The sequence below is a fragment of the Bacteroides sp. M10 genome, from assembly GCF_014334015.1.
GTDB classification, from domain to species: Bacteria; Bacteroidota; Bacteroidia; order Bacteroidales; family Bacteroidaceae; genus Bacteroides; species Bacteroides intestinigallinarum.
Window position 1 is genome coordinate 2,490,310 of sequence record NZ_CP060488.1, and the last position, 115,343, is coordinate 2,605,652.

At 42.2% G+C, this 115,343-nt stretch carries 81 protein-coding genes, 2 tRNA genes and 2 pseudogenes (2 of these 85 only partly in view); 49 read left to right on the plus strand and 36 right to left on the minus strand.

The annotated features are described in order from the left end of the window. The 8 genes from H8796_RS08820 to H8796_RS08855 all read left to right on the plus strand — a co-directional run. Nucleotides 1-1,981: the 3' portion of a TonB-dependent receptor gene (locus H8796_RS08820; RefSeq protein ID WP_117935500.1), read on the plus strand. 1,346 nt of this gene lie to the left of the window's left edge; 1,981 of the gene's 3,327 nt are visible here — the last part of the coding sequence; its start codon lies off the left edge, out of view; it ends in the stop codon at nt 1,979-1,981. Nucleotides 1,982-1,991: 10 nt separating this feature from the next. After that, on the plus strand, nt 1,992-3,779 hold the full coding sequence (locus H8796_RS08825; protein ID WP_117935502.1) for a RagB/SusD family nutrient uptake outer membrane protein: 1,788 nt from the start codon (nt 1,992-1,994) through the stop codon (nt 3,777-3,779). A 29-nt stretch (nt 3,780-3,808) separates the two neighbouring features. Beyond that, entirely contained in the window at nt 3,809-5,761 is a 1,953-nt protein-coding gene (locus H8796_RS08830; RefSeq protein ID WP_117935504.1) for a DUF5006 domain-containing protein, read from the plus strand. Between the two features lie 47 nt (nt 5,762-5,808). Further along, the gene (locus tag H8796_RS08835) at nt 5,809-8,004 is read left to right on the plus strand and encodes a peptidase M26 (RefSeq protein ID WP_233530352.1); all 2,196 of its coding nucleotides are present in this window, start codon (nt 5,809-5,811) and stop codon (nt 8,002-8,004) included. A gap of 27 nt (nt 8,005-8,031) precedes the next feature. Further along, the gene (locus tag H8796_RS08840) at nt 8,032-10,071 is read left to right on the plus strand and encodes a GLUG motif-containing protein (RefSeq protein ID WP_117935508.1); all 2,040 of its coding nucleotides are present in this window, start codon (nt 8,032-8,034) and stop codon (nt 10,069-10,071) included. A gap of 165 nt (nt 10,072-10,236) precedes the next feature. Further along, on the plus strand, nt 10,237-12,876 hold the full coding sequence (locus H8796_RS08845; protein ID WP_117935510.1) for a glycoside hydrolase family 2 protein: 2,640 nt from the start codon (nt 10,237-10,239) through the stop codon (nt 12,874-12,876). A 161-nt stretch (nt 12,877-13,037) separates the two neighbouring features. Beyond that, complete coding sequence (locus H8796_RS08850) at nt 13,038-13,349, plus strand: iron-sulfur cluster assembly protein (protein WP_004299750.1); 312 nt, start codon at nt 13,038-13,040, stop codon at nt 13,347-13,349. A gap of 72 nt (nt 13,350-13,421) precedes the next feature. Further along, nucleotides 13,422-14,186: a UDP-2,3-diacylglucosamine diphosphatase gene (locus H8796_RS08855; protein ID WP_117935512.1), complete on the plus strand. Its 765-nt coding sequence runs from the start codon at nt 13,422-13,424 to the stop codon at nt 14,184-14,186. A gap of 165 nt (nt 14,187-14,351) precedes the next feature. Here the strand turns inward: H8796_RS08855 and H8796_RS08860 are convergent, their stop codons facing one another. The 7 genes from H8796_RS08860 to H8796_RS08890 all read right to left on the minus strand — a co-directional run bounded on the left by H8796_RS08860 (nt 14,352) and on the right by H8796_RS08890 (nt 28,567). After that, the gene (locus H8796_RS08860) at nt 14,352-16,628 is read right to left on the minus strand and encodes an alpha-amylase family glycosyl hydrolase (protein ID WP_004305044.1); all 2,277 of its coding nucleotides are present in this window, start codon (nt 16,626-16,628) and stop codon (nt 14,352-14,354) included. 163 nt (nt 16,629-16,791) lie between these two features. Further along, complete coding sequence (locus H8796_RS08865) at nt 16,792-18,273, minus strand: DUF5115 domain-containing protein (protein ID WP_004305043.1); 1,482 nt, start codon at nt 18,271-18,273, stop codon at nt 16,792-16,794. Nucleotides 18,274-18,298: 25 nt separating this feature from the next. Next, the gene (locus H8796_RS08870; protein WP_117935514.1) at nt 18,299-19,471 is read right to left on the minus strand and encodes a SusF/SusE family outer membrane protein; all 1,173 of its coding nucleotides are present in this window, start codon (nt 19,469-19,471) and stop codon (nt 18,299-18,301) included. A 35-nt stretch (nt 19,472-19,506) separates the two neighbouring features. Continuing rightward, entirely contained in the window at nt 19,507-21,117 is a 1,611-nt protein-coding gene (gene susD / locus H8796_RS08875) for a starch-binding outer membrane lipoprotein SusD (protein WP_008024454.1), read from the minus strand. Nucleotides 21,118-21,146: 29 nt separating this feature from the next. After that, a complete protein-coding gene (locus H8796_RS08880) occupies nt 21,147-24,194 on the minus strand; it encodes a TonB-dependent receptor (RefSeq protein WP_004299756.1) in 3,048 nt (1,015 codons plus the stop codon). Nucleotides 24,195-24,299: 105 nt separating this feature from the next. Next, nucleotides 24,300-26,516 (minus strand): glycoside hydrolase family 97 protein, encoded by a 2,217-nt coding sequence (locus tag H8796_RS08885; RefSeq protein ID WP_004299757.1) that lies wholly within the window; start codon nt 26,514-26,516, stop codon nt 24,300-24,302. Between the two features lie 197 nt (nt 26,517-26,713). Further along, a complete protein-coding gene (locus tag H8796_RS08890; protein ID WP_004299758.1) occupies nt 26,714-28,567 on the minus strand; it encodes a glycoside hydrolase family 13 protein in 1,854 nt (617 codons plus the stop codon). A 244-nt stretch (nt 28,568-28,811) separates the two neighbouring features. Between H8796_RS08890 and H8796_RS08895 the strand changes: the two genes are divergently transcribed. Together H8796_RS08895 and H8796_RS08900 are read left to right on the plus strand one after the other, a co-directional pair. Next, nucleotides 28,812-30,407, plus strand: coding sequence for a DUF6377 domain-containing protein (locus H8796_RS08895; protein WP_004305037.1), 1,596 nt, complete (start codon nt 28,812-28,814; stop codon nt 30,405-30,407). Between the two features lie 161 nt (nt 30,408-30,568). Continuing rightward, nucleotides 30,569-31,969: an alkaline phosphatase gene (locus H8796_RS08900; protein ID WP_117935515.1), complete on the plus strand. Its 1,401-nt coding sequence runs from the start codon at nt 30,569-30,571 to the stop codon at nt 31,967-31,969. 71 nt (nt 31,970-32,040) lie between these two features. Here the strand turns inward: H8796_RS08900 and efp are convergent, their stop codons facing one another. Next, nucleotides 32,041-32,607, minus strand: a complete 567-nt coding sequence (efp, locus tag H8796_RS08905) for an elongation factor P (RefSeq protein ID WP_004299761.1) — start codon at nt 32,605-32,607, stop codon at nt 32,041-32,043. Nucleotides 32,608-32,799: 192 nt separating this feature from the next. Here efp and rpmH point away from each other — a divergent pair, with 192 nt between their 5' ends. From rpmH to H8796_RS08940, 7 genes are all read left to right on the plus strand, one after another. Further along, entirely contained in the window at nt 32,800-32,958 is a 159-nt protein-coding gene (gene rpmH / locus H8796_RS08910; RefSeq protein ID WP_004299762.1) for a 50S ribosomal protein L34, read from the plus strand. Between the two features lie 370 nt (nt 32,959-33,328). Continuing rightward, nucleotides 33,329-33,982 carry a PASTA domain-containing protein gene (locus tag H8796_RS08915; RefSeq protein WP_117935598.1) on the plus strand — a complete coding sequence of 218 codons (654 nt, stop codon included), beginning with the start codon at nt 33,329-33,331 and terminating at the stop codon, nt 33,980-33,982. Nucleotides 33,983-34,008: 26 nt separating this feature from the next. Next, on the plus strand, nt 34,009-35,082 hold the full coding sequence (locus H8796_RS08920; protein ID WP_117935519.1) for an RluA family pseudouridine synthase: 1,074 nt from the start codon (nt 34,009-34,011) through the stop codon (nt 35,080-35,082). Then, the gene (locus tag H8796_RS08925) at nt 35,079-36,053 is read left to right on the plus strand and encodes a D-alanine--D-alanine ligase (protein ID WP_115483784.1); all 975 of its coding nucleotides are present in this window, start codon (nt 35,079-35,081) and stop codon (nt 36,051-36,053) included. The genes H8796_RS08920 and H8796_RS08925 overlap by 4 nt, the downstream gene beginning before the upstream one ends. 100 nt (nt 36,054-36,153) lie before the next feature. Beyond that, nucleotides 36,154-37,302, plus strand: coding sequence for a 1-acyl-sn-glycerol-3-phosphate acyltransferase (locus H8796_RS08930; RefSeq protein ID WP_117935521.1), 1,149 nt, complete (start codon nt 36,154-36,156; stop codon nt 37,300-37,302). Further along, a complete protein-coding gene (locus tag H8796_RS08935; protein ID WP_117935523.1) occupies nt 37,299-37,997 on the plus strand; it encodes a NigD-like protein in 699 nt (232 codons plus the stop codon). Before H8796_RS08930 ends, H8796_RS08935 begins: the two co-directional genes overlap by 4 nt. 14 nt (nt 37,998-38,011) lie before the next feature. Next, nucleotides 38,012-38,404: a rhodanese-like domain-containing protein gene (locus H8796_RS08940; RefSeq protein ID WP_117935525.1), complete on the plus strand. Its 393-nt coding sequence runs from the start codon at nt 38,012-38,014 to the stop codon at nt 38,402-38,404. 34 nt (nt 38,405-38,438) lie between these two features. Here H8796_RS08940 and H8796_RS08945 read toward each other — a convergent pair whose 3' ends face one another. The 3 genes from H8796_RS08945 to proB form a co-directional block, all read right to left on the minus strand. Continuing rightward, nucleotides 38,439-39,395 (minus strand): acetylornithine carbamoyltransferase, encoded by a 957-nt coding sequence (locus H8796_RS08945; RefSeq protein ID WP_117935527.1) that lies wholly within the window; start codon nt 39,393-39,395, stop codon nt 38,439-38,441. A gap of 33 nt (nt 39,396-39,428) precedes the next feature. After that, complete coding sequence (locus H8796_RS08950; protein ID WP_117935529.1) at nt 39,429-40,685, minus strand: glutamate-5-semialdehyde dehydrogenase; 1,257 nt, start codon at nt 40,683-40,685, stop codon at nt 39,429-39,431. 76 nt (nt 40,686-40,761) lie between these two features. Then, nucleotides 40,762-41,844, minus strand: coding sequence for a glutamate 5-kinase (gene proB, locus H8796_RS08955; protein WP_117935531.1), 1,083 nt, complete (start codon nt 41,842-41,844; stop codon nt 40,762-40,764). Nucleotides 41,845-41,949: 105 nt separating this feature from the next. Here proB and H8796_RS08960 point away from each other — a divergent pair, with 105 nt between their 5' ends. After that, nucleotides 41,950-43,098 (plus strand): pyridoxal phosphate-dependent aminotransferase, encoded by a 1,149-nt coding sequence (locus H8796_RS08960; protein WP_117935533.1) that lies wholly within the window; start codon nt 41,950-41,952, stop codon nt 43,096-43,098. On the opposite strand, the gene H8796_RS08965 is transcribed toward H8796_RS08960, so the two are convergent. The 8 genes from H8796_RS08965 to ribD all read right to left on the minus strand — a co-directional run bounded on the left by H8796_RS08965 (nt 43,067) and on the right by ribD (nt 51,593). Then, the gene (locus H8796_RS08965; protein ID WP_004299777.1) at nt 43,067-43,300 is read right to left on the minus strand and encodes a DUF2007-related protein; all 234 of its coding nucleotides are present in this window, start codon (nt 43,298-43,300) and stop codon (nt 43,067-43,069) included. The genes H8796_RS08960 and H8796_RS08965 overlap by 32 nt on opposite strands. Nucleotides 43,301-43,376: 76 nt before the next feature. Next, complete coding sequence (gene murI / locus H8796_RS08970) at nt 43,377-44,219, minus strand: glutamate racemase (RefSeq protein ID WP_004310502.1); 843 nt, start codon at nt 44,217-44,219, stop codon at nt 43,377-43,379. 108 nt (nt 44,220-44,327) lie between these two features. Further along, the gene (locus tag H8796_RS08975) at nt 44,328-44,843 is read right to left on the minus strand and encodes an OmpH family outer membrane protein (RefSeq protein ID WP_117935535.1); all 516 of its coding nucleotides are present in this window, start codon (nt 44,841-44,843) and stop codon (nt 44,328-44,330) included. 56 nt (nt 44,844-44,899) lie between these two features. Further along, nucleotides 44,900-45,415 (minus strand): OmpH family outer membrane protein, encoded by a 516-nt coding sequence (locus H8796_RS08980; protein WP_074637331.1) that lies wholly within the window; start codon nt 45,413-45,415, stop codon nt 44,900-44,902. A gap of 23 nt (nt 45,416-45,438) precedes the next feature. Continuing rightward, a complete protein-coding gene (bamA, locus tag H8796_RS08985; RefSeq protein ID WP_074556722.1) occupies nt 45,439-48,093 on the minus strand; it encodes an outer membrane protein assembly factor BamA in 2,655 nt (884 codons plus the stop codon). Between the two features lie 30 nt (nt 48,094-48,123). Beyond that, nucleotides 48,124-48,858 carry an isoprenyl transferase gene (locus H8796_RS08990; RefSeq protein WP_117935537.1) on the minus strand — a complete coding sequence of 245 codons (735 nt, stop codon included), beginning with the start codon at nt 48,856-48,858 and terminating at the stop codon, nt 48,124-48,126. 25 nt (nt 48,859-48,883) lie between these two features. Continuing rightward, on the minus strand, nt 48,884-50,395 hold the full coding sequence (locus tag H8796_RS08995; protein ID WP_117935539.1) for a DUF6242 domain-containing protein: 1,512 nt from the start codon (nt 50,393-50,395) through the stop codon (nt 48,884-48,886). Between the two features lie 142 nt (nt 50,396-50,537). After that, nucleotides 50,538-51,593: a bifunctional diaminohydroxyphosphoribosylaminopyrimidine deaminase/5-amino-6-(5-phosphoribosylamino)uracil reductase RibD gene (ribD, locus tag H8796_RS09000; protein WP_117935541.1), complete on the minus strand. Its 1,056-nt coding sequence runs from the start codon at nt 51,591-51,593 to the stop codon at nt 50,538-50,540. A gap of 36 nt (nt 51,594-51,629) precedes the next feature. Here ribD and prmC point away from each other — a divergent pair, with 36 nt between their 5' ends. From prmC to rhuM, 22 genes and pseudogenes are all read left to right on the plus strand, one after another. Then, nucleotides 51,630-52,466 (plus strand): peptide chain release factor N(5)-glutamine methyltransferase, encoded by an 837-nt coding sequence (gene prmC, locus H8796_RS09005; protein ID WP_117935543.1) that lies wholly within the window; start codon nt 51,630-51,632, stop codon nt 52,464-52,466. Next, nucleotides 52,463-52,945 (plus strand): regulatory protein RecX, encoded by a 483-nt coding sequence (locus tag H8796_RS09010; RefSeq protein ID WP_117935545.1) that lies wholly within the window; start codon nt 52,463-52,465, stop codon nt 52,943-52,945. Before prmC ends, H8796_RS09010 begins: the two co-directional genes overlap by 4 nt. Before the next feature lie 78 nt (nt 52,946-53,023). Next, nucleotides 53,024-53,662, plus strand: coding sequence for an orotate phosphoribosyltransferase (gene pyrE, locus H8796_RS09015; protein ID WP_004299787.1), 639 nt, complete (start codon nt 53,024-53,026; stop codon nt 53,660-53,662). Between the two features lie 95 nt (nt 53,663-53,757). Next, the gene (locus tag H8796_RS09020; RefSeq protein WP_008997923.1) at nt 53,758-54,168 is read left to right on the plus strand and encodes an SRPBCC family protein; all 411 of its coding nucleotides are present in this window, start codon (nt 53,758-53,760) and stop codon (nt 54,166-54,168) included. A gap of 80 nt (nt 54,169-54,248) precedes the next feature. Next, the gene (gene argH, locus H8796_RS09025; protein ID WP_117935547.1) at nt 54,249-55,589 is read left to right on the plus strand and encodes an argininosuccinate lyase; all 1,341 of its coding nucleotides are present in this window, start codon (nt 54,249-54,251) and stop codon (nt 55,587-55,589) included. A 93-nt stretch (nt 55,590-55,682) separates the two neighbouring features. Then, a tRNA-Gly gene (locus H8796_RS09030) sits at nt 55,683-55,755 on the plus strand. A 16-nt stretch (nt 55,756-55,771) separates the two neighbouring features. Continuing rightward, nucleotides 55,772-55,855, plus strand: a tRNA-Leu gene (locus H8796_RS09035). 273 nt (nt 55,856-56,128) lie between these two features. Next, on the plus strand, nt 56,129-56,680 hold the full coding sequence (locus tag H8796_RS09040; RefSeq protein ID WP_117935549.1) for an RNA polymerase sigma-70 factor: 552 nt from the start codon (nt 56,129-56,131) through the stop codon (nt 56,678-56,680). A gap of 57 nt (nt 56,681-56,737) precedes the next feature. Further along, on the plus strand, nt 56,738-57,724 hold the full coding sequence (locus H8796_RS09045; RefSeq protein WP_117935551.1) for a FecR family protein: 987 nt from the start codon (nt 56,738-56,740) through the stop codon (nt 57,722-57,724). Nucleotides 57,725-57,886: 162 nt separating this feature from the next. After that, nucleotides 57,887-61,210 (plus strand): TonB-dependent receptor, encoded by a 3,324-nt coding sequence (locus tag H8796_RS09050; protein WP_117935553.1) that lies wholly within the window; start codon nt 57,887-57,889, stop codon nt 61,208-61,210. 15 nt (nt 61,211-61,225) lie between these two features. Further along, nucleotides 61,226-62,866, plus strand: a complete 1,641-nt coding sequence (locus H8796_RS09055; protein WP_117935555.1) for a SusD/RagB family nutrient-binding outer membrane lipoprotein — start codon at nt 61,226-61,228, stop codon at nt 62,864-62,866. 33 nt (nt 62,867-62,899) lie between these two features. Next, nucleotides 62,900-64,021, plus strand: a complete 1,122-nt coding sequence (locus H8796_RS09060; protein ID WP_117935557.1) for a glycoside hydrolase family 18 — start codon at nt 62,900-62,902, stop codon at nt 64,019-64,021. Nucleotides 64,022-64,053: 32 nt separating this feature from the next. Next, nucleotides 64,054-65,196, plus strand: a complete 1,143-nt coding sequence (locus tag H8796_RS09065) for a DUF1735 and LamG domain-containing protein (RefSeq protein WP_117935559.1) — start codon at nt 64,054-64,056, stop codon at nt 65,194-65,196. Between the two features lie 348 nt (nt 65,197-65,544). Beyond that, the gene (locus H8796_RS09070; protein WP_008997914.1) at nt 65,545-66,087 is read left to right on the plus strand and encodes an RNA polymerase sigma-70 factor; all 543 of its coding nucleotides are present in this window, start codon (nt 65,545-65,547) and stop codon (nt 66,085-66,087) included. 150 nt (nt 66,088-66,237) lie between these two features. Beyond that, nucleotides 66,238-67,209 carry a FecR family protein gene (locus tag H8796_RS09075; protein WP_117935561.1) on the plus strand — a complete coding sequence of 324 codons (972 nt, stop codon included), beginning with the start codon at nt 66,238-66,240 and terminating at the stop codon, nt 67,207-67,209. Nucleotides 67,210-67,392: 183 nt separating this feature from the next. After that, complete coding sequence (locus H8796_RS09080) at nt 67,393-70,755, plus strand: SusC/RagA family TonB-linked outer membrane protein (RefSeq protein ID WP_117935563.1); 3,363 nt, start codon at nt 67,393-67,395, stop codon at nt 70,753-70,755. Nucleotides 70,756-70,767: 12 nt separating this feature from the next. Next, a complete protein-coding gene (locus H8796_RS09085; protein ID WP_117935565.1) occupies nt 70,768-72,369 on the plus strand; it encodes a SusD/RagB family nutrient-binding outer membrane lipoprotein in 1,602 nt (533 codons plus the stop codon). A gap of 42 nt (nt 72,370-72,411) precedes the next feature. After that, on the plus strand, nt 72,412-73,425 hold the full coding sequence (locus tag H8796_RS09090; RefSeq protein WP_117935567.1) for a glycoside hydrolase family 18: 1,014 nt from the start codon (nt 72,412-72,414) through the stop codon (nt 73,423-73,425). A 24-nt stretch (nt 73,426-73,449) separates the two neighbouring features. Further along, on the plus strand, nt 73,450-74,463 hold the full coding sequence (locus tag H8796_RS09095; RefSeq protein ID WP_117935569.1) for a BT_3987 domain-containing protein: 1,014 nt from the start codon (nt 73,450-73,452) through the stop codon (nt 74,461-74,463). An 11-nt stretch (nt 74,464-74,474) separates the two neighbouring features. Then, the gene (locus H8796_RS09100) at nt 74,475-75,689 is read left to right on the plus strand and encodes a DUF1735 and LamG domain-containing protein (protein ID WP_117935573.1); all 1,215 of its coding nucleotides are present in this window, start codon (nt 74,475-74,477) and stop codon (nt 75,687-75,689) included. A 168-nt stretch (nt 75,690-75,857) separates the two neighbouring features. Beyond that, on the plus strand, nt 75,858-78,167 hold the full coding sequence (locus H8796_RS09105) for a glycoside hydrolase family 3 N-terminal domain-containing protein (RefSeq protein WP_117935600.1): 2,310 nt from the start codon (nt 75,858-75,860) through the stop codon (nt 78,165-78,167). A gap of 149 nt (nt 78,168-78,316) precedes the next feature. Continuing rightward, a pseudogene (gene rhuM, locus H8796_RS09110) lies at nt 78,317-78,634 on the plus strand (RhuM family protein); the annotation flags it as partial. A gap of 62 nt (nt 78,635-78,696) precedes the next feature. Here rhuM and H8796_RS09115 read toward each other — a convergent pair. Genes H8796_RS09115 through H8796_RS09145 form a run of 7 tightly spaced genes read right to left on the minus strand, consistent with a single transcriptional unit; the run spans nt 78,697 to nt 83,637 of the window. Beyond that, nucleotides 78,697-80,037: an SUMF1/EgtB/PvdO family nonheme iron enzyme gene (locus H8796_RS09115; RefSeq protein WP_117935575.1), complete on the minus strand. Its 1,341-nt coding sequence runs from the start codon at nt 80,035-80,037 to the stop codon at nt 78,697-78,699. 28 nt (nt 80,038-80,065) lie between these two features. Beyond that, nucleotides 80,066-81,736, minus strand: a complete 1,671-nt coding sequence (locus H8796_RS09120; protein ID WP_117935576.1) for an SUMF1/EgtB/PvdO family nonheme iron enzyme — start codon at nt 81,734-81,736, stop codon at nt 80,066-80,068. Nucleotides 81,737-81,749: 13 nt separating this feature from the next. Beyond that, nucleotides 81,750-82,190: a hypothetical protein gene (locus H8796_RS09125; protein ID WP_117935578.1), complete on the minus strand. Its 441-nt coding sequence runs from the start codon at nt 82,188-82,190 to the stop codon at nt 81,750-81,752. Between the two features lie 12 nt (nt 82,191-82,202). Beyond that, on the minus strand, nt 82,203-82,535 hold the full coding sequence (locus H8796_RS09130; protein ID WP_117935580.1) for a hypothetical protein: 333 nt from the start codon (nt 82,533-82,535) through the stop codon (nt 82,203-82,205). Between the two features lie 4 nt (nt 82,536-82,539). Next, nucleotides 82,540-83,082, minus strand: coding sequence for an RNA polymerase sigma factor (locus H8796_RS09135; protein ID WP_117935582.1), 543 nt, complete (start codon nt 83,080-83,082; stop codon nt 82,540-82,542). Continuing rightward, on the minus strand, nt 83,066-83,275 hold the full coding sequence (locus H8796_RS09140) for a hypothetical protein (RefSeq protein WP_117935583.1): 210 nt from the start codon (nt 83,273-83,275) through the stop codon (nt 83,066-83,068). Before H8796_RS09140 ends, H8796_RS09135 begins: the two co-directional genes overlap by 17 nt. Next, a complete protein-coding gene (locus tag H8796_RS09145; RefSeq protein ID WP_117935585.1) occupies nt 83,272-83,637 on the minus strand; it encodes a hypothetical protein in 366 nt (121 codons plus the stop codon). Before H8796_RS09145 ends, H8796_RS09140 begins: the two co-directional genes overlap by 4 nt. A 144-nt stretch (nt 83,638-83,781) precedes the next feature. On the opposite strand from H8796_RS09145, the pseudogene H8796_RS09150 reads away from it, so the two are divergent. Next, nucleotides 83,782-83,877 (plus strand): annotated as a pseudogene (locus tag H8796_RS09150) (hypothetical protein); the annotation flags it as partial. 190 nt (nt 83,878-84,067) lie between these two features. Here H8796_RS09150 and H8796_RS09155 read toward each other — a convergent pair. From H8796_RS09155 to tnpB, 3 genes are all read right to left on the minus strand, one after another. Continuing rightward, entirely contained in the window at nt 84,068-86,152 is a 2,085-nt protein-coding gene (locus H8796_RS09155) for a BT4734/BF3469 family protein (protein ID WP_117935587.1), read from the minus strand. Nucleotides 86,153-86,647: 495 nt separating this feature from the next. Further along, complete coding sequence (locus tag H8796_RS09160) at nt 86,648-88,261, minus strand: IS66 family transposase (RefSeq protein ID WP_117932118.1); 1,614 nt, start codon at nt 88,259-88,261, stop codon at nt 86,648-86,650. A 69-nt stretch (nt 88,262-88,330) separates the two neighbouring features. Further along, nucleotides 88,331-88,840, minus strand: a complete 510-nt coding sequence (gene tnpB, locus H8796_RS09165; RefSeq protein ID WP_117932120.1) for an IS66 family insertion sequence element accessory protein TnpB — start codon at nt 88,838-88,840, stop codon at nt 88,331-88,333. 712 nt (nt 88,841-89,552) lie between these two features. Here tnpB and H8796_RS09170 point away from each other — a divergent pair. Then, on the plus strand, nt 89,553-89,987 hold the full coding sequence (locus H8796_RS09170) for a hypothetical protein (protein ID WP_117936128.1): 435 nt from the start codon (nt 89,553-89,555) through the stop codon (nt 89,985-89,987). A 179-nt stretch (nt 89,988-90,166) separates the two neighbouring features. On the opposite strand, the gene H8796_RS09175 is transcribed toward H8796_RS09170, so the two are convergent. Beyond that, nucleotides 90,167-90,364, minus strand: coding sequence for a DUF2007-related protein (locus H8796_RS09175; protein ID WP_117936126.1), 198 nt, complete (start codon nt 90,362-90,364; stop codon nt 90,167-90,169). 170 nt (nt 90,365-90,534) lie between these two features. Further along, a complete protein-coding gene (locus tag H8796_RS09180; protein WP_117936124.1) occupies nt 90,535-92,175 on the minus strand; it encodes a pectate lyase in 1,641 nt (546 codons plus the stop codon). Nucleotides 92,176-92,457: 282 nt separating this feature from the next. Between H8796_RS09180 and H8796_RS09185 the strand changes: the two genes are divergently transcribed. The 6 genes from H8796_RS09185 to H8796_RS09210 all read left to right on the plus strand — a co-directional run bounded on the left by H8796_RS09185 (nt 92,458) and on the right by H8796_RS09210 (nt 105,057). Next, a complete protein-coding gene (locus tag H8796_RS09185) occupies nt 92,458-94,077 on the plus strand; it encodes a pectinesterase family protein (protein ID WP_049701771.1) in 1,620 nt (539 codons plus the stop codon). 22 nt (nt 94,078-94,099) lie between these two features. Beyond that, a complete protein-coding gene (locus tag H8796_RS09190; protein WP_049701772.1) occupies nt 94,100-96,580 on the plus strand; it encodes a glycoside hydrolase N-terminal domain-containing protein in 2,481 nt (826 codons plus the stop codon). Nucleotides 96,581-96,691: 111 nt separating this feature from the next. Next, the gene (locus H8796_RS09195) at nt 96,692-99,943 is read left to right on the plus strand and encodes a TonB-dependent receptor (protein WP_004305006.1); all 3,252 of its coding nucleotides are present in this window, start codon (nt 96,692-96,694) and stop codon (nt 99,941-99,943) included. Nucleotides 99,944-99,953: 10 nt separating this feature from the next. Next, a complete protein-coding gene (locus H8796_RS09200; RefSeq protein WP_004305005.1) occupies nt 99,954-102,029 on the plus strand; it encodes a RagB/SusD family nutrient uptake outer membrane protein in 2,076 nt (691 codons plus the stop codon). 16 nt (nt 102,030-102,045) lie between these two features. Next, on the plus strand, nt 102,046-103,719 hold the full coding sequence (locus H8796_RS09205) for a DUF5123 domain-containing protein (RefSeq protein ID WP_087322794.1): 1,674 nt from the start codon (nt 102,046-102,048) through the stop codon (nt 103,717-103,719). A gap of 33 nt (nt 103,720-103,752) precedes the next feature. After that, the gene (locus H8796_RS09210) at nt 103,753-105,057 is read left to right on the plus strand and encodes a pectinesterase family protein (RefSeq protein WP_007754842.1); all 1,305 of its coding nucleotides are present in this window, start codon (nt 103,753-103,755) and stop codon (nt 105,055-105,057) included. Between the two features lie 36 nt (nt 105,058-105,093). Here the strand turns inward: H8796_RS09210 and H8796_RS09215 are convergent, their stop codons facing one another. Next, nucleotides 105,094-109,473: a two-component regulator propeller domain-containing protein gene (locus H8796_RS09215; protein WP_087322792.1), complete on the minus strand. Its 4,380-nt coding sequence runs from the start codon at nt 109,471-109,473 to the stop codon at nt 105,094-105,096. A gap of 212 nt (nt 109,474-109,685) precedes the next feature. Between H8796_RS09215 and H8796_RS09220 the strand changes: the two genes are divergently transcribed. Then, nucleotides 109,686-111,227: a glycoside hydrolase family 28 protein gene (locus H8796_RS09220; RefSeq protein WP_087322789.1), complete on the plus strand. Its 1,542-nt coding sequence runs from the start codon at nt 109,686-109,688 to the stop codon at nt 111,225-111,227. Between the two features lie 111 nt (nt 111,228-111,338). Here H8796_RS09220 and H8796_RS09225 read toward each other — a convergent pair whose 3' ends face one another. From H8796_RS09225 to H8796_RS09240, 4 genes are all read right to left on the minus strand, one after another. Further along, nucleotides 111,339-112,994, minus strand: coding sequence for an AMP-binding protein (locus H8796_RS09225; protein ID WP_008645207.1), 1,656 nt, complete (start codon nt 112,992-112,994; stop codon nt 111,339-111,341). Nucleotides 112,995-113,001: 7 nt separating this feature from the next. Continuing rightward, nucleotides 113,002-113,556: a helix-turn-helix domain-containing protein gene (locus H8796_RS09230; RefSeq protein ID WP_004313803.1), complete on the minus strand. Its 555-nt coding sequence runs from the start codon at nt 113,554-113,556 to the stop codon at nt 113,002-113,004. Between the two features lie 40 nt (nt 113,557-113,596). Next, a complete protein-coding gene (gene proC, locus H8796_RS09235; protein ID WP_004310476.1) occupies nt 113,597-114,370 on the minus strand; it encodes a pyrroline-5-carboxylate reductase in 774 nt (257 codons plus the stop codon). A 136-nt stretch (nt 114,371-114,506) separates the two neighbouring features. Then, a protein-coding gene (locus H8796_RS09240) for an aspartate aminotransferase family protein (protein WP_008649668.1) crosses the window boundary here: on the minus strand, nt 114,507-115,343 show its 3' portion. It continues 285 nt past the right edge of the window; 837 of the gene's 1,122 nt are visible here — the last part of the coding sequence; its start codon lies beyond the right edge, outside the window — the gene reads right to left on this strand; its stop codon occupies nt 114,507-114,509.

The following is a 115,343-nucleotide window of genomic DNA, read 5'->3' on the forward strand; positions in this document are numbered from 1 at the left end:
CAATGTGGGCTATTCGCAGAACCGCATTTCTGATGCCATGACTTTTGCGGCTACTGTTACGCCTCTGAAAGGCTGGGACATTATCGGAGAGATGAAAGTTCGTTTTGATGTGCAGAATGATGAATTCTTGCAGAAGCAGCCCCGTACCACACGGCCCGACGGAACCATAGAGAATGTAACTGCTCCCCGGCAGGGATATTCTTATCCCGGTATCGAATATTCGAATTCTTTGTGGGGATCAATGACTCGTGGAAATCAATTCAACTATTATTTGTCTCCCAGTGTGTCGTCTTCATATACGAATCAATGGGGTGACCATTTCTTTAAGGCAATGGCCGGTTTCCAGATGGAAGTACAGCAAAACTCAAGCATGTATGCGTATAAAGACGGAGTGATGAGCGATGATACATTCTCTTTTGACAATGCAAACGGAAAAGCCTATAATAGTGAAGCGCGTGACCATTGGGCAACCATGGGATTCTATACCCGTTTGAACTGGAACTACCAGAATGTCTATTTTCTGGAATTTAGCGGACGTTATGATGGTTCGTCACGTTTCGCTTCCGGCAATCGTTGGGGATTTTTCCCTTCTTTCTCTGCCGGTTATGACATTGCCCGTACTGACTACTTCAAGCAATGGAGCTTGCCTGTTTCACAGTTGAAAGTGCGTTTGTCTTACGGACGTTTAGGCAATCAGAATGGAGCCGGACTATATGATTATCTGAACTTCATGACATTGAGACCGGACTATTCAAATGCATGGTTGCTTTCCGGTGTCACTTCGGCTACTCCGGTACGTGGTACAGTCGCTTTAACGCCTTCTATGGTAAGCCCGTACATTACATGGGAAAAAGTGGATAATGCCAACTTAGGTTTCGACCTGACTCTACTTAACAATCGTTTGACGATTACAGCGGATATTTACCAACGTACAACCAAAGACATGATTGGCCCGGCTGAAGCAATTCCTGATATTGGCGGTATTGCTGTTGACCAACGTGCTAAAGTAAATAATGCAACGTTACGTAACCGTGGATGGGAATTGTCGGTTAACTGGTCTGACCAGCTGAAGAATGGTTTCAGTTATGGAATCGGTTTCAATATCTTCGATTACAAAGCAGTGGTAACCAAATACAATAATCCGGAAGGATTGATTTATAACAACCACACCGGTCTGGTTCGTAACAAAGGTTATTACCAGGGAATGGATTTAGGTGAAATCTGGGGATATGAAGCAAATGATCTGTTTCTCACCAACCAGGAAGTAGATGAATATCTGAAAGGAGTAGACATGTCCTTCTTCAAACCGAATAAGGATTGGCAGCGTGGTGATTTGAAATATATCGATTCGAACGGTGATGGTAAAATTGATCCGGGTTCGGGTACATTGAAAGATCACGGTGATTTGAAAATTATCGGTAATACGACTCCTCGTTACTCCTTCGGTCTGAACTTACATGCCGGTTATAAAGGTTTTGAAGTTTCCGCATTGTTCCAGGGAGTCATGAAACGTGATTTCCCGATGGCTGCAAGTACTTATCTGTTTAGCGGTGATTCCAACTTCTTTAAAGAACATTTGGATTATTATAATGTGTACAACCCGGGAGCTTACCTGCCGCGTCTGACAAAACCCGACAGTCCTGAATATAATGCGAACGTAGGTTACAACACTTCACGTTATTTATTGAACGCAGCTTATATGCGACTCAAAAACTTGATGGTTTCTTATAACTTCCAGCCTAAACTGGTTAAGAAGATGGGATTGGAGAACTTGAAAGTGTATTTCACTTGTGATAATCTCTTCACGATTGACAATTTGCCGGACGTATTCGACCCTGAAACCTTGAATCAGGTAAATACATGGGCTGGGGGTAGTAACGAAACTGCTCCGGGATTGACTTCCCCAATGAAACAAAATGGTAACGGAAAGGTATATCCGTTGAATAAAAACTACGTATTTGGTATTGAATTTACCTTTTAAACCATAAGATATGAAAAGAATATATATAATGGCTTTTGTAGCCGCTTCAATATTACCATTTTCATCCTGTTCAGATTTTCTGGATAGGGAACCAATAACCAAGCCGGAAGCCGGTAATTTTCTGACAGGTGCCATACAGGTTGAAAACTATATTAACGGACTATATATGACGTTGCCGTCTTTTAGTAAGTTCGGTTTGGGAGTTCGCAGTGAAGAAAAGAATAGTGACAATATTATTGCAGAAAAGTATGATGCCCGTTTGCATGGACAGAATAACCAGTTTAGCGGAGCTTCCGATTGGCAGACTGGTTATCAGAATCTGCGTAAAGTGAACTATTTTTTTCATAATTATAAAGTACCCGAAGCACAGGAAAACGAAGATGTACTGTCGTTGAAAGGGGAGGCTTACTTTTTACGTGCCTATTGGCATTTCGATTTATTGAAGAAATTCGGTTCTATTCCGGTAATGGATGCTTTTTGGGATGAGAATGCAACAATCGCAGGATTACAGATTCCCGCAAAGACACGTAATGAGGTAGCCCGATTTATTTTGAGTGATTTGGTTGAGGCGAAGAATCTGTTGCATTCGCGCGGTAAATATTCCGGAATTCGTATCAATAAAGAAGCTGCCATGGTTTTGGCAATGAATGTGGCGTTGTATGAAGGAACCTGGGAAAAGTATCACAGCAGCGATGATTTTGCATCTTCCACTAACGAATCAAATTATTTCTTGGGTGAAGTTATTAACTGGGGAAATGAACTGTTCGGTTGTGGCATTGATCTGTATAAAACCGGGCAAAATCCGGGAGATGCTTTTGCGGCATTGTTCAATAGCAAAGATTTGTCAGGAATGGGCGAAGTGCTATTGTGGAGGAAATATTCGAGTGATGAAGGCGTCTTTCATGATGTCAACGGTAATCTGAAGGCAGGTGTTGTCGACTCGGAAGGAGCTGCCGGAATTACTCAAAGCCTGGTGGATAATTATCTGAATGCCGATGGAACATTTATTGATCCGACAAATGAGAAATTTAAGGATTTCAAGGAAACATTTGAAGGCCGTGACCCTAGATTGATTCAAACGGTGATGAATGAAGGTGCTAAATTTGCTTCTGCCACTACTGCCACCCCAATGCATCTGGAAGAATATACGGATGAAGAGAAGAATACTATTAGCCCTCCTAAATTGGCGGGAGATGGAAACACACGTTCTTTGACGGGTTATCATATCCGTTTGGGAATAGATACCACCTTTGTAAGTGGCAATGGTGAGACTGCTTTACCTATTATTCGTTATGCTGAAGGTCTTTTGGCTTATGCAGAAGCTGCCGCTGAACTGGAAATGTGGAGCGATGATATAGCAAATAAGACTTTGAAAGCGCTTCGTGAACGTGCAGGAGTGAAATATCTGGCACCGGCAAAGGATGCTAATTTCACCGATTTCGGTTATGCATTGACTCCTGTTTTACAGGAAATCCGTCGTGAACGCCGTTCTGAACTTGCTTTGCAAGGTTTCCGGCTGGATGATCTCATGCGTTGGAAAGCTGATAAACTGATTGTTGGAAAGCGTGGTAAAGGTGCTTATGTGGGTGATGAATCTATTTTATTCAAATCTTACAGTCCGGATAATCAGAAAAGAATCAGAGAGCGTCTGACGCTTGATGATAACAAGTGGGCGGACCCGATGGCCGGAACACTGCCAAGCGGATATCAATTCCATGCAGATAGGGATTATCTGTTACCGATCCCTCCTTCAGAATTGGAATTGAACAAAAAGTTGAAACAAAACCCGAAATGGTAATCATTAATAATGATATAATAGGATAGATTATGAAGAAATATTTCTATAGATTATTACCAATTTGCCTGTTTATCCTTGCAATGACAGGCTGTAATGACACCGAGACGGTTATCTCTATCGGAGAAGCCCGGAATCTGGTGGCCGAAATCAGTACTCAAAGTGCTGCTATCGGAGATAATGTGACCTTTACAGTGAAGGTAGATCAGCAAGACAATCAGTTGGCACTCGAAGAAGATATAGACGTTGTTCTGACTTTTGCAGGTAAGAATGTAGAAGGAAAGGATGTCCCTACATCTGATGTCTTTGAAGGCTTTGCCGGTCATCTTTTTATGAAGAAAGGTGAGAAACAGGGATTTACCGAATTTAAGGTAAAGAACGATCTGGCTAAATATCCCATATCAGGCACTATCACCGCTTATGTCAGAGGATATAAGATCAATGCGGCTGAACGTCCGATTGTGGTATCTGATAAACACTACACCATCTTGTCATTGAAGAACAATTCGGACAATACGGTGAAAGAGTATGGCTCATTTATTCTGGTCGCTACGGTAGGAGCGTCGGCTAAGGAAGATGTAGTCGTTCATATTGATGCGGGTGAAGATGCGGATAAATATGAGAATCTGCCGAGCGAATTGGTGGTGAAAGCCGGGTATAAAACAGCTGAATCTGAACTTATATGGGTGAAAGGAGAGAAAGGACCGAATACTTTCACTTCTGTGTCTATGTCTTTTGCTACCGATTCTGAAATTCATCCGGTATATGGAGATAAGTTGGAAATTAAGGTTACTGATACGGATGCAGGTTTGACTCCGGGCACCGAGTTAACCAATGAGCAATGGGTGTATACAGATCCGGATCAGATATTTGTATCAGCCAACAATAAAAAGGCGGTAGAAAAATGGGATGAGGTAAGAGCTGCGTCAGCACTATTGATAAAGGAAGGCGATCCGCATCCGAATGAAGCGTTGGCTGCCGAAGGATGGACATTCCTGAATTCTTATGAGTTCCACCCGATTGATGCTTTAACAGAAGGTACCGGCCTCCCCAATCAATACGGTAATCGTCCTCCACGTTTTATGGCGGCACAGAATGTGGCTAACACACAGAAAGTACAAGCTGTTGTAAACGAAAAATATGCAACGATGACTCAGGATGGATATTTGAAGATGTGGTGTGCGTATGATCCGGGAATCAGCGTGACGGGAGAAATCACAGGAACAAGAGATTTCGGAGTTTCCTCTCTCTATGCAAGTAAGTTTGATGGTGTGCCTACGGGTGCCGATTCCTGGGAATCCAGTAATGTACGTATTTTGCCGGGCACTCGTGTGGAAGTTAGAATCCGTGTACGTGGAAAGAAACACTCTTTCAACTCGGCAGTCTGGTTCCAGGGAAATATCAGAGGTGTGCAATGGTCTACCTATGGTGAGGTTGACTTGCTGGAAAATCCGGCTACCAATGCGAATCCGAATGGTGCTTGGCAGACTTTCCACTGGAATGATATATCTACTTCACCCGGTGATAAGTATAAACCGTCTTCAGGACAGATGATAATATCGGATATGGATGAATTTGATATTTATTGGATGGAATGGAGAGATAATAACGAAATTGCTTTAGGTATTAATGGTAAGGAGAATGTAAGCATGAGGACTGATGGCAGCTATACCGGAGTTGCTAATGGAACGGCTTCATGGAACTCGTCTACGCATTGGCCGTTTACGGACAAGTATAATACGGAAGGTTTACACTTACTGTTGACGTTTGCCGGATGTAATGAATGGTCACTTGGTGAGGCTGCGGCAGAGCAGGCTGGTAAAGATGGCAGTTGGGCAAACGACTTTAAGCATATTTCTTATCAGGAAAGTAAGTCTAGCAATGATACGCCACGTATGGAAATCGACTGGATACGTTTCTATAAGAAGCCAACCTACGACTATTTTGGAAGTGGTACTCCAACGCGTAACAAACCAATGTATTAATGGTTGTTGAAATAAAGATATTTAATCGAACAAACTTTTATATAGTTATGAAAAAGGTTTATCACTTATTGAGCGTTGCGCTGCTGGGCGCAATGGCACTAACCTCTTGCGAAGAGGACAAGATAGTGAATGAGAATAGCGGTGGAGGGAACGAAACCGACAAGAATCTGACTGATTATTCATTTATAGCTTCTATTAAACAGTCCGCCCCTTTGGGTCGCAGCAATTTGCAGAATGGAGTGTATACATGGAATAAAGGAGATGCTGTTACATTATGGAATCGCAACTTCGGAGCCGGCTATGATTTCTCTATCACCCCGGGGTATAATGACAACCAGCCTGACAAATCTGCTGAATTCACAGGAAAAGCTGCTGTAGAAAACGGGCATAAGCTGATTGCGGTATTTCCACGGAAAGAAGCAAAAACGTTTAATGACCTGGCTACCTTTTCTATGCCGGAGACATCTACCCAGACGGGAAATGTAGCGGAACTAGCAGCCACTACCTATATGGTTGCCATCGGGGATGTGACTGATAATAAGATTCCTGCATTAACGTTTTCACCATTGACTGCATTGATACAGGTTGGTTTGAAAAATACGTCGGACCGGGAACTGAAGATACGCTATATTACGCTGGAGAGTGATGATGATGTATTTCCCGCAGAGTTGAAGATTGATGAAAACGGAGTAGTACAGAGTCTTTCAGGTATGCGTAACAAACTGACACTTGACATGAGTGGACAAGCATTGGCGCAGAATGAAACATTAAACGGGTATTTGAACATATTACCTACAACCTATGGTGATACCCGGTTGATGAAAAGTACGACCGAACTGAACATTACAGTAAGCGTCTTGAATAATGAAGTGGAACAGGATATTATCCTGCTGAAAAAAGTAAAAGTCAAAGATTTGGAGGATAACATCGGACTTGATATGGATGCTACTGCCAATCAGTTTGCAGCCGGCAAGCATTATAAAATGGATTTTGAGGTAGATTATCGTTTCAGAATTCCTGATGAGGGGTATATGATCGATGATGATGGAAATATTCATATCTATAATAAGACCGGATTATTCGGATGGAATAAAATTGCGGATGAATACCGTAAGGCAACCGTTATTTTAGAAAAAGAATATATCGATGAACCGGCCGGGGATGGAATAAAAGTGATCGATATGGGTAATGAACTTTGGGAACCTGTTGGCGCATTTGGAGGTGTATTTGAAGGTAATGGTGTTACCATCCGCAATTTGCAGATAGCTAATAAAGGGTTTATAGCTACCAATACGGGAACTATCCGGGATTTGACACTGGAAAATGTAAGTTTCTCTGGTAATATCACAGAGGGAGCAGGAGCATTGGCTGCCGAAAGTTCAACGAGTGTTATTCAGAATTGTACTGTCAAGGGAGTGACTGCAACCGTTACAAAACCGGTAGTTTTTGGTGGTTTGATCGGTCGAAACTCCGAAGGAAGAATAGAAGGTTGTCAAGTTATCAGTGGAACTATTAACCTTAATTTGGGTGGTGCTGGTAATTCCAATTATGGTGGCTTGGTTGGTGAGCATTTTAATGGAACGGCTCTTATTATAAATTCGTATGTCGGTGCGGATGTAACAATCAAGCATCCTAGTAACTCTAGTGGCGCATCCTGTGTCGGAGGACTTGTCGGCTGGAACAACTCCGGTAAAGTCAAAGGTTGTTACTCATTAGCCAAACTTGAGGTTTCTTGTTCCGGACAAGTAGGAGGACTTATAGGAGCTAATAGTAACGGTACGGTTCTGGCCTGTTATGTAGCGGGTTCAATTAGTGGAACTATCCATAATAATACTGGCGGTTTCATTGCACAGAATACCATTAATAATGCTGATGCTACTGTGACGGCTTGCTACTCGACCACGCAGATAAATGTGACTAATAATGCCGGAAGTAATAAATTGGGAGCTTTCGTCGCTTCGAATTCAACAGGAATCAACCAGTGTTATTTCGTAGGTGAGACGGTGACTAATCCTGTAGGAAGCGGATCGGCAAATGGAATTAGTAAGGTAACAGCCACTCAGCTTAAGGATAAGAAGCGTCAGATGAATCTGGCAATAGAAGCCAAGGATCCAGAATTTGGTTTTAGCTTTAAAGTGAATGAGGATGCAGGAACCAATTTATACTGTCCGTTGATTCTACAGGGGGCTGTGAAAGAACCTGGCTTCGGTGGATCAGATTTTGTAGATGGTGGTGATATTTAAATAACTGATAACGGAAAAAAATAAATCATGAATAAAATCTATTCTTTATTAGGGATCGGGCTGCTAAGTGCAGCCACCCTAAGCTCTTGTAAAGAAGATGTTTTCATTGAAGGTGGGGATGAATTGCAACGGGGAGAATCACAGACTTATGTGGCTGTTGCTTCTATCCGGGGGTATGAAAATACGGACAAAGAATCATCTACACGTGCCAACGTACAAGATGACGGTAGTTCCTTTATGTGGAATGCCGATGATAAGGTTACACTTTGGAATGGAACAAATGGCTATGATTTCACAACCATAAATTATGATGAGAGTGAACCGTCGGGAAATGTGGAATTCACAGGGAATGGTAACTTTGAAGAGGGAGCTACTGTTTGGGGAATCTATCCGAAAAAAGATACTCCGACTTCAGGGAATGTTTTCACTTTTACGTTGGGAGATGCTACGCAAAGTGCCCAAAAAGCAGAGCTGCAGAATACGATGCACATGCTTGCTAAAGGCACGGTGAATGGGACTACCGTTACCAATCTTAAGTTTGAACATTTGACAGCTCTTTATCAGTTTAAATTCACCAATCGAAGACCGGATGCCTATAAAGTGACAAAGGTGGTTGTTTCGGCTGATGCTGCTATTTTCCCAAAAACGTTGACAGTTTCGGGAGAAGAGAAAACGTATGGTGATAAAAGTAATAGTCTGACTTTGTCTATGACAAGTTTGGAAATGGCAAAGAATGAAGTTGCATACGGTTATTTGAGTTTCTTCCCGATGGCAGACATGACAAAGGATACAGAATTAACTTTTACTGCTACGATAGAAAAAGTGGGAGATTCTTCCTCTACGGAAACAATAGAGAAAAAAGGAAAGATCAGTGAACTTTATAATGCCGAATCGGTGGTAGCAGGAGATGAATATAAATATGTGGCTGGAAAGCGATATGGTATATCATTTATGCTGGTGGCAGACTTGGGATATGAGGAGACTGAAGCGGGTAAGTATTTAGTCAAGAAAGAAGACGGGTTGATAAATTTGGCAAGTGAACCGACTGTTATGACGAATGCTGCTACGGTAATTACATTAGATACTGATCTTGATATGTCGGCTAAAGAGGCATGGGTACCGGTTACGGAGTTTAAAGGTACATTGGACGGCAATGGCAAGACTATCTCCGGTCTTACAATTGAAGCAACAGGAAACGATGCCGGTTTGTTTATAACTAATAATGGTATCATTAAAAAATTAACCCTTAAAGATGTAACGGTGAAACAAGTGCCAGGCGCAGCTGGAGCATTTGCAGCAATAAATACCGGAACGATTCAGAATTGCGTCATTGATGGAGGAGCGTTGACTGTCAATGGAGCAGATGCTAAGTTAGGGGCTATTACCGGACATAATCAGACTGGTGCGTCAATGATAAAGGATTGTAAGGTAAAAGGTAATGTGGTACTGACTGTTGCCGGTGGTAAAGTAAATGCCGGTGGATTGGCAGGTGTGAACGGATGGTGGTCTAAGGCACAAATACAAGGTTCTTCGATTGACAAGGAGGTATCCTTTGTATATAGAGGTAATGGTGAAGGTGCCATCGGAGGACTTGTGGGTTGGAATGTTCAGGGAACCATAACTGGCTGTTATTCTTTGATGACTATCACTGCATTTACAGCTGTGAATGCCGGTGGTCTGGTGGGAGGAAACGAAGGACCTGTAACCGCTTCGTTTGCTGCTGGTGAAATAGTGGCCAAAGCGTCCGGAAACATTGGTGGTTTGGTGAAAAATGGTGGAACTTTGACAGGATGTTATTCAACTTCTGTGCTTTCTGGCACTGCTTCTGTTACCATTTGTGGAATATCAACGGGATCAGTGACAGCAAACGAATGTTATTTTATGTCCGACGGAGTTTCGAATCCGGGTGGAAACTTACCAGCTTCAACTAAGGTAAGCGATGCTGCTGCCCTTATTGATAAAATAGCATCCATGAATCAAGCGGTAGCTGGCTCTGGTTACAAGTATGTTGAAAATACAGGAACCGATAGTGCCAGAGTACCTTTACTCATTCAACCGGATGAATAATAACTGACAGGTATTAGTTTGAATCCCCTTATTTATCCTTGTTTTGTATATGAAGAGGACAAATAGGGGGATTCGTATCTGGAATATACTATCTTTGTATGTCGAAGACATCTTTGGGTTGATTGCGACAGACAACATGACATTCATTATAAAATAAAACTTTATATGAGACGAATCTTTGTTAGCTTACTGCTTTTATCTTTGTTTTTTATGGGTTATGCCCATGAGCCGGAATTTTCAACAGCCGGTTTCTTCCGGTTACCGGATACCGGGCGTGATGTGTACTCGATGAATCCTGCCTGGCGCTTTTATAAAGGAAGTGCGGTGGGTGCCGAAGCAAAAGAATTTAACGACAAAGCCTGGCAGGTGGTGTCTTTACCTAATGGTATCGAGTATCTTCCTACTGAGGCTAGTGGTTGCATCAATTATCAGGGGGAAGTATGGTATCGTAAACACTTTACTCCATCCGAAGCATTGAAAGGAAAGAAACTGTTTCTGCACTTTGAAGCTATTATGGGTAAAAGTAAGATTTATGTAAACGGTAAATTATTGGCAGAGCACTTTGGAGGCTATCTTCCCGTATCGGTAGATATGACTGAAGCATTAAAGTGGGGAGAGGACAATGTGATTGCGGTGTGGGCTGATAATAGCGACGATCCGACCTATGCGCCTGGAAAACCACAAGATGTGTTAGATTATGCCTACTTGGGAGGCTTTTATCGGGATTGCTGGCTGATTGCACATAATTATGTGTTTATCACGGATCCGAATTACGAGAACGAAATAGCAGGAGGCGGACTGTTTATTGCCACAGATCGTGTATCGGAGCAATCGGCAGATATTCTCTTGAAAGCGCATATACGTAATGAAGACAAACAGGGCTTTGCAGGAAAAATTTCCTATTCTTTAGTAGACCGTGAAGGAAAAGAAGTGGCATCATCAGATGTGAAACTGAATATCCGTAAAGGGACTGCGACAAGTCATAATGGAAAGATGAAAGTGGAGCAGCCGCATTTATGGACTCCTGAATCACCTTATCTATATAATCTGTGTGTGCGTATTTATGATAAGAATGGAAATGTAGTAGACGGTTATCGTCGTCGCGTCGGTATCCGTAGTATCGAATTTAAGGGAAAAGATGGCTTCTGGCTGAATGGAAAACCTTATGGTAAACCTTTGATGGGAGCTAATCGGCATCAGGATTTTGCAGTTGTAGGAAATGCGGTTGCCAATAGTATTCACTGGCGTGATGCCAAGAAACTGAAAGATTTGGGGCTGGAAGTAATCCGTAATGCACATTGTCCGCAAGATCCGGCTTTTATGGATGCCTGTGATGAACTTGGCCTGTTTGTTATCGTGAATACTCCGGGATGGCAATTCTGGAATGACGAACCCATTTTTGCCAAACGGGTTTATAATGATATACGTAATATGGTTCGCCGTGACCGTAACCATCCTTGTGTATGGCTGTGGGAACCGATCTTGAATGAGACATGGTATCCGGAAGATTTTGCCGGGCGTGTGAAAGGGATTGTTGATGAGGAATATCCTTATCCATCCTGCTATTCCGGTTGTGATGTGCAAGCCAAGGGCTCGCAATATTTTCCGGTGCAGTTTGCCCATCCGATGGATCTTTCAAAACGTGATCCTAAAATAACTTACTTTACACGCGAGTGGGGAGATAATGTCGATGATTGGAGTTCGCACAATTCTCCAAGTCGCACAGCCCGTAACTGGGGAGAACAGCCCATGCTTATACAGGCTGCTCATTACGCTTCTCCTTATTATAATTACATTTGCTATGATGGTTTGTATAAAGAGTCTCCCTGGCATGTGGGCGGATGCTTGTGGCATTCGTTCGATCATCAGCGGGGATACCACCCGGACCCGTTCTATGGTGGATTGATGGATGTATTCCGTCAGCCTAAGTATTCTTATTATATGTTTAAGGCGCAACGTCCGGCTGTCGTTTCCGAGAGTTTGGCAGAAAGCGGACCGATGGTTTATATCGCTCACGAGATGACACCGTTCTCAAGCAGAGATGTAACGGTGTATTCCAACTGTGATGAAGTTCGTTTGACTGTGAATAAAGATGGGCAAACTTATACCTATAAAAAAGACAAGACACGAAAAGGAATGCCTTCTCCGGTAATAACTTTCCCCGGGGTATTTGACTTTATGGTTGATAAGAAGATGACTCGTGAAAAGCATGATGCGGACGTCTATTTCCTGGCAGAGGGACTGATGGATGGTAAGGTGGTAGCTACACATAAAGTAATGCCCGCCCGCCGTGCAGAACAGATACGTTTGAGAGTAGACAACGAAGGAATCGGACTGCGTGCTGATGGATCTGATTTTGTTACTGTTGTGGCAGAAATCACGGATAAGAATGGAAATGTAAAGCGTTTGAATAATTATTATATCAAGTTCTTTGTAGAAGGAGAGGGACGTATTTTGGGCGGAGCTAATGTCTTGGCAAATCCTGCTCCGGTGAAATGGGGCAGTGCTCCCGTATTGATCCAGTCGACCACGACTCCCGGAAAGATTAAGGTAAGAGCCAGTGTTTTGTTTGAGGGATCACAGATGCCCGTAAGCGGTGAACTGGAACTAACATCTTCCGCTCCAATGTATCCATTGATATTTGATAAGAAAGAAGAAGCGTTGCCTAAGCCATCCGAATCGTTCTCCATGGACAAGAAGAGTGATGCTGAACTGGAGTTGGAACGCCGCCGTCGTGAACTGAATGAATTAAAACTGAAAGAAGTGGAGCAACAACAGACAGATTTCGGTGAGAAAGTAGATTAAGACTACTCATTACAACAATTTACCGTTCCGGTGTGTTTTTTAGTAACCGGAGATAGAGAGTAAATGATATATTCTTTAGGCACGGGATACGCATTCCGTGCCTAATTTTTTATGTTTCATTTTTTATCTCTATCTTTGCGATACATAATAAATAAGGACGTATGGAAAAAATTGAAATAGAAGAGAAGATTGTAGCTATGCTAAAGACAGTGTACGATCCGGAGATTCCGGTCAATGTATACGATCTTGGACTGATTTATAAGATTGACGTCTCCGATAGTGGAGAAGCGGCACTCGATATGACGCTGACAGCTCCCAATTGTCCGGCTGCTGATTTTATTATGGAGGATATTCGCCAAAAAGTGGAGTCAGTAGAAGGAGTGAATTCCGCCACCATCAATCTGGTCTTCGAACCTGAATGGGATAAAGACATGATGAGTGAAGAAGCCAAATTGGAATTAGGTTTTCTTTAATCGTTCTATGTCAGGCAGTGCTCTGATTTTATAAGTTGTAATTCGTTATTAGATCTCGTAACTGGTAATTAAATGAAGAACATTTATTTTCTTTCCGATGCACATCTTGGTTCTCGTGCTATTGAGCACGGGCGTACTCAAGAACGGCGTTTGGTGAACTTCCTCGATAGTATAAAGCATAAGGCTTCCGCCATTTATCTACTGGGAGATATGTTCGACTTCTGGTATGAATTCCGGCTGGTAGTTCCTAAGGGGTACACCCGTTTCTTGGGGACGCTCTCCGAACTAACAGATATGGGTGTAGAGGTGCATTTTTTTATAGGTAATCATGACATCTGGTGTGGAGACTATCTCACCAAAGAGTGTGGTGTCATCATGCATCGCGAACCATTGACTACTGAAATCTACGGAAAGGAGTTTTATCTTGCTCATGGTGACGGCTTGGGTGATCCGGATAAGAAGTTCAAGCTACTTCGTTCGATGTTCCACAGCAAAACTTTGCAAACGATGTTTTCTGCTATTCATCCCCGCTGGAGTGTTGAATTGGGTTTAACATGGGCTAAGCACAGCCGACAAAAACGGGCGGACGGAAAGGAACCGGATTATATGGGAGAAAACAAGGAACACTTGGTACTATATACCAAAGACTACTTGAAAAGCCATCCCAATATCAACTTCTTTATTTACGGACATCGTCACATTGAACTGGATTTGATGTTGAGCGCCACCTCCCGTGTGTTGATTTTGGGAGACTGGATTAACTTCTTCTCTTATGCCGTGTTTGACGGAGAGAATCTCTTTTTGGAAGAGTATATCGAGGGAGAGACACAGGTCTAATTATGTTTCAACAAAATAAAAGGTCAGGCATAATACGGAACAAAATATAAAACAAGGGCACAAAGAAGTAGCAGAAAAATAACCTGCCATCTTTGTGCCTTTGTCGTTAGAGAATCTTCAATGCTTATTAGTTAAATCTTCCTTTCTGCTCAAAACACCCGCTCGTTATTCGGCAAAGTTGGTGTATAAGCGGAACTCGTGTGCAGGAACACTGATCTTTTTTTCTCCCTCCACGGGATTCCCATTTTCCAGATATAGATACCATGTACCTTCAGGAATAGTATAATCGATAGATGCATTGGTGAAATTCGCATACACATGAAGTTGTTTCCCATTCACAGCTTTCAATGTCAGTGTACGTCCATTATCCCAATCATTATAACTGACTTTCCAGGTAAATTGAGAAGAAGCGTTGAATAAATCGGAGTGTGTTGTCCGTAGAGTGATTAGTTTTGTATAAATATCTACCAAGCTTTTACGCTCTGTCTGATATTCCCAAAGGACTGGTTTCTTTCCGGTACGTCCATTTTCGTCTATTGAAATATCATACCCCATTTCGCCGAATTGCCAAAGCATTTTCGGACCTGGAACCGTAAAGAAGAATGCGGCGTTGGATGATAACTGTTTGAGCCGTTCGGACAGGTTGGTTTTTAAGGCTCCATTTCCGTATTCAATCTGTTTATAGGCACACCGCTCTTCGTCATGACTTTCCATATAGCCCACAAATTGATTCGGACGGGTGGTGTCATATAATCCGGAGAAATCACTATTATCTTTCCAGCCCATAGCCGACTGACAATAAGAATGGTTCATATTCCTCCAAAAATGAATTCCTTCTGTGGCTAAAGTTGTTTCTTCATTTGCACAGAAATGTTCCATGGTAACCATTGCATCTTCTTTGACAGCTTTTACGGCTTCGTAGTATTCTTTCAGTACTGATACACGAGCAGGGTCGGTTGCCGCCAAATCATCATCACCTGTTGTCTGTTTCTGTGTGAAACCTTTGGTGAAATCGAAACGGAAACCGTCGATGTGGTAAGTATCTAACAGATATTTCAGGTTGCGTTTGACAAAAGCTTTTGTTTGTTCTGAAGTGTGATTGAAATCATCCGGTGAAAAAACATACTTCTGATGCGGTGTTACAGCGTTCAGCCATGGATTCTTAGTGGAAGGGCGGTTATTAAACGTATCCCAGTACATACGGGCAAACGGATTATCATTGTTCGTATGGTTGTAGACTACATCGAAAATAACGGCGATTCCATTCTGATGGCAGGCGTCAATAAAAGCTTTATATTCATTTTGAGTTCCATACGAGGCATCCAGTGCAAAGTATAGTCCGGTGTTGTATCCCCAACTGTCATTACCTGCAAATTCTTGTACAGGCATCAGTTCGATAGCATCTATTCCCAGTTCTTTTAAGTAAGGCAGCTTTTCCATTGCTCCTGCCAGATTTCCACTGGAAGTAAAATCCCGCAACAAGAGCTCATAGATAACCGGATTTTCTTTATTCTTCATCTCAAATTCTCCGGCACTCCATTGATAGGGTTGTGGGTTTGTGCTTACGACTGATACGTAAGGTGCTTGTGCGCCAGTGGGAAAGTTGGTATCCACTCCCTTTTCCAATGCTTGCTCACAATAAGGATCGCACAAGTAAGTACCGCCATCCGAAGCACTGTACACAAAGTACTGGAACTGTGTTTCACCGGCAGTCAATTCCTCCAGAGTGATCCACCAGCAATGGTTTGTTTCGTCATATTTCATCATGTAGCGACTATCCAGTTTCCAGTTGTTGAAATTACCTGTTACAAATACACAATCTTTATGACCGCCCTGACTGTCCTTATCATATAATACAAGCGTTATCGAAGTGGCCGAATGGATATGAATACCCTCTTTTTCTTCTCCGGATATGGGGAGAGGGGCTTTTTGCGGTTCTTCCCAGATAAATCCGTTTTGACTATCTTCTACTAAAGTTGCGTAATCGTAGGTTTGTTGGCTACCTTCCGCATCACGTACAATCAGGTTAATGGTCTGTAAGGGAGTAGATGGAGCAACAGAATAGAAATGGCGGATAGATGAGGAAAGGGTGATACTCCACACATTGTCCTTTGTCTTTTTCAGTCTGTATTTATTCTGATTATCTCCCCATGTAGGTGCACCTGTCCAGTTTGCTCCTGTTCCGGAGTGTAAGTACAAGTCGTCAGCGTAACCATAGAAGTTACTTCCTTCGGGTGCTTTGAAGGTGATAGTCAGTGGTTCATCCGCTTTAGGAATAGCCGGATCAAAATTAAATCCGTCGTGGAGAACTTGTTCTTCCGGGGCAGGATCAGTTCCGGACGAAGGACGCTCGCCCGGCATCAACGGATCATCATCTGAACAAGCTCCAAAGCTGTTGAGTATCAGCAATAAAAGGAGCCAAATATATTTAAAGTCTTTCATAAGCCTTATTTTAGAATTCTTCTTCCAATGTAGTGGTACTATATTTAGCTTTGAGTGTGTCAGATTTCGATCATATCTCAAATCTCCTCTTTCCCGAAGAGGGAGACTTGAGATATGATCGTAATTGATTCTACTCGTTGTGCTGTTTAAGAGTGTCTGATAGTTATTCGACTTTACCTTTGCCTGTCGTAAAGTTAATATGGACTTTCTGACCGGCTTTTACATTACATTCGTAGCCAAGTTCGCTTAGATTATCCGATACGTTCTTATTCTCACGGTAAACGATAGTACCATCGCCTTCATTAGCCAGATCAAGTGTAAATTCGCTCTTCCACCAGCCTCCGGCATCTACAGCCGTAGTAGAAATACGTGCCATGCCTGTAACGGTTGCTGCCGGTGATATGAAGTCGCTTGTTTTATCGGTCGGAATCCTGAACAAGGTCGTTTCATCGCAATTCCACGAATTGTTAATCACACCTCCCAACAGGTAAACTTCCGGCAAACGGAATGAAATTGTTTTTCCTTCTGTAGTCACTGCGACAATTACCAGATACCATCCGGATTTACCAATGCCAATATTGCCTCCTGAGGATGTTAATTCGGCGAAATCAATTGCTTCCGGAGATAAGATTTCTTCGTCATAACCAAAGTCTCCTTCCCATTTTCTAACCGGAGCAAACTTGATTTGGTCTCCCGCCGTATAATATTGTATACTCCAGAACATTCCGGGAGTCTGTGTGACAGGAACCATTTCAGGAGCTACTGCCCAATCCCACCCAAGACTGTACGGAGATCCATTGATGTACATGTGCTCGGGTAGATCCTCCTTGATTGTGTATGTATAATCTTCTACATTAATCGTAATTTTCATTTTCTTTCCGCCGGCGCAGGTGAGATTATCCGGGTCGGCTCCTTCTTTATCCCTGAAAGCCAATAATCCCGGATCCGGATCTTCTATTACTTTGGAAGCACCCAAGGCTCTTTGCCAGGCATCCGGAGCTTCTATCGCACTTCCCGGGACAATCTTGAAATCAAACTTCTCTTCCGACTCGACGACTACTGAAAAGAGATACTGATTGTCTTTGTCTACTTCGAGCTTTGTGGCTGTCGATTTGTCCATCTGCCAGCTGTTTAGATCACCTACTATATAGTATTCCGTATCCACAGCCGGAGTTGCGACCGGAGTGATGGCAGATTGCATTTCCGGGTATTCAGTCAGTGAAGTTGCTTCACCGTTGGTTGTCATGACTACCGGTGTCAGCTTTAAAGTGACTTCGCGCTCTAAAGATTTTTGTGACTTATACAAACTTGCCACTTTTTGGTCAAGTTCTGTCAACCTGACTTTTATATTCCCATCTTTTACTTTTGACGGTAGATTTAATATCTGCCCTTCGGCAACTAATTCTATATTACAAGCTGTGAGTGAGAAGTTTTCTGCAATCGAAGAAACAGAGGCGATTACCACAGAATCGCCCGGCTGTTCTTCAAGTTTCATACTGGCAACCGGAGTTATATCTACCATTGCAGTTATAGCTTCTTCCTGGGGATTGGACTGGGGATCAGCCCAGTCCTTAAAATCTTCATCGCAAGCGGTGAAAGCTGCCGAAGCAAGCAACAGACACGCCATATATGATAATCTTTTCATGATATTCAGTTATTAAAGTTAACGATTATTGAGTAACGGAACCTGTTTTCTGAACAAAGTTCAGATTTATTTTCTGCCCTGCCTTAACGTTTATCGCATATTCAGGACCTATTTCCGACCAACTGTCAATCACACTTTTGTTTTCACGGAACACGATTTTTCCATTAGGTATAGCGAACTCCGTACGCCACCAGTCTTCTCCCGGAACTTTGACGGACATACGCAATTCTCCGCCTCCGGTGCATACCGGTGAAACAAAGTCTGCATCTGCCGTTGTTGGTGCTTGGAATTTGCCTTTATCGCCGAATGTCCAATCTCCTATAGCATTGCCTATCAGACAAACTTCGCCCGGAGCAATATCCAGCGTAAAGGCATAATCAGTCCCTTTGATGCTTACAGACATGATCACTGTATACCAGCCTGTGACATTAACGCTGATATTTTGTCCGCCAAATCCATCATCCGATCCGGTGAATGCATCCGAGGCTATTGTCAGACGTGGATCGTTGAATCCGATGTATTCTCCTTCTTTAGTACCGAACTTGAACATATCAGTGCCTCCGAGATAGAATAAACCGAAGAACTTGGACATTCCGTTTACTGCTGCCAAAGGCACCCAGTTGCTCCAATTACTACCTGCCATCGAGCCATTGATAAATATACTGGAAGGTAATTCGAGAGGCGGTACAGCTTTATATCCCAATACTTTGGGAAGTTCAATTACATTCGAAAAAGCGATGCCACGACCACTATCGGTCAGTTCCGCTTTCAGGCGTACATAAACGGGTATGGGAGTGGTCGGAAATTCTTCATCGGAGGATGCACTCCACAAGTCTCCCAGTGCCAATGCAAATTCTAAAGCTTTCACTTCCATTTTGGCAGAAGAATGGGTAGTACCCAAAGTTGTATAATTAGCTTCCGTATTTGTCTCTGCATGAGCGTCAACGAAATTTTCTTCCAGTGAAATTTGTACTGAATAAGTGGTTGCCATCGGAATCCCGTAATCCGGTTGTGTACAGGTTAATTCCAATGATTCGGAGTTTTTAAGGTCGTACACGTTGTTGGAAGCAAAAGCTGGCACATTCAGTACGAACGTATCCGGTTCGTTCAACACAGGGTTGCTGTCACGGTCTGCTTCACAGGCGGACAGAGCTAGTAGCCCCATTGTCAATGTAAATAGTTTATATAGGTTTTTCATTGTTTTCAGTCTTTAAAACGTGAATAAAGGTTCTATCAATATCCCGGATTCTGAGTCATATTTGTATTCGTCAGCGTTTCTGTTTTCGGTATCGGATAGAGATTATAGATCGAACTCACACCGTTTCCTTCAAAGGAACCGCCTTTCCAATCCCAGAGGTAGGTGCTTGAGGTGAAATAGCCATAACGGATCAAATCTGTGCGTCTGAATCCTTCCAGATACAATTCGCGGGCACGTTCATCCAGAATATAATCTAATGTCAGGTTATTGGCAGAGGGTATTTCTGTTGCTTTGGCACGGTCTCTGAGGGCTTTGATATCCAACCAAGCATTTTGTTGTGCATTTGCGCCGCCTGCTCTCAAATAGGCTTCCGCGCGAATCAGATAAGCTTCCGCCAAACGGAAGAACGGAATGTCCGTATCAGGAATTTTAGCATCGTGAGCGGGTTGTCCGTCCGAGCGCAGATTACTCCATTTCATAAATGAAAGTCCGTCGGTGAATTTACCTACACTTTCCAGTTCGGCTTTGCGACCGGTTGTATAGAACAAGGCGCGTTCATCTTTTGCAGCAGCCTGCACATCTCTCACATTCTGCCATTTATTATCGGTATATTCGGTGAAAGGAATATCCTCACTGTTTGCGAAGAACTTGTCAACCAGTGCTTTGCGTGTACGGATACATTCCCAAGGGTCATTTGTTCCGCGATTCGGCATGTCGCTCTTTTGCGTTGCAGCAATCAGGAAGTAACTTCCTCCGTAACTCTTTGCTTGTACACCATCCTGACGGATAGAAAGGATGATTTCTTTTTTAGCATCGGGATTTTCATCATTGTCTGCCATAAAAAGTTGTTCGTAATTTCCACACAATCCGTATCCATTGGAGGGATCGAGCACTTTGCCGGCATAGGTGATAGCATCATTCCAACGCGGTTGTCCGGTGTATACTTCGGCATTGAGATACAAACGGGCACGCAGCAACCAGCAAGCAGCTTTGTCGGCACGTCCGAAAGGAGCTTGACGCGGTTCGCTCATATCATTTTCGATGCTTTCCAGTTCGCTTTCAATATAAGCGAACAGTTCGGAGGCCGTCTTTTGAGGAGGATTCTCTTTGGAGAAGTGTTCGGTGAAAGGAGCTTTTCCGAAGGTGTCCATCAGATAATAGTAAAATAAGGAACGGAGAAAACGGGCTTCGGCACGTTGCTGAACGGAGGTAGCATCCTCTTTTCCGGCGATCTGATCCAGGAAGAAATTGCAGAGTGTGATATTATATGCTAAACGATTATATAATATTTCTGTCTGCTGATGAGAGGAGTTCCAACGCATATAAGTTAGTTCGGGGATACCGGCATTTTCTTGCCAGGTCCATATCATCTCATCAGTGCCATATTCATTGTTAGTGAAAAGAGCGCGATAGAAACAGGATTGACCTTCGTCCTTTACTGCGATATCCGGATCTTCGCTCAATTTTTGTCCGGTAAGTCCCAGTGAAGCGTATAGTTTGGTAAAGTACATATCTTGGTCGAAGGTGGCAGTCATCTGAGGATCGATTGGAGATATATCCAGGTCATTGATACAGGAGGTCATTCCGGTGGTCAGGCTAAGGAACAACGCTGCTGAAACTATTGATTTTATATATTTGAACTTCATAATAGTCTACTTTTTAATAAATTACAATCTTAGAACTGAAGACTTAGCCCGAACAGGATAGTGATCGGATGAGGATAAATGTTCCTGTCAATACCTGCTACTCCGGCATCATTTCCTGAACTGATAACCGATTCAGGATCGAGTCCTGTATACTTGGTGATAACGAAGGGATTCTGTACAGTACCGTAAATACGGCCGTTGATACCTTTATAAGCCTGGGACTTCAGTAAATTTTTGAAGCTATAACCTACTGTTATGTTATCACAACGCAAGAATGAAGCATTCTCAACGAAACGATCGGACAGATAATAGTCTCCCTTTCCTTCAAATCCCAGATTCACGGCAGCTGTCGGGCGGTTGGAATAGTATCCATGATTAAAGATTCCTCCCTTGCCGACACTGGATTTACTGGCCAGTACGTCATTGTACACATAGTTATTCAGGCTGGCACGGAGGGCAAAGCTTAAATCCCAATTTTTATAAGTGAATTTGGAAGTCAGTCCCATCAATACGTCAGCGGCAGGTTTTTTATAGATATATTTGTCCGAAGCGTTGATGACACCATCTCCGTTACGGTCTACGAACATGTTTTCAATCGGTTTTCCATCCTTATCATACACTTGTTGGTAAACGAAGAATGAGTTCATCGGATAACCTACTTTCTGTACCTGGCAGGTTGCACCGCTAATACCAGTAGATACACCTCCGGTTTCTACATAGTAATTAGAATCATCTCCTCCGGTCAGTTTAGTGATTTCATTTTTGTTCCAAGTGATGTTATATCCCAAGTCCCAGACAAAATCTTTGGTTACAATAGGTTTGGCATTGATGGTGAATTCAAGCCCCGTATTTTTTAATGAACCGATGTTGCTGATCAGTTGGGTATTAAAGTTAGTCCCCGCCGCAATCTTTACGGTATTGATTAAATCGTCGGTTTTCCGGTAATAGTAATCCATCGAGCCGGAGATACGTCCGTTCAGGAAAGCAAAGTCGAAACCTGCGTTATAAGTCGTTGTCTCTTCCCATTTCAGGTCTTCGTTATAAGCTTTAGGACGCATAGTGCCATAATAGGTATCCCCGAAAGGATAATAACCTCCGGCTGCGTTGACGCGGTACAGTGCCATATAAGGGAAATCATAATCGTCGCCTAAGTTCTGCTGACCCGTGATACCCCATCCGAGGCGGAGTTTCAGATCTGACAATACTTCTACGTTTTTCAGGAAATTTTCTTCTTTCAGTTTCCATCCCAAAGCAACAGAAGGGAAGCTACTCCAACGGTTGTCTTTAGAGAAACGGGAAGAACCGTCCTGGCGGAAAGTGGCTGTCAGCAAATAACGGCTAAGTAATGTATAATTTACGCGGGCAAAATAAGAAACTAATGTACTGTGATGTCCCCAGGCTGTTTGTGAGCGCAGATTCGGATTGTAGGCTTCGCCTGTTAACGGATTTGTTCCTTGTCCGACTTTATATCCGGTATAGTGGAAATGTTGCTCTTCACCACCCAGTATTACGTCGACATAATGATCCCCGATTTCTTTGGAATATTGTGCATAGGCATTCACCGACAGGTTATATTTGTAGCCGTAGTCAGTCCCGTTCCAACCATAGTAATAAGAGCCCGGGGCATAAGGTGAATTTACATTCTTTTCCTTACCTTCCGAGTAGTCACCGCCTACGTTAGCATGGATATGCAGGTCAGGGAGGAAGTGGAATTTATAGTCTACTTCTACATTGCTGATAAAACTGGTGTTTCTGGAAGTATGTTTCTTTAGTTTCAGTAGGGAAACAGGGTTGGCGGTTGAATTACTTTCCAGTGTAAGCGGCCATTCCGGATCGTTATATGAACTACCGTCACTGGTCGGTTGGTAGAATCCACCGAAGTTTTTGTACATGTCCGAAGAGTCATATACAGGTTGGGTCGGGTCCATGGTCAAAGCTGCGCCGATAGCCCCGTCGTCAGCATAACGTTGGTTGGCCCACATCATTTTAGCATTGATATTGAACTTCAGGTGATCTTTAAAGAAAGAGGGTGTCAGATTGACGGAGGCGGTATAACGCTCGAAATTAGATGTCATCAGGATCCCATTCTGATTGGTGTAACCGAAAGAAACACGATAAGGCATATTTTTCAAACCACCGCTTACAGTCACGTTATGGTCTGTACTAACGGCTGTCTGGAAAATTTCTTTCTGCCAGTCAGTGTTTGCTTCACCGAAGGGGCTTGGAGCATTTCCTTCACCATAAAGTTTGGATACGTATCCTTTGAATTCATTGGCATCCATTACGTCTATTGTCTTTTGCAGTATACCGGCGGAAACGTTACCTTCATAGTTCACCTGTGGTTTGCTGCCTGCTTTCCCTTTCTTTGTAGTGATGATAATCACACCATTAGAAGCACGTGAACCATAGATGGCGGTGGCCGAAGCATCTTTCAAAACAGTGAAAGTTTCGATGTCATTCGGGTTTACCATTGCCAAAGGATTAGTCAAACCTTGCACACCGCTATTATCCATTGCCAGTCCGTCGATAACGATCAACGGATCGTTTTTGGCGTTCAATGATGAACCACCGCGAATACGAATCGTAGCTCCTCCACCCGGAGTACCGCTGGAAATTACATTCACACCGGCTATTTTACCTGTTATCATATCCTGTGCGCTGGTGGTTACTCCTTTGCTGATTTTATCCGGCTTGATGGCAGTAACTGATCCCGTCAAGTCGTTTTTCTTTACTGTTCCGTAACCTACAACGACTACGGCGTCCAATACTTGAGAGTCATCTTCCAGTGTGACCATTACCGAAGGAGCTGCTTTAATTTCTGCTGCTTTGTAACCGACGAATGTAATGGACAGAATAGAATTTTGAGGAACATTCAATGTGAAGTTACCGTCAAAGTCAGTGATGGTACCCGTTGTGGTACCCTTGGCAATGACATTGGCGCCAATCACGGGTTCGCCCATAGCATCTTTCACATGTCCTTTGACTGTGATTTGCTGTGCATAAGCGCCCAATGATAAAAACATCCCTATTAACAAGGGGAGAATCGTTTGAACGATTCTAAATTTAACTTGCTTCATGCATTTAAAAAATTAAAGTTAACAATATAGTAATATTATTTCTCTCTCTTAAAAGTTTCTTTAAAAATACCTATTGAAAACACTTTTTTTAAGACTATCCTTTATTTATAGTCTTTTCAATCCCTTAACCTCTGATTTGTTTTTCACCTCTTTGATACTGATTGCGTATCCACCGCCATTGGCAGCGTGCAGATTCAGTTTGCTTTTATTATTCAAGATACCTTTTTTGATGGTGTATGCCTGCGGGTTATCTTTCCAGTCGGCATCTTTGGCATCTGCGTATACGGTAGCGACGTATTGTTTTCCCGGTTCCAGGAAATCGAACGTTAATTGGGAGTCGTGGCCGTTTTCACCGGCTGTGCAGCCTATGTACCAGTCGTCCGTTCCTTTTGCTTTGCGGGCAATTGTGATGTATTCTCCCGGTTCTGCTTCCAGATAGATTGTTTTGTCCCAGTCGAGAGCGACGTCTTTGATAAACTGGAAAGCATCCATAAAGCGTTCGTAGTTTTCCGGAATATCGGCAGCCATCTGCAAAGGGCTATACATGGTGACATACAATGCCAGTTGGCGTGCAATGGTTGAACGTACCTGGGAGTTGTTTGCCGGATTCATCTGGTTACAGTGAGTCTCGAAGATGCCGGGAGTGTAATCCATCGGACCACCGACCAGGCGTGTGAAAGGCAGAATCGTCGTGTGGTATACTTTATTTCCTCCAAATGATTCATATTCTGTTCCACGTGCGGATTCATTACCGATCAGATTGGGATATGTACGGCAGATACCGGTTGGACGGGTTGCTTCGTGTGCATTGACCATGATTTTATAATCGGCGGCTTTTTTCACGGCATACAAGTAATGATTATTCATCCATTGACCGTAATGATGTTCTCCGCGTGGAATGATATTACCCACATAACCGCTTTTAACCGAGTTATATCCATTGTCTACCATGAATTGGTAAGCTTTATCCAGGTGACGTTCGTAGTTGCGAACAGATGCAGAAGTCTCATGGTGCATCATCATTTTAATTCCTTTGCTTGCAGCATAACGATGGATTTCCTGTACGTCGAAATCAGGATATGCAGTCAGGAAGTCAAATACATAGTCTTTGCTGTTGCCGAACCAGTCTTCCCATCCTTCATTCCAACCTTCTACCAGCACTGCATCAAATCCGTTGGCTGCGGCAAAGTCGATGTAACGTTTCACGTTAGCTGTATTGGCAGAATGTTTGCCGTTCGGTTTGGTTTTGGAGTAGTCTGTAACGCCAAGTTTCACGCTGGTCAGTTCATCTGTATAAGCCCAGGAACCTTTTCCGGTAATCATGTCCCACCATACGCCTATATATTTCACCGGTTTAATCCAGGAGGCGGCGTCTGCAATCTTACAAGGTTCGTTCAGGTTGAGGGTGATGCGGGAGGCGAGAATGTTACGTGCATCATCACTGACGATGATCGTACGCCACGGAGAGTTGCACGGAGTCTGCATGTAACCTTTATCCCCTTTTGCATCTGGTGTCAGCCAGGATTCGAATATCATGTTTTTGTCGTCCAGATTGAGGTGCATACAAGAATAATCAATCAAAGCGGCTTCGTGCAGATTGATGTATAAACCATCATCTGTTTTCATCATCAGTGCCGTCTGTACACCTGTCGGTGAAAATGGGGTTTGAGAAGAATTTGGAGTGATCGCCTGTTGCATCAAACCTCTGATTTCCGATAGACGGGAGATGGTGTAGTCGTACTCTTGAGTGTCGTAATCGCCCGGTATCCAGTATGCGATATGGTTGCCTGCCATGGCAAATTGGGAATGTTCTTCCTTGATAACGAAGTAGTTCAGTGATTTCTGTTGCGGAAATTCATAACGGAATCCCAAACCATCATTGAACAGGCGGAAGCGAACAACGATGGAACGGTCGTTCATTGGCTGAAACAGAATGACTGCCAGTTCGTTATACTGATTGCGGATTTCCTTTTCTTCTCCCCAGACTGGTTGCCAGGTTTCGTCAAAGGTAGTCGTTTGCGCATCTTTCAGCTTGAAGCCATTATAAAGATTGGATTTAGAATCGAGCTTGGTGAGGTCTCTGCGGTCTACCCAGTCAAAGTCGGTTCTGGTATTATCTTCTTTTTTCAATTCCAGTCCGAGAGTGCTCGGCTTAATTACCACCTTGCCTTTGTAAGTCAAGTCGTAGGTTGGTGCGCCTTCTTTGTTAACCTGAAAGGTCAGAACCAGATTGCCATCCGGTGAGGTCAGTTTCTGTTGTGCATTCGCAATGAATGAGATGCAAAGGAATGCGATGATCGAAAAAAACTTTTTCTTTTTCATTCTATTTATGGTATTAAATTGTAAGCTAACCGATATTTCTATTCCTGTTTGTTTCGGATATTGCAAATGTAGCAACCACCTTCACTTTTTTGCTTGATTAGAATAAAAATACAAGTTTGTATAAATGCTAGTATCTTGTTTTATAATTGTTTATCTATCTGATTTCATTGGATAAATATAAGTCGTAGTGAACTTGCTTAGAAGGCTAAAAGGTATATCCCACGGCTTGGAAGTGTTAATTCATTTCTTAATTCAATCTTTTTGTCTGTGAGCAAATCATGAGCAGACGAGGTGGAGAGTATTTCCTGATAAGGATGTAAGTCAATAGTCTGTTCCCGGTCGTTTCCATTCAGAAAGACAACGACTGATTGGTTACCGTATTTGCGTTCATAAACATAAATGCCTTTATTGGGTGCGAAATGTTTTAGTTTGCCTTTGGCGATGACTTCATTTCCTTTTCTCCATTGGAGCAGTTTTTGCATAAAAGAGAAGGCTTCATTTTGTTGCGGAGTACGGTTGGTTGCTTCAAAACAGTTTTTGGCGTCATTCTGCCAACCTCCCGGAAAGTCACATCGGAGTAATCCGTCTCCATTTGCTTTGTCGGCTGCCATCAGGATTTCAGTTCCATAATATATTTGTGGAATTCCACGGGTAGTCAGTAAGAATGTCAAGGCTTGTTTATATCGGTTCAGGTTCTTGGTATCTTCCTCCGAACGGTAGAAACGGGAAGTATCGTGATTATCGAGGAAGGTCAGCAGACTCATTGGATCGGCGTAGACAATATCCTGTGAGAGGTATTCGTAGAGTCTGAAAAGTCCTCCGTTCCATTCGGTGGTTTCTTCGTCGAAAGCTTTATTTATTTCTTCCATCAGTGGGAAATCCATGACAGTAGGAAGATAACTGTTTTTCGGATAAGCAAGTTTACTGTCTTTCTGCCAGTAGGAGATCAGTACATTGCTGCCCAGCCATGTCTCACCGACAATGTTGAATGAAGGATATTCATCATTGACCGCTTTGCACCAATGCGCCATCATTTCAAAGTCGGCGTAAGGATGTGTATCCTGGCGGATTCCGTTGATACCCGCATATTCTATCCACCAGATACTACTCTGTATCAGGTAAGTGGCTACGTGACGGTTTCGTTGGTTGAAGTCCGGCATAGTCAGTGTGAACCAACCGTCAATGGCCAGCTTTTTATCATAATCGGAAGTATAAGGGTCCATTTGGGTGGCAGTTTTGAAACTGGTCTGCATGTAGTTTCCCTCAAAGTTGAACCAATCTTTGGCAGGCATGTCTTTGAATAGATAATTGTTCGAACCGCAATGGTTGAAGATCATGTCCATGACTACCTTTAGCCCTTTAGCATTGGCTTCTTTTACGAGATTGCGAAACTCTTCATTGCTTCCGAGGCGACGGTCTACTTGATAGTAATCGGTGATGGCATATCCATGATAAGAGCCTTCCTTCATGTCATTTTCCTGAATCGGGTTAAGCCATATACTCGTAACTCCGAGGTCTGCAATATAATCCAAATGTTTCTCTATTCCTTTTAAATCACCGCCATGACGGGCGAAAGGTTCGTTGCGGTCTATGTTTGCTTCCAACATTCCGGGAATTATATCATTGGAGGGGTTGCCGTTGGCAAAGCGGTCCGGCATAATGAGATAAAGTACATCACTGGAGTTGAAGCCTTCTACTGCTGAAGCATTCTCTTTGCGCTGTTTAAGTTCGTATGGTATTTTAGTCTGTTTTTTACCTTGTTTCAGGAGAATGTCGAAGTGCTGAGGGATAGCTTTTGAAAGATCTAAATATAAGATCAGATAATTAGGATTTTCCTGTTTCACCACGTCCTGCAGGGTGATGTCATTAGAAGAAATACTTACCTCTGCGGATGATATGCCATCGCCGTATAGAAGTATTTGTAGTTCGGGATTCTTCATTCCTGCCCACCAAAAGGTAGGAGCCACTTTCTTTATATTGGTTGCGGCGAATGCTTGATGATAACCCGATAGAAGTAATAGTAAAATAGCAAATAACAAATTTCGTTTCATGGTAGCTAGATTTTTAACTGTTTGCTCGGAGAACCGATGATGCAAATGTAGGGGGATGCTGTGCACCTTTGTGAGATTAGAATGGAAATATAAACCTGTTATCTGACTATGTTGCTGATAATTAGTTGGATATTCTAATACCTTATGCCGAAAAATACAAGTGAAAATGAAAATAGTTATACCCATATTTTTCGTTTTCATTACTATATTTCTTATATTTGTAACATCTTTAAAAAGGAACCTTATGAAAAATCTAACCCTTTATATGCTATTTCTTCTTTTGCTCTTTCCTTTTTCGTTGTGTGCAATGCATACGGATAATGCGGCTGCTCTTAAAAAGCTGGATGAAGTTATAAGCAAGAAAGAGACTTTCCAGATTCGGAAAGAGAAAGAGATTAATAACTTGAAATTAGAACTTGCCCATTCTACTGATCCTGTTCGAAAATATGAATTATATGCCTCTCTTTTTGGTGCTTATTTGCATTATCAGGCAGACTCGTCCTTATATTATATTAACCGTGAGATGGAAATCCTTCCATTGTTGAACCGCCCGGAATTGGAGTATGAGATCATCATTAATCGTGCTACGGTAATGGGAGTAATGGGAATGTATATAGAAGCCATTGAACAGTTGGAGAGGATTGATCCTAAAAAATTGAATGAGTGGACTCGGTTATCTTATTATCAGACGTATCGTGCCTGCTACGGGTGGTTAGCAGATTATACGACCAATAAGAATGAAAAAGAAAAGTATTTGAAGAAAACCGATTTATATAGAGATTCCATTATTGCTGCGATGCCTCCAGAGGCAAACAAAACGATTGTTTTAGCCGAAAAATGCATAATGAACGGGAAAGCCGATGTCGCTGTGGATATGCTGAACAATGCTTTGAAAGAAATTCAGGATGAACGTCAGAAAGTATATATTTATTATACTCTTTCCGAAGCTTATAGTATGAAGAAAGATATCGAAAAAGAAGTTTACTATCTGATTCTGACTGCCATTGCGGATCTGGAAACTCCGGTGAGGGAGTATGCTTCATTGCAGAAACTCGCGCATCTGATGTATGAATCAGGAGATATTGACCGTGCCTACAAATACTTGAGTTGCTCGATGGAAGATGCTGTGGCGTGTAATGCCCGTTTGCGGTTTATTGAGGTGACGGAGTTTTTTCCGATTATCGACAAGGCGTATAAATTAAAAGAAGAAAAAGAACGTGCCGTTTCCCGCGCTATGTTGATTAGTGTCAGTTTGTTGTCTTTGTTTCTTCTGATTGCTATTTTCTATCTATATCGTTGGATGAAGAAGTTGTCTGTTATGCGGCGGAATCTTAGTCTGGCTAACAAACAAATGTCTGCGGTCAACGCGGAACTGGAGCAAACCGGAAAAATAAAAGAAGTCTATATCGCCCGCTATCTGGACAGATGTGTCAACTATCTCGACAAACTGGAAACTTATCGTCGTTCATTGGCAAAATTGGCAATGGCATCGCGTATCGAAGATTTGTTTAAAGCTATCAAGTCCGAACAGTTTATCCGGGATGAGCGGGATGAATTCTATAATGAGTTCGACAGGTCTTTTCTGAAACTTTTCCCGAACTTTATTTCAGCTTTCAATAATTTGCTGGTAGAAGAAGGAAGAGTGTATCCTAAATCCGATGAACTTCTGACAACAGAACTTCGTATCTTTGCCCTTATCCGTCTGGGAGTAGTAGACAGTAACAAGATTGCTCATTTTCTCGGTTATTCTTTGGCAACTATCTATAATTATCGTAGCCGGATGCGTAATAAAGCTGCCGGAGATAAAGATATGTTCGAGCAGAATGTAATGAACCTATAATGTTATTCACAGATAGCAATATGTTATTACTTCGTAATATACGAGCCAATAATGCTTGTGTATAAAGCAAATATCTACTTTTAGTGTTCAATAATCCACTGTGCATCTCTCTTTTTTTTCTACCTTTGTAGACAACTAATCTAAAATAAATATACTAGAAAATGAAAAAGTTAGTCTACACACTGTTCTTTGTCCTTATCTCCGTTGTAGCCAACGGGCAGGCAAAGTACGTATTCTATTTCATCGGAGATGGAATGGGAGTCAATCAAGTAAATGGTACGGAGATGTATCAGGCGGAAATTCAAAATGGTCGTATTGGAGTCGAGCCTTTGTTATTTACTCAATTTCCGGTTGCTACCGTAGCAACCACTTTCTCTGCTAAAAATTCAGTAACAGACTCTGCAGCTGCAGGTACTGCATTGGCAACAGGAAAGAAAACTTATAATGGCGCTATTTCTGTAGGAGAAGATAAAAATGCTATTCAGACTGTCGCAGAAAAAGCAAAGAAAGCAGGAAAAAAGGTGGGCGTAACGACTTCTGTCAGTGTGGATCATGCTACTCCTGCCGCATTTTATGCACATCAACCCGATCGTAATATGAATTATGAAATTGCTCTTGATTTGCCGAAAGCCAATTTCGATTTTTATGCAGGCGGTGGTTTCTTGAAACCTACCACCACTTATGACAAGAAAGAAGCTCCGAGCATTTTCCCTATTTTTGAAGAGGCAGGATATACAGTAGCACGTGGTTACAATGACTATAAGGCAAAAGCTGCAAAAGCAGAAAAGATGATCTTGATTCAGGAAGAGGGAGCCAATCCTTCTTGTCTGCCTTATGCTATTGACCGCAAAGAGAATGATTTGACATTAGCACAAATTACGGAAAGTGCTATTGACTTTCTTACTAAAGGCAATAATAAAGGCTTTTTCCTGATGGTAGAAGGAGGTAAAATAGACTGGGCATGCCACGCTAATGACGCCGCTACTGTGTTCAACGAAGTGAAAGACATGGATAATGCCATCAAAGTAGCTTATGAATTCTATAAGAAACATCCGAAAGAAACGCTGATTGTGATTACCGCAGACCATGAAACAGGTGGTATCGTGCTCGGTACGGGAAAATATGCGTTGAACCTGAAAGCATTGCAATATCAGAAACATTCTGCTGACGGACTTTCACAACGTATCAGTGAATTGAGAAAATCAAAAGGCAATAAAGTCACTTGGGAGGACATGAAAACATTCCTCGGCGAAGAAATGGGCTTCTGGAAACAATTTCCTATTTCTTGGGAACAGGAAAAAACGTTGCGTGATGAGTTTGAGAAATCATTCGTGAAGAATAAAGTTGTATTTGCTGAAAGTCTGTATTCTAAGAGCGAGCCGATGGCTGCACGTGCGAAAGAAGTGATGGATGAAATAGCTATGATAGGATGGGTAAGTGGCGGACACTCTGCTGGTTATGTTCCTGTATTTGCTATTGGTGCAGGTTCTCAACTGTTTGGTGAGAAGATTGATAATACAGAAATTCCTAAAAGAATTGCGAAAGCTGCAGGATATAAATAATAGAACTGTATGAATATAAAAAATAGCCGGGAGTCCAAGGACTTCCGGCTATTTTTATATGTTCTTGCAAATTATGCTTTCACACGTCCTACGTAAGAACCGTCACGAGTATCGATTTCGATTGTTTCACCCTCGCTGATGAACAAAGGAACACGTACTGTTGCACCTGATTCCACAGTTGCAGGTTTCAGTGTGTTAGTAGCTGTATCGCCTTTCATACCCGGTTCTGTGTAAGTCACCTTCATCTGAACCTTGATCGGCATGTCTGCATAAAGTACAGTTTCAGTAGAAGCATCAGAAACAACTTCCAATACTGAACCTTCGAGCAGGAAGTCAACACCATTAATCAGATCGTGAGCGATAGGATGTTGATCGAATGTTTCCTGGTTCATAAAGATATAATCTTCTCCTTCTTTATACAAAAATTGGTATGGACGACGTTCTACACGTACATCTTCCAACTTTTCACCGATGTTGAAACGGCGTTCGAGAACGTATCCGCTAACTACATCTTTCAGTTTAGTACGCATAAAAGTGTTACCTTTACCTGGTTTTACATGCAGGAATTCTACACAGAAATAGAGCTTTCCGTCCATACGGATACAAGTTCCGTTTTTGATGTCTTGAGCATTAATCATACTGCTATTTTTCTTATTATATTATTGTTATTTAATTGTTTTCGCAGGAATTCGACTGCAAAAGTAATCTAAATCGGTAAAAAACACAAAAACTTTTGAGCAAAAATGAGTTATCTCTTGGTTAATTTAAAAAAAGTGCCTATTTTTGCAGCCCGATTACGTAGAATAATAACATAAAAACAAGATACAGTAATGAAAAGAACATTTCAACCCTCTAACAGAAAGAGAAAGAACAAACACGGTTTCCGTGAGAGAATGGCATCGGCTAATGGTCGTAGAGTATTAGCTGCTCGTCGTGCGAAAGGCAGAAAGAAACTGACTGTTTCTGATGAGTACAACGGACAAAAGTGATAATCACTTGTCATCAGGAAACAAAAAAGGCGGAGAATTTAATCTTCGCCTTTTTTGTTTCTCTGTTTTTCAAGGGGATAGTATGTTAAAAAGCGGTATTGTTTGCTCTTATTTATGACTTTTTGCTTTTCTTTGTGAGATTAAATAAAACTCATAAACGAACATACGCGATGGTAGAGTATATCCGGGACTTGAAAACCCGTATCATTATAATAAGGTTGTTGAAATCTATAGGAGTGGGGATTATAGTTGCAGCAATTCTGGCGATGATAAGCGTCTTTGCATAATAGGTAGGGACATTTTTCATCGCCTACTTTTTAAAAGTTCAACTATTTTGTCGTATCTTTGGCGCATATTAACAGCAATGCGTATGACTATTAAAGAATTCTTTTCTTTTAAAACCAATAAATATTTCTGGGTGAATATTATCGCCATGATTGTGGTGATGGTAGTGATGATATTTGGTGTGTTGAAATGGCTTGATATACATACACATCATGGTGAAAGCGTGGTAGTTCCCGATGTAAAGGGAATGACAGTGGAAGAAGCTACGAAGATGTTTCAGAATCACGGTTTGGTATATGTGATTTCTGATACCAAATATGTCAAAGATAAAGCAGCGGGTATCATTCTTGAACTGAAACCGGGAGCCGGTGAAAAAGTGAAGGAAGGACGTACAGTATACCTGACAGTCAATACGCTGGATGTCCCTTTACGTGCCATTCCCGATGTGGCGGACAACAGCTCGCTCCGCCAGGCACAGGCCAAGTTACTGAATGCCGGTTTTAAACTGAATCAGATTCAATTGGTAAATGGTGAGAAAGACTGGGTGTACGGCGTGAAGTATCAGGGACGTCAGTTGGCTGCCGGAGAAAAGATTCCTTTGGGAGCTTCTTTGACATTGATGGTGGGAGACGGCTCCGGTGACATGTCGGAAGAAGAGGACTCGGTCGATGTTTCCGTGGATACGGAGAAACCGGTTACGTCGGAATCATCACCTGCTCAAGATGATAGTTGGTTTTAATAGATAAATAACAGAAACGGACTCGCATGATAGAGGAAGAACTTCCGGATGAACTGGAGAATGATTTGGATGATATAGAACCTGTCGGTGACGAATCCCAGCTTTACGAACACTTCCGCGTGGTTGTAGACAAGGGACAGGCGATGGTCAGAGTCGACAAATATCTGTTCGAACGTATTGTCAATGCTTCGCGCAACCGTATTCAGAAGGCTGCCGAAGACGGATTCGTTATGGCCAATGGCAAACCGGTGAAGAGTAGCTACAAAGTGAAACCGCTGGATGTCATTACGGTGATGATGGACCGTCCCCGTTATGAAAATGAAATTATTCCTGAAAATATTCCCCTTACTATCGTTTATGAAGACCCTTATCTGATGGTTGTGAATAAACCGGCGGGATTGGTCGTGCATCCGGGACACGGAAACTATCACGGCACGCTGGTCAATGCGCTGGCCTGGCACATGAAGGATATACCGGATTATGATGCCAATGACCCGCACGTGGGACTTGTTCATCGCATCGATAAAGATACTTCAGGCTTACTGGTGATTGCCAAGACACCGGATGCCAAAACAAATCTGGGAATTCAATTTTTTAATAAGACTACCAAACGCAAATATCGTGCTTTGGTGTGGGGTGTTGTGGAACAGGATGAAGGAACGATTGTCGGTAATATTGCCCGTAATCCGAGAGACCGGATGCAAATGGCGGTGATGTCCGATCCGACAGTGGGCAAACATGCCGTTACACACTACCGCGTACTGGAAAGACTGGGATACGTAACCCTTGTGGAATGTATACTTGAGACAGGACGTACTCATCAGATTCGTGTCCACATGAAACATATCGGTCATGTGTTGTTCAATGACGAACGCTATGGCGGTCATGAGATACTGAAAGGAACCCATTTTAGTAAATACAAACAGTTTGTAAATAATTGCTTTGACACTTGTCCCCGACAGGCTTTGCATGCTATGACGTTGGGGTTTGTGCATCCCGTCACAGGTGAAGAGATGTATTTTACTTCCGAACTTCCGGATGACATGACCCGGCTTATCGAGAAGTGGAGAGGCTATATAAGTAATAGAGAATTAGAATGAAACGCAACATCGCTATCGTAGCAGGAGGAGATACCTCTGAAATCGTAGTTTCCCTGCGTAGCGCACAGGGTATTTATTCCTTTATTGATAAGGAAAAGTATAATTTGTATATCGTGGAGATGGAAGGCCGTCGCTGGGAAGTACAATTACCGGACGGAAACAAAGTGCCGGTGGATAGAAACGACTTTAGTTTTACGAACGGAACGGAAAAGGTTGTGTTCGACTTTGCTTATATCACCATCCACGGTACGCCGGGTGAGGATGGCAGGCTGCAAGGCTATTTTGATATGATGCGTATTCCGTATTCCTGTTGTGGAGTGTTGGCGGCTGCCATTACTTATGACAAGTTTACCTGCAATCAATATCTGAAGGCTTTTGGAGTGCGCATTGCCGAATCATTGTTGTTGCGCCGGGGACAATCGGTTTCTGACGAGGAAGTAGTGGAAAAGATTGGCCTGCCTTGTTTTATCAAGCCTAGTCTGGGAGGTTCGAGTTTCGGAGTTACGAAAGTGAAGACAAAAGAACAAATACAACCGGCCATTGTTAAAGCTTTCGGAGAAGCGGAAGAGGTGATTGTTGAAGCGTTTATGGACGGAACGGAACTGACTTGCGGCTGTTATAAGACAAAAGAGAAGTCGGTCATCTTTCCACCTACGGAAGTAGTGACGCACAATGAGTTCTTTGATTATGATGCTAAATATAATGGACAGGTAGATGAAATCACTCCTGCGCGTATTTCGGATGAATTGACCAAACGCGTACAGATGCTGACTTCAGCTATCTATGATATATTAGGTTGTTCCGGCATTATCCGTGTAGATTACATTATAACTGCCGGTGAAAAACTGAATCTTCTCGAAGTCAACACTACTCCGGGAATGACTACTACCAGTTTTATTCCCCAGCAAGTGCGTGCAGCCGGACTGGATATAAAGGATGTGATGACTGATATTATTGAAAACAAGTTTTAAGTATTAAGTATCAAGTATAAAGTATTAACCATGCGGTTTGTACGCAGTCTAATACTTTATACTTATTACTTAATACTTGAGCACATAATACTTGAGACTTATGGATCTGACAGAGTTTAATGAAATTCGTCCTTACAATGATGAGGAACTTCCTCAAATCTTTGAGGAACTGATTGCCGATCCGGCTTTTCAGAAAGCTGCTACCGGTGCTATACCGAACGTTCCATTTGAACTTCTGGCGCAAAAAATGCGTGCCTGTAAGACTAAGCTTGATTTTCAGGAGGCATTTTGCTATGGCATTTTGTGGAAGATAGCGGCAGATCATACTGCCGGACTGACACTGGATCATACCGCCATACCGGATAAAAGCAAAGCTTATACGTATATATCGAATCATAGAGATATTATTCTTGATTCGGGCTTTCTCTCTATTTTATTGATTGACCAGGGAATGGATACGGTAGAAATTGCGATTGGCGACAATTTGCTTATTTATCCCTGGATTAAGAAACTGGTGCGTGTCAATAAATCATTTATTGTACAGCGGGCGTTGACCATGCGGCAAATGTTGGAATCTTCAGCGCGTATGTCCCGTTATATGCATTACACCATTTCAGAGAAGAATCAGTCTATTTGGATTGCGCAGCGTGAAGGACGTGCAAAAGATTCGAATGACCGTACACAAGACAGTGTATTGAAAATGTTGGCAATGGGAGGTGAAGGCGATTTGATAGACCGCCTGATGGAAATGAATATTGCTCCGCTTGCTATTTCATACGAATATGATCCGTGTGATTTTCTGAAAGCGCAAGAGTTTCAGCTGAAGAGAGACATCGAAGGATATAAAAAGACGACACAGGACGATTTGATTAATATGCAGACAGGTCTTTTCGGATATAAAGGCAGGGTACATTTTCAGGTTGCTTCTTGTTTGAATGATGACTTGCAAGGCTTGGACCGTTCGTTGCCGAAACCGGATTTGTTTTCCCGTATTTCTGCCTGTCTTGATCGCCGCATTCATCGTAATTACCGGATATATCCGGGAAATTATGTGGCGTATGATTGGCTGAATGGCACAACGGAATTCGCGTCCAATTACACGGAAGAAGAGAAACTGCAGTTTATGAACTATATTGAACAACAATTGGCAAAGATCAAGATTCAGAATAAGGATGAAGACTTTTTGCGTGAGAAGTTGTTATTAATGTATTCCAATCCGTTAGTTAATTATTTAGCAGCTTGCCGATGAAAAGAAGAAAATTACATGTTGTTTGGTTGTGGGGATTGCTTTTCCTGATGACTGCCTGTGGAGATGATGACTATTATTATCCTTCGGTGAAACTGGAATTTGTGACTGTAGAGGCCGGAGAAGACGGTCGCATACAAACGCTTATTCCTGATAAGGGAGAAGTCTTGACAGTTTCGGAAGACCGTACGGGTTCTACTATCTCTCCAAACACTTCCCGACGTGTAATGAGTAACTATGAGGTGCTTTCCGGTGAGAACACCGCTACTATATATTCTTTGCAATCGCTCATAACGCCGGTACCTAAACCGGAAGATGATCCGGTTTACAAGGACGGTATAAAGCTGGATCCGGTAGAGATGGTCAGTATCTGGCTCGGAAGGGATTATCTGAATATGATTTTGAATCTTAAGGTCAGTACGGGCAAGGGACATGTTTTCGGTATAGTGGAAGATGTGTCCGAACTTAAAACAAATGGCATTGTGAATATGTTGTTATACCATGATGCGAACAGTGATGGAGAATACTATAATCGGCGTGCTTACATTTCTGTTCCTTTGGCGCAATATATAGATGAGGAGCATCCGGGTCGGACGATAAAGATTAAATTTAAATATTATACATACGATAAGGATGGCTCTACGATAGATGATAAGTACTGTGATCCCGGGTTTGACTATACTCCGGGACAGAATTGAATAATGGAGTGTATATGTTTAAATTGAATCAATTAATCGTGGGAATATTTTTATTTCTCTCTTCCCTTTTCTCTTGTCAGCAGAAGGGTGATTTTCAATCAATGAATGTAGAGGAGTTTGACTCTCTTATTCAGAATGAGGATATACAACGTCTGGATGTTCGTACGCTTGCGGAATATTCGGAGGGGCATATCACGAAGACGATCAACATCAATGTGATGGATGACTCTTTTGTTTCAATGGCTGATTCATTGTTACGAAAAGATAAACCGGTGGCTGTATATTGTCGTAGTGGAAAACGAAGCAAGAAGGCTGCGGCAATTTTGAGCGAGAAAGGCTATAAAGTCTTTGAGCTTGATAAAGGGTTTAATTCCTGGCAAGAAGCTGATAAAGAAATAGAGAAATAAAGTGCTGATTTATCAGCACTTTATTTCTTTTTGGTTATTTCAGTCCTTCCAATAATCTTTTCAGAACGACAGTAGCCGAGATTTCACGGTTGGCAGCTTCCGGAATCACAATAGATTGCGGACTTTCAATGACATCGTCTGTCACAATCATATTTCTACGAACCGGAAGACAATGCATGAAATAAGCATTGTTGGTAACTGCCATTTGGCGGTCGCTGACAGTCCAATCACGATCTTTGCTTAATATCTGTCCATAGTTGTCGCCAGAATAAGCAGCCCAGTTCTTGGCATATATGAAATCGGCTCCTTCGAAAGCCTTCATCTGGTCATATTCTACTTTTGCGTTACCTACGAATTGCGGATCAAGCTCATAACCTTCGGGATGAGTGATAACAAATTCGTAATCCGTTGCATTCATCCATTCGGCAAAGGAATTAGGGACAGCCTGTGGCAATGGACGTGGATGCGGAGCCCAGGTCATAACCACTTTGGGACGTGCTGTTTTTTTGTATTCCTCGATGGTAATCAGGTCAGCAAAGCTCTGCAATGGGTGACGTGTTGCCGCTTCCATCGAAAAAACGGGACGTCCGGAGTATTGGATGAATTGATTAATAATAGTTTCTTGATAGTCGAAGTCACGGTTTTCAAAACGGGCAAAAGAGCGTACTCCAATGATATCACAATAACATCCCATAACCGGAATGGCTTCTAATATATGTTCCGGTTTATCACCATCCATGATTACGCCACGTTCAGTTTCCAATTTCCATGCACCTTGATTGATATCCAGTACCATTACATTCATTCCCAAATTGATGGCAGCTTTCTGTGTGCTAAGGCGGGTACGTAAACTAGAGTTGAAGAAGATCATCATTAAAGTCTTGTTTCGTCCCAGTTCTACATATTTGAAACGCTCTTTCTTAATTTCGAATGCTTCTGCAAGGGCTGATTTTAAATCGCCAATGTCCTGTACGCAAGTAAATTTTTTCATATCATTTATTTTTTAATTCTCAATTCTCAATTTTCAACTTCTTCTCGTTTGTCCATCTCCTTCAATGACCCATTTGTAAGAAGTGATTTCCTCCAGTCCCATCGGACCGCGTGCGTGTAGCTTTTGCGTGCTGATGCCGATTTCGGCTCCTAATCCGAATTGTGCCCCGTCAGTGAAAGCGGTAGACACATTGGTGTATACGCAAGCTGCGTCCACGATTCTGGTGAATAAGGCTGCACGTTCCCCGTTCTCGGTAACAATACACTCGCTATGTTTAGAACTGTTTTCCTGAATATGTCCTAAGGCATCTTCGAAGCTCTTTACAGTCTTGACAGCCATTTTATAATCCAGAAACTCCGTGCCGAAGCTTTCTGCTTTTGCATGTTCCAGGAGCTCGGCAGGATAGTGCCCTTCCAATGCCTGGTAAGCTTGCGGATCAGCATAAATAATGACATTACTGTCTTTTAGTTGCTCGCAAAGCAGAGGGAGGTCGGCCAATCTCTTCTCATGTATAATGGTGCAGTCCAATGCATTACATACGCTAACTCTACGTGTCTTGGCATTATGAATAATGTTTGCTCCCTTGTTTGTATCCCCAAATTCATCAAAGTAAGTGTGACAGATGCCCGCCCCTGTTTCAATGACAGGAATCCTTGCATTCTCGCGTACGAAATGAATAAGACTGCTGCTGCCTCTGGGGATAATCAAGTCTACGTAGCCCACAGCATTCAGTAATGCTGCCGTAGCCTCTCTATCAGCCGGAAGTAATTCTACAATGTGCGGATTGATTTTGAACTTCTTCAATACTTTGTGAATCACATTGATAATGGCCCGGTTGGAACAATCGGCGTCACTTCCTCCTTTCAATATGCAGGCATTTCCGCTCTTCAGACAAAGGGAGAAAACATCAAAGCTAACATTAGGGCGCGCTTCATAAATGATTCCTATGACTCCGAAAGGAACACTGACTTTCGTCAGCTTCATCCCATTGGGACGAACACTCTCTTTCAACACTTTACCCAAAGGAGAGGGGAGTGTTGCTACATTGCGTGTATCTGCAGCAATACCTTTCAAACGTTCTTCCGTCAGTTTCAACCGATCGTACTTCGGATCATTTTTGTCCATCCGTGTGAGGTCTTTTTCGTTCTCTGAAAGAATGAAAGGTGTTTCTGCAATTGCTGCGTCAGCTACTGCATTTAAAATCTGATTGATGACATCATCATTCAGCAGGGCTAATTCCCGACTTGCTACTTGTACAGCGGCAAAGGTCTCGTTTAAATTTGTAGTCATTTTCTCCTTTTTGTATTAAATGGAAAGATAAACTATGCAAATATAGTAAATAGAAAATAAAACTCTCTATTGATGATTATTCAATGTATAGATAGTCATAGTGTACTACCGGTTTCTTTCCATGCTTGCCAATCGCTTCTTGTACCTGTTTCGAATCACAGTTCACTTTTCCGACGCCGATTTGGTTTCCTTGAAAATCCATGATACGTACAATGTCGTCTTTCTCAAATTCACCTTCAATGTGCGTGATTCCGATCGGGAGGATACTGACAGCTTTTTCAGAGTTTAGAACTTCTGTAGCGCATTCATTGATGTGAATTTCCCCTTTGGCAAAACCTTCGCTATGGGCGATCCATTTTTTGATGCTGGATACCGGTTCGTCTGATGGTATAAAACGTGTACAAAGACTTTCTTCTGGATGCTGTAACAAATCTACGAGAATATTATCTCGCTTCCCGTTGGCAATAATCACTGTAATTCCTTCATCAGCAACTTTGCGGGCAATATTGGTTTTCGTCAACATCCCGCCTCGTCCGAAACTGGACTTAGTTGTCTGAATATAGTTGGATAAGTCTTTGCCGTGACCGATCTTCCGGATAACAGAAGAGTTTGGATCGGAAGGAGAACCATCGTAAATCCCGTCAATATTACTTAGGATGATGAGTGCCTGCGTATCCATCATGGAAGCGATGAGTCCGGACAATTCATCATTATCGGTGAACATCAGCTCGCTGACGGAAATCGTATCGTTTTCGTTGACAATAGGAATGACATTATTTTCAAGCATTACCGTCATGCAATTTTTCTGATTCAGATAATGGCGGCGAGTGCCAAAACTTTCCTTTGTTGTCAGTACCTGGCCGACAGGGATATTGTGCTCACGGAAAAGTTCGTAGTAACGGTTGATTAGTTTGGCCTGACCCACAGCAGAAAACAATTGGCGCTGATCTACACTATCGAGTTTTTTCTGCGGATGCACTTCACTGCGTCCGGAAGCAACAGCTCCCGAAGAAATCAAAATGATTTCTACCCCGGACTTGTGTAATTCCGCTATTTGGTCAACAAGTGCCGACATACGGGTAACGTCTAGCGTTCCGTCGCGGCGCGTCAATACATTGCTTCCTACTTTTACTGCGATTCGTGTAAATTCCTGTTTCATCCTTACTAACGATTTGAAAGCACAAATATAGAGCTTTTTGCCGATATGTTACCAAAACAGGCTAAAAAGAATTATCTTTGCAGCCAGATAGAGAAAAGATAAACAATGAAACATACAAATCCACAAGTAGAACAGATGACCTCCTTCATCGTAATGGATGTGTTGGAGAGGGCAAACGAATTACAGAAACAAGGTGTTGATATTATTCATTTGGAAGTTGGTGAACCCGATTTTGATGTGCCGTCTTGTGCGTCGGAAGCAGCAAAAGCGGCTTATGATCGTCATCTTACTCACTATACACATTCTTTGGGAGACCCGGAACTCCGGCGGGAAATTGCTGCTTTTTATCTACGGGAATATGGAGTGACGGTAGATCCGGATTGCATTGTGGTGACTTCCGGCTCTTCTCCATCCATTCTTCTTGCGTTGATGTTGCTCTGTAATACGGATAGTGAAGTGATTCTTTCCAATCCGGGATACGCTTGTTACCGTAATTTTGTGTTGGCTGCCCAGGCTAAACCCGTTTTGGTTCCTTTGTCTAAAGAATATCTGCAATACGACATAGAAGCTATTCGTAAATGTGTGAATCCACATACAGCGGCTATCTTTATCAATTCTCCGATGAATCCGACTGGAATGTTGCTGGATGAAAAATTTTTGAGAGAAGTGGCAGCACTGGGAGTTCCTGTTATTTCAGATGAGATTTATCATGGACTTGTCTATGAAGGACGTGCGCACAGCATTCTTGAATATACCGATCAGGCTTTTGTCCTGAACGGATTTTCTAAACGTTTTGCGATGACAGGTCTTCGGCTGGGTTATTTGATTGCACCTAAATCTTGTATGCGTTCTTTGCAGAAGTTGCAGCAAAATCTATTTATTTGTGCGTCCAGCGTTGCCCAACAGGCTGGGATTGCTGCATTGCGGCAGGCTGATTCGGATGTGGAACGGATGAAACAGATTTATGATGAGCGTCGCCGGTACATGATTACTCGTCTTCGGGAAATGGGGTTTGAGATTAAAGTAGAACCTCAAGGAGCATTTTACATTTTTGCCAACGCACGTAAATTTACAACCGACTCTTATCGCTTTGCATTCGATGTACTCGAACATGCGCATGTCGGCATTACTCCCGGGGTGGACTTTGGTACGGGAGGTGAAGGATATGTACGCTTCTCCTATGCAAACTCATTGGAGAATATCAAAGAAGGACTGGACCGTATCAATCGCTACCTTTCTCGTCCCGACTTCTGATTAGCTCGGTGGCTGCTTCGTATTCTTCCTCTGTCACGAGGACGGATACGGAAGGAGCGATATAGGGTGCTAATGTCCCCATAATTCCATCTTTGATTACACAACGGATATTGTTGCTTTCTAATAACCCTTTAATGATCTCGGCTTCCCAGGGGGATCCGGAGAATACTTCTATTGCCTTGCTGTAATCTTCTTCTTTCATGATCTTACTTATTAGGGGTTGTTATCTACAAATATAACAAAAAAGAGAGAGAAATGGTTATTTATTTTCTTAAAAATTATTCGAGTGTGATATGTTTTACGCTAATCTGCTGTTTAAGGAAAGTAGAGGCCGATTCTGAAAACTTTTCTTCCGCTTCGGTCGTGTAAAACTGGCAGTTGCCATTCTTGGTACATTTGGCATCCATTTCGGGATGTCTTTTCAAATAGTCTTTCAGGCTTTCTGCAACATATTCTCCTTGTGCAATTACACTGATATGATCCGGAATGTATTGCCGGATTTTAGGTAGGAGTATGGGGAAATGGGTACATCCGAGGATGACAGTATCTATTTGAGGATCCTTTGACAGTAATTGGTCGATGTACTTCCGGATAAAATAGTCTGCTCCTTCGTCTTGTGATTCGTTATTCTCAACTAAGGATACCCACATCGGACATGCTGTCCCGCTGACTTGAATTTCAGGAAACAGTTTATGTATTTCTAATGGATACGATTCGGATTTGATGGTGCCTGCTGTTGCCAGTACGCCGATATGCTGATTCTTGCTAATTTCTCCAACACATTCCACAGTGGGGCGGATGACTCCGAGCACACGGCGGGCAGGATCGATTTGGGGTAAATCATTCATCTGAATGCTGCGCAAGGCTTTGGCGGAAGCAGTATTGCAAGCTAATATAACCAGATGGCATCCCATATCAAACAGTTTGTTGACGGCTTGCCGGGTAAATTCGTATACGACTTCGAAAGAACGTGTCCCATAGGGGGCACGTGCATTATCTCCTAAATAGATATAATCATATTCCGGTAACACTTCTCTAATCTTGTCTAAGATGGTCAGACCTCCGTATCCGGAGTCGAATACTCCGATTGGGCCGGGTGTATGGGATAGATGTTGCTTCATGACAAACTTGATTTATATACGCAAATGTACGCCAAAAAAAGGGAAAGAGAAAGAAGATGATCCTTCTTTCTCTTTCCCTTTTGATATTTCTTTATTCTTGGTCAGATCTTATTTGATACCAAGATTTGCTTTTACTTTGTTAGTCAAGTTGATGCTTTGTGATTCGTTCACGTAAGGAATCGAAGTTCTTGCCAGGTCGAAGATATAGATTACGCCTTCAGCAGCACCTACTGCTTTGATAGCATTGTCCAACTTCTGGTAGATAGGAGCCATTGCATCATTTTGAGCTTTTTGCATTTGTTGTTGAGCATCCTGTTGGAATTGCTCTTGTCTCTGCATCATATCCTGCAACTCTTTCTGTCTTCTTTCAGCGATGTTAGGAGGAAGAGAATCCTTAGCGATAGCTTGTTGGAATTCCTGATATTTCTTGTTGAATTCTTCCTGCGTTCTCTGTAGTTCGGCAGTAAGTTGTTTTTCTAAAGTCTGAATATCATTTTGGGCTTTGGTGAATTCCGGCATCACAGTGATGATTTCCTGTGCATTAATGTGGCCGAATTTCAGGTTCTGTGCAAATACACCCATTGGGAGTGCAAGCAACATTACAAGTGCAATTTTTTTTAGCATAGTTCTATAATTTATTTGAATGATTTTTAGTTATTTCCAGCTGCAAATGTATGAAATTAATTTGAATATCCTAATTTTCTTAGGATTTCATCACTAATATCTATGCGTGGATTTGCAAATATTATACCTGTAGCAGAGGCTCTGTCGATTACCAAATCATATCCATGTTGCTGTGATATAGCTTTTACAGCTTCATAGATATCGTCTTGGATCGGAGTAATCAACTTGTCTCTCATCTTGGCTAATTCGCCTTCCGGACCGAAGTAGCTACGCTTCAGTTCGGCTGCTTCTTTTTCCTTTGCTACGATTGCATCTTCTGTCTTTGTTTTTTGTGTGGCAGAAAGAGTGGAAGATTTTGCCTGGTAATCCTGGAACATCTTCTGTGCTTCTTTAGCCAGAGCTTCTACTTCACTCTGGTATTTTTTCGTAGCTTCTTGCATTTGCTCATTAGCGCTTTGAGCTGCCGGAATATTCTTCATAATATATTCCGTATCGATCAGTGCAAATTTCTGTGCATTTGCTGCCATGCTGACAGTAAATAGCATCATAATTAATAGAACAGACTTTCTCATAACGTTTAGTTTTTGATGATACATTAGAATTCTTGTCCTAAGATAAAGTGGAACTGGCTTCCTCCATATTGTTTAGAACCAAATACTTTGTCGAAACCGTAACCCCAGTCAATACCCATCATACCAATCATCGGAAGGAAGATACGAACACCGACACCGGCAGAACGTTTCAACTCGAATGGATTGAATTTCTTGATATCATGCCATGCGTTACCTGCTTCAAGGAAACCTAACACATAAATGTTAGTACTTGTTTCCAGCATCAACGGATATCTCAATTCGATACCGAGACGTGCATAGGCATAACCTTCAGAACCGTATGGTGTTAATGAGCTGTTTTCGTAACCACGCAAAGCGATACTTTCAGTTGCATAAGTTGAATAACCGGTCATACCGTCACCACCTACGTCGAATGTACCGAACGGAGATTTTTTGTATTGGTTATAGTGACCCAACAGACCGAATTCCGTACGTGTCATTAATACCAGACATTTTGGATGAGCAACCGGATCCATCAGCGGAGTATATGTTTTGCCTTTGAATTTCCATTTGTGGTATTCTATCCATTTATGAAGCTTATTCATGTTGTCCTGGGTAATGCTACCTGTTTCAGGGTTGCTGTAATATCCCTTATAGTCTTTACCGTCCATCAACGAGTAAGGCGGTGTGAACTGAACTGACAGTGAGAAATCTGAACCCGAACGAGGGAAGATTGGGTTGTCAATAGAGTTACGAGCCAAAGTCAATGAAATACTAAGGTCATTACATTTACCGTTGGTGACCGGGAAGTATTGCCAGTCGCTCAAGTTATAACGTTGGTAAGCTAATTCTGCGGAAAGAGTGAAATAGTCATCCGGCCATTTCAGACGTTTACCCCAACCTACGGAAAGTCCCCACATCTTGATAGATTTATCCGGGTCATAATAGTTTTCGTAGTTGTTATAGTTACCATAATTGTACATACCATAACCACCGTAGCCACTATACATACTGTTGTAGTAGTTGTTGAAGTAGCTGGAGTTGTAGTAACGGCTACTGATATCTGTCTGTACAGAGAAGAATGCCGATACAGAGAATGAATTCGGACGTTTACCGCCAAACCATGGATCGAAGAATGAAATACTGTATGATTGGTAGTATTTAGCGTTCGTCTGTCCGCTGATAGTCAATGTCTGACCATCACCTTGCGGAAGGATACCACGGTAGTTTTCACCCGGGTGCAACAAGTTGGCTACAGAGAAGTTGGTAAACTTCAAGCTCAACTTACCGATAATACCCGTCTGTCCCCAACCTGCAGAGAATTCCACCTGGTCGTTAGCTTTGGAAGTCAAAGGCAAACCTATGTCAACAGTTCCGTTCATCGGATCCGGTTGAATATCCGGTTGCAGCTTTTCCGGGTCAAAGTGTCCCATCTGCTGAATTTCACGCAAAGAACGCATCAAGTCTTCTTTGCTGAACAATTGTCCCGGACGAATACGAAGTTCACGGCGAACAACGTTTTCATACAAACGGTCATTACCACTGATTTTGATCTTATTGATAGTAGCCTGACGGCCTTCATAGATTCTCATTTCGAGGTCGATAGAGTCGCCAACGATATTTACTTCTACCGGGTCGAGGTTATAGAACAGGTAACCGTTGTTGTAATATAAGTTACCGATAGCGTCATCATCTGTAGAAACACGTTCGTTCAATAACTTCTGGTTGTATACGTCACCTTTCTTCATGCGGAGCAGGAAGTTCAACTGTTCTGACGGATAGAGAGTGTTACCTACCCATGTAACGTTGCGCAGATAATATTTCTGTCCCTCGTCTATATTCAAATAAACGTTTACAGTCTTTTCGTCATACTGTGAAACGCTGTCTTTTACAATCATTGCATCACGATATCCCAACTCATTATATTTGTCGATAATCAGTTGCTTATCTGCCTCGAAGTTCTCCGGCACGAATTTCTTGGTGCGGAACAGGTTACGAAGTTTACCTTTCTCATTGGTTTTCTTCATTACTTTCTTCAGCTTGGAAGCCTTGATTGCATGATTACCAACAATTTGTATTTCGTGTACTTTGATTTTTTCTTTCTTGTCGATATCAATGTCAACGATCACCTGATTTTCGCTGGATGGATCGTCTTTCTGCGAGATGATTACTTCTGCATTTTTGAATCCCTTATCGTCGAAATAACGTTTGATTAATGTCTTGGCACGGTCTACGGTATTCGGAGTGATCTGCATACCTTTTACCATTCCCAGCTTGGCTTCAAGGTCGGTACGTTCCGACTTCTTCACACCATGATAGCGCACATCTGCGATACGCGGGCGTTGTGTCAGACTGATTTTTAACCAGATTTTGTCACCTTCAATTTTCTCGGCTGTGATTTGTACATTTGAGAACAAACCATGACGCCAATAACGTTTGATTGCTCCAGTAATTTCGTCACCCGGCACAGTAATTGTTTGTCCTACCGATAGTCCGGATAGTCCAATCAATACATAGTCTTCATAATTCTTTACGCCTTCGACTTTAATATCTGCTATCTCATACTTTTTGGGTGTTCCGGAGTATAAGATGACAGGTTTCGAGTCTTCATCAGTGTTAGCATTTTGCGCAATGCCTGTTGTCGCAAAGCAGCACAGGCAGACAAACGTTATGAATATAAAGGAAATACGATAATGCATTTATGTTATAATTTGATGTTTCGAGTTATATTAGCTGATCTGTTCACTGGTTTTACCGAATCGGCGTTCCCTTTGTTGATATTCCCAAATGGCTTTGTAGAATTCTTCTTTGTCAAAGTCCGGCCAGAAGGTGTCACAAAAATAAAGCTCCGAATAAGCGCATTGCCATAGGAGGTAATTGCTTAGCCGGATTTCTCCTCCCGTGCGGATTAGTAGATCCGGATCGGGCATAAATTTAGTATCCAGATTAGATGAGATACATTCATCCGTTATCTGTTCGGGAGACATTTCTCCTACTTTTACCTGTGTTGCTATTTTCCGTACAGCTTCGGTTATCTCCCAACGGGATGAGTAACTAAGAGCTAATACCATATACATACCACTATTTTGGGATGTACGTTCTATGCATGATGCCAAACTTTTCTGGACTTCAACAGGTAACTTTTTGAAATCACCGATTACATTGAAGCGAATATTGTTTTTCATCAATGTCTCTTCTTCAATAGATTCTAGCAATAGATTCATCAGAGCCGCAATCTCGTCTTGCGGCCGATTCCAGTTCTCGGTTGAGAAGGTATACAGTGTCAGGTACTTGATCCCCAAACGGGCGGCATCTTCGGTAATATTCTGTACCGTTTCTGCGCCAGCACGGTGACCATAAGTACGTTCTTCCCCTCGTTGTTTTGCCCATCGTCCGTTTCCATCCATAATGATGGCCACGTGTTGTGGTATCCGAGTTTTGTCTATTTGTTCTATATAGGACATCTTTTTATTTTAAACGTATACGTTTTTATTTGCCAGCTTTTGCCAAATCAAACCATAGTTGATTAAGACGACCACGCCATACCTCTGAATCATGATTATAAGTACGTGTTTCAGTTGTAGTCGACTTAGTGCTTTCTTCTTTTTCTACCTCTTCTTTGAAGCTGGCACTTCCTTGACTAAATATAATCCATAGATTTTGAGTCGCAGGGTCTAGTACCATTGAGTAATTCGTTCTACCTCTGAATTCAGGATCTACGCTAGGGTTTGGAGTTCCTCCTTTGCTCCAATCTCTATGAGGGAATGCAAACTTGGAGTTAGCTTTTCTCCAGAATAACCCTTGATTGGAAACATAAATAGAACTGAAATTTTGGCCAAATATATATACTAAGTCATTGTAATATATGATAGATGGTTGAGTATATTTAGGACAGTATGCAACGGAGGAAGTTGTTGAGAACTCAACCCATTTACTTCCGTCATACGCCCATACAATGGTCGTTTCTAATTCGTTGTCATCAGCCAAAGTCGCCGTCTCTGTATCTCCCACCAAAAGGACAGATTTGATATTTGTCGCAGATTCATATACTGTGTAGGATATGTTTTTAGTTGGGAAATTAGCAGGTACTTTTCCTTCGTCGTAAGTTTCAAGAGTTTCTATTTGTTTATCATTTGTTTGATAATAGAAATAGCGTTGGTTGTCTGCTTCTTTCTTTATATAACAAATTCTGCTGATTTGGTTATTTGTCAGTGTCGCTAATAGTAACTCTACTTTGTCTCCAAACTTTTTAGATACTTCCCAATTTATTCCATCTTCAGATTCATACACTTTGCCATCACCATTGGAGGTTGCATACAACATGGCGTTGCTTCCGTCGAATTGGAATGTGACGATAGAAGTCGGAAGTTGACCTTTCGGTAATCCCACAGTTTTTTCTTTACCCCAACTACCGAAGTTAGTTAAAGAATTCTTATGTCTATATAATTCATTATCATCTTTATCTATAGAGTATGTGAAGACTTCACTTCCAAAAATAATGGATTTTTGTTCTCCTGTAATTTGATTATCTATTTCATTTATATACTTCCATTTCAACGAATCCGGATCATAGTCATGCACATTTACCTTAATAGTATATTCCTTAGTTTGATTAGGAGATATTCCCGCTAATGCTTCTGTTGACCATACCTTTATAGTAAGTGGCTTCCGGAGATCGATAGAATCATTGATGTTTATGACAGAATCGTTACCGTTTTTGTCTTTCATTGTTACGACGCCTGATGCCGTAGTTAATGTTTTGATTAAAATCTTGTCAATGATGGTATCGGCATGAACAGGAAGAGAGTCCTCGTTATAAATTTCACGTGATAATTGATCAATAGTGAATTTATAACTCCCAAGGCCTGCTGTGTCAAGTGCAAACGCATGGATAGTTGCATCCGGGCTATATTCGATGTTATTATCGTCATCAAGACATGACGTTATAACAAATGACACCATGAAAAAACTCGCAATGAATGATAAAAACTTTATTTTCATTTGAAAGATTGTGTTTATTTACAAGTTGCAAAAATAGAAACATTTTTTCCGATAATGAACATTACAGGTAAGTTTTATATAAAATTATAGATAATAACACTGTTTTTATCGACGTAAAACCCCCTGAATAGAACTATCTTAGCTATATCCGATGAACATAATGCCAAAATTGTCTTTCGAAGTGTTCTTCTATCGAATAACTAAAATTATTGTTCATTTGGGGTGCTTTAACACCGGAATGTAGCCTGCTGGGGCACTTCTCGATATACGCCTCGTCCCATAGCTCATCATTAATGAATGATTGCAGCAATTGGCTGCCTCCTTCTACCAGTAAGGATTGTATTTTCCGTTGATACAGTACTTCCATAATCTGTTCCAGTGGGTTATGATTGAAGTCGATGGAGATATATGTGATGTTGGTTCTTGCTGGCTGTTTCTTTTCAGTAAAGACTAATGTTGGCACATTTCCATCGAATATTTGTAAATCATTCGGAAGAGATGATGTGCGGTCTAATACGACACGTATTGGATGATGCCCATACCAGTTGCGTACCGTTAGCGACGGATTATCCAATAAAGCAGTTCTCCTGCCTACCATAATAGCATCGGCCTCCGCCCTTTTTTTATGTACTAGCATTGAAGTGAGAGGAGAGGAGAGCATCACAGGCATTCCACTTGTACGTCCTATATCAATAAAACGATCGGCTGACTCTGCCCATTTTAACGTGATAAAAGGCCGATGAAGTGTATTGAAAGTAATAAAACGACGAATCAGTGATTGACATTCTTTCTCTAATATGCCGACTGTAACTTCTCGTCCGGCATCCCGTAGTTTTTGAATCCCCCGTCCGGCTACTTCAGAAAAGGGGTCCTGGCATCCGATAACAATGCGCGGAATCTGTTTCTCTATAATCAGATCCGCGCAAGGAGGTGTTTTCCCGTAGTGGGAGCAAGGTTCCAAACTGACGTAAATCGTAGAATGTTTCAATAAAGACTCGTCTTTGACAGAACGGATTGCATTGACTTCCGCATGTGCCTCTCCGCAACGAATGTGATAACCTTCACCGATAATACGTCCGTTACATACGATAACAGCTCCTACCATCGGGTTTGGAGGCACATTGCATAACCCGTTCTTTGCAAGCTCAATGCAACGCCTCATGTATTTTTCTTCTTCCATTTTGGTGCTCTTCGCCATATTATTCTTACTTTTGCACTCCGAAATTGTGAAAATATGAATCGTATCACCGCTTACATTCGCCAGTCTTTGCAGGAAATCTATCCGCAGGAAGAGATAAAAGCTCTTTCAATGCTGATTTGTTGCGACATGTTAGGCTTAGATGCGCTCGATATTTACATGGGCAAAGATATAATTTTATCCGAATGCAAACAGCGTGAATTAGAAAACATTATATTCCGTTTACAGAAAAATGAACCGATACAGTACATTCGCGGTTTTGCAGAGTTTTGTGGAAGGAATTTTAAGGTTGCTTCCGGCGTGTTAATCCCTCGACCGGAGACTGCAGAACTCGTAGAGCTAATAGTAAAGGAGAACCCGAATGCCCGTCATCTGTTAGATATAGGTACGGGAAGTGGATGCATTGCGATCTCTCTGGATAAAAAACTTCCGGATGTAGACGTAGAGGCTTGGGATATTTCGGAAGAAGCGTTGGCTATTGCCCGTAAAAACAATGAAGATTTGGAAGCCGGGGTGAGATTTCTGCAAAGAGATGTATTGTCCGATGACTGGGAAAAGGTGCCGTCTTTTGATGTGATCGTCAGTAATCCGCCTTATGTGACTGAAACGGAAAAGAACGAAATGGACGCTAATGTTCTTGATTGGGAACCGGGGGTGGCCTTGTTCGTTCCTGACGAGGATCCTTTACGGTTTTATAATCGTATAGCCTGTCTGGGAAGTGATTTGTTATTGCCGGGCGGAAAACTTTATTTTGAAATCAACCAGGCTTATGGCCGGGAAACAGCACATATGCTTGAAATGAACCAATATCGTGATGTTCGTGTTATAAAAGACATATTTGGAAAAGATAGAATAGTTACAGCTAACCGATGAGTGCACAATTAACTGATGAAGAGGCTTTAAATCGCGTAGCCTCTTACTGCTCCACTGCCGAGCATTGCCGGGCAGAAATAAATGAGAAGTTACAACGTTGGGGGATTGCCTATGATACCATTGCGCGTATTCTTGACCGACTGGAATCAGAGAAGTTCATTGATGATGAACGTTTCTGCAGGGCTTTTGTGAATGACAAGTTCCGCTTTGCCAAGTGGGGGAAAATGAAAATAGCCCAGGGGCTTTACATGAAGAAGATCCCTTCTGATGTGGCATGGCGTTATCTGAATGAAATTGATGAAGAAGAATACCTTTCTATTCTGCGTGACCTGCTGGCTTCCAAGCGGAAAAGTATCCATGCGGCAGACGATTATGAATTGAATGGAAAGCTGATGCGATTTGCCATGAGTCGTGGATTTGAACTGAAAGATATTAAGCGTTGTATCGACGTTCCCGATGAAGAGGAACAAATTGACTGAAAAAATAAACGGATTCTTCTTTTTATTCTCGTTCAATTTCTGTACTTTTGCGGCAAATAATTAATAGTTAGTTTAGTTATGAAAAACTTAGAGAGACTATTTGCGGAGAAACTGTTGAAGATTAAAGCTATTAAACTTCAACCCGCTAACCCTTTTACATGGGCTTCTGGATGGAAATCCCCCTTTTACTGTGACAACCGTAAAACTCTGTCCTATCCTTCTCTTCGTAATTTTGTGAAGATTGAAATTACACGTCTGATATTAGAACGATTCGGACAGGTGGATGCGATTGCTGGTGTGGCTACAGGCGCTATTCCGCAGGGAGCTTTGGTGGCTGATGCATTGAATTTGCCGTTCGTGTATGTTCGTTCTACCCCCAAAGATCATGGATTAGAAAACCTGATTGAAGGTGAACTTCGTCCGGGTATGAAAGTCGTAGTCGTAGAGGACTTGATTTCTACTGGTGGTAGTAGTTTGAAGGCTGTTGAAGCAATTCGTCGCGATGGTTGCGAAGTGATCGGCATGGTTGCAGCGTATACATACGGATTCCCGGTAGCTGAAGAGGCGTTCAAAAATGCGAAGGTGACTTTGGTAACGTTGACCAATTATGAAGCAGTACTTGATGTTGCTCTTCGTACAGGTTATATTGAAGAAGAAGACATACAGACATTGAACGAATGGCGTAAAGACCCTGCTCATTGGGATGCTGGAAAATAAGATTCATTTTTTGATTAAACATATTTGGTAAAAAGAACTGTTCGGACAATACTTGGCCGGATTGTTCTTTTTTTGTTTTATACTAATAGAAATTTATGAGTAATTTTGAGAGTAGTGTCAAGGTAATACCTTACAGTCAGGAACGCGTATATAATAAACTTTCAGATTTGAGTAATCTGGAAGCTGTCAAAGATCGTTTACCGAAAGATAAGGTACAGGATTTGAGTTTTGATTCGGACACGTTAAGTTTTAGTGTCCCTCCTGTTGGGCAACTAACTTTGCAAATTGTAGAGCGTGATCCATGTAAATGTATAAAGTTGGCAACAACTAACTCTCCACTTCCCTTTAATATGTGGATTCAACTGGTTGAAACTGCAGAAGAAGAGTGCAAGGTGAAGGTGACTATCGGAATGGAGCTTAATCCGTTTATGAAAGCAATGGTACAGAAACCTCTTCAGGAAGGCTTGGAGAAGATGGTTGATATGCTGGCAGTTATTGAATATTAAAAAACAAGTATTAAGTATTAACCGTAGTCACTTTGGCTCATGCTGTTGTGCTTAATACTTAACACTTAAACTTATTTTTTATGGCACAGAAACTTTGGGAGAAGTCCGTACAGGTGAATAAGGATATCGAACGTTTCACGGTAGGTCGTGATCGTGAGATGGATCTTTATTTGGCCAAGCATGATGTGCTCGGCTCTATGGCTCACATTACGATGCTGGAAAGTATCGGTTTGTTGACGAAAGAAGAACTGGAACAGTTGCTGGCAGAGTTGAAGAATATTTATGCCTCGGCTGAAAGAGGTGAATTTATCATAGAAGACGGGGTAGAAGATGTACATTCGCAGGTAGAACTGGTGTTGACCCGTCGTTTGGGTGATATCGGAAAGAAAATACATAGTGGTCGTTCCAGAAATGATCAGGTCTTATTGGATTTGAAACTTTTTACCCGTACGCAAATAAAAGAAGTTGCCGAAGCTGTAGAACAACTTTTTCATGTACTGATTCGTCAGAGCGAACGATATAAAAACGTTTTGATGCCAGGGTATACCCACTTACAGATTGCAATGCCTTCTTCTTTTGGTTTGTGGTTTGGTGCCTATGCCGAGAGTCTCGTGGACGATATGCTGTTTTTACAGGCTGCATTTAAAATGTGCAATCGTAATCCATTAGGTTCTGCAGCAGGGTATGGCTCGTCCTTTCCTTTGAACCGGACAATGACAACCGACTTGCTTGGCTTTGATTCGATGAATTACAATGTTGTGTATGCTCAAATGGGGCGTGGGAAAATGGAACGTAATGTTGCTTTTGCATTGGCTACGATTGCCGGAACCATTTCTAAGTTAGCTTTTGATGCTTGCATGTTTAATAGCCAGAACTTTGGTTTCGTGAAATTGCCTGATGACTGTACCACGGGGTCCAGCATTATGCCTCATAAGAAGAATCCCGATGTCTTTGAACTGACACGTGCTAAATGCAATAAACTGCAATCGCTTCCCCAACAGATCATGATGATTGCGAATAATTTGCCTTCCGGCTATTTCCGTGATTTGCAGATTATAAAAGAAGTTTTCCTGCCTGCTTTTCAGGAATTGAAAGACTGTTTGCAGATGACAACTTACATCATGAATGAAATAAAGGTCAACGAGCATATCCTTGACGATGATAAATACCTCCTTATTTTTAGCGTGGAAGAAGTGAATCGTCTGGCACGTGAAGGTATGCCTTTTCGTGATGCATATAAGAAGGTTGGCTTGGATATTGAAGCTGGAAAATTCTCTCATACAAAAGAAGTACACCATACTCATGAAGGTAGTATTGGCAACCTTTGCAATGCGGAAATCTCTGCATTGATGCAGCAAGTGATCGATGGATTCAACTTTTGCGGAATGGAGAGGGCAGAGAAAGCACTGCTTGGGAGATAAAATAGACTTTCGAAGGATAGTTTTTTAAACTTTCCTTCGAAAAGATTTGGCAGAAACAAGTAAACTACTTATCTTTGCACCCGTTGAAAAAACGCGGAAATAGCTCAGTTGGTAGAGCATAACCTTGCCAAGGTTAGGGTCGCGAGTTCGAGTCTCGTTTTCCGCTCTTTCTTTGAAAGGATGCTCGAATGGTGGAATGGTAGACACGAAGGACTTAAAATCCTTTGGCCATTGCGGCTGTGCGGGTTCAAGTCCCGCTTCGAGTACGAGTATTCTTTATAGGCTTTATGAATCATTGATTCATGAAGCCTTTTTTATTTTTATGGGTGTGTAATATACATTTGTTTTGTTTGAGGGAGCTTTGTAGTAATGGCTACTTGAAAAAATAAATCAAAAAAACAGTAATAAAATTTTTTTATTGTGTTATTAATCTTTTATTTTGCTTTCAGATTATAAGCTTGTAATAAATATATTATATTACCACTTCTTTAACCTTGGTACATTTGATTTAACCGTTAACGCTGAAAAATACTAGAGAGATGGAAAATAACGACAAGCAGATTGAATTAAAGTTTCAGAGGTTTTTTACTGTGAATTTTCCGAAAGTAAAGAACTTTGCTCAAATGCTGCTTAAATCGGAAAGTGATGCAGAAGATGTGGCTCAAGATGTTTTTTGTAAGCTTTGGCTGCAGCCGGAGTTATGGCTGAATAACGAAGAACTAGACAATTATATCTTTATAATGACTAGAAATATAGTTCTGAACATCTTTAAGCATCAACAGGTAGAGCAAGAATATCAGGCGGAGGTTATAGAAAAGACTTTTCTTTATGAATTGACAGAGAAAGAAGAGATCTTGAATAATGTATATTATAGGGAGATGCTGTTGATTATTCAGTTGACCTTGGAAAAGATGCCGAAGCGTCGTCGGTTAATATTCGAACTTAGCCGTTTTCGAGGATTAAGCCATAAAGAAATAGCTGATAAACTTGATGTTTCTATTCGTACTATAGAGCATCAGGTTTATCTGGCATTGATCGAATTAAAGAAGGTACTCCTCTTTTTTATTTTTTTCTCCAATATTTTTAAGTAGTGTGTTCGTAGTAGTTGTATTTAGTGTATAAAGCCCAAAAAAGAAAGAAAAAGATTCATGAAAAATTATATTCAACAACTCATAGATTTGTTCGGCCATAATAACTATTCAGCCGATACACAGAAGAAAGTGCAACAGTGGTTGGCTGATGAGGAGCATGTTGATGAAAAGAATGAGGCTCTTCGTGGGCTTTGGAAACAAGCAGAAGGACAGAGAGTACCTGATGGTATGTCACAATCAATACAACGAATGCGGCAGAATCTGGGGATGCAGTCTGTCACTTCGCGGAGAAATTACCAGTTGCTTATATGGAGAGCTGCAGCTATTTTCTTGTTAGCTGTCTCATCCATTTCTATCTATCTGATGTTGGAAAAGGACCGACCAGAAAAAGATTTGGTTGAATGCTATATACCAACAGCGGAAATTCGTGAACTTACATTACCGGATGGTACACATGTCATGCTGAATTCAAAGAGTACACTACTATATCCGGAACAATTTACAGGAGAAACTAGAAGTGTATATTTGATTGGTGAGGCCAACTTTAAAGTGAAACCGGATAAGAAGCATCCTTTCATTGTAAAGGCGAATGATTATCAAGTTACAGCTTTGGGAACAGAGTTTAATGTAAATGCTTATCCTGACAGCAATGAATTAATTGCCACATTATTGGAAGGTCGTGTGAAAGTGGAATTTAATAATTTAATGTCAAATATTATTTTAAAGCCTAATGAACAGTTGGTCTATGACAAACATACGAAAGCGCACAATCTGCGGATGCCTGAGATAGATAATGTGACGGCATGGCAACGTGGGGAATTGGTTTTTAGTAATATGCATCTGGAGGATATTTTTACAAATCTTGAACGTAAATTTCCTTATGCCTTTGTATATAGCCTTCATAGTCTGAAAAAGAATACATATAGTTTCCGTTTCCCCAAACAGGCTAATTTGGAGGAAGTTATGAAGATTATATCGCAAGTTGTAGGAAATGTAAACTATGTTGTCAAGGGAAATAAGTGCTATGTAACTAGCAAAGAATAAATATATTGTAGAACCTTTTTTAATTTAATACGTAATGCAAAAAAATACCCGGAAGGAATGGCCGTTCCTCCCGGATATGAAATCAATTTCTTTTAATATTAGCGTAATATTGACGCTATTCTGAATGATCCTAGAATAATAACCAATTAACTAATACTAAAGATGCTACAAATCTACGAAAAAATAGCAGAAAAAATAGCTCATAAGCGGGTCTTTCTCACTTTTTTAAGTCTTATTCTTATACAGACTTTAGCTTTGGCTCAAAATGATAGTAAAATAACTATCCAGCAAAAGAACATCACTGTCATTGATGCCTTAAAGACTGTGGAAAAACAGTCCAAAAAGTCTATAAATTATAGTGATTCCGAATTAAAAGGAAAAGTAATAGCCCAGTTAAACTTGCAGAATGCATCCCTCGAAACTGCACTCGATACCATTTTAAAAGGGACAGGCTTTTCATTCCAGATTCAAGGTAACTACATCATAATAACTGAAAAGAAGCCTGTAGTTACGCAAACCCTTAAAAATATCAAAGGAAAGGTTACCGATGAAAGCGGTGAACCGTTGATTGGAGTAAATATATCTGTGGATGGTAGTTCTACAGGTACGATTACCGATTTCGATGGTAACTTTACGATCAAAGCGGCAGAAAAATCGATTCTCAAAGTATCTTATATCGGATATGCTACACAGACAATTCCTGTCTCCAAGAAAGATTTTTATCCGGTTGTAATGAAGCAGGATACCGAAGTACTCGATGAGGTTGTTGTGACGGCATTGGGTATCAAACGCGCAGAAAAGGCGTTGTCTTACAATGTACAACAAGTCAAGGGAGATGCTTTGACTACGGTAAAAGATGCTAACTTTGTAAACTCGTTGAACGGTAAGATAGCCGGAGTGAGTATTAATAAAAGCGCTAGTGGAGTTGGTGGTGCGACACGTGTTGTAATGCGTGGTGCAAAATCTATCGAAGGTGATAACAATGCTTTGTATGTGGTGGACGGTATTCCTTTGTTCAATACCAATATGGGAAATACCGACAGTGGTATTATGGGTGAAGGTAAGGCCGGAACAGAAGGAATTGCCGACTTCAATCCCGAAGATATTGAAAGCCTTTCTGTTTTGAGTGGTCCTTCGGCTGCCGCGCTGTATGGTAGTAGTGCTGCCAACGGTGTAATTTTGATTACCACTAAAAAAGGAAAAGAAGGAAAACTTTCAGTGCAGTTCTCTTCTTCTTCAGAGTTCAGCAAAGCTTATATGACTCCTGAGTTTCAAAATACGTATGGTAACAAAAAAGATATGTATGAAAGCTGGGGTGAGAAACTTTTGACTCCTACAAGTTATGATCCTAAGAAGGATTTCTTTAATACCGGAACAAACTTTATTAATTCGGTTACGTTGACCACCGGTACGAAATCGAATCAGACTTTTGCTTCTGTTTCTTCTACCAATTCCAAAGGTATTGTGCCTAATAATGAATATGAACGTTTGAATTTCACAATCCGTAATACGGCAACTTTCCTTAATGATAAATTACAACTTGATTTAGGTGCGTCGTATGTGAAACAGAAAGACAAGAATATGGTATCGCAAGGACAATATTGGAATCCGGTGATGGCCGCCTATTTGTTCCCTCGTGGTGAAGACTTTGATGGAATTAAGTCATTCGAGCATTTCGATGAAAGCCGTCAACTTCCGGTTCAGTATTGGCCGGTGGCAGATCCGGTATATGCTTCACAGAACCCTTACTGGACTGCTTATCGCAATGTAGCTACGAATGAAAAGAGTCGTTATATGTTCAACGTAGGGTTGACTTATAATATTACCGATTGGTTGAATGCGGCAGCCCGTTTCAGAATGGATGACACACATGTATTGTTTGAACGCAAGATTTACGCTTCATCCGACGATAAATTTGCGGAAGGCAAGAAAGGACTGTATGGATACAATAACTATGAAGACCGTCAGGAATATGCCGACTTTATGTTGAACGTAAATAAACATATAGCTGATTTCAGTATTTCTGCCAATGCGGGTTGGAACTATTCTAACTATTGGGCATTGGAGAGAGGATACAAAGGGACATTATTGGGAGTACCCAATAAATTTGCGGCTTCTAATATCGATCCGGCTAATGGTCGTATTTCAGAAAAGGGTGGTGATAGTCGTGTACGTAATCATGCTGTTTTTGCCAATTTGGAACTTGGTTGGAAGAGTATGCTTTATTTGACGCTGACCGGACGTAATGACTGGAATTCACGTTTGGTGAATACCGATGAAGAATCTTTCTTCTATCCCTCAATCGGTCTGTCCGGGATTATTTCCGAGATGGTCAAATTGCCCGAATTTATCTCTTACCTGAAAGTTCGCGGTTCGTATACGGAAGTCGGTGCGCCTGTATCCCGTTCGGGACTGACTCCGGGTACGGTAACTACCCCTATTGTGGGTGGTGCATTAGATCCTACCGGTATCTATCCGTTTACAGATTTCAAGGCAGAACGTACAAAGTCATACGAATTTGGATTAAGTCTGAAGTTGTGGAATAAATTAAGTGCGGAGGTAACCTACTATCATTCTAATACATACAATCAGACCTTCTTGGGTGATCTTCCGGAATTTACCGGATACAAGCAGATTTATTTGCAGGCCGGTAATGTGGGAAATCGTGGTTGGGAGGCTTCATTAAGCTATTCCGATCAGTTTAAGTTCGGATTAGGAATCTCTTCAACATTGACATTCTCTCGTAATATAAACGAGATTAAGGAGATGGTTGAAAACTATCATACGGATTTGATGGATGAACCGATTAATATTCCGGAGGTTTTGAAGGATGGTGGTCGTGTCATCTTGAAAGAAGGTGGAAGTATTCACGATATTTATGCCAACACCTTCTTAAAGAAAGACCACTTGGGATATGTTGAGGTAAAGAGCGATGGAACCTTTGGAATGGAAAAGGGGGAACCCGTTTATTTGGGAAAAACTTCTCCTGATTTCAATATGGGATGGAGTAATATGTTGACATACAAAGGCTTTGGGCTCGGATTCCAGATCAACGGACGTTTTGGTGGCGTGGTGACCTCTTCTACAGAGGCATTGCTCGATCGTTTCGGTGTGTCCAAACGTTCGGCTGAGGCTCGTGAAGCGGGAGGCGTATTGTTGAAGGGACAAGGTCTGGTAGACGCGAAGTCTTATTATCAGATGACAGGTACGGGAAATTATGAAACTTCCGGTTACTATGTATACAGTGCCACCAATATTCGTTTGCAAGAACTTACCTTTAGCTATACTATGCCTAATAAGTGGTTTGGTAACGTGTTGAAAGATGTTACAGTTTCGTTTATAGCCAACAATCCTTGGATGTTGTATTGCGAAGCTCCGTTCGATCCGGAACTGACTCCTTCCACTAGTACTTACGGACAAGGTAATGATTATTTTATGCAACCGAGTGTTCGTAGCTTTGGTTTCGGTATTAAATTTAAATTATAATACACCTTCTTTATTATGAGAAAAATGAATCAGTTTAAACTATTAGCGGTGATATGCGCAATGGCGCTATTTGCCTCATGCAATTTTGAAGAAATCAATACCAACCAATTTGAGATGAGCGACGGAGAAGGTGCGATGGATGGTTTTGAAGTCGGAGGGCTGATTACAGCTATGCAACGGACAGTGATTCCTGTAGGCACACAGGCTGATGATACAGATGTTATCAATGAATATCAAATAGCTTATCATCTATCGGCCGATAATTGGAGTGGATTTTTTGGCGAGAACAACAGTAACGGTTGGAACGCAGGTAGTAACAATACTACTTATTATTTGTTGGACAATTGGATAAAAGCGACCTATACACAGTCCTATACCAATGCTCTTGATCCTTGGAAGAAATTGAAAATAGCGTCCGAAAAAAATGGTACGCCCGAAGTCTTTGCTTTGGCTCAAATTCTGAAGATTTCCGCTTGGCACAAGACACTTGAAAGTTTCGGTCCGATGCCTTATTCTCATGCGGCGGACGCTACAATGAACATTCCATTCGATTCGGAGAAGGATGTTTATGAAGCTATGTTTCAGGATTTGACTGCTGCCATTGCCGTATTGACGGAAAAAGCTGAAAATGGGGTGAATGTGATGGGAGCTTATGATGCGGTATATGCCGGAGATGCTACTAAATGGGTGAAATACGGCAATTCGCTGATGCTTCGTTTGGCTATGCGTGTCCGTTTCGCTAATGCGGAACTGGCGAAAAAATATGCTACTCAAGCAGTAAATCATTCTATCGGTGTGATGACGGCTAAGGATGATGCGGCTCAAATGAGTCAAGGAGCAGGCATGACTTTCCGCAACAACATTGAATGGCTGGCAGGCAACTATAATGAAGCTCGTATGGGTTCTTCCATTTTTTCTTATCTGATGGGATATGAAGACCCGCGTTTGAGTGTTTATTTTTTGCCGATGGATGGTAATACCTCTTATGGTGTTGAGGCTTTCGACGGAAAAACATATCAAGCGGTGCCGGCAGGGCATGCCAATGCGCAGAATGATATCTACAAATCTTGCTCAAAGCCCAATATTCAAAGTGGGACTCCTACATATTGGCTGCGTGCGTCGGAAGTTTATTTTTTGCGTGCGGAAGCAGCTTTAGTCTGGGAAGGTTTTGGCAGTGCGGATTCATGGTATAAACAGGGCATTGATATGTCTTTTCAGGAGAATGGCGTGACCGATCCTGTAGATGATTATATGAATTCCAATTTGTCACCTCGGGCATTTGTGTTTTCCCATTATCAGTATGGGCAAACACTTTCTGCTCCGTGTGAGACTACTGCCAAGTTTGAAGGAACAACTGAGCAGAAGTTGGAAAAAATTATGATTCAGAAGTGGATTGCTTTGTTTCCTAACGGACAGGAAGCGTGGACGGAATGGAGAAGAACCGGTTATCCGAAGTTGAATGTCATTAAGACTTTGAAAGGAGCAGTGCAAGGCGCAACTCTTGAGGGCGGTATTCGCCGTATGATTTATCCCACCAGTTTTTCTCAGACTAACGAGGGAAAGGCTATCTATGAAGCAGCCTTGAAGTTATTCAATAACGGTGCCGGTGGCGAAGATAGGTCTTCTACCCGTTTGTGGTGGGATTGTAAGAGATAACCTACATGTATCATTTTAATACAGATGAAAAATATGAAATCATTAAGAAAATTGTTATATATTATTCCATTGACAGGTATGATGGTAACTTCTTGCATGGATGTGGAGAATATTGAGATAGACCATATAGGCGGGTATGCCACAATGAACAATGCGGAGAGTGAGGCATATTATGCCAATCTGCGCGCCTATAAGGCGACTGCCTGGAATTACAATCGTCCCGTAGCTTTCGGATGGTATTCCAACTGGGCGCCTGCTGGAGCTTATCGGAGAGGATATCTCTCTGCTATGCCCGATAGTATGGATTTTGTTTCTATGTGGAGTGGCGCTCCAGGACGTTATGAAATCACTCCGGAACAGAAGGCAGATAAAGAGTTTGTGCAAAAGGTGAAAGGAACGAAGCTGTTGCAGGTAAGTCTGCTTTCTTATCTTGGTAAGGGGGCGACGCCAAATTCGGTATACCTCGAAGTAGAAAAACAAGCGGAGGAAGAAGGCTGGTCGGCGGCTCAATTGGAAACGGCGAAGAAACAAGCCCGTTGGAAATATTGGGGATTTGAAGGTCAGTTTGAAAGTGAAAACCATTATGCATGTCTGGCGAAGTTTGCCAAAGCTCTGTGCGATTCTTTGTATGCAAACGAATGGGACGGTTATGATGTAGACTGGGAAATCGGTAGTGGTGTGTTTGATATGGATGGCACATTGAGTCAGAACAAGCATTTGATTCATTTGGTTAAAGAGATGAACAATTATATTGGCCCGAAAAGCGATCCGGAAGGTAAAGGACATAAAATGATCTGTATTGATGGAAATATTTATGGGCTTACCAGTGAATTGGATGAGTATGTCGATTATTGGATTATACAAAGTTATGGTAGTTCCAACCCCAATTTAGATGGTTATGGCGTTGATCCTAAGAAAATAATCTGTACAGAAAACTTTGAAAAGTATGCCACAAATGGAGGTCAATTGTTGAGGCAGGCTGCTGCTATGCCGCGGAAAGGTTATAAAGGTGGAGTAGGAGCTTATCGCTTCGATAATGATTATGACAATACGCCAAATTATAAATGGATGCGTCAGGCTATTCAAATCAATCAGCGGGTTTTCAATGAATGGAAAGAGAAACAAAACGAAGCGGAAAATAAACCGCAGGAATAAGTGGATTTATAAAATTCTAAAACAGTAAAAAGATGATGAATAAACATATATTCTATTATTTGATGGTAGGTAGTATGGCATTATTGTTGGGCGCTTGCAACGACAGCATGAATGACCTGCTGGAGCCTAAGGTCTATTTCGAAAGCAAGGAATATAATTTCTCGGTGGAAGATGAGATGGATGTAATGACATTTGATCTGGTTTCAAGACTTTCGTCAGCAACTTCCTCTCAGGTAGACGTATCATATAGTGTAGCCGAACCAAGTGTAGTAGACGAATATAATGCAAAGTATGGCACAAATTATGAGATGCTTGATGTTTCGCAGGTAAAGCTAAGCAGTACGACATCTTCTATTTCGAGTGGAAAATTGTATGCGGATAATGTAGAAGTCGAACTTTCCGGGTTGGAAGCCTTGAAAGCCGGGAATTCGTATGTTTTGCCTATGCGGGTGAATTCGTCTTCGGTGTCTACCCTTTCCGGAACAAACATTGCATATTTCTTTTTCTCCAAACCATTGAAAATTACCAAAGCTGGTAACTTCAATAATCACTATATTTCTGTGAAGTTTCCTGTCGGTACTTTCTTCTCGTCATTCACTTACGAAGCATTGATTAATGTGGATTATTTCCTCGATAATAATACGATTATGGGAACCGAAGGTGTGATGATTCTCCGTATCGGTGATGCAGGAGGAGGAATTACTCCTAAAGATTATTTGGAAGTGGCCGGCGGACAGAACTATCGTGTAACGAAACCGTTGTTAACAAATCGTTGGTATCATGTAGCGTTGACTTATGATCAACCGACAGGAAAAACAGGCATTTATGTAAATGGTGAGAAATGGGCTGGTTCAGATTGGGGTATTGACGGTTTTGATCCGAATTCAGATATGGGTTTTTATATTGGTAGAATCTATGGTTTCAAATGGGGTGAACGTCCATTCCATGGTAAAATGAGTGAAGTCCGTGTTTGGAGTGTAGCCCGTACGGAAAATCAACTTAAGCAGAATATGCTGGGTGTTGACCCTGCTTCGGAAGGCTTGGCGCTTTATTATAAACTAGACGGATCGGAAACTCAGGAAGGTGGAGTTATCAAAGATGCCACAGAGCGTATAAACGGTACTACAAATGGAATTACCATCAAGACGCTAGATGCTCCGATAGCTATCAATTAATGGAACACACAAATTTGTGAGAGTTTTTGCTCTTTGCATTTTTGAATATGAATGAAAGCCTGCTTGCTGAAAAGATAATATTCTTTTGGTAAGCAGGCTTCTTTTATTTATGTTTGTTTTATGAAGAAGTTACTATTTATCCTGTTTATATCTTTTCCATCTAAATGTTTTTTCCAGTACCTCAGAAGGAAGATTAATGCTGACGTGCAAATTATAATCAGGGCATTTCTTTTCTTCTTTATAAGAAAAAGGTATTTTAGCCAAATTTAAATTTTCTCTAAAAAGTTTTCTTATTATAAGTAAAATGCATTCCTTTGCAGCATTTAATACTTATGGATATACTGGCGAATGGCTCAAATCAACTTCAACTCGATATATACTGCTTATTATAGGAAAGCCTTCCTATTTACCTTGTCCTATGTCCATAATGACTTAGTAGCAGAAGATATTGTGTCGGAAGCCATTATCCATCTATGGGAACTAAGTAAAGAACGGGAAATCCCAAGTGTTGAAGCGATCTTAATTACTTATATTCGCAGCAAATCACTCAATTACCTGAAACATATACAAGCACAGGAGAATGTTTTTCAAACTTTGCTTGATAAGGGACAGCGTGAATTGGAAATTCGTATATCAACATTGGAAGCCTGTGACCCGAAGGAAATATTATCAGAAGAATTACGGGCAAAAGTGCACGCATTACTGGAGAGTATGCCGGAAAAAACTCGTACTGCTTTCATCCGCGATCGCTTGGATGGAAAATCCCATAAAGAAATAGCCGAAGAACTGGGCATTAGTGTAAAAGGAGTAGAATATCATATCAGCAGAGCAGTTAAAATACTGCGTGATAATCTAAAAGATTATGCTCCATTCCTTTTCTTTTTCATCTGAAAAGAAGGAAAATACCTCCTTGCTTGCTATTTTTTTTAAGCAATAACAAAAAAAATCACATTTCTTACTAGGGAATCTCTTTAGTGAGTGGTATTCTTAATGAAAGGGGAATAATACCCCTATTCTCATTACTCATAAATTATTTATTATATGGATAAGGAATTACTATTAAAATATATTGCAGGCAAGGCATCCCAAAAGGAAAAGGAAGACGTTGCTACATGGATTGATGCAGATGCAGCCAATCTTAAAGAATTCATTTCTCTTCGTAAGAGTTATGATGCATTCATCTGGCAAGACACAGGCGCATTCTCAAAGAAGACAAAAAAGACAATTTCATTGCATCCTGTTACACAACGAATCTTGCGGATTGCGGCAGTGTTTGTTGTAGCTTTCGGATTAAGTTATGCAATGATACAGGTTCTCCAAAAAGAGGATATAGAAATGCAGACTGTTTACGTGCCAGCCGGACAACGTACATTGGTGACACTTGCTGACGGAACTACAGTATGGGTAAATGGAAAAAGTACATTGACTTTCCCGAGCCATTTTTCTTCCCGTACACGTACTGTGGAACTTGATGGAGAAGCCTATTTTGATGTCCGGAAAAATCCGGAAAAACAGTTTATAGTTTCTACCGCTCACCAGTCTGCCATAAAAGTTCTGGGTACAAAATTCAATGTAAAGGCATACAAAGAAGCAGATGAGGTAATTACTACTTTAGTTGAAGGGAAAGTTAATTTTGAATTCAACAACGCCAGTCAACAACCACAGTATATTGTGATGGCTCCGGGACAGAAGCTGGTCTATTATTCCCAGAATGGAAAGACGGAGCTTTATACGACTTCCGGCGAGAGAGAACTTTCATGGAAAGATGGCAAAATCATTTTCCGTCAAACGTCATTACGGGATGCACTGGATATCTTGGCAGATAGATACAATGCCGAATTTGTCATACAGGAGAATGTACCTCATGACGACTCATTCTCCGGAACATTTACCAACCGGAATCTGGAACAGGTACTTAACTTTATCAGTGCCTCCTCGAAAGTTCGTTGGCGTTATCTGAATAATAACGCAGATGCCGGTAAAGAGAAAATAAAGATAGAGATATTTATTTAGTACTAAAAGATAAAAACCTTAATTCCCAAAAACTTATTGCCATGAAAAACAAAGATCCCTAGCAATCAAAAAATACGGGATGATATTGGCCGTATCCTCCCGTATGAGCTTCAGTAATTGTGAACCTACTTGTTTCCCGACAAGTATAACTACCAATTTTCTAATTAAACTCGTTACAAATTTATGCAAAATTATTGTATCGTCCAATTTCTTGGAGGATTAAAGTCTATTAGACGGACCTTAAAGGAAATATCATTGGCTATGAAATTACTATTTATACTCCTTATTTGTTCAGCCGGACTAGCGTATGCATCAGATGGATATGCGCAAAAAACTTCTATCACTTTACGGGTTAACGATTGTACTATAGAAGAAGTGCTGCACAAGATTGAACGTGAATCAGGATTCAGCTTTTTTATAAATAGCAAGAATCTTAACCTTAATCGCCGGGTATCGGTTTCAGCTTCCGAGAAGAATATTTTTCAGGTGTTGGAACAGGTCTTTGCAGGTACAAATGTCGAATATAAAATATTGGATAATAAGATTGTACTGACGGCTAAAGAAACGAAAGTAACTCAACAAAAAACAAAACCCGTTGCAGGTACGGTAAAAGACAAGAATGGCGAACCGCTGATTGGGGTCTCTATTATGGAGAAAGGAACCACTAACGGAACAGTGACCGATCTTGACGGAAACTATACATTGACCCCACAGACTGCCAGCCCGGTATTATTATTCTCGTATGTGGGTTATCAAAAAAAGGAATTACCCGTCTCCGGTCCGGTATTGAATGTCACCTTGGAAGATGATTCGCAAGTGTTGAACGAAGTGGTGGTTACCGCTCTCGGTATTCGTAAAGAGGCGAAAGCACTGTCTTATAATGTCCAAGAAGTTTCTGCCAGTGAAATTGTCGGTGTCAAGGATGCCAATTTCGTAAATAGCTTGTCCGGTAAGATAGCAGGTGTTGTCATCAATTCCAGCTCATCCGGTATCGGTGGTGGAGCTAAGGTGGTGATGCGTGGTGCGAAATCTCTTTCCGGAAATAATAACGCCCTGTATGTAATCGATGGTATTCCGATGCCTTCGTTGGAAACAACACAACCAGACGACTTTATGACCGGTATGGGCCAATCCGGTGATGGTGCTTCCATGATTAACCCCGAAGATATTGAAACTATGTCTGTGTTGAGTGGTGCTGCCGCTTCCGCACTCTATGGTAGTGATGCCGCCAATGGTGTTATCATGATTACCACAAAGAAAGGATCGAAAGATAAGCTTCGTGTCAACTATGCCAATAATACCTCATTCTTCAATCCGTTTGTAACTCCGGAATTTCAAAACACTTATGGTGCGACTACGGGAGAAATAAGAAGCTGGGGACAGAAATTGGGACAAGCCAGCAGTTACGACCCGTTGGACTTCTATCAGACTGGATGGAACGAAACCAACTCTTTGACCATCAGTAATGGTAATGAGAAGAACCAGATATTCCTTTCTATGGCTGCTACCAATGCGGCAGGTATTGTTCCGAACAATACGTTGGATCGCTACAATTTCACTATCCGTAATACGACTAGCATGCTCAATGATCGTCTGCGTCTCGACCTAAGCGCAAGCTATATGAATGTGCGTGAACAGAACATGGTATCACAGGGACAGTATTTCAATCCGATTGTTCCTATCTATCTGATGTCGCCGAGCTATAGTTTGGAAATGCTTCAGCAGTTTGAAATGTACAACGAAGCCCGTAACTTCAAAACACAATACTGGCCTTGGGGTAATCAGGGTATTGCCATGCAGAACCCCTATTGGATTGTCAATCGCGACAATTTTATCAATCACAAGAACCGTTTCCTCATGAGTGGAGGTTTGAGTTTCGAAATTATGAAAGGCATTACATTAGGTGCACGTGCCAAAATGGATTATACGTCGGCTCTGTACGAAAAGAAATACGCTGCATCTACCGATAATATTTTCTGCCAGAAATTTGGAGGATATTATAAAGGTGATGCATCCACTCGTCAACTTTATGGCGATGTGATGCTGAATATCGACAAATATTTCGGCGACTTCTCACTGACCGCTACACTAGGTACCAGTATTCAGGATGTCAACTACCAGTATTATGATGTGGGAGGTAGCTTGAATTCTGTGGCAGACGGATTTACAATGCTCAACCTGATGCAGTCTGCCGTGAAATTCCAGCAGGATGGTTATCATGACCAGACGCAATCCATCTTTGCTACAGCACAGCTGGGTTGGAAGAGTAAACTCTACTTGGACGTAACAGGACGTGTTGACTGGTCGTCTGCTTTGGCATGGACCGATACGAAGTCGGTTGCTTATCCGTCAGTGGGTGTTTCTGCTATCTTGACAGAGTTACTACCCATCAAGAACAATGTGCTTACCTTCTTGAAGGTACGCGGCTCATACAGTGAGGTAGGTAATGCCCCTACACGTTACATTGCTTATCAGACTTACCCATACGAATCGGCTTCTCCCGTCACGGCTACCACATATCCCAATACGGATATCAAGCCGGAGCGTACCAAGGCTTGGGAAGTCGGTTTGCAGTCTCATCTTTGGAATGATAGATTGGAACTGAACGTTTCTCTCTATAAGACATCTACTTACAACCAATTATTCAACCCATCAATTTCCGCTTCTTCCGGTTATTCTTCTATTTATATCAATGGCGGACAAGTGGATAACAAGGGTATCGAAGCAAGCCTGACATTAAACCAGCCCCTCGGACCGGTAAAATGGAACTCTACCTTTACTTATACCATCAATCGCAATAAGATTAAAAAACTGTTGAAACCGACTACTTTATCAAGTGGAGAAGTTGTCAAACAGGATATGATGGATTTGGGTGGATTGGAAATTGTGAATTCGCGTCTCTTTGAAGGTGGCTCTATTGGTGACTTGTACGTGACTGCACTTCGCACCGACTCCCATGGATATATTGACGTAGACTATGTCAACAATACAGTAGCTATAGACAACAAGGCGGGCGAACGCCAGGACGGATGGATTTATGCCGGTAACTCGCAAGCTAAGTATATGATGGGATGGCGCAACTCATTCTCATGGAAGGGTTTGACATTGAGCTGTCTGGTAAATGCACGTATTGGTGGTATTGTTGTCTCACAGACACAGGCGATGATGGATGCTTACGGCGTTTCCACAGCTACTGCTGAGGCACGCGACTTGGGCTATGTACTGATTGACGGTTATAAAGTACCCGCTGTACAGAAGTATTATAGTACTGTAGGAAGTGGTGTCGGCTCTATGTATGTTTATAGTGCGACAAACGTTCGCCTTGCAGAGTTGTCTCTCGGTTATAATATCCCTGTTCAGAAGTGGGTTCCTTGGATACAGGGCATGAATGTAGCCTTCACGGGACGTAACCTGCTAATGTTCTATTGCAAAGCTCCTTTCGACCCTGAACTGACGGCAAGCACAGGCACGCATTTCAGCGGAATGGACTACTTTATGTTGCCGAGCTTACGCAATTTAGGTTTCTCTGTTAAACTCAATTTCTAAAGAATCGATAAGATGAAACATATATTAAAATGCATGAAAGTGTTCAATGGTGTGTTGCTTGCCGGAGGCTTGTTGTTTACCGCTTGTACCGACCATTATGAAAGTTGGAATATCAATCCGAATGAAGTAACTCCCGAGCAGATGGAACGCGATAATCTCCTGACGGGAGCCTATTTCACGCAGATGGAAAGAGGTATTTTCGTAGTAGGTAAAGACAAAGGTGGCTTGTTTGAGGAGACTCAAATGCTGACCGGTGATATTTTTGCCAGCTACTGTGCTCCTATTAAAACATGGAACTATGCCGGAGAGCAGGACAACGATTGTTACAAACTCTATCCGCAGTGGTACAACTCTCCGTTTAGCACCGCTTATACAGAGGTGATGCAGCCATGGCGGAAAGTCGTGGATTGTACTAGTGGAACATCCCCCGCACGCGCTATGGCTACTATTGTCAAGGTGTTCGGTATGAGTCGTATTACAGATAAGTATGGTCCCATCCCTTATTCAAAGTTTGGTACTGGCATTCAAGTAGCCTACGATAGCCAAAAGGATGTATATTATCGTTTCTTTGAAGAATTGTCAAATGCCATTGAGGTGCTCACCAGCTACAACAGTCGTACTTCCGAGCCTTACTTGGAAGACTATGACTATATTTACAATGGTAATGTGGCGAATTGGATAAAGTTTGCTAATACTCTCCGTCTCCGTCTGGCAATGCGTATTTCTTATGTGGATCAGACAAAGGCCCTGGATGAAGCTAAAGCAGCAATAGATCATACTATCGGGTTAATGACTTCCGTTAGTGACAATGCCGTTTTGAAACAGTCTGTATCCTTTTCTTTCATTAATGAGTGGTGGGAAGCATTTGAAAGTTTCAATGATTTTCGAATGAGTGCCACTATGGATTGTTATTTGAAAGGCTTACAGGATCCGCGTTTGGCATCTTACTTCAAGGTTGCGAAGAAAGATGGGGCATATCATGGAGTCCGTAATGGACAAACCAGCCGTAGTCAGGGAACTTTGTCTGAAGCTGCGTCTAGCATGAACGTAGGACAGGCTAGCTCTATCCTGTGGATGGATGCCGCTGAAACATATTTCCTTTTGGCTGAAGCTAAACTGCGTTTAAACTTGGGAGATAAGACTGTGAAGGAATATTACGAAGAAGGTGTGAAGACCTCTTTTTCTTCCAAAGGTGCTTCCGGTGCGGAGAGTTATCTTGATAATGATGTAAATGTACCATCAACTTCATTCATTGATCCGACAAACGGACGTAATACCGATGTAAGTCGTATGGTTTCGACTTTGACAGTGAAGTGGGATGAATCGGCTTCTCCTGATAAGAAACTCGAGCGCATTATGGTGCAGAAATGGATTGCTCTTTTCCCGGACGGGCAAGAAGCGTGGAGCGAGATGCGGCGTACTGGCTATCCCGGCATTGTGACTATCAACACAAATGCTTCCGGTGGAGAAGTTGCCACTGGAGAGCTCATCAGCCGTTTGAAGTTCCCTACGAAGGAATATTCTGACAATGGCGAGAACACACAAGCTGCTGTTTCCCTGTTGAAAGGCACGGATATTGCCGGTACACGTCTTTGGTGGGATGTGAAAAGGTAATCAGATATATAATGTAGAACAATCTAACTAAGTAATCAGAATATGAAAACAATGAAATACATATTGGCCGCACTGACTGTGGGCGGTATGATGGCCTCATGTAATACAGACATTGAGTCGTTGACCATTCAGCGACCGCTGACTTACGACGACCAATACTACCAGAACTTACGCGACTACAAAGCGAGCGAGCACGAAATTGCTTTCGGATGGTTTGCGCAGTATGGAGCGCAGAACTCTGCCGCTGTTCGTTTTATGGGATTACCTGACAGCCTTGATATTTGCTCTATGTGGGGTGGCATTCCGGCAACAGAAAATACGGAGATTTGGGAAGAAATCCGCTTCGTGCAGAAAGTGAAAGGAACCAAGATGCTTTGTGTGGCGATCACCCGTATCGATGCGGAAACAGATGACCATGCTTTCAAGCAGGCTTACAATGAAGCGAAGGCAATGCCGAGTGGCGAAGAACGGACTGCCGCACTTAATCGTTCTTTTGAAATGTATGCCGAATATTTCCTCGATCAGGTATTTCTGAACGATCTCGACGGTTTTGATGCGGACTATGAGCCGGAAGGTGACTTCTTGAGTGGCTCTAACTTCGAATATTTTTACAAACACATGGCAAAGTACATGGGACCGAATCCAGACATCACTAAGGAAGAACGTTTACAGCTCATCGAAGAACGCTATGGTAAAGAAATCGCTTCACAGGAAGGTATCTGTGATAAAATGCTCAATATCGACCAGACTAGTACCGGCATGACTAGCCTTATCCCGTATAGTAACTATTGCTTCCTTCAAGCTTATGGCGGTGGTACGGGAGCAGGCGGATGGCCTGATGAAAAAGTGGTGTACTGTTGCAATATGGGTGATAACTGGCAGGGAGATATGCAGTCTATGTACAACCAGGCACGCTACAAGCCCGCGAATGGCAAACGTAAAGGTGGCTTTGGCGCATTCTTTATCCATCGTGACTATAATGTACATGAATACAACCCTGAACCTTACTATCGGTTCCGTCAGTGTATTCAAATACAGAATCCGGCTATCCATTAATTAACCTTTTAATGAAAGATGACAATGAAAAGTAGAAAAAATCTATTTTATATAGGTATGTTCGCCCTCTGTGGCATCGGTCTTGCCGCTTGTGGTGACGATGAGGCTTATGATGTTTATGGCGATCCATTTAACCGGGTATATATACAAGGTGGTTCCAATACATATAAGATCGTGCAGACTCCTATTAGTACAGTCAGCAATTTGGATTTTAAATGGCCGGCAAAATGCTCGAAGAAAGCAGACGGTACCATTAAAGTGGTAGTAGAAGTGGATAACTCTCTGATTTCTGCCTATAATGAAGAACATGGTACAGTGTTTGAAGCTATGCCCGCCGGAGCCATCGTACTGGAAAATGCCGAGATGACTATCCCTGCCGGGGAAAGAGTGGTTGCTGATACTGTGCGTGTAAGACTGACGGATGACTCTAATGTACTTTCCACTCTAAAGAGTGAAAAAGGATATATTATTCCTTTACGTCTGGTATCGGCAGAAGGAGCTAATTCACAGTTGAGCACTAATATGATAGAACCAACCTTTTTGACTATCACTGTTACAGAGGATAATATGAATCATGAGGCTACCGAATATACCGGAACCGGAACATTGGTTGCTGACCAGTCTGGATGGATTGCTACAACTAATGGAACGGTGGAAACATGGTATGATCCTATTGAATCAATCTTTGATGGGGATTATCAGACCGGTTGTTATATTACGCAAAGTTCCGGAGAACTTCAATTGGATGTAGACATGGGTAAAGCATACTCCTTTGAGGGTATCAAAATGACATATAATGGATATGATAGTTCTACTTGGGATTATGCAGAGGTAGGAGCATTTACGTCCGGTATGACTGTTAGTACCAGTGATAACGGCACGGATTGGAAGTTGCAAGGTGAAATAGATCGTAGTACTGCGGCTTGTGTTTTTTATGCTCCCTTGACTGCCCGTTATATTCGGATTTCTGTACCCAATACCGGAGGTTGGTATGGTGCGACTTTAGAATGTGGCGTATTTAATGTTTATGCTAAATAATAATTAAAACCATGAAGAAATATACACTTTTATCTTTATTGGCTTTGTTGCTCTGTGTGTCAGGCTGCAAGACCGAACCGGATTACAGTGATGCCGTTTACATGACCGGTACGCTGACTTCATCGAACGTAAAATTCCTGGTTGAGGGACAGTCTACTTTAGGATTGACCGTGACCTCCACCGATAAAGCGGAAACAGACGTGACGGTAGGCGTACAGGTGGCTCCTCAATTACTGGAATCTTTCAACTCTTCTACCGGTCGTAACTGTCAAATGCCTCCTGAAGGCAGCTACAGTTTTGAAGGTGGTGAAGTGATAATTCCAGCTGGACAAAACCAGTCTACACAAATCAAAGTGACTGCTGATTCCGAGAAATTACAGGAAGGTGTATCTTACTGTCTTCCCGTAACTATAACTTCCGTTTCAAACAGTGATCTGAAAGTTATGGAGAGTTCCCGCACTGCTTATGTCATGCTCACCAAAGTGATTGAAATTAAAGCCGCCTATTTGGCACGCCGGGGATATTTCAATATTCCTTCGTTTGGTGATCAGGAAAATAGTCCGGTGAAAGCACTCGGGCAGATGACATTGGAAATGAAAGTGCTTCCTAAGTCTTTCCCGGTTGGGCAGGAAAAGAGTGCCAGTGGCATTAGTTCATTATGCGGATGCGAAGAAAACTTCCTCTTCCGTTTTGGTGACGGCGCCGGTAATCCTGTGAATAAGTTGCAGTTCGTGAAAGGTTCCATCGGTACGGCATCTCATCCCGACAAGAAAGATCACTATGAATCGTGGGTAGAAAAGGAATTTCCTACCGGACATTGGTTGCACTTTGCTGCTGTATACGACGGTCAGTATCTCCGTCTTTATTTGGACGGTGAGCAAATCCATTTCGTAGAGACCAAGAATGGTGGAACTATTAATTTGAGTATGGCTTATGATGGTCATACATGGAATGATGCATTCTCCATTGGCCGTTCAGCAGGTAATGCCCGTTTCTTTGATGGTTACATAAGCGAATGTCGCGTATGGAATGTGGCACGTACATCCGCACAGATTGAAGATGGCGTTTGTTATGTGGACCCCACTAGCGAAGGACTTGTTGCTTACTGGCGTTTTGATGGCGAAACGCAGGATGATGGTACGGTGCTTGATATGACAGGGCATGGTCACAATGCAGTGCCCGGTGGAACTATCACCTACGTAGACAACCAGAAATGTCCGTTCTAAAAGAGGTAAAATAGAGGTTGTTCTTTAGTACGATGAAGTCTGCTGTCGAATCGGTTTTGCTGCAAGGTATTACGAGGGGATGGCAGACTTCTCTTTTAAATAGCTAAGTTTATAAAAAAAATAGTTATGCTAAATAGAATCAGTAAATCACTATTGCTTACGGCTATGATGACAGGAGTTTCTTATTCCTTTGCACAGCAGCTTCCGGCAGTAGCCTATAAAAATCCGACTTTACCCGTAGAAACAAGAGTTGCGGATTTACTATCCCGTATGACATTAGAAGAGAAAGTCGGTCAACTCCTTTGTCCTTTGGGTTGGGAGATGTATGAAATCAAAGGTAACGATGTGCTCCCTTCTGATAAATTCAAACAACTCATAAAAGACAGAAATGCCGGAATGCTATGGGCAACCTATCGTGCCGATCCGTGGACAAAGAAAACATTAGTAACCGGACTGAATCCCGCATTGGCTGCAAAGGCCGGAAATGCCTTACAGAAGTATGTGATGGAGAATACCCGTTTGGGGATCCCTTTATTCCTGGCAGAAGAAGCGCCGCACGGCCACATGGCGATTGGTGCAACCGTTTTTCCTACCGGAATCGGGATGGCTGCAACTTGGTCACCCCAACTGATAAATGAGGTAGGCAAAGCAATCGGTAAAGAGATACGTCTTCAAGGCGGACATATCAGCTATGGACCTGTGCTCGATTTGGCCCGTGATCCCCGTTGGTCTCGCGTGGAAGAAACTTTTGGTGAAGACCCTGTATTGACGGGTGAAATAGGAAAAGCGATGGTGACAGGATTAGGTGGTGGAGATTTGTCACGTCCATACAGCACGCTGGCTACCCTCAAACACTTCCTCGCTTACGGTATCTCGGAAAGCGGACAGAACGGGAATCCCTCTTTTGCAGGTATGCGTGAACTGCATGAAAACTTTCTGCCACCATTTAGACAAGCTATCAATGCCGGAGCATTATCCGTAATGACTTCGTATAATTCGATGGACGGTATTCCTTGTACAGCCAATCATTATCTCCTGACCGAACTTCTACGGGATGAATGGAAGTTTAAAGGGTTTGTCGTTTCCGATCTATACAGTATCGAAGGCATTCATCAAAGCCATTTTGTTGCTTCTACAATGAAAGAGGCGGCTGTAATGGCCTTATCTGCCGGAGTCGATATTGATCTCGGAGGCGATGCCTATATGAATCTTATGGATGCGGTGAACCGGAAGGAAATAAGTAAAGAAATCCTTGATGCAGCCGTGAGTCGTGTACTTCGATTAAAATTCGAAATGGGATTGTTTGAAAATCCTTATGTGGATCCCGGAAAAGCGAAGAAAGAAGTTCGTTGCAAAGAATACGTTACTCTGGCACGCCAAGCGGCACAAGCTTCGATCACCTTATTGAAAAATGAACACTCGCTGCTTCCATTAGACAGGAGTATGAAAGTTGCACTGATCGGACCTAATGCCGATAACTGCTATAATATGTTAGGAGATTACACCGCTCCGCAGGAAGAAGAAAATGTAAAGACCGTATTGGATGGAATCAGAGCAAAACTTTCTTCCTCACAGGTGGAATATGTGAAAGGCTGTTCCATTCGTGATACCGTGACGTCTGATATTGAACAAGCCGTTACAGCCGCCCAGCGTTCCGAAGTTGTTATTGCTGTGGTAGGAGGCTCCAGTGCCCGTGATTTCAAAACCAGTTATAAAGAAACAGGTGCGGCCATTGCTGATGAAAAGACAATCAGTGATATGGAATGTGGTGAAGGCTTCGACCGTGCAACGCTTTCTTTATTAGGAAAACAGCTGGAATTACTCAAAGCCTTGAAAGCTACCGGAAAACCATTAATAGTAGTTTACATTGAAGGGCGTCCTTTGGATAAAAACTGGGCATCAGAAAATGCAGATGCACTGCTGACGGCCTATTACCCGGGACAAGAAGGGGGGAATGCCATTGCTGATGTTTTATTCGGTGAATTTAATCCGGCAGGGCGATTACCATTCTCTGTGCCCCGTTCCGTCGGACAGGTTCCGGTATACTATAATAAGAAAGCTCCCCAAAGCCATGACTATGTAGAAATGTCTGCTTCTCCGCTTTATTCTTTCGGATATGGCTTGAGCTATACCACTTTTGAATATTCAGATTTACATCTGTCAGCTCTGACACCACACTCTTTCGAAGTTTCATGCAAAATCCGGAACACCGGAAAGTACGATGGTGAAGAAGTTGTTCAACTTTATTTGAGAGATGAATATGCTTCAGTAGTGCAACCGTTGAAGCAATTGAAACATTTTGCACGCCTCTTTTTGAAGTGTGGAGAAGAACAGGAAGTGAAGTTTATTTTGTCCGAAGAGGATTTTGCACTTGTCGATCGGAATTTGAAAAGGGTGGTAGAATCGGGAACTTTCCAAGTAATGATCGGTGCTGCTTCTGATGACATCAGATTACAGACGAAAATGGAGATAAAATAGGAGATACTATCTTTGGCAGTTCGATATGTTCTAAGTACATTTGTTTTTTCTAAAGGAAATGAATGTTCAAGATGAATATGAAAGAAAACAATAACGGGAGCAAGAAACTGCAAATACGCAACAGTACGGCTGAATTTCTTATTTTTTAGATAGAGAATAAAGAAGAAGGCATTGAAGTGCTTTATCAAGATGAAACTCTGTGGCTGACACAGAAGGCGATGTCGATGTTGTTCGATGTTGATATACGTACAATTAATGAACATTTGAGAAATATATATTCGCAAGGAGAAGTAGATAAGGATACAACTATCCGGAAAAGCCGGATAGTTCAAAAAGAAGGTAATCGGAATATTTCTCGTGAAGTTTTTATTTATAGTCTCGATGCCATTATTTCAGTCGGTTACCGCATCAACTCCGTACGCGCTACTCAATTCCGTCAATGGTGCACGTATATACCTCGCCGCTTTCATTCTTTTTCATCGTCGCGTTTCATCCGTAGGTTCAGGCATTCTGTTTATAATCTCTTCTCCTATCTGTCAGTTCTTACCACCCGGAAACCAACATTGGCGTAGCCCTGCGTACCCATTCTCACGTCATCCGATTTCTCGCTACGACAATCATCACGTTTAGAGTCCCAACTGCCTCCTTTAATGATATACAAACCGTCTGCGTTCGTCGAAGAGGTCCACTCCCAGCAATTACCCCAGAAGTCAATACCTCCGCAAGCACCGGTCGATTGATTGTAAGCGTCCACTGCTGTCAATCCGGACTTCACGTGGTCGGAGTTCATGGCAACATCCTTAGGCATATGACCGGCACCGAGAATCCACTCTTCTTCGCTTGGCAGGCGATAGATATGCTTTCGGTCCTGCGCTGTGAGCCAGTCGCAATAGGCTTTGGCATCGTCGATTGTGATATTTACCACCGGATAGTTGTCCTTTCCTTTGTCATAGGCAAATCCCGTTTTGAAGGCGGCGTATTCGGCATTAGTGACAGGCGTATAGCCGATGTAGGCATTTGGGGCAGATGCGCCACGCAACACCATCCAAGCATCTTTCGGGTTCTCGTCCCTTCGAGGGTCGATGAATCGGAGGAATTGTTGCTGTATTCGGATGTTGCGGTTCTGGACCATCTCATCCACGATGCCCTGCATATGTTTCACGATACTGTGAGTTTTTGCCTCACGCTCCAACTGGCGGAGTTTGTTTTTCTTTCTTGCCACCACTTTGTCGTAGCGAACGCTCATTTGCTCTAACAACGCTTGTTTGTTAGCTTCCGTCGGTCTTTTCCGGTATTGGAGGAAAAGATTGTGCGTCTTAGAATCCATCTTAGGTCGTCCTTCCTCTACAAGTGGAGCATTGGGCTTGTCGAAGTCTAACTCACTTTCAACCAAATCATCGGGGCTTATAAATGCCCCCGGTTTCACCGTCTGATGCACGCCGAAATAATGAGCCACGAGCCCGTCGCGGTAGATGGAAAGCCTGTATCCTCCGTAGAGATCGCAAGGTAAGGTGGAGATGTAATAGTCCTTTCCGGGTGTGAAGCCGGACTTGTCGGTAGCGTTGAACGTGATGATGGTGCTTGCATTTTCTATGTCATCTACTATCGGCTTCCCCTGAACGTCCTTTTTTATACTCACCGTACCTGCCAGAGGATGACCATCGACACTTTCCAGCTCTACCTTTGTTACACCTGAAAGTTGGATGTTGAACTTGATGCCGCAGCGAATTACAGAATTGCCATCATATCCGCTGTGTTTGTCTGTTTGGACAACCGGAATCACCATCATATCTTCTTTGTCATTCTCTTGTGCCGACACAACAGTGACCGTCACAATGGCAACAGCCATTGCTAAAAATAACTTTTTCATATTTGAATATTGTCTAAAGGATTAATTATTAATTGGAATCTGTCCTTACCACCCGGAAACCGACATTGGCGTAGCCCTGTGTGCCAGTCCTCACAACGTCCGATTTCTCGCTGCGGCAATCATCTCGTTCAGAGTCCCAACTGCCCCCTTTAACGATGTACGAACCGCTCGAGTCCGTTGAAGAAGTCCATTCCCAACAATTGCCCCAGAAATCGATGCCTCCGCAAGCACCAGTCGTCTGACTGTAAGCATCCACCGCTGTCAATCCCGATTCCACGCGGCTGGAGTTCATAGAAACATCTTTTGGCATGTGGCCGGCACCGAGAATCCACTCCTCATCGGTTGGAAGACGATATACGTGAGCGTTATCTTGGGCTGTAAGCCAGTTGCAATAAGCTGTGGCTTCAGCAATCGTAATGTTTACCACCGGATAGTTTCCCTTTCCTGCATCATAGATGAAGTCCTTTTTGAAGTCTGCGTATTCAGCGTTTGTCACAGGTGCATAACCTATGTAAGCATTCGGAGCTGACGCACCGCGCAACACCATCCAGGCATCATTCGGGTCGTCGTCGTTTCGAGGATCGATGAGTCGCAGGAATTGTTGTTCGAGCCGAATATCCCGATTCTCGACCATCTCATCCACAATGCCCTGCATTTCTTCTACGAGGCCGGGAGTTTTTGCGTCCCTCTCCAGTTCGCGGAGCTTGGCTTTCTTTCTTGCTACGACTTTATCATAGCGAAGTCCCATTTGATCCAACAATGCCTGTTTGTTTTCTTCCGTCGGGTTTTGTTGATATTGGCGAAGAAGAGCGGTCGTAGTGGCATCCAGTTCAGGACGTTCTTCTTCCACAAGCGGGGCATCCGGGGCTTCAAACTTCAATTCATTTTCCACCAAGTCATTCGGAGTTATATACGAGGCTCGTTCTATCGTTTGATGTACGCCGAAATAATCAGCGACCCATCCGTCTTCTCTATAGATGGAAAGCCTGTATCCTCCATAGACATCACAAGGCAAGGTGGAAATATAATAGTCTTTACTGGGGATGAAGCCTGACGTTTCGGGAGCATTGAAAGTAATGATGGAGTGTGCATTGCTTATTTCATCGACTGTAGGCATACTTTGCTCATTCCATTTTATTCCGGCTGTTCCGGATAGAGCATAACCATCGACACTTTCCAACTCGACCTTTGTCACACCCGACATCTGGAAGTTAAGTTTTATGCCACCGCCAATGGTCCGGAAAGCCAGAGATTCGGAGATCGTACGAGCCACTACCACAACAGACTTCTCATCATATCCGCTGCCACCACCTGTTTGAGTGGCGGGAACGGTTATGGTTACGCTTTCACGGTCCGAGGACACCACGTTATCCGCGGGATACACGCCATACAAAGGATTATCCTCGGTGAAAGAACTCCCGACGGTGCCTGAAAGGATCGACGTGCTGCCGGATTCTTGTGTTTCCGCTCTAACCGCCTGCCCATCGTAGACCAGCATTATCATATCGCCTTTGCTCCAGTTCACATAAAGCCCGTCAACGATGGATGCGGTAAGGTTTCCCGAGGTCGAGTCCTGTTCTTGCCCATCGGGCAATACGGCTTCTTCTATTTCTTCATTGTCATCTTGACACGAGTTCATTGCGGACAGAAAGAGTAACGAAAGACAACATAAACAGAGAATCTTCAATATATTCTTCATAATCAAATCATTATTATTGAGGTTTTTCCTTTTGAGAGCGATGATACAGATGATTCATCATTCTCCTTTCCAGTTTATAGACACGTTCAATCTGCTTTTGCGTCAGAAATTTGCAGTATTCTGCATAATACTTCTTCCGCAGGTCGAGTATCTTTTGGCTGTGAGCGAACCGGTCTGCAATAATCTGCTTCGTTTCTGCGTCCGAGCGGCTCGAAGACTCTTTTCTAGGACGGGGCCCCAGTGCCCAGATTTCTTTCTGGAATTGACAAAAAGTTGCGGTAAACTTTTTTGCGGTTACGTCATCCATCGCCATTTCTTTCACGATATATTTAGCTTGTGTCTCGGCTAATTGTTCCCGCGTCATACGTTGTCTATTGTCCTTTTGGGCATAAGTACTTATGCAAAAGGTGGTCATTGCCATAGCAAGCAGAAGGATTCTAAAAGAACTTTTCATGATTGATACCTTTTATTCGTTTATAAATAAGTCGTCCTGATAGACGGTAAGTAGATAATTCTGGTCGGCGCTGCTTAGGTTTGAAAAAGCTTGTTCAAACATCTCTAAGTCGTCCGTCTTTTGATGGTCGGGCAGCGTGTTGAAGACAAGCAACAATGCGACGCTTGCCGCCACGAGTCCGCCGGATATTGAATACCAAAGGCGATAGTTCCGCTTGGACTTGGATGGTGTCGTCTCATCCTTTATAGTCTCCCATACATTCGTTTCGATGTCGTCTAAAAAGCCTTCGGGTGCGGTATAGGGCATTCGTTTACCTATGCGGTTGAAGTTAAATTCTTCTTTCATATCTCTAATTGTTTAAGTTCATATATTTTATTATCTTTTCTTTGGCGATATGATAGTTCGACTTTACATTCTCCGAGGTTGAACCTGTAATATCGGCAATCTCGTCATATCCCAATTCGTTATAGTACCGCAAGTTGAAAGCCAACTGCTGCTTGGTAGGCAATGTCAGGATAGCCTGTTGCAGCCTGACCGTTTCCAAATCGCTGTAATCCACATACTCGTCGGCCATCATACAGTTTAACTCAACCGGAGAATCATCCAACGGCACCCGGTCGTTCCGACGCTGGCTTAGAAGACGCAAGGCTTCGTTGGTGGCAATCCGGTAAATCCATGACCGGAAGGAACATTCGCCCTTGAAATCGGGTAACGACCGGAATATCCGCACGAAAGTTTCCTGTGTCGCATCTTGAGCATCCTCGTGAGCTACCACCAGTCGTCGGATGTGCCAATACAGTGCTTCCTTGTACTTCGCCATCAGACTTCGGAACCCTTTTTCCGGCTCTTTGGCTATGATTGCCATCAGTTCCCGATCATCCCTTATTTCCATAAACAACAGGTTCTGATGCTTCCGGACATTCGCCGGAAAGAAAGTTTAACAAGGTTGTCCCGGTTAGCAACTGTGCAACGACAAGACAATGCTTGTGGTGGTGACGGTGGCGTGGCCGACGTACAGTCACACACGATTGCATCAAAAATAGAACGGTCGCTCCTAAAACTATTAATTTCCAAATCGGTTTCATGCGTTATCCTTTTTTATATACACTTTCTTTTTCCCTCTGATTACAAGCTGTATGGGCTTTTTCTTATCCATCGCAAAAGCGTCGAGCTCGGCTTCTGCCGCAGCCTTGCTAAGTTGCGTCATTTTTGCATACTGCTTGATGGTGAGGTACTTATTCGTTCTTAAGTAAGCCACAGCCATCGCCAATCGTTCCTTTTGGTTGAAACGGTTGCTGACATGAGATGTTACGTCAGGTCGAGTCACAACGGTAACTACCCGATGTGGATAGTAATGCCGATTCCTGTGTTGTGCGTTTGCAGTTCCGCAAATCAACGCCATCGTAATTACCAGTATTCCTGTTTTCCATTTTCCAGTTGTACGCATAGTCTTTTATATTATTTCGTTATACATTCACGTTGGACGTCCCTCTTCGTGAGTTCATTATACATAAAAGACCTGGCAAAAGAACAAAAGTAAAATTGAATGGGTATTTTTTTCATGAGACTAACTAGATGAAAGAAAACTTCTAATGGGAAGGTTGTGAAAATAGATGTGTCGATAGCAAAGAATTATTTGAAAGAGAACGAACTAGAATCAATGGGACGATTGGTCAACGCTTTTCTACTTCTATTTATCTATGAAACAAAATTTCAAACTTAGATCATACCATTAGTTTGTTCCTGCTTTTATTGTCATATTGTCAGAATGTTGCTTAAGTTGATGAATATCAATATTCTACCACCTGACAATAACCACTGATAATAGGCTGACAATAAAATATTTCTACTTTTATTGTCAGCCTTACTTTTATCTCTTATGATACCTTTATTACCTGATAAACAGTACCTTTATAAGTGTGCTTCGAGGTAATTCCGCACTTTTGTAACAATCTCCCGAAGTGATATACTTTGTTGTCGGACAATGAAATACCGCTTTTCTTCTTCAGATAATTCAGTATCTCGACCGGAGTAAGAAATTCTCCTTCCTCTTTCGTTTGCGCAGCTTTAAAATACTGATAAAACAATTGCAGCATAGCTGGTGTTTGCTCAAACTCACGGTTATTTTCAGTCATAATCTGCTCATCTTCACTGTCAAACCAGTATCGCTCACCATGATAAATCTCGTGCATGGCTTGTGCGTAAAGCTGTTCATAGTCTATCGGCTGTGTAGTGTCGATGTTTCCTGTCACTTCAATGCAGATGAAACGACGGCTTCCCGAAGGATCAGTCAGCAAATCTTTCTGATTGCTTGTACCGATAAATGAGGCATATCGTTGCAATTCAAGTACCGAGCGACCATGCGGTTTCCGAAGATTGACCACAGGCTTTTGGAGAATATGTTTCAGAAATCCCTGTTGCGTCAAAGTAATCTGGTCGAACTCATCAATGTTGATGAGCGCAAACCGATTCAGATACAGTTCCGCATCCCGTTTCTGGCTGAAATCAATACTGTCCGTATAGTAAGCTCGAAGTGCAGGCGGAATCATTTCACGGCAGAAAGTTGATTTATGAGTTCCCTGTACCCCTACTAATATGGGTGATGTACTATTCGCGTGCATTTTATCTACCCCTCTCCAATGCGAAACCATATTCAGGAACCAACGATGGAAAAGCAATTCCCAATGTGGATTGTTGCAAGGAACCCTGTTTGCCAAAGCATGAATGCGGTCTTTACCGTCCCAATGCGGCAAATGAAACAGAAATTCTTCCAGTGGGTTATAGATAGGCACACGGTTGGAATGTAAGTAACGGTCTATGTCCCTGTCCCATACTCCGATTCCTTCAGATTGGGCGTCCAGCATAATACTGTTTTGCGCCCGTTTGTCGATGGGATGGAAATAGAACTGAAACGAGAAACGCTCCCGGTATTCTACTTCTCCAATCTGCGTATTGTAGCGAAACTCATAGCGACGATTCATAAATTCGTCCATTTGCAGGCTAAGGCGTTGTTCTTTAGTCAGACAATTGCCTTTGGCCACTCCTTTGCATTCTTTATATACGTTTCTTACCATTTCGCGTACCAGCATCGGATTTTTTCTTTTGTAATAACGCATGATGGTTCGTCGGGTTACCTCCTCTTCCGGAATGCCGGAGTAGTAGCAGTTTTCGGCAAGTGGGACTACTAAAGTTTGCAAATCACTATCATTCCGATACCACACTTGGTCCATTTCTTCAAATGTTTTCCGCAATGCCGCTTCATAGAGTAATGCTATAGTATCTTCCGTATCATATCCCGGCAAGGCCCGATTTAAAGGAGATGTTTCAGTGCTCGATTTCTCATGATACGTCATTTCACCGGGCATACCGATAGGTTGTGAAAGATAGAAGGGGACAGGGGTGGAACGATAAATCAAGTCCGGATCATAGCTAAGACGTGAGAATTGTTCCAGTTTTGGCTCTTTTAGCAAAATATTGAAAGGGAGTTGAGGCTGATAACATTTGATGGCTAGGCGATAGGCATGCGCTTGAAACACTTCGGCTTCTTCCACTGTTTGCGGCAAAGTGCCGTCCGGCCGTGTGAAGCAAGTCCATATCTTGACACTTTTTCCGCTTGCTCCCATAAAGGCCAGCATTGTCTGGGGAAGTTCGGCAGCCTTTTGCTTCACAATATCCACTTCTGCTTTTCCGGCTAACGGACCAATGGTCAGTTCTACAATACCATTGTAGGTCTTCATTCGTTTCACTCCGTTCACTCGCCCGAAAGCTGCGGCAGGAATCACTCGTGGTAGTTTGCTAGCGAGAGAACAAGGTTCATCGGGCAGAACAAAATGCAGGGCCTGACGTAGTCCGGATACCGGGCGGAGCTTGGTTTCTTTCTTCATTTTCTCTATCAGCAGGTCAATGTCCATCACGCTTAGTGCTTCCGTATCTCCGTTTTCCCTGATTTGTGTAATCTTCATTTCTTTTTATCTTGAATTTTATAGACTTGTAAGTGTTTGTTATTGGTTTCAAAGGTACGGATAAGGTACTCGTAAAACAAGCTATTTGGGCTTTATCATGACAAAGAATGAACTTTTTTAATTCGGATTTTTTTAATTCGCGGCTAATGAAGTTCAGGGCTAATGAAACGGGAGCTGATACATTGGGAAACAGATACGGATGTGCTGTCTACCGCGTATTGTTATGATAAGAAGCAGGTATACTTCCATTCACCTGCCGATATAGTTCAGCTAAAGTGTTGGTATCTGTAGTTCGTCACGGCCGTGACGAGATCTTCCCACGGCCGTGGTAGGAACTTGTCACGGCTGTGGGAAGAAGTCACCACGGCCGTGGGAAGGTAAAGATACCGTTATCTTAGGTAAGCATTCGGTCTCGTGCGTATTCTCTCCAAACTCTTATAAAGTCAAAAGCCAGACGGAGTACGTCTGGCTTTTGACTTTATAAACCTTTCTTGTTTATCCTTTCCAATTAAATGGCAGTAAATCGGAGTAGTCGTTTTTCTCTTCTCTTTCTTTATCCTGTACTCTAATCACCACGTCCTGCATCCATAGTTTTGGGTTCACCTTATTTTCCCTGCAACATCCCATCAGTGAAAAGAATATTGCCGCTGCGTGTGCTGCCTCATGCGATCCGGAGAAGAGTGTATTTTTTCTGTTTACAGTCAACGGTCTAATAGAACGCTCCACCGGATTATTATCAATGCAGAACTGTGCATCATTGACATATCCGGACAGTTGTTCAAAGCGTGTGTACATATAGAATATGGCCTTGGCAACAGGCGATTTATCGACCGTATGTTCATATTCCTCTTTGCACCATTTTTCCAGTCCTTTGATAATAGGGTACGATTTTTCCCGGCGAAGCTTTACTACAGCCTCGCCTTCCAGATGTTCTATCCTGATTTCCTCCTCCACAGCATACAGTCTGCCTATTTGTTCAAGTGCATACCTTGCTCTGGGAGGGTCATTTCCTTCCGCTTCCACAAACTTGCGCCTGACGTGTGCCCAACAGCACAAGTGCAACTTTCCGGGTAGCGTGTCGAACTCGTCATATACTGCAAAGCCGTCACTCTGTACCACGCGGACCTGTCCTGCCAGCAGTGTGTCTATTCCGCTGCTGCCACGCCCCTTGTGATATTCAAAGAAGGGGGTATGAAACCGGGGCAGATAGAAGTTCCACATATACCCGCGATGAAGAGCACCGGGTCGGTCGCTTTCAAGTACGGGGTGGGGCGTCTCATCGGCCATGACGTAATAACTGTCCTTAACCAGTTCACGAAGCTCATTGTAGATCGGCTCCAAACGCTGTGCGGCAGCCATCATCCAGTTACTTACGGTGGAAGGACTCAGATGGATGCCTTCACGCTCAAAAATGTCCAGCTGTCTGTGCAGAGGCAGGTGATCGTAATATTTGGCGGTGGCAATGTGGGACAGTACACTCTCCGAGGCATTGCTGTGAGGGTGTGCCATTACGGGCATGGGAGCAGTTATGATACGACCGTCGGCAAGCCGGTATTTAGGACGGATGATGCGTCTCACATAGAATCGGGCAGGGCTGACGGCATATTGTTCGCTCACTTCCTCCCCCAGCTTCGTCGCTCCCTCCAGAGAAAGACCTTCCGGCATGGGAATGATGATTTCTTCACGGGGAAGGGACGGATCGATGGGCTTACGGGCGTGGGGAGTAATCTTTTGGGTGAAGCTCTTACGGAAACGATTGTAACCATTCTCCGACCGGGCAGATTTCTCAGCCGTTTTCTGCTCCTCCGCTACCGGGTCATTGACATCGGACGGAGATTCAAAACAGATGCTCAATTGGTTGGCATCTTCGGGAAGATGACGTTTTTCACTGGATTTACCCCATAAACGGCGTGTCAAATCAGCCAATTTCCATCTCAGGTCAGCAATGACGGCTGTACAGGCTGAGATTTCCTCAACTTGGCGGGAATACTCCTGCAAAGAGGCTGCGTATTTTCTCTGAAGTTCCGCATGTTCCTTTTCAAGACGTTCACGTTCCTTGCGCAACTCTTCGTACTCTTCCAAAGTAAAGGTAATGACTGGTTCTTTCACTGCATATCCACTTTTTTATTATGTGGCAAAGTTATCAAAATAAACCTGTACGGCTTGTAGGATGGGAGATTACTTTTCAACTGTTTTCCGATACTTTTTAACAGTAAGCAGCTCATTCAGGCGATTCCAGGAAATTTGAAGAAAATCTCTTTTCCGTTCGTCCTTTTTCAAGAAGAAAGAACTGTGGTTCAGACGACGGCATTCCAGTCGGTATTCGTCCTCGCACCGATAGAGGATATGCAATCTGCTACGGGAACGGTCAAGAAAAATATGACAACTCTGCTCTGACACGCAAGAACCCGTGTGCCGGATGACCTCGCCACAAAGACCGTCAATACCTTTATGGAAATTACAACCATTGGGATAAAGGTAATAAGACCAGAAAGGACTGTTACGGAAAAGACCAAGACCTAAGGGGAGAAGTAGATCCTGAGGAGAATGGATGCCAAGACTGGAAGCCGAAACTTTATAACGACGACCACCATCAAATATGAAAAGAACAGAATCAAAATGGTTAGACTCGGATAAGAGACTACGCAGCTTTTCACTTTCACTAGAAAATACTAATACTGAACACATAATGGATTAAGATGATTATGAAGGCACAAAGGTAGGAAAGAAAAGAAGGGAAAGAAACACGCACGAGCCCGAATGCTTACTTATCTTAACCGAACAATACCTACTTGTTAAGTGAAAGATACCAGTTACATAACATTCATTTAATGGGGTTATATTCATTTGATAAAGGGGATGTATTTCCTATATCCTGTTTACTGACATTGAACTTCCTCTCTTTCAATACAAAACTTCCTGTATTTATTTCCGTATTTCCACTGTGTTTCAAAAAAAATACATATCTTTGTCATGCGCTTTCTACTCATCAGCGTGATGAAATAGGTGGAAAGCGTTTTTATTTTTAGTAGGAATATTAACGTATTGTCCCTCATACTTGAAATCTAGCAAATTTCTTTTCCAAAGAGGGATGATTCAACAGATATTCCACGCGAACGGTCGTATATCAACATATCGATGTAAGATGTGTTATATATAAACGATTAGCGTGGGTGTCTGTTGTTATCATTATCTTTTGGAAAGGTTTGCTAGGCCTCAAGTATGGATAATGATTCAACAGCATTCACGCTTTTCTTGTATCCGGTTGGTTTCATAATCCTTAAAAATCCCCAACCAATTCCCCGTCCGTCCGGAATGCAAGAAGCGCGAATGTGTGTTGCATCAACATCGATAGAGCGCTATTTACTCCTCATTGTCTAACAAATAAAAAACAAACACTATGTCAGAATGGATTAGCATAGAAGCAGCAGCCGAAAAATACCGGCTTGAAAAAGAGTATATACGGCTTTGGGTGGAAATGAAAAAAGTCGCAGTGTCTTATGCGGATGATGTCGTTACTGTAGACGATGATAGTCTTCAAGAATTTATAAAACGGACCAAGCTGGGAATTACGTCAGAATATATCGACGCATTAGAGCAGCTTTGCATGGAGAAAAACAAGTCTTGCAGACTGTATGTCTCGCTATTGGATATGCGTGACCAAGAATTAATGGCCATGAGAGGACAGGGCTCACGATTGGATGGCTTATGGAAAATGGTGGAGGAACAATACGAAAGACTGCGAAATTTTGAGAAAGAGACTATATCCGACAATATAATTTGCAGCAATTGCTGGATCAGAAAAATATGCAGAAGGTTGAAACGAATCCTATAACATCCTGCAGCGAACCTGATCTATCAAATAATAGGCTGACAATAAAAGTTGAAAGTTTTTATTGTCAGCCTATTGTCATGGCTTATTGTCAGCATGTAAACGATTGGTAATCATTCTACTATTCAAAGAAATCCTTAGCTGACAATAAGAAACATCAAATTAATATGTATACCTAAAACCTATGAAAAACGATTGTTAATAACGCGCATCGCTGCCGTATAGTATTCGCATGGAACCATAATCTGAATTCCTCTTGCACCATTATCTTTTATTGAAACCTGAATATAAGCAGCATTCAAGCGGCTTTTCATGCTGGCCACTTCCCAAGGGCTACCAGCAAAAACATCAATCTGGGAAATCTTTCTACCTGTAATCATCTTCTTTTGTGTTTTTAGTTTTAATTGTAACTGTTGCAAATATAGGAGATAGAAATGAATTAGAGGTGCAAATTTGTTTCATATATAGTATACAAATGATTCATTGAATCAGGATTTCTATTAATTGACCAGTTTGTAACATAGAAAATTCTGTTTTTTCTCGCATTGTCTTATTTCTTATTTTGTGCATTTGTGATTATCTCTACAAGACTATTGATATAAACTTCTATATTATCATAAGCTGTACTTAGATCTCTTCCGCTAGCATCATATTTGTTGGGATTCAATCCATTGGCGGTTTCCCATTCGTCAGGCATGCCGTCATTGTCAGAATCGGTAACTTGTGGCAATGATTTTAATGTTGGCCATGCACTCCAGTCGCTACCAGCTCCGGAAGGCTTTAGGTCTTTCTGACTATCGATAAGTCCGCCCTTAGGATAATTCTGACTTTTCCAATGGATGATACCTTTGTCGCAATGTTCACAAGGACCGTTCGGACAGGGTTCATCTCCTAATCCGTTGTGTTCGTTCTTTCCGATGAATTGTGCCGTTCCTGTGCGTGTCTCTTCAACGATACGAGTATCTATATCATCTCGTTTGAGACTGCAACCCGCATATTTCAACACCAGTTCGTAAGCTTTTTGTGCCGTGTGGGTAGTTACCGCATCTACTTCTACCGGAGTATCCCGTTTCAGTTCATCAAGAGAGTGACCGGTGTTGTTACGGATACCAGTCCAGTTGTCTTTGTTCACTTTTGCGGCTGCTGCTTCTGTCAGTTGGTTTCCTGCCTCGAAGTAATTCCGGCTGATATGATACTGTCCCAATACCCCTTTGATCGGTGCAAAATCTCCATCAGAAGAGCTGATGTCGATAGCCATCACACGGTTGGCCACTTTGGCATCCGTAGCGGGTCCGGGTTTGTAGTAGTTGTCCACAATGTTAATACCCATTGCTGCTCCGCCATAACATCCGTTACCGCTCCAGTTATAAATAACATTATTACGCATATCAGTACGTTCCTGACCTTGATATTTTACTCCGGAACCGAAACGTGGTGTGCGACTGTCATGGTGTGCCATCAGATTATGATGATAAGAAGCGTTGACTCCTCCCCAAATACCGCCATATCCATGAGGGCCTTTGGTATGTCCCGATAAGCGGAGACTTTCTGAAATAATACACCATTGCATAGTAAAGTTAGTATTATCATAGAATGAAGCACATTCGTCAGTGCTCCAACTGATGGAACAATGGTCAATCATGATATTGTTTTTCTGGCGTCCTCCCAGAGCATCTGCACCGTCGGAAGCCGAAGAGCCCAGCAAATCCGTATCTCCCATCCGGAAACGCAGGTATCGTAGAATTACATTATCGGCCGATACATTTACTGGAAAGTGAGCCAGGCAGATACCGTCTCCGGGAGCTGTCTGTCCGGCTATCGTGACATCACCGTTCCGAATGTCCAGTGTCGATTTTAGATAAATGGTGCCGGATATACAGAAGACAATTATACGAGGCTCCTTTTGTTCGATGGCATACCGGAGGGTACCCGGTGCTTTGGAGTCTTCCAGGGATCTGACAATATATACCTTTCCGCCTCTTCCTCCTGTAGTGTTCATTCCTCCTCCTTCAGCTCCGGGAAAGGCATATGCTGTTTCTTCCACTGGTGGAGATACGGAGGGAGAATCCGGTGGAGTCTCCTGTTCTTTATTATCTTCATTGACTGAAGATGTGGAACAGGAGGAGAACGCTTCTACTTGTGTGGCAAACAGTAGTGCCACGAAAATGAATTTTACCTTGTTGTTTTTCATATCTTACCTGATTTTTTATAAAGTGTGATGATAGTGATACTGATACAAATGTAAGCGGATAGAATTTGATAGACAACTGGTTGCATAGATAGTGCACCAGATTGCACAAAAAGTCCGCAACTTTTGAATGATATTAAAAAAGTCCACGCAAACAAACAAATAGTGAGAAAGTATTCATGTTGTTCCGTATACTTTTGTAACGTGAAATAGTAACTGCTCAAGGCAGGACGACCAAATAATAATGGAATAAGAATCTATCATTAAGAATATAACAAATAATTTATGAAAGCACATTTATTCTCGAAGATGTCCCAAGGACTATTGTTGTTATCAGCTTTGCTGGCAACAAGTTGCAAGGAAAGTAGCAATAACTTTTTTGTTCCCGACCATGAAGCCCCTTCTTTGGTGTCTGTTACTCCTGCAAATGGTGAAACGGCAGAAGAAAACAATACGATTCTGCTTACTTTTAACGAGTATGTGAAAGCGGGAGAAGGGAAAGCGAATTTTAATGGCGAGGAAGTGGAGTTGACTTTCAAAGGTAAAACAGCGTCTTACGCTTATACTGCTTTGGACTATAATCAGGCCTGTCAGTTCAGCCTCCCCAAAGGTGCAGTCATAGACTTTCAGGGAAATGTATTCGAAGGTGTCAGTATTCAGTTTACAATCAGAGAACGTCCTCAACCGGAAGCACGCATATTTGATGCGGTGGTCAGTCCTGACGGAAAGGGAAATTATACCAGTATACAGAAAGCAGTAGATAATGTCCCCTCGAAAAGAACGGAACCCTGGCTCATTTTCGTGATGAACGGAACGTATGAAGAACAAATTATCATTCCTGAAGACAAACCGTATATTCATCTCATCGGACAGGATGTGGATAAGACAATTGTCAAGTTACGGATTAACAGCTCAACCGAAGCCAGTGCGACTGATCCGGATGTGTGGAAGTACTCTTATAAGAACTTAGGAAAAACGGAAGCCGCTATGGTATCAGTGAAAGCTACGGATTTTTACGCAGAGAATATATCTTTTGTAAACGGATATGGCAAAGAATTGCAGAAAGGTCCTATGGCATTGGCAATGTATACCCAGAATGACCGCAACTCATTCAATAATTGCAAATTCCTCTCGTACCAAGATACCTGGCAGACCGGACCTAAATCGGATAACGGCAGACTGTATGCACAGAATTGCTGGATTGAAGGAGCCGTTGATTACTTCTATGGAAACGGGAATTGCTTCCTCGAACATTGCACCTTTTATAATATGAGGGATGGCGCAATTATTGTTGCTCCTTCTCATAAAGTAGGAACACGCTGGGGATATGTGATGAATAATTGCGTAGTGGATGGAAATGAATTGGCTGATACAGAAAGAGTCAAGTTGGGACGTCCCTGGCATAATTCTCCGATAGCTGTATATCTCAATACCATCTTTAATATAAAAATAGCTCCGGAAGGATGGACGGATATGGGAGCTATTCCTCAAATGTTTGCTGAATATAACAGTAAAGATAAAGAAGGGAATACAGTCGATTTAAGCCAGCGTAAAACGCAATATACTTACCAGGATGAACAAGAGAATCCGGTGACAGGCATTTGTCAGGCTGTTCTTTCGGCAGGTGAGGCGGCGCGGTATACATACGAAAACGTTGTTCGCGAGGGCGATAATTGGGACCCGAAGAAATATATGGAACAAGTTTCCGCACCGGAAAATCTGAAAAGAGAAAACGGAGTATTAAGTTGGGATGCTTCGAAATATGCGATTTGTTATTTGGTGATTGCAAATGATGAAACAGTACAAATAACCAAAGAAACGTCTTGTAATATTGAGACAGGAAAGACGTATCAGGTGAAGGCTGTCAGCGAGTACGGGTCTTTGAGTGAACCTTCGCAGGAATGATGACAATTAAAAACTTTAAAATATGAAAACGATAAGCAAAGTATTCAGTTGTATATTGGCTTTTTCTTCTCTGTTGGGGAGTGTGGAAGGGCAAAACAGGTATAAAATATGGTATGATAAACCCGCTTCTTATTGGGAAGAAGCGCTTCCGATTGGTAATGGACGGATTGCAGCAATGGTGTTCGGTGATCCCCAACTGGAACAAATACAGTTGAACGAAGAAACAGTGTCGGCAGGCTCTCCCTACCAAAACTATAATGAAGAAGCGAAAGCGGCTTTGCCGGAAATGCGGCGGTTGATTTTTGAAGGAAAATACGAAGAAGCGCAGAACATGGCGGCAACGAAGATTCTTTCACAAGTGGGGAATGAAATGCCTTATCAGACGGTAGGTCGTCTGAATATCCGTTATCAAGACCACAAAAAGGTAAGTAATTACTACCGTGACCTGGATATAAGCAATGCAATGACTGTGACCCGCTACAAAGTAGACGGAGTGGAATTTACTGAAGAAACATTTGCATCATTTACCGATCAGCTGGTTATCAGGCATATCAAATCATCTAAACCGGGAGCAATCAATTGCGAACTGTTTTTTAATACACCGATGAGAGATCCGAAGCGTAGTATCTATGGAAAGAAGGGGTTGCGTTTGGAAGGTATTACGCATGGCAGTCGTTATTTTCCGGGAAAGGTGCACTATTGCGCTGACTTGGATGTGAAAAACAAAGGCGGAGAAGTGACAATGGCTAATGATACGCTGCTTAGTGTTCAGGGCGCCAGCGAACTTACATTGTACATCTCGATGGCAACAAACTTCGTCAATTATAAAGATATATCGGGTGATCCGTATCAGCGGAATAAAACCTATCTGAAAAATGCGGAGAAGGAGTATGATAAGGCGAAAGCTGCCCATATAGCTGCTTATCAGGAGCAATTCAACCGTGTGACTTTGGATTTGGGTGAAACTTCCCAGGTTAATAAACCGATGGATGTACGTATCAAGGAGTTTTCTTCATCCTATGATCCGGCATTGATAGCGTTGTATTTCCAGTATGGACGTTACTTATTAATTGCATCTTCACAGCCCGGATGCCAGCCCGCCAACTTGCAGGGCAAATGGAATCATAACCCGGGACCTCCCTGGAGCTGCAATTATACAACGAATATTAATGCTGAAATGAATTACTGGCCGGCGGAAATCACCAACTTGGCCGAACTTCATAAACCATTCATCCAGATGGTACGTGAATTAAGCGAGAATGGGCGTGAAGCTGCGAGCCGGATGTATGGTTGTCGTGGCTGGGTATTGCATCATAATACGGATTTGTGGCGTATGACGGGTGCGGTGGACCGTCCTTATTGTGGAACGTGGCCTGTGGCTAACGCATGGCTTTGCCAGCATTTATGGGACCGTTATTTGTTTTCCGGTGATAAGAAATATTTGGAGGAAGCATATCCGATGATGAAAAGCGCTTCGGAGTTCTTTGTCGACTTTTTGGTACGCGACCCGAATACAGGTTATTTGGTTGTTACTCCTTCCAATTCACCCGAAAATTCTCCGCGCTGGATAAAGAAAAAAAGTAATCTTTTTGCAGGAATTACGATGGATAATCAGTTGGTTTTTGATTTATTTTCAAATACATGCGAAGCTGCCAAAGTGCTGAACGCAGATACCGATTTTTGTGATACATTGAAGAATATGCGCCGGCAGTTGCCTCCGATGCAGGTAGGGCAGTACGGACAATTGCAGGAATGGTTTGAAGACTGGGATCATCCTAATGATCGTCACCGGCACATCTCTCATCTTTGGGGGCTATATCCCGGTTATCAGATTTCTCCTTATCGCTCTCCGGTACTCTTTGAAGCTGCAAAAAATACATTGATACAACGGGGGGATCCTTCTACCGGTTGGTCAATGGGATGGAAAGTTTGTTTTTGGTCTCGTATGCTTGACGGGGATCATGCTTATCAGTTGATAAAGAATCAGTTGACTTATGTCAGTCCTGAAATACAGAAAGGACAGGGAGGCGGAACGTATCCTAATTTGTTCGACGCGCATCCACCTTTCCAAATAGATGGGAACTTTGGTTGCACGGCTGGTATTGCCGAAATGTTGGTGCAAAGTCATGACGGTGCGATTCATCTGTTGCCTTCGTTGCCTTCGGAATGGAAGAGCGGGACAGTGAAAGGGTTGCGTGCCCGAGGAGGTTTTTTGATTGATGAATTGACCTGGAAGGACGGTAAGCTGGTAAAAGCTGTGTTACGTTCGGAAATTGGAGGCAATCTGCGTCTGCGCTCTTACTGGAAATTGGCTGCTGAAGGAGCATCGTTGAAACAGAAGAAGGAAGAAGAAGCGAATCCGAACGCATTATTTAAAGTACAGCAAATCTCACGTCCGATGATTAGTGAGAAAGCGCCTTTAAAAGGAGTGGCATTACGTGATACTTATTTGTATGATGTGGATACACGCGAAGGAGAAGTGATAATTATTACAGTAAAATAAGGCATTCTATATAAAAAGTCCACGCTTTTGCATAAATAATGAGTGGAAAACAGCTGTAAAAGTGTGACTTTTGTAACATCAAAAATGAAACAAATTAATCAAGATAATACTATGGATGTACAAAGACATTTATTTTTGCGAAGATGCTTCGCGTATATATGTTGCTTGCTCTTGTGCTTTATAACGGCGACAACAGTATATGCACAGAAGGTATCTGTGAAAGGAACAGTGGTGGATACCAACGGCGATGCTATTATTGGTGCTAGTGTGAAGGTGTTGAAAAAGTCCTCCGTCGGTACAATTACCGACTTGGATGGAAATTTCACTTTGTCTGTTCCCGAAGATGCAACAAAGTTGGAAATTAGTTTTGTAGGAATGAAATCAGTTGTTGCGACTGTGAAACCGGGCAAACATCTGAAAGTTGTGTTGGAAGAAGACAATCAGACTTTGGACGAAGTGGTAGTGGTAGGGTACGGAACCTCACGCCGCGGAGATTTGACCGGTGCGATTTCTTCAGTGAGTGAGAAGGTTTTGAAGGATATTCCGATAACTTCTGCGGCTGCGGCTATTACAGGAAAACTGGCAGGTGTGAATGTCGTGGCTACTGATGGATCGCCCGATGCAACAATCCAGATTACAGTACGTGGTGGTGGTTCTATTACCCAGGACAATTCACCGTTATATATTGTTGACGGTTTTCAGGTGAGTAATATCAATGATATTCCTCCCGGTGATATTCAAAGCATTGATGTTTTGAAAGATGCTTCTTCTACCGCCATCTATGGAGCTAAAGGTGCGAACGGCGTTATTCTTGTTACTACAAAAAGCGGTAAGGCGGGAAAAACAGAAATCTCATTCAATGCTCACTGGGGTGTCAGTAATGTGTATAATCTGACGGGGGTACTTTCACCTTACGAATACTACTGTTATCAGAAAGAACTTGATCCGGGCACCTCTCTGACCAGTAGCATTAATTCGATGTATGGACGTTGGGACGACCGCAATATTTATCGTTCGGTAGAAGGCACGAACTGGCAGGATAAAGTATATGGAAACACCGGATTCAAACAAAGCTATAACGTTGGTATAACAGGAGGAACGGATGCCACATTGCGTTATAATTTGAGTTATACGCGGGATGATGAGAAGTACATTATGCTCAACTCCAATTATGTGAGGGATAACTTGAGTGTGAAGATGGATAAAAAGTTGAGTAACAAATTGAAGTTTGAGTTTTCCAGCCGTTTGACTAGAATGGTGATTGACGGTGCGGGTACCAATGGAGGTAAATTGAGAGATGCCGTTCTTTTCTCGCCAATCAACAGCCTTGCAAGTATAGATGCGGGAGATGCTTTGGGGGGTGAAATTGATTACTCGGATGATGCATTGTTATCATCATTGAATGATCCTGTATATAATACGGTGAATGAGTATAAGAAGCAAAACCAGTTTTCTATGACTTATAATGCCGGCTTTAACTGGGAAATTGTTAAAGGATTGACTTATCAGCTGAAAGGTAGTTACGCATACACTTATAATTATACCGATAATGTCTGGTTAAAGAAAACCGGAGAGTCGAGCTCCAATGCCGGTCAGCCCGTAGCCAAACGTACGGATGAGAAAGGTGCACGATGGAACTTGCAGAACATATTGAGTTACCGGTTCTCTCTGAAAAAGAATCACCGTCTTGATCTGATGGCCGGACATGAAATGGTGAGTAATTACAGAAATCAGATGATTGCCTCATCCAAATATTATCCTATGGATTTTACGGCGAGCGAAGTGTTGGCTATGTGGAACTATGGAGAATCCCAACCAACGTATACCACTCTTGGTGAACCTTCTCGTACGGCATCTTACTTCGGTCGTTTAAACTATGCTTTCAAAGACCGGTACATGTTCACTTTTACAGCCCGTGCCGACGGAACGAATGTGTTCGCTCCTGAAAACCGTTGGGGATTTTTCCCGGGTATGGCATTGGCATGGCGCATTTCCCAGGAAAAATTTATGAAGCAGACGGAAGACTGGCTGGATAATCTGAAACTTCGTGTGAGTTACGGGTCAGTTGGTAATGCGCGTGTCAATTCATACTGGAGACAGGATTATAAAATGGAATCTTCTGCCAATAGGCAATATTATCTAAATGAAACAGTACAGAGTGCCCTGAAATTGCAGAACACCTTGCGGAACGAGAATCTGACTTGGGAAACGAAGTTATCCTCTAATGTGGGAATAGATGCCAGCCTCTTTAATAGCCGTTTGAATGTGACGGTTGACTTCTATAATGATATAACGAAAGATTTAATCTTACGCATGGATCTTCCTTCAAATTCGGGATATGAATATCAGTATCAGAATGTAGGCCGCAGTACGAACAGGGGAGTTGAACTTACGCTTAGCGGAACGATTATCAATAGTAAAGATTTCTATCTGGGCGCTAACTTCAATATATCATTCAATAAAAATATAGTGAATAAACTGGATGGAACGGCAACCGTATTGAGTGCGCAATCCAACTGGCGACCGGATATCGGCTCTGATGATTTTCGTGCTATTGTAGGTCAGGCGGTAGGACAGATTTATGGATTCGAAGTAGAGGGCTTTTATTCTGTAGACGACTTTACGTTTGATGAGAATACGAAAAAATGGATACTGAATGAAGGGGTAGTAGACGACAGGGCTTTGTTCTCTAATGACCTGCCTAACTTTGGTCCGGGCTTTATCAAACTGAAGGATCAGAATAATGACGGTGTGATCGATGCGGATAATGACCGTAAAGTGATCGGTAGTGTACAGCCAAAGCATATTGGCGGATTCGGGCTGAATGCTGCATGGAGAGGGTTTGACTTGGCGGCAATGTTCAACTGGTCATATGGCAATAAAGTATATAATGCCAATAAGATTATGGCATCCACTCATACGAATCGTAAATATAATAATATCAGAGATTTTATGAGTTTGGAAAACCGTTGGTCGATTATTGATCCGGAAACGGGTGCCAATGTAATGTATGGTAATGACGCCAATCCGGAACGCTTTGTTGAAATCAATTCCAAAGCCTCTATCTGGATGCCTATGATGGGGCGTACGCTTGTGACGGACTGGGCGATTGAAGATGGTTCTTTTTTGCGTTGTAGTAACCTGACGTTAGGGTATACGCTTCCGGTTACTGTGACTCGTAAGCTAGGAGTCAAGAACCTGCGCGTGTATGCTACGGCCAATAACCTGTTTTGCTGGACAGCTTATTCCGGACAGGATCCTGAAGTGAGCACACAACGTTCTACCCCTTTGACTCCGGGTGTGGATTATTCTGCATATCCGAAAGCACATTCTTATGTATTCGGTCTTAATGTTACTTTTTAATACTTGAAAAATGAAAATACAGAAACTATTTTTAGCGGTTTTATCCTCCTCTGTGTTATGCACTTCGTGTATGGATAATTTTTTGGATACCGAAAGTCCTTCTATTCCAAGTGATGAGAATCTGTTTAAATCGACTGCTCTGACGGAAGCAGCCCTGATGGGTGTATATGCGACAATGACGGACACCTATATATATGGTCAGAAACTGTGTGTCAACTGGCAGGGAGCTTCTGACGTGGAGGTTGGCTCGGGTGCGTTTTCTACGGAAAACTATAATTCGACACTTCGTGATGAAGGTGCTGGCAATTTTTATGACGATAATTATAACCGGAATACCAGATGGGACAAACTTTATTATCTGGCAGAATCCGCCACTACTATCGTAGATGGTATACGTCGGTCACCGTTGATGCAATCTACTTCGGACAAGGCTGCCATGCGTAGATATTTAGGAGAGGCATTAGCACTAAAAGCGTTAGGCTATTTTGAATTGATTCGTTATTGGGGAGATGTGCCATATAAAGAGCATGCGTCTGAAAGCGGATTGGGAAATGTCTATATAGGAAAAGTGGATCGTGATATTGTTTATAATTATATCATAGAGGATTTGAAAGAGGCAATTGAATATCTGCCTTGGATGGGAGAAGAATCATATACGGTAGAACGCATGAATAAAGGTTTTGCCAAAGGACTGCTGGCAAAAGTAGCGCTATTTGCCGGAGGATGGTCTGTACGGGATGGAAATCAGTTTCCGGACTTGGATGTGGAACATCATCCGACCATTCCGGAAATGAACGGATATTTCGTCGGTCGCCCTAAGAATTGGAAAGATTATTATGAACTGGCTGCCAAACAGTGTGCGGAGATTTTGGGAGCGACTGATAATCCTCATGAGCTTGATCCCAGTTATGAGAATATTTGGTCTACTGTCAATCATCTGGAATACAACAAGTATAATGAAAACCTGTTTGAAGTTGCTTTTGGTGAAGGACAGAATGGAGATGTGGGGGCCACGATGGGATACAACCTGAACAGAGGGGTTTTTAATACCACCCAAGGTATGGGAGGGGCAGGATATGCGGCTACTACTGCTTACTATTTTTATTCATTTGATCCGGCAGACACCCGTCGGGATGTTACTTGTGTTTTCCAGGAATATATCAATGAGAATGGAAAAAATAAGGAAGTTATTCGCTGTAATCCATTAGGAGTGGCTTGTGGTAAATGGCGTTGGTATTGGATGACTGATAATTATATGAAAGTCCGTTTCCCGAAAGCTAATTCACGTATTGCTACTGGTATCAACTGGATTTTGATGCGGTATTCAGATATTTACCTGATGTTTGCGGAGGCTCAAAATGTATTGACAGGGCCGGATGCAGTTAGTCCGATTGCCGGTATGTCTCCCCGACAGGCTTTGGAAAAGGTTCGTGAAAGAGCATTTGGTACTGGTGCTCCCGAAATCACGCAGTATGACGCGGATTTCTTCACGGCTATTGTCAATGAACGGGCATGGGAGTTTGGTTGTGAATCTATTCGTCGTCAGGATTTGACACGTTGGGGATTGTTGGCGGAGAAAATAGAAGAGATGAAAATAGGTCTTTGTATGTTGTATGACTACAAGCCGGTGACTATTTTCGGGAAGACTTATCAAGTGGATGAAATACCGAGAAAAATCTATTATAAATATGAAGACTCTGATAATCCGGAATACATTGATATGTCGTCTGTTAACTTCAATGAGGATATGGGAACCGGTACTGCTTCTACATCAAAAGGACAGTATGAGTGCAACTGGATCAGTATGCAGGTGACATTGAATAAGGATGGTGATATAAATGCAACCCTGAATACTAATTATGTGAAAACAATGGCTAGAATATTGGTTTGCGGTACAGGGCTGAATGCGTCTTACGACTATTCGAATTTGTTTGGCAGGCTGAACTGGGGCGGTGAAGCCGAAGCGGAGTTCCGTAAATATTCTGTTGGTAATGGAGTGTGTAATTATCGCCATGTATTCGCTATTTATTATGAGGATGTCAATAAGACGCAAGGGTATGTTTCTAATTCGTATGGTTATAAATAATTAATGGTAGGAAAAGATGAAAAGACTAGTTAATAGATTATCCGGAGCATGCCTGTATGTACTATTGGCTTTGATAGTGGGTATGTCTTCCTGTGAGGACGATGCCAATGACTGGACAGTTAATAAGAACTATGATGCTTTGTTCCGTCCGTTGACGTTCGATAAGTCGGCTACCGATGCGACTTCGGTTACATTAAGATATTCGCAGATTGTGAATGCAAAAGTCTATATTTTTGAGTTTTATACGGACAGCTTGGAGTTTAATGCGGAAAATTATGTAAGGACAGATACGATTCTGAAAGATACATTGACTGTATTTTCAGAGAGTAATACGCCTATGAGGGTGGAATATCGTACTTTGTTTCAGGAGTTCAACGGTTCTACGCAATATTCTGTTCGTATGAAAGGAGAAGATGCGCAGGGAAAGGCAAGCACTTATGTCAGTGTAGCATTTAAAACTCCGGATGAGCAATTATTTACCGGAGTGGAAGTTACAGCTAATTCCGCAACCTTGACATGGGAAGAAACGAACAGGGTAACTCATCTGACGTTGGCTCAAATGGTGGATACGAAATATGGTGAGGAAAAACAGATTGATTTGACTTCGGAAGATATAGCGGCTTGTTCAAAAACACTCTCCGAATTGGAGAATGGAGCGACCTATCGTGTTCGGATTTATAATAATGATGCATTACGTGGTTCGTATGTATTCAAGACACTGGGATTGGGTGGTAGCGAAATCCTTTTTGTGGAGGCTACGGAAACCGGAGTCATTGATTTAAGTACATTGTTATCTAATTTTGTGAAAGAGAAAGAATGTAGCAATGTAACTGTCCAACTTACTCCGGGGGCGGTGTATAAGGTAAGTGAACTAAAGATTCCGGGATTGGATAATATTTTGTTTACCAGTACGGAAGCTAATGAAAATAATCGTCCACAGCTTATTGTGACTAATAAAATATCATTGGCTTCTCCGATACAGTCTCTGTCATTCGAGTTTGTTTGCCTGAATGGAAATGGCGAGGCCAGTTATATGACGGATTGGAAAAATAGTTCTTATGCCCAGTCTATTTCATTCACAGGCTGTGCTATACAGAACATAAAACGTACGCTTGTACGTATTAGCGATGGAAGTGGTGTGTTCATGACGGATATTACGATCGATAACTGTGTCATATCCGAAGTTGGTACGGACGGATATGGAATGATTAATTTCGGAAAAAATATCGATCAGTTGGAAAGGGTTTCTATAACGAATAGTACATTGATTAATATTGGTGACCAGTTGATGGACGTGAAAGGGGGAATCGGTGATGTGATATTGGAAAATTGTACTTTCTATAATTCTATGGATGCTAAGAAGGAATTGCCTAAAGTTTTCCGTTTCGATAATGCGGCAAGTACTCCGCCTTCTCCGAAATCTGCGACAATGCGGAATTTGATTTTCTCCGGTCCGAACAAAGGAAAGAAAATGAATAGTGGAAATGGTGCTTATGACATTTTGAACTTCTCTGATAATTGTTATATCACCTCCGACCTGCAGGAAGGCAATAACAGGTTTGAAGAAATAACGAGAATAAAACAAAGCTCGGATGACTTGTTCGTTGATCCATTAAACGGTGATTTCCATATTAAACCGGGAGCCGGGTTCGCCGGAACGGGTAATGCTGGTGATCCACGTTGGTATTAATTGATCCTATAATTGTTAGGTATAAAGAATATCATGAAGAATATTGTATTATCAATTTTATTGATGAGTGCCTGTGCAATGATTTATGCACAGGCGGACTCATCGCCTTATCAGGCTATTGTAGCTGTTGATGGTAGTGGAGATTATAAAACGGTTCAGGAAGCAATCAATGCTGTACCTGACGGACAGACGAAACCTTGGTTGATTCTGATAAAGAATGGCTTGTATAATGAGCAGGTGATTATCCCTAAGAATAAGCCATACGTACATTTAATAGGCCAGGATAAGGATAAGACCATTATTCATTTAAACTTGAATGTTGGTAGTAAACTGACCGGTAAAGAAATAGGTGGAAAAACAGCTTATTGGGAACACTCGGTTCATAATCCTTCCTCTCCAGTTTATAAATACGAGGGATCGGTAGTGGTGGTAAAAGGAGACCACTTTTATACGGAAAACATTTCGTATGTGAATGACTGGGGAGTTTTATCAGATAATGGTCCGCAGGCTTTGGCTATGAATAGTCAGGCAGATTGTGCTTCCTTTTATAATTGTAAGTTCCGTTCTTTTCAAGATACTTGGATGACTGCCAATAATGATGTCAGTCGGCACTATGTGAAAGATTGCTGGATAGAAGGCGCGGTAGACTATTTTTATGGTGGTGGTGATGTGTTGCTGGAAAACTGTACGCTTTATAATGTACGGAGTGGAGCAGTAATAGTGGCTCCTTCCCATAAAGATGCCAAATATGGTTATGCTTTTCGTAATTGCATTATAGATGGAAACAGTGAAGCGGCTGACGGACGTTTGAAGTTGGGGCGTCCATGGCATAATAATTCGAAGACGGTGTATATCAATACCATTATGCTTATCCCTGTCGCTGATGAAGGATGGACGAATATGGGAACGGTTCCCGGAATTTTTGCCGAATACAATAGTCGTGATGCACAGGGTAATGTGTTGGATTTAAGTAAACGCAAAACGGAATATCAATATAAAGACCGCCAAACCGGTAAGGAAGTATCGGGTACCTGTCAGGCAACTATAACGAAAGAGGAGGCGGACAAATATACGTACGAAAATATGATTCCGGGTAATGATGGCTGGAATCCGCGTATTATGATGGAGAAATTAGGAAGTCCGCGCAGTCTGGTTTATCAGCAAGGCACTCTTAAATGGAATCCTGTGAAGAATGCGATCGGATATATTGTATATGATGGAGAACAGATTCTCGGGACGACTACTGATACCTCTTTTCCGGTGTCGGAAGTGAATTATGCTTTGAAGGTATCTGCCGTGAATCAATATGGAACGCAAGGTAAAAAAGGTGTATTGTAATTGAATATAGAAAACTGGTAAGGAAAGGGGAGGTGCTTATGAGGCATCTCCCTTTCTTTCTTTATATTCTGTAGGAGTGACTCCCATGATTTTTTTGAAGCGCCTGCTAAAGTACTTCGGGTCATTGAAACCGGTCATATAAGCAATTTGGGAGAAACTGTATTCACTTTTTTCAATTAGCTGGGCGGCTCGTTTGATGCGCATTTCACATACGAAATCTACCGGAGTCAGCCCAACAATGGATTTTAATTTTCGGTAGAATACCGTACGGCTTAACATTAGTTTGTTGGCGAAGTCGTCGATGGTGATATCTGTATTATCCATTTGTTCCTCCATAAACGCCATTACTTGTTGCATGAATTGTTCATCGTATGGAGTCACTTGAGGTTGTGAAGGCTCCCACCCATTTATATGATCCTCTTCTTGAGTATGCTCTGACAGTTTCGATAAATATAGATCTTGTAGCTGTTTACGTTGACGGAGCAGCGACAAGATTCTGGTTTTTAAGTATGTAGAGCTGAATGGTTTGGTAATGTAGTCATCGATACCTTGTTCCAGTCCTGCTATCCGATCATCTAAAGAAGATTTTGCTGATAGTAATATAATAGGAATATGGCAGGTGTTATGATCGGCTTTGATTGCTTTCACCATGTCTAATCCATCCATGACCGGCATCATGACATCACTGATTATCAGATCCGGAATGTACTGCTGTGCATATTTTAATCCTTCTTTTCCATTTGCTGCTTCGAGAACAGTGTAAGTCTCTGACAGGATATTCCATAGGAAATGACGTAATTCATTGTTGTCTTCGACAATAAGAATGGAAGTTTTTTCATCCTCTGTGTCGGTTTTATTTTCATTCTCTGCGTATGCTGCCTTGAAGGATGTATTATCCGAATCTTCTTCAGTAGCTTGTATCGTCGGTGAATTATTGTCACTGTCGGATAAAATAAATTCGGCTTGTTGATCGTCTGCAAATGCTTTTTCTTCCTTAGGAAGTGTGACAATGAATTCACTTCCACTTCCCGGCTCGCTTTTCACTTGGATATTTCCGTGATGTAATTCTATTAATTCGCGTACCAGTGAAAGCCCAATGCCGGATGAGGGCTGCAAGATATTGTATTGTGCCAGTGTTTCAAATCGATAAAATAGGGATTGTTGCTTTTCGGGAGCAATGCCAATGCCTTCATCGGATACGGAGATGGTGACTTGCTCCGAACCTGTTATCATATTTACCGTTACTTTCTTCCCGTTCGGTGTATATTTGAAGGCATTTGAAAGTAGATTGAAGAATATCTTTTCAAATTTGTCACGGTCTACCCATGCGTATATTTTGTCTGTATTAGTTTGAAGTTGGAAATCAATTCTCTTTTCTTTTGCTATAAGGTGGAAGCTTTCCATTATCTTCTGTAATTGGGAAACGAGTTCTGTCTTTTCTACCAACACTTTCATCTTCTTATTTTGGATTTTGCGGAAATCCAGTAGTTGATTAACCAGACGAAGCATACGTTCTGTGTTTTTATGTACCAAATTTAGATGTTCCCGAACTGTCGGAGAGATTGCTTCATGCGCTAGAATTTCTGATACAGGGCTGGATATTAAAGTTAAAGGAGTGCGTAATTCATGTGAAATATCAGTGAAGAAGCGTAATTTGATATTGGATAAATGTTGTTCCAAGTCAACCTGATGCCGCAAACGGTAGATATAGAACAGAATGTATACAATGATAGTAGTGAATAACACGAACATGACAATATAGAATAACCATGCCCAGTATGTTTCCCAAAAAGTGGGTAAAACATGAATGGGGAGAGTGCGTATATTATCGGTCCATACTCCGTCGCTATTGCTGGAACGGATTTGCAGTTGATATTCTCCGGCAGGTAAATTTATGTATGTTGCAGAGCGGTTATTACCGGCTTCGTTCCATTCTTCTTCCAGGCCTTGCAGACGATAGGCGTATTCGATGGCATCGGGATTTACATAATCAATGGCTGCAAATTGAAAGGTGACATTACGTTCCGAAGGATTTAGTTCCAGTTCTTTTATGTCATCAAGCGCTACATGAAGTTGACTTCCTTGTATTTTGAGTCCGGTAAATACAATAGGAGGTACATAAGAACTTTTTTTCATTTGTTCTGTGTTGATTTCAAGTATCCCTTGATTGGTTCCGAGAACGATTTTCTTTTGACTGGTTAGTGTGGGAACTGCTTCAGTGAGGTTCAGTTCTCTCTGAAAGTAATTACTTCCATAATTCTCAAATGTTCCTTGTTGTGGATTGAATTTGGATATGGAGTTTTCGGAGATTACCCATAATTGTTTTTGAGTATCTTCGAGCATTGAAAGTACCAAATCGGAAGCTAATCCGTCTTTGATTGTATAACTTTTGAATTGTATATCTTCCGTGAGCAGATTTTTAGAGATAACCTGGCTGATTCCTCCGGTGAATGTTATTACATAAGTGTTTTTTCGACTGTCAGTAAATATTTGCATGACATCATTACTGCTAAGGCTGGAATCTACGTTAGGGATACGGTTGCTATGATAGAACTTAATTTCTTCTGGCTGATCGAACTTATTGGAGAATGTAAGTAAACCATTGGTTGTGCCAATCAATAACACTCCGTTGGGGGCTTCTGCGATATGTCTTATTTTGAGTGAAGTAGAAACAGGATAGTTTTTCAGCCGGTTGCCGCTATGAATAAAGTTGGTAGAACCATCAGGTACGTGTGATAATAGGTTGAGACCACCTCCATAACATGCGATCCATATATTGTCATGGCTATCCTGAATAATACTATAGACACTATTGTTACTTAAACTGTATGTATCTTGTGGCTGATGGACGAATTGTTGTAAAAGATAAGAGTGTTCGTTTTTCTTCTTTAGAAGGATGAGGCCGTCTTTTTTGGTTCCCATCCATATATTTCCTTGTTTATCTTCCATAAAACAGTACACACTTTTTCCGAAAGTAACCTCTTGAGGGGTGATTATACCCTGTGGAGAAAGGTAGCCTTCTAATGTCCCATCCGGACGGTAAATTCTGACGTTTCCCTTTTTGGAAGCAACCCAGAGACGTTTCTGTTTGTCGGCAAGAAAAGCACGTATTTCCAATCCATTGTCTATGGGGCGTATTTTGTATTTATTGGGATAGAAAGATATTTTGTCTACGCCCCGGTCATTGGTAATCCATACATTCTGTTGCCGGTCGGTATAATAATAACGAATAGAGGGGGCAAATAGGGAAGCGGGATTGTTTTCATCTGCAAAGTATAGTTTCAGTTGATTACTGTCGCGATCATAATAGCACAAATGCCCTTTTTGAGGACTCATCCATAGTGTACCTTCATGGTCTTCAAAGATCATGTATCGGTTGTCGCGTTCATATTGGATCAGGTTTTGTATAGGAGCTGTGAAGTGCTGTTTATCTCCTGTTTGCAGATTTAGCTTTATCACACCGGAGGTATTGGCAAAGATCCAGACTTCTCCGGTTTTGTCCTGATAAAAAAAATGAGCTTCATTGGATGGCTGGGTGGCTGTCTGTATATTAAAATGCTGGAATTTTTTCTTTTCTGTATCGTATGTTATAAATCCGTTGTCAGTTCCTAAGCCGATCCTGTCATTAGAAGGGGAAATGGAAGATATGGAATAGATATCTGTGACAGAACATGGTAGTTCCTGGAATTTTATATTTCCGTTCTTGGGATCATATATTGCGATTTTTCCGGAAGTTGAGATAAGATATATTTTCTTATTATATTCTTTTACCATTTTAAACGGATAATCGCTGTTGATTCGTTTTTTTCCGATGATGGTTACTCCCTTATCTGTCATGATCCATTCGTCCCCGTCGGAATCTTCGTAAATGTCGAATATCTTGTTTCCTTTTAAATTTTGGTTAAAGCTGCTGTATAATATGATATCTTTTCCTTCTTTGCAGGTTTGCTCATTGATTCTGAAAGCATAACCTTGTTCACAGGTGATCCACGTAATTCCTTTATTTAAGGTATAGATATTGCTGACTATGTTGGTTTGTTGCAGGGATGATTCAATAGGAAGGAGTATGTCAATAAACTTCTCTGTCTGAATATCAAATAGATATGCACGGTTATCATAAGATTTGCACCATATATCTCCGTCTTTGCTTTCTGTAATATAAGAGAAACGGTTAGTCGTTAAAGTACAGCCGTCTCCCGGAAATGCTTTGTAATTTTTAAATGTGTATCCGTCGAATTTGTTTAGTCCATTCCAGGTGGCGAACCAAAGAAATCCTTTTTTGTCTTGCATTATATTCACTACTACTCCTTGCGAAAGACCATTATTGACAGAGAAGTGTTTAATCTGGCAAAGAGGTTGAGCTGCTATAGTCAGACTGGTGTATAAGCATAAAAGGAAAACATAGAGTGTCTTCATGATATTATAAATTATGTGTAGAGCAAAAATAAATAAAACTGGATTAAAAAGGAAATTTAAAATAGTGATTGAACATAAAATGCACGCTTTTGCATATTTAATCCACCTGTCTATCCTCTATCAAGCACAATTATTACCCTATAAAGAGAGAAGATACCTCGTACTTTTGTTTTGACAATTAGAACTAGTAAAATTTTAAATGAGAACTATAAATGAAACGTCTATTTATTTGTGTAGTGGGACTTGTTATAGCCGTAACCGCATGGGCTCGTACCTTTAATATGAAGGAGCTTGGAGCTGATCCCCGAGGTATTGAATCTTGTACGGAGTTAATAAACCAAACGATTGAAAAAGCATCTTCTGAAGGTGGAGGAACTATTTATTTCCCGGCAGGTGTTTATTTGACAGCCACTATCTACATGAAAAGTAATATAACTTTGTATGTGGAGTCCGGAGCTGTTCTTCGTTTTTCAGATCGTTTTGAAGATTATCTTCCTTTTGTGAAGATTCGTTGGGAAGGTACAGTGATGAATACTTTGTCTCCCCTGATTTATGCGCATGATGCGGAGAATTTGACTATAACCGGGCGTGGAACACTGGACGGTAATGGATTTAAATGGTGGAGCTGGGAGAAAGAAACACGGGAACTGATTAAAAAAAACGGAGGAAAATTGCCTGCTTTGAATAAACTACAACGAATGTGGGAAGAGGCTAATGAAGAACTGGAAATCTCGGATTATTATAAACCTTCTTTAGAGCGTCGTATGTTTCGTCCTCCTTTTATTCAGTTTTATGAATGTAACAATGTGTTGATAGAGAATGTGAGAATTGTCAATTCTCCTTTTTGGACCATAAATCCGGCTTTTTGTGATAATGTAACAGTGCATGGAGTGACGATATATAACCCCTCAAAAGATCCAAAAGGTCCCAATACGGATGGAATAAACCCTTCTTCTTGCCGGAATGTACGTATTTCTGATTGTTTTATTAGTGTGGGAGATGATTGTATCACAATTAAATCGGGGCGTGATGCTGATGGACGGAAATATGGAAAGGCATGTGAAAATATAACGATAACTAATTGTGTTATGCTTTCCGGTCATGGAGGGGTAGTTATTGGTAGTGAAATGTCAGGCGGTGTAAGGAGAGTGACAATTTCTAATTGTGTTTTCGATGGTACGGATTCTGGTATTCGTCTAAAGTCCTCGCGCGGGAGAGGAGGGGTCGTTGAAGAGCTTCGGGTAGATAATATCGTCATGAAGAATATTCAGCGGAATGCCTTCATTTTTGATTTGTTCTATGATAAAGAGTCAAAAATAGAGCCTGTCAGTGAGCGGACTCCTGTTTTCCGGAACATTCATTTAAGCAATATTACAGGTTCTGATATCAAGCAAATTGGTTATATTAAAGGGATTGAAGAAATGCCCGTACAAGGCTTGTCCTTTTCAAATATTAATATGAAGGCAGAGGTTGGATTTATAGTTGATATTGCTGAAGATATTCGTTTTGATAATGTGGATTTCTCATCGCAGACTGGTTCACCGTGGCAATTCAGTAAATGTAAGCAGATTGTTTTGAATAATATTAGATCTAAGTATCCTGTTATCGAACAAACGATTGTTACATTTGAAGATGTCGATAATGCTATTATTAATGATTGTTTTCAGATGACTCCTGTGAAGGATTTTTATAAAGCTAATAACAGTCATATTATTGAAGGACATAATTATTGGAAAAAAGAGAGTTTCAAATAAACAGGAACTGTCATATTGTTTCTGTTGAATTTTATTGTTGGGTAGATATGAGAAGAACGATATTACATCATCTGTAATATCGTTCTTCTATTGATTAGAGTTGTTTATGATTTACTTCTTATCGTTTTCGCGAATCTCCACCCGGCGGATTTTACCGCTGATTGTCTTCGGAAGCTCTTCTACGAACTCGATGACACGCGGATATTTATAAGGAGCAGTCACTTTCTTCACGTGATTCTGTAATTCCTTAATCAGTTCTTCTCCGGCACGTGCTTTATAGTCTTTGGATAGAACAATCGTAGCTTTTACCACCTGACCGCGAATCTCGTCGGGTACTCCGGTAATAGCACATTCCACAACAGCCGGATGAGTCATCAACGCACTTTCCACTTCGAATGGGCCGATGCGGTAACCGGAGCTCTTGATTACGTCGTCTGCACGACCGACAAACCAAAGGTAGCCGTCCTCGTCTTTCCAGGCAACATCGCCGGTGTAATAAATACCATCGTGCCAAGCTTCGTGAGTGCGTTCCGCATCCCGGTAGTATTCTTTGAAAAGTCCAAGAGGTTTACCTTTGCTGGTGCGGATTACAATTTGTCCTTGCTCACCCGCTTCAACAGAGCGGCCTTCATGGTCGATCAAGTCTACATCATATTGAGGATTCGGAAGCCCCATGCTTCCCGGTTTCGGTTCCATCCAAGGCATGGTGGCGATGGTAAGGGTTGTTTCTGTTTGTCCGAAACCTTCCATCAGTTTGATACCCGTCAGTTTCTTGAAAGTTTCAAATACAGCGGGGTTCAATGCTTCTCCGGCAATGGTGCAGTATTTTAGTGAAGACAAGTCGAACTTTGTCAGGTCTTCGTGAATCAAGAACCGGAAGATGGTAGGAGGTGCACAGAGAGAGGTGACATGATATTCCTGGATTTTTTCCAGAATAGCTGCCGGGGTAAACTTCTCGTGGTCGTAGACGAAGATATTGGCTCCGGCAATCCACTGTCCGTAGAGTTTGCCCCATACCGCTTTTCCCCAGCCGGTATCGGCAATGGTGAGGTGAAGACTGTTCTCGTCCAGGTTGTGCCAAAAACTACCGGTAACGATATGACCTAACGGATAAGTAAAGTCATGTGCCACCATCTTAGGTTCACCGGTAGTGCCGGAAGTAAAATACATCAGAGAGATGTCGTCGTTAGTGTTCGCATGGCGCGGACGTACAAACGGAGCAGCATTTTCGATACCCTGATGGAAATCTTCGAAGCCTTCCGGGATTTCCGGACCGACACTGACTAACTTTTCAACCGTGGGACATTCGGGAAGAGCATCTTTGATATGTTGCAGGATGATTCCTTCGCCGGCAGCTACGATCATTTTGATGTCGGCAGCGTTGCAGCGATAGATAATATCCTTCTTGGTCAGCAAGTGAGTAGCCGGAATGACAGTTGCTCCTAGTTTGTGAAGAGCGATGGTGCTATACCAGAACTCATAACGGCGTTTCAGAATCAGCATCACCATGTCGCCACGGCCGATACCCAGGCTCTGGAAGTAAGAAGCGGTCATGTCCGTAGATCGTTTCATGTCGGCAAATGAGAATTGGCGACTTTCGCCTTTGTCATTTGTCCAAAGTAAAGCGTTCTTGTCAGGTTGTTCGGCAGCCCAGGCGTCTACTACGTCATAGCCGAAGTTGAAGTTCTCCGGGACGTTTATTTTCAAGTTTTTGATAAAATCCTCTTGTGAACTGAAAGAGGTCTGTGATAAAAATCTTTCTACCATGATGTTATTACATAATTACTGCCAGAAAACGTACTGTTTTGCCATCGAGCGCTTTCATGCCATGTGGAAGTTTAGAGTTAAAATAGATACTATCGCCTTGGTTGAGGATGATTTCTTTGCCTTCGATGTTGATAAGCATACGTCCTTCGATGACAAGGTTGAATTCTTGTCCGTTATGTTGGTTATAATGGATTGGTTCGTCGTTTGCTTTCGGTTCAACAGTGACGATGAACGGATCGGCGGTACGGTTCATGAATCCTGAAGCCAGTGATTGGTATTTATAAGCTTTGGTACGTTCGATGCTGACTCCTTTGCCGGCACGGGTCACGAAGTAGCTGCTCATTTTAGGCTCTTCGCCAAACATCAGGGCGTCGAGAGCTATATTATACGTGCGGGCTATTTTTTGTAACATGCTGACAGAGATATCGTAGTCTCCGGTTTCTGCAAGTCGGTATTCTTCGGCAGAGATGTCGCTGTCGCGGGCGATATCCTCTGCGGTCAGTTCCAGTACATCACGTAATCCGCGGAGGCGTTCTGCGATCTGTTTAATTTGTTCATTCATACAAGTGGTTCGTATTTTTATGATTAATAATTCTATGGTATTATTTGGAGGCTTTCATGGCTTTGATGATAGCGGAGGTGAATCCGTTGTGTTCCAGTTCATTGATCCCCTTGATTGTGATTCCGCCCGGAGTGGTGACCTTGTCGATTTCTACGCTGGGGTGGGTGTCATTGTTCTGAATCAGTGCGGCTGCTCCTTTTAAGGATTGTGCTATCATCTGCATGGCATCTTTGGGACGAAGTCCCATTTCGATTCCGGCTTGCATGGCTGCCTGAACGTATTTCAATACGTAAGCGATGCCGCAGGAGGTCAATGCGGTGGCTGCCGCTATTTTATCTTCGGGAATAAGCATCACGGTTCCCATCTCGCTGAACAACCGGAGGATGAATTTGTCTTGTTCATCGTTCGTATTGCGGGCGGCAACAAGCGTCATACTTTCCAGTTCGCTGATAGCGGTGTTCGGAATCAGGCGGAACATGGCCATTTCCGGTGCTACGACGTAATGAGCCAGTTCTTCAAAACTGATGCCGGCAGCTACGGAGATGAGTATCTGTTTGCTTTTCAGTTTCAATTCGCGCATCACCGGTTCCATAAACCACGGTTTGACAGCAAGGATGACAATATCTGCACCTGTGGCAGCTTCCACATTGCTGTTGGTGATAGAGATACCCGGAAATTCCTTTTTCAGTTTCTCTAGTTTTCCGGCACTCGGATTGGACACAATGATGTCCGAATCGTCTATCAGACTTCCTTTTGCCAGGCCACGGGCTATTGAACCGCCCATGTTTCCTGCACCGATAATGGCTATTTTCATATACGCTTATTTTTAATGAGTTGTTAAAGGCAAAGGTAACAGTTAATTACGAAAAAACAAAAAGCAGCCGGAATAAGAAATAAATTTCTAATAAAGGCTGCTTTTATCGTTGGCTGTTTATTAATCAAATGAGCGATTAGAGTACTTTCTTGAACCGGGCAAGGAAGTCTTCTGCTTCCTCCATAGTAAGACAGAGAGGAGGTAACAGGCGAAGTACATTCGTACCGCTTGCTCCGGTAAATACATGCTCGTCATAGATGAGGCGGCTGCGTAGTTCTTTGATGGGTTCTTCGAATTCGAGTCCGATCATGAGTCCGCGTCCGCGTACCTCTTTTATTTGCGGGAATTTCTTCAGTTCTTCCAGTAAGTAGTTGCCTACTACCTTTGCGTTTTCTATCAGATTTTCTTGCTCAATGACGTCCATTACAGCGAGTGCTGCCGAACATGCCAGATGGTTTCCACCGAAGGTAGTTCCCAATTGACCATATACCGGTTTAAACATCGGGCTGATTAGGACACCTGCCATCGGGAAACCGTTGCCGATACCTTTGGCTACAGTGATGATGTCCGGCTTGATGTCATTATATTGATGGGCGAAGAATTTACCGCTACGTCCATAGCCGCTTTGAATTTCATCGAGAATCAGGATCGTTCCTGTCTCGCTGCAAGCTTTGCGGAGTTCCTGCATAAATTCGGTGGTCGGTATCTTGATACCGCCTACCCCTTGTATTCCTTCAATGATAACAGCACATGTGTCTCCTTTAGACAATTCCTGTTTCATCGCTTCCATATCGTTGAGCGGGAGATAGGTGACATGACCGTTATTGTTGATAGGGGCGATAATGGAAGGATTGTGAGTCGCTTCTACCGCCAGAGACGTCCGTCCGTGAAACGCCTTATTGAAAGATACGATTTTGGTACGTCCGTTATAGAAGGAAGCCAGCTTCAAAGCGTTTTCGTTCGCTTCGGCTCC

Excerpts from the sequence above, each read along its gene's own strand:
- murI (WP_004310502.1), bottom strand. The coding sequence starts at position 44,219 with ATGAAGCAACATCTATCCCATACACCCGGCCCAATCGGAGTATTCGAC.
- H8796_RS08945 (WP_117935527.1), bottom strand. The coding sequence starts at position 39,395 with ATGAAAAAATTTACTTGCGTACAGGACATTGGCGATTTAAAATCAGCC.
- H8796_RS09075 (WP_117935561.1), top strand. The coding sequence starts at position 66,238 with ATGGATAAGGAATTACTATTAAAATATATTGCAGGCAAGGCATCCCAA.
- H8796_RS09125 (WP_117935578.1), bottom strand. The coding sequence starts at position 82,190 with ATGAAAAGTTCTTTTAGAATCCTTCTGCTTGCTATGGCAATGACCACC.
- H8796_RS08895 (WP_004305037.1), top strand. The coding sequence starts at position 28,812 with ATGAAAAATCTAACCCTTTATATGCTATTTCTTCTTTTGCTCTTTCCT.
- H8796_RS09180 (WP_117936124.1), bottom strand. The coding sequence starts at position 92,175 with ATGAAAAACAACAAGGTAAAATTCATTTTCGTGGCACTACTGTTTGCC.
- H8796_RS08990 (WP_117935537.1), bottom strand. The coding sequence starts at position 48,858 with ATGTCCTATATAGAACAAATAGACAAAACTCGGATACCACAACACGTG.
- H8796_RS09100 (WP_117935573.1), top strand. The coding sequence starts at position 74,475 with ATGAAGAAATATACACTTTTATCTTTATTGGCTTTGTTGCTCTGTGTG.
- H8796_RS09210 (WP_007754842.1), top strand. The coding sequence starts at position 103,753 with ATGAAGAATATTGTATTATCAATTTTATTGATGAGTGCCTGTGCAATG.
- H8796_RS08900 (WP_117935515.1), top strand. The coding sequence starts at position 30,569 with ATGAAAAAGTTAGTCTACACACTGTTCTTTGTCCTTATCTCCGTTGTA.
- H8796_RS09205 (WP_087322794.1), top strand. The coding sequence starts at position 102,046 with ATGAAAAGACTAGTTAATAGATTATCCGGAGCATGCCTGTATGTACTA.
- H8796_RS08845 (WP_117935510.1), top strand. The coding sequence starts at position 10,237 with ATGAGACGAATCTTTGTTAGCTTACTGCTTTTATCTTTGTTTTTTATG.
- proB (WP_117935531.1), bottom strand. The coding sequence starts at position 41,844 with ATGAAACAGGAATTTACACGAATCGCAGTAAAAGTAGGAAGCAATGTA.
- prmC (WP_117935543.1), top strand. The coding sequence starts at position 51,630 with ATGAATCGTATCACCGCTTACATTCGCCAGTCTTTGCAGGAAATCTAT.
- efp (WP_004299761.1), bottom strand. The coding sequence starts at position 32,607 with ATGATTAATGCTCAAGACATCAAAAACGGAACTTGTATCCGTATGGAC.
- H8796_RS08960 (WP_117935533.1), top strand. The coding sequence starts at position 41,950 with ATGAAACATACAAATCCACAAGTAGAACAGATGACCTCCTTCATCGTA.
- H8796_RS09155 (WP_117935587.1), bottom strand. The coding sequence starts at position 86,152 with ATGAAGATTACACAAATCAGGGAAAACGGAGATACGGAAGCACTAAGC.
- H8796_RS09220 (WP_087322789.1), top strand. The coding sequence starts at position 109,686 with ATGAAACGTCTATTTATTTGTGTAGTGGGACTTGTTATAGCCGTAACC.
- H8796_RS09120 (WP_117935576.1), bottom strand. The coding sequence starts at position 81,736 with ATGAAGAATATATTGAAGATTCTCTGTTTATGTTGTCTTTCGTTACTC.
- H8796_RS09190 (WP_049701772.1), top strand. The coding sequence starts at position 94,100 with ATGAAAACGATAAGCAAAGTATTCAGTTGTATATTGGCTTTTTCTTCT.
- H8796_RS08920 (WP_117935519.1), top strand. The coding sequence starts at position 34,009 with ATGATAGAGGAAGAACTTCCGGATGAACTGGAGAATGATTTGGATGAT.
- H8796_RS08865 (WP_004305043.1), bottom strand. The coding sequence starts at position 18,273 with ATGAAAAGATTATCATATATGGCGTGTCTGTTGCTTGCTTCGGCAGCT.
- proC (WP_004310476.1), bottom strand. The coding sequence starts at position 114,370 with ATGAAAATAGCCATTATCGGTGCAGGAAACATGGGCGGTTCAATAGCC.
- H8796_RS09090 (WP_117935567.1), top strand. The coding sequence starts at position 72,412 with ATGAAAACAATGAAATACATATTGGCCGCACTGACTGTGGGCGGTATG.
- susD (WP_008024454.1), bottom strand. The coding sequence starts at position 21,117 with ATGAAGTTCAAATATATAAAATCAATAGTTTCAGCAGCGTTGTTCCTT.
- H8796_RS08915 (WP_117935598.1), top strand. The coding sequence starts at position 33,329 with ATGACTATTAAAGAATTCTTTTCTTTTAAAACCAATAAATATTTCTGG.
- H8796_RS08835 (WP_233530352.1), top strand. The coding sequence starts at position 5,809 with ATGAAAAAGGTTTATCACTTATTGAGCGTTGCGCTGCTGGGCGCAATG.
- bamA (WP_074556722.1), bottom strand. The coding sequence starts at position 48,093 with ATGCATTATCGTATTTCCTTTATATTCATAACGTTTGTCTGCCTGTGC.
- H8796_RS08870 (WP_117935514.1), bottom strand. The coding sequence starts at position 19,471 with ATGAAAAACCTATATAAACTATTTACATTGACAATGGGGCTACTAGCT.
- H8796_RS09105 (WP_117935600.1), top strand. The coding sequence starts at position 75,858 with ATGACAGGAGTTTCTTATTCCTTTGCACAGCAGCTTCCGGCAGTAGCC.
- H8796_RS09140 (WP_117935583.1), bottom strand. The coding sequence starts at position 83,275 with ATGAAACCGATTTGGAAATTAATAGTTTTAGGAGCGACCGTTCTATTT.
- ribD (WP_117935541.1), bottom strand. The coding sequence starts at position 51,593 with ATGGCGAAGAGCACCAAAATGGAAGAAGAAAAATACATGAGGCGTTGC.
- argH (WP_117935547.1), top strand. The coding sequence starts at position 54,249 with ATGGCACAGAAACTTTGGGAGAAGTCCGTACAGGTGAATAAGGATATC.
- H8796_RS09080 (WP_117935563.1), top strand. The coding sequence starts at position 67,393 with ATGCAAAATTATTGTATCGTCCAATTTCTTGGAGGATTAAAGTCTATT.
- H8796_RS09040 (WP_117935549.1), top strand. The coding sequence starts at position 56,129 with ATGGAAAATAACGACAAGCAGATTGAATTAAAGTTTCAGAGGTTTTTT.
- H8796_RS08855 (WP_117935512.1), top strand. The coding sequence starts at position 13,422 with ATGAAGAACATTTATTTTCTTTCCGATGCACATCTTGGTTCTCGTGCT.
- H8796_RS09195 (WP_004305006.1), top strand. The coding sequence starts at position 96,692 with ATGGATGTACAAAGACATTTATTTTTGCGAAGATGCTTCGCGTATATA.
- H8796_RS09045 (WP_117935551.1), top strand. The coding sequence starts at position 56,738 with ATGAAAAATTATATTCAACAACTCATAGATTTGTTCGGCCATAATAAC.
- H8796_RS09065 (WP_117935559.1), top strand. The coding sequence starts at position 64,054 with ATGATGAATAAACATATATTCTATTATTTGATGGTAGGTAGTATGGCA.
- H8796_RS08925 (WP_115483784.1), top strand. The coding sequence starts at position 35,079 with ATGAAACGCAACATCGCTATCGTAGCAGGAGGAGATACCTCTGAAATC.
- H8796_RS08830 (WP_117935504.1), top strand. The coding sequence starts at position 3,809 with ATGAAGAAATATTTCTATAGATTATTACCAATTTGCCTGTTTATCCTT.
- H8796_RS08930 (WP_117935521.1), top strand. The coding sequence starts at position 36,154 with ATGGATCTGACAGAGTTTAATGAAATTCGTCCTTACAATGATGAGGAA.
- H8796_RS09175 (WP_117936126.1), bottom strand. The coding sequence starts at position 90,364 with ATGATTACAGGTAGAAAGATTTCCCAGATTGATGTTTTTGCTGGTAGC.
- pyrE (WP_004299787.1), top strand. The coding sequence starts at position 53,024 with ATGAAAAACTTAGAGAGACTATTTGCGGAGAAACTGTTGAAGATTAAA.
- H8796_RS08950 (WP_117935529.1), bottom strand. The coding sequence starts at position 40,685 with ATGACTACAAATTTAAACGAGACCTTTGCCGCTGTACAAGTAGCAAGT.
- H8796_RS08940 (WP_117935525.1), top strand. The coding sequence starts at position 38,012 with ATGTTTAAATTGAATCAATTAATCGTGGGAATATTTTTATTTCTCTCT.
- H8796_RS09200 (WP_004305005.1), top strand. The coding sequence starts at position 99,954 with ATGAAAATACAGAAACTATTTTTAGCGGTTTTATCCTCCTCTGTGTTA.
- H8796_RS09050 (WP_117935553.1), top strand. The coding sequence starts at position 57,887 with ATGCTACAAATCTACGAAAAAATAGCAGAAAAAATAGCTCATAAGCGG.
- H8796_RS08825 (WP_117935502.1), top strand. The coding sequence starts at position 1,992 with ATGAAAAGAATATATATAATGGCTTTTGTAGCCGCTTCAATATTACCA.
- H8796_RS09170 (WP_117936128.1), top strand. The coding sequence starts at position 89,553 with ATGTCAGAATGGATTAGCATAGAAGCAGCAGCCGAAAAATACCGGCTT.
- tnpB (WP_117932120.1), bottom strand. The coding sequence starts at position 88,840 with ATGTGTTCAGTATTAGTATTTTCTAGTGAAAGTGAAAAGCTGCGTAGT.
- H8796_RS08885 (WP_004299757.1), bottom strand. The coding sequence starts at position 26,516 with ATGAAAAAGAAAAAGTTTTTTTCGATCATCGCATTCCTTTGCATCTCA.
- H8796_RS09185 (WP_049701771.1), top strand. The coding sequence starts at position 92,458 with ATGAAAGCACATTTATTCTCGAAGATGTCCCAAGGACTATTGTTGTTA.
- H8796_RS08880 (WP_004299756.1), bottom strand. The coding sequence starts at position 24,194 with ATGAAGCAAGTTAAATTTAGAATCGTTCAAACGATTCTCCCCTTGTTA.
- H8796_RS09010 (WP_117935545.1), top strand. The coding sequence starts at position 52,463 with ATGAGTGCACAATTAACTGATGAAGAGGCTTTAAATCGCGTAGCCTCT.
- H8796_RS09085 (WP_117935565.1), top strand. The coding sequence starts at position 70,768 with ATGAAACATATATTAAAATGCATGAAAGTGTTCAATGGTGTGTTGCTT.
- H8796_RS09145 (WP_117935585.1), bottom strand. The coding sequence starts at position 83,637 with ATGCGTACAACTGGAAAATGGAAAACAGGAATACTGGTAATTACGATG.
- H8796_RS09020 (WP_008997923.1), top strand. The coding sequence starts at position 53,758 with ATGAGTAATTTTGAGAGTAGTGTCAAGGTAATACCTTACAGTCAGGAA.
- H8796_RS09130 (WP_117935580.1), bottom strand. The coding sequence starts at position 82,535 with ATGAAAGAAGAATTTAACTTCAACCGCATAGGTAAACGAATGCCCTAT.
- H8796_RS09070 (WP_008997914.1), top strand. The coding sequence starts at position 65,545 with ATGGCTCAAATCAACTTCAACTCGATATATACTGCTTATTATAGGAAA.
- H8796_RS09215 (WP_087322792.1), bottom strand. The coding sequence starts at position 109,473 with ATGAAGACACTCTATGTTTTCCTTTTATGCTTATACACCAGTCTGACT.
- H8796_RS09115 (WP_117935575.1), bottom strand. The coding sequence starts at position 80,037 with ATGAAAAAGTTATTTTTAGCAATGGCTGTTGCCATTGTGACGGTCACT.
- H8796_RS09055 (WP_117935555.1), top strand. The coding sequence starts at position 61,226 with ATGAGAAAAATGAATCAGTTTAAACTATTAGCGGTGATATGCGCAATG.
- H8796_RS08935 (WP_117935523.1), top strand. The coding sequence starts at position 37,299 with ATGAAAAGAAGAAAATTACATGTTGTTTGGTTGTGGGGATTGCTTTTC.
- H8796_RS09060 (WP_117935557.1), top strand. The coding sequence starts at position 62,900 with ATGAAATCATTAAGAAAATTGTTATATATTATTCCATTGACAGGTATG.
- H8796_RS08980 (WP_074637331.1), bottom strand. The coding sequence starts at position 45,415 with ATGAGAAAGTCTGTTCTATTAATTATGATGCTATTTACTGTCAGCATG.
- rpmH (WP_004299762.1), top strand. The coding sequence starts at position 32,800 with ATGAAAAGAACATTTCAACCCTCTAACAGAAAGAGAAAGAACAAACAC.
- H8796_RS08850 (WP_004299750.1), top strand. The coding sequence starts at position 13,038 with ATGGAAAAAATTGAAATAGAAGAGAAGATTGTAGCTATGCTAAAGACA.
- H8796_RS08840 (WP_117935508.1), top strand. The coding sequence starts at position 8,032 with ATGAATAAAATCTATTCTTTATTAGGGATCGGGCTGCTAAGTGCAGCC.
- H8796_RS08860 (WP_004305044.1), bottom strand. The coding sequence starts at position 16,628 with ATGAAAGACTTTAAATATATTTGGCTCCTTTTATTGCTGATACTCAAC.
- H8796_RS08975 (WP_117935535.1), bottom strand. The coding sequence starts at position 44,843 with ATGCTAAAAAAAATTGCACTTGTAATGTTGCTTGCACTCCCAATGGGT.
- H8796_RS09230 (WP_004313803.1), bottom strand. The coding sequence starts at position 113,556 with ATGAATGAACAAATTAAACAGATCGCAGAACGCCTCCGCGGATTACGT.
- H8796_RS09095 (WP_117935569.1), top strand. The coding sequence starts at position 73,450 with ATGAAAAGTAGAAAAAATCTATTTTATATAGGTATGTTCGCCCTCTGT.
- H8796_RS09225 (WP_008645207.1), bottom strand. The coding sequence starts at position 112,994 with ATGGTAGAAAGATTTTTATCACAGACCTCTTTCAGTTCACAAGAGGAT.
- H8796_RS08890 (WP_004299758.1), bottom strand. The coding sequence starts at position 28,567 with ATGAAACGAAATTTGTTATTTGCTATTTTACTATTACTTCTATCGGGT.
- H8796_RS08995 (WP_117935539.1), bottom strand. The coding sequence starts at position 50,395 with ATGAAAATAAAGTTTTTATCATTCATTGCGAGTTTTTTCATGGTGTCA.
- H8796_RS08965 (WP_004299777.1), bottom strand. The coding sequence starts at position 43,300 with ATGAAAGAAGAAGATTACAGCAAGGCAATAGAAGTATTCTCCGGATCC.
- H8796_RS09135 (WP_117935582.1), bottom strand. The coding sequence starts at position 83,082 with ATGGAAATAAGGGATGATCGGGAACTGATGGCAATCATAGCCAAAGAG.